The 115,343-nt window shown below is 70.8% G+C and carries 70 protein-coding genes (1 of these 70 running past the window's edge); 47 read left to right on the top strand and 23 right to left on the bottom strand.

Annotated features, from left to right (window positions below):
• Positions 1 to 89 carry the start of an acetoin utilization protein AcuC gene (locus AC5YDV_RS09555; protein WP_496183235.1) on the bottom strand. Its footprint begins 1,087 nt before the window's first position, so the window shows 89 of its 1,176 coding nt (coding positions 1–89); the start codon lies at positions 87 to 89; its stop codon lies off the left edge, out of view.
• Positions 86 to 2,455, bottom strand: a complete 2,370-nt coding sequence (locus AC5YDV_RS09550; protein WP_496183236.1) for a GNAT family N-acetyltransferase — start codon at positions 2,453 to 2,455, stop codon at positions 86 to 88. Before AC5YDV_RS09550 ends, AC5YDV_RS09555 begins: the two co-directional genes overlap by 4 nt.
• A 118-nt stretch (positions 2,456 to 2,573) precedes the next feature.
• Here AC5YDV_RS09550 and AC5YDV_RS09545 point away from each other — a divergent pair, with 118 nt between their 5' ends.
• On the top strand, positions 2,574 to 4,079 hold the full coding sequence (locus tag AC5YDV_RS09545) for an acyl-CoA synthetase (RefSeq protein WP_496183237.1): 1,506 nt from the start codon (positions 2,574 to 2,576) through the stop codon (positions 4,077 to 4,079).
• A gap of 47 nt (positions 4,080 to 4,126) precedes the next feature.
• Positions 4,127 to 5,110: an ABC transporter substrate-binding protein gene (locus AC5YDV_RS09540; RefSeq protein WP_496183238.1), complete on the top strand. Its 984-nt coding sequence runs from the start codon at positions 4,127 to 4,129 to the stop codon at positions 5,108 to 5,110.
• A gap of 170 nt (positions 5,111 to 5,280) precedes the next feature.
• On the opposite strand, the gene AC5YDV_RS09535 is transcribed toward AC5YDV_RS09540, so the two are convergent.
• Positions 5,281 to 6,387: an acyltransferase family protein gene (locus AC5YDV_RS09535; RefSeq protein ID WP_496183239.1), complete on the bottom strand. Its 1,107-nt coding sequence runs from the start codon at positions 6,385 to 6,387 to the stop codon at positions 5,281 to 5,283.
• Positions 6,388 to 6,857: 470 nt separating this feature from the next.
• Here AC5YDV_RS09535 and AC5YDV_RS09530 point away from each other — a divergent pair, with 470 nt between their 5' ends.
• A complete protein-coding gene (locus AC5YDV_RS09530) occupies positions 6,858 to 7,154 on the top strand; it encodes an OsmC family protein (RefSeq protein WP_496192473.1) in 297 nt (98 codons plus the stop codon).
• A 99-nt stretch (positions 7,155 to 7,253) separates the two neighbouring features.
• Here AC5YDV_RS09530 and AC5YDV_RS09525 read toward each other — a convergent pair whose 3' ends face one another.
• On the bottom strand, positions 7,254 to 7,709 hold the full coding sequence (locus tag AC5YDV_RS09525) for a MarR family winged helix-turn-helix transcriptional regulator (protein ID WP_496183241.1): 456 nt from the start codon (positions 7,707 to 7,709) through the stop codon (positions 7,254 to 7,256).
• A 133-nt stretch (positions 7,710 to 7,842) separates the two neighbouring features.
• Here AC5YDV_RS09525 and AC5YDV_RS09520 point away from each other — a divergent pair, with 133 nt between their 5' ends.
• The 5 genes from AC5YDV_RS09520 (at position 7,843) to AC5YDV_RS09500 (ending at position 13,170) form a co-directional block, all read left to right on the top strand.
• Complete coding sequence (locus tag AC5YDV_RS09520) at positions 7,843 to 8,778, top strand: SDR family NAD(P)-dependent oxidoreductase (RefSeq protein ID WP_496183242.1); 936 nt, start codon at positions 7,843 to 7,845, stop codon at positions 8,776 to 8,778.
• 28 nt (positions 8,779 to 8,806) lie between these two features.
• On the top strand, positions 8,807 to 9,691 hold the full coding sequence (locus AC5YDV_RS09515; RefSeq protein WP_496183243.1) for an amidohydrolase family protein: 885 nt from the start codon (positions 8,807 to 8,809) through the stop codon (positions 9,689 to 9,691).
• A 1-nt stretch (position 9,692) separates the two neighbouring features.
• Positions 9,693 to 10,865, top strand: coding sequence for an acyl-CoA dehydrogenase family protein (locus AC5YDV_RS09510; protein WP_496183244.1), 1,173 nt, complete (start codon positions 9,693 to 9,695; stop codon positions 10,863 to 10,865).
• Between the two features lie 58 nt (positions 10,866 to 10,923).
• Positions 10,924 to 11,382, top strand: coding sequence for a MaoC family dehydratase (locus AC5YDV_RS09505; protein ID WP_496183245.1), 459 nt, complete (start codon positions 10,924 to 10,926; stop codon positions 11,380 to 11,382).
• 78 nt (positions 11,383 to 11,460) lie between these two features.
• On the top strand, positions 11,461 to 13,170 hold the full coding sequence (locus tag AC5YDV_RS09500) for a DNA integrity scanning protein DisA nucleotide-binding domain protein (protein ID WP_496183303.1): 1,710 nt from the start codon (positions 11,461 to 11,463) through the stop codon (positions 13,168 to 13,170).
• Between the two features lie 79 nt (positions 13,171 to 13,249).
• On the opposite strand, the gene AC5YDV_RS09495 is transcribed toward AC5YDV_RS09500, so the two are convergent.
• The 4 genes from AC5YDV_RS09495 to scpC all read right to left on the bottom strand — a co-directional run bounded on the left by AC5YDV_RS09495 (position 13,250) and on the right by scpC (position 17,616).
• A complete protein-coding gene (locus AC5YDV_RS09495) occupies positions 13,250 to 14,734 on the bottom strand; it encodes an alkaline phosphatase PhoX (protein WP_496183246.1) in 1,485 nt (494 codons plus the stop codon).
• A 127-nt stretch (positions 14,735 to 14,861) separates the two neighbouring features.
• Positions 14,862 to 15,419, bottom strand: coding sequence for a type II toxin-antitoxin system PemK/MazF family toxin (locus AC5YDV_RS09490; protein WP_496183247.1), 558 nt, complete (start codon positions 15,417 to 15,419; stop codon positions 14,862 to 14,864).
• Positions 15,420 to 15,429: 10 nt separating this feature from the next.
• Positions 15,430 to 15,993 (bottom strand): hypothetical protein, encoded by a 564-nt coding sequence (locus AC5YDV_RS09485; protein WP_496183248.1) that lies wholly within the window; start codon positions 15,991 to 15,993, stop codon positions 15,430 to 15,432.
• A gap of 117 nt (positions 15,994 to 16,110) precedes the next feature.
• Positions 16,111 to 17,616 carry a succinyl-CoA:acetate CoA-transferase ScpC gene (gene scpC / locus AC5YDV_RS09480; RefSeq protein ID WP_496183249.1) on the bottom strand — a complete coding sequence of 502 codons (1,506 nt, stop codon included), beginning with the start codon at positions 17,614 to 17,616 and terminating at the stop codon, positions 16,111 to 16,113.
• A gap of 177 nt (positions 17,617 to 17,793) precedes the next feature.
• Between scpC and lepB the strand changes: the two genes are divergently transcribed.
• Positions 17,794 to 18,525: a signal peptidase I gene (gene lepB / locus AC5YDV_RS09475; RefSeq protein WP_496183250.1), complete on the top strand. Its 732-nt coding sequence runs from the start codon at positions 17,794 to 17,796 to the stop codon at positions 18,523 to 18,525.
• Between the two features lie 2 nt (positions 18,526 to 18,527).
• Here the strand turns inward: lepB and AC5YDV_RS09470 are convergent, their stop codons facing one another.
• The 5 genes from AC5YDV_RS09470 to AC5YDV_RS09450 all read right to left on the bottom strand — a co-directional run bounded on the left by AC5YDV_RS09470 (position 18,528) and on the right by AC5YDV_RS09450 (position 23,648).
• Entirely contained in the window at positions 18,528 to 19,283 is a 756-nt protein-coding gene (locus tag AC5YDV_RS09470) for a hypothetical protein (RefSeq protein ID WP_496183251.1), read from the bottom strand.
• A 46-nt stretch (positions 19,284 to 19,329) separates the two neighbouring features.
• Positions 19,330 to 20,187, bottom strand: a complete 858-nt coding sequence (locus tag AC5YDV_RS09465; RefSeq protein ID WP_496183252.1) for a D-hexose-6-phosphate mutarotase — start codon at positions 20,185 to 20,187, stop codon at positions 19,330 to 19,332.
• An 83-nt stretch (positions 20,188 to 20,270) separates the two neighbouring features.
• Positions 20,271 to 21,575, bottom strand: a complete 1,305-nt coding sequence (locus tag AC5YDV_RS09460; RefSeq protein ID WP_496183253.1) for a DUF1015 domain-containing protein — start codon at positions 21,573 to 21,575, stop codon at positions 20,271 to 20,273.
• The gene (locus AC5YDV_RS09455) at positions 21,572 to 21,862 is read right to left on the bottom strand and encodes a PqqD family peptide modification chaperone (RefSeq protein WP_496183254.1); all 291 of its coding nucleotides are present in this window, start codon (positions 21,860 to 21,862) and stop codon (positions 21,572 to 21,574) included. The genes AC5YDV_RS09460 and AC5YDV_RS09455 overlap by 4 nt, the downstream gene beginning before the upstream one ends.
• A 1-nt stretch (position 21,863) precedes the next feature.
• Positions 21,864 to 23,648, bottom strand: a complete 1,785-nt coding sequence (locus AC5YDV_RS09450; protein ID WP_496183255.1) for an alpha-amylase family glycosyl hydrolase — start codon at positions 23,646 to 23,648, stop codon at positions 21,864 to 21,866.
• Positions 23,649 to 23,803: 155 nt separating this feature from the next.
• Here AC5YDV_RS09450 and AC5YDV_RS09445 point away from each other — a divergent pair, with 155 nt between their 5' ends.
• From AC5YDV_RS09445 to AC5YDV_RS09435, 3 genes are all read left to right on the top strand, one after another.
• Positions 23,804 to 24,217, top strand: a complete 414-nt coding sequence (locus tag AC5YDV_RS09445; protein ID WP_496183256.1) for a helix-turn-helix domain-containing protein — start codon at positions 23,804 to 23,806, stop codon at positions 24,215 to 24,217.
• A 2-nt stretch (positions 24,218 to 24,219) separates the two neighbouring features.
• Positions 24,220 to 24,879 carry a hypothetical protein gene (locus AC5YDV_RS09440; protein ID WP_496183257.1) on the top strand — a complete coding sequence of 220 codons (660 nt, stop codon included), beginning with the start codon at positions 24,220 to 24,222 and terminating at the stop codon, positions 24,877 to 24,879.
• A 108-nt stretch (positions 24,880 to 24,987) separates the two neighbouring features.
• On the top strand, positions 24,988 to 27,078 hold the full coding sequence (locus AC5YDV_RS09435) for a multicopper oxidase family protein (RefSeq protein ID WP_496183258.1): 2,091 nt from the start codon (positions 24,988 to 24,990) through the stop codon (positions 27,076 to 27,078).
• Between the two features lie 77 nt (positions 27,079 to 27,155).
• Here the strand turns inward: AC5YDV_RS09435 and msrA are convergent, their stop codons facing one another.
• On the bottom strand, positions 27,156 to 27,779 hold the full coding sequence (gene msrA, locus AC5YDV_RS09430; protein ID WP_496183259.1) for a peptide-methionine (S)-S-oxide reductase MsrA: 624 nt from the start codon (positions 27,777 to 27,779) through the stop codon (positions 27,156 to 27,158).
• 51 nt (positions 27,780 to 27,830) lie between these two features.
• Here msrA and AC5YDV_RS09425 point away from each other — a divergent pair, with 51 nt between their 5' ends.
• From AC5YDV_RS09425 to AC5YDV_RS09390, 8 genes are all read left to right on the top strand, one after another.
• Positions 27,831 to 28,217 (top strand): hypothetical protein, encoded by a 387-nt coding sequence (locus AC5YDV_RS09425; RefSeq protein ID WP_496183260.1) that lies wholly within the window; start codon positions 27,831 to 27,833, stop codon positions 28,215 to 28,217.
• A gap of 53 nt (positions 28,218 to 28,270) precedes the next feature.
• Positions 28,271 to 29,257 carry an ABC transporter substrate-binding protein gene (locus tag AC5YDV_RS09420; RefSeq protein WP_496183261.1) on the top strand — a complete coding sequence of 329 codons (987 nt, stop codon included), beginning with the start codon at positions 28,271 to 28,273 and terminating at the stop codon, positions 29,255 to 29,257.
• 93 nt (positions 29,258 to 29,350) lie between these two features.
• The gene (locus AC5YDV_RS09415; protein WP_496183262.1) at positions 29,351 to 30,223 is read left to right on the top strand and encodes a DUF929 family protein; all 873 of its coding nucleotides are present in this window, start codon (positions 29,351 to 29,353) and stop codon (positions 30,221 to 30,223) included.
• Positions 30,220 to 30,696, top strand: a complete 477-nt coding sequence (locus AC5YDV_RS09410; RefSeq protein WP_496183263.1) for a vitamin K epoxide reductase family protein — start codon at positions 30,220 to 30,222, stop codon at positions 30,694 to 30,696. Before AC5YDV_RS09415 ends, AC5YDV_RS09410 begins: the two co-directional genes overlap by 4 nt.
• An 82-nt stretch (positions 30,697 to 30,778) precedes the next feature.
• A complete protein-coding gene (locus AC5YDV_RS09405) occupies positions 30,779 to 31,186 on the top strand; it encodes a VOC family protein (RefSeq protein ID WP_496183264.1) in 408 nt (135 codons plus the stop codon).
• Between the two features lie 78 nt (positions 31,187 to 31,264).
• Entirely contained in the window at positions 31,265 to 31,621 is a 357-nt protein-coding gene (locus AC5YDV_RS09400) for an ArsR/SmtB family transcription factor (protein WP_496183265.1), read from the top strand.
• Positions 31,618 to 32,712: a cation diffusion facilitator family transporter gene (locus tag AC5YDV_RS09395; protein WP_496183266.1), complete on the top strand. Its 1,095-nt coding sequence runs from the start codon at positions 31,618 to 31,620 to the stop codon at positions 32,710 to 32,712. The genes AC5YDV_RS09400 and AC5YDV_RS09395 overlap by 4 nt, the downstream gene beginning before the upstream one ends.
• A 76-nt stretch (positions 32,713 to 32,788) precedes the next feature.
• Positions 32,789 to 33,517 (top strand): MarC family protein, encoded by a 729-nt coding sequence (locus AC5YDV_RS09390; RefSeq protein WP_496183267.1) that lies wholly within the window; start codon positions 32,789 to 32,791, stop codon positions 33,515 to 33,517.
• Here AC5YDV_RS09390 and AC5YDV_RS09385 read toward each other — a convergent pair.
• A complete protein-coding gene (locus tag AC5YDV_RS09385) occupies positions 33,507 to 34,304 on the bottom strand; it encodes an inositol monophosphatase family protein (protein WP_496183268.1) in 798 nt (265 codons plus the stop codon). The two genes, AC5YDV_RS09390 and AC5YDV_RS09385, sit on opposite strands and share 11 nt — an antisense overlap.
• 60 nt (positions 34,305 to 34,364) lie before the next feature.
• Between AC5YDV_RS09385 and AC5YDV_RS09380 the strand changes: the two genes are divergently transcribed.
• From AC5YDV_RS09380 to AC5YDV_RS09340, 9 genes are all read left to right on the top strand, one after another.
• Positions 34,365 to 35,468 carry an inositol-3-phosphate synthase gene (locus AC5YDV_RS09380; RefSeq protein ID WP_496183269.1) on the top strand — a complete coding sequence of 368 codons (1,104 nt, stop codon included), beginning with the start codon at positions 34,365 to 34,367 and terminating at the stop codon, positions 35,466 to 35,468.
• Between the two features lie 182 nt (positions 35,469 to 35,650).
• Entirely contained in the window at positions 35,651 to 37,522 is a 1,872-nt protein-coding gene (gene dnaK / locus AC5YDV_RS09375; RefSeq protein ID WP_496183270.1) for a molecular chaperone DnaK, read from the top strand.
• Between the two features lie 70 nt (positions 37,523 to 37,592).
• Positions 37,593 to 38,195: a nucleotide exchange factor GrpE gene (gene grpE / locus AC5YDV_RS09370; protein WP_496183271.1), complete on the top strand. Its 603-nt coding sequence runs from the start codon at positions 37,593 to 37,595 to the stop codon at positions 38,193 to 38,195.
• A 38-nt stretch (positions 38,196 to 38,233) separates the two neighbouring features.
• Entirely contained in the window at positions 38,234 to 39,394 is a 1,161-nt protein-coding gene (gene dnaJ / locus AC5YDV_RS09365) for a molecular chaperone DnaJ (protein ID WP_496183272.1), read from the top strand.
• A 5-nt stretch (positions 39,395 to 39,399) separates the two neighbouring features.
• Complete coding sequence (locus AC5YDV_RS09360) at positions 39,400 to 39,828, top strand: heat shock protein transcriptional repressor HspR (RefSeq protein WP_496183273.1); 429 nt, start codon at positions 39,400 to 39,402, stop codon at positions 39,826 to 39,828.
• A 171-nt stretch (positions 39,829 to 39,999) separates the two neighbouring features.
• Positions 40,000 to 83,853, top strand: a complete 43,854-nt coding sequence (locus AC5YDV_RS09355; protein ID WP_496192472.1) for an FG-GAP-like repeat-containing protein — start codon at positions 40,000 to 40,002, stop codon at positions 83,851 to 83,853.
• Between the two features lie 10 nt (positions 83,854 to 83,863).
• Complete coding sequence (locus tag AC5YDV_RS09350; protein WP_496183275.1) at positions 83,864 to 85,135, top strand: right-handed parallel beta-helix repeat-containing protein; 1,272 nt, start codon at positions 83,864 to 83,866, stop codon at positions 85,133 to 85,135.
• Between the two features lie 149 nt (positions 85,136 to 85,284).
• Positions 85,285 to 86,196 (top strand): hypothetical protein, encoded by a 912-nt coding sequence (locus AC5YDV_RS09345; RefSeq protein WP_496183276.1) that lies wholly within the window; start codon positions 85,285 to 85,287, stop codon positions 86,194 to 86,196.
• 83 nt (positions 86,197 to 86,279) lie between these two features.
• The gene (locus AC5YDV_RS09340; RefSeq protein WP_496183277.1) at positions 86,280 to 87,251 is read left to right on the top strand and encodes an alpha/beta hydrolase; all 972 of its coding nucleotides are present in this window, start codon (positions 86,280 to 86,282) and stop codon (positions 87,249 to 87,251) included.
• A gap of 30 nt (positions 87,252 to 87,281) precedes the next feature.
• On the opposite strand, the gene AC5YDV_RS09335 is transcribed toward AC5YDV_RS09340, so the two are convergent.
• The 3 genes from AC5YDV_RS09335 to AC5YDV_RS09325 all read right to left on the bottom strand — a co-directional run bounded on the left by AC5YDV_RS09335 (position 87,282) and on the right by AC5YDV_RS09325 (position 91,786).
• On the bottom strand, positions 87,282 to 89,201 hold the full coding sequence (locus tag AC5YDV_RS09335) for a M3 family metallopeptidase (RefSeq protein ID WP_496183278.1): 1,920 nt from the start codon (positions 89,199 to 89,201) through the stop codon (positions 87,282 to 87,284).
• Between the two features lie 91 nt (positions 89,202 to 89,292).
• Entirely contained in the window at positions 89,293 to 91,140 is a 1,848-nt protein-coding gene (locus tag AC5YDV_RS09330) for an ABC transporter ATP-binding protein (protein ID WP_496183279.1), read from the bottom strand.
• A gap of 52 nt (positions 91,141 to 91,192) precedes the next feature.
• The gene (locus AC5YDV_RS09325; RefSeq protein ID WP_496183280.1) at positions 91,193 to 91,786 is read right to left on the bottom strand and encodes a GNAT family N-acetyltransferase; all 594 of its coding nucleotides are present in this window, start codon (positions 91,784 to 91,786) and stop codon (positions 91,193 to 91,195) included.
• Positions 91,787 to 91,903: 117 nt separating this feature from the next.
• Here AC5YDV_RS09325 and AC5YDV_RS09320 point away from each other — a divergent pair, with 117 nt between their 5' ends.
• From AC5YDV_RS09320 to AC5YDV_RS09305, 4 genes are read left to right on the top strand one after another with little or no spacing between them, the layout of a single operon-like run.
• Positions 91,904 to 92,518 (top strand): early set domain-containing protein, encoded by a 615-nt coding sequence (locus AC5YDV_RS09320; RefSeq protein ID WP_496183281.1) that lies wholly within the window; start codon positions 91,904 to 91,906, stop codon positions 92,516 to 92,518.
• 10 nt (positions 92,519 to 92,528) lie between these two features.
• Positions 92,529 to 93,740, top strand: coding sequence for an MFS transporter (locus AC5YDV_RS09315; RefSeq protein ID WP_496183282.1), 1,212 nt, complete (start codon positions 92,529 to 92,531; stop codon positions 93,738 to 93,740).
• Positions 93,733 to 94,083 (top strand): MGMT family protein, encoded by a 351-nt coding sequence (locus AC5YDV_RS09310; RefSeq protein ID WP_496183283.1) that lies wholly within the window; start codon positions 93,733 to 93,735, stop codon positions 94,081 to 94,083. Before AC5YDV_RS09315 ends, AC5YDV_RS09310 begins: the two co-directional genes overlap by 8 nt.
• A gap of 57 nt (positions 94,084 to 94,140) precedes the next feature.
• Positions 94,141 to 94,917, top strand: coding sequence for a dioxygenase family protein (locus AC5YDV_RS09305; protein ID WP_496183284.1), 777 nt, complete (start codon positions 94,141 to 94,143; stop codon positions 94,915 to 94,917).
• Here AC5YDV_RS09305 and AC5YDV_RS09300 read toward each other — a convergent pair whose 3' ends face one another.
• On the bottom strand, positions 94,918 to 95,694 hold the full coding sequence (locus tag AC5YDV_RS09300; RefSeq protein ID WP_496183285.1) for a FadR/GntR family transcriptional regulator: 777 nt from the start codon (positions 95,692 to 95,694) through the stop codon (positions 94,918 to 94,920).
• A 158-nt stretch (positions 95,695 to 95,852) separates the two neighbouring features.
• Here AC5YDV_RS09300 and AC5YDV_RS09295 point away from each other — a divergent pair, with 158 nt between their 5' ends.
• From AC5YDV_RS09295 to AC5YDV_RS09245, 11 genes are all read left to right on the top strand, one after another.
• A complete protein-coding gene (locus tag AC5YDV_RS09295; protein WP_496183286.1) occupies positions 95,853 to 97,157 on the top strand; it encodes an ABC transporter substrate-binding protein in 1,305 nt (434 codons plus the stop codon).
• A 66-nt stretch (positions 97,158 to 97,223) separates the two neighbouring features.
• Positions 97,224 to 98,147, top strand: coding sequence for a carbohydrate ABC transporter permease (locus tag AC5YDV_RS09290; protein WP_496183287.1), 924 nt, complete (start codon positions 97,224 to 97,226; stop codon positions 98,145 to 98,147).
• Positions 98,144 to 98,959 carry a carbohydrate ABC transporter permease gene (locus AC5YDV_RS09285; RefSeq protein WP_496183288.1) on the top strand — a complete coding sequence of 272 codons (816 nt, stop codon included), beginning with the start codon at positions 98,144 to 98,146 and terminating at the stop codon, positions 98,957 to 98,959. Before AC5YDV_RS09290 ends, AC5YDV_RS09285 begins: the two co-directional genes overlap by 4 nt.
• Positions 98,960 to 98,962: 3 nt before the next feature.
• The gene (dgoD, locus tag AC5YDV_RS09280; RefSeq protein ID WP_496183289.1) at positions 98,963 to 100,111 is read left to right on the top strand and encodes a galactonate dehydratase; all 1,149 of its coding nucleotides are present in this window, start codon (positions 98,963 to 98,965) and stop codon (positions 100,109 to 100,111) included.
• A gap of 1 nt (position 100,112) precedes the next feature.
• Positions 100,113 to 100,733: a bifunctional 4-hydroxy-2-oxoglutarate aldolase/2-dehydro-3-deoxy-phosphogluconate aldolase gene (locus AC5YDV_RS09275; protein ID WP_496183290.1), complete on the top strand. Its 621-nt coding sequence runs from the start codon at positions 100,113 to 100,115 to the stop codon at positions 100,731 to 100,733.
• On the top strand, positions 100,730 to 101,644 hold the full coding sequence (locus AC5YDV_RS09270; protein WP_496183291.1) for a sugar kinase: 915 nt from the start codon (positions 100,730 to 100,732) through the stop codon (positions 101,642 to 101,644). Before AC5YDV_RS09275 ends, AC5YDV_RS09270 begins: the two co-directional genes overlap by 4 nt.
• A gap of 161 nt (positions 101,645 to 101,805) precedes the next feature.
• Positions 101,806 to 103,257 carry a DEAD/DEAH box helicase gene (locus tag AC5YDV_RS09265; RefSeq protein WP_496183292.1) on the top strand — a complete coding sequence of 484 codons (1,452 nt, stop codon included), beginning with the start codon at positions 101,806 to 101,808 and terminating at the stop codon, positions 103,255 to 103,257.
• Between the two features lie 178 nt (positions 103,258 to 103,435).
• Positions 103,436 to 104,887, top strand: coding sequence for a tryptophanase (locus AC5YDV_RS09260; protein ID WP_496183293.1), 1,452 nt, complete (start codon positions 103,436 to 103,438; stop codon positions 104,885 to 104,887).
• 208 nt (positions 104,888 to 105,095) lie between these two features.
• The gene (clpB, locus tag AC5YDV_RS09255) at positions 105,096 to 107,669 is read left to right on the top strand and encodes an ATP-dependent chaperone ClpB (RefSeq protein WP_496183294.1); all 2,574 of its coding nucleotides are present in this window, start codon (positions 105,096 to 105,098) and stop codon (positions 107,667 to 107,669) included.
• Between the two features lie 203 nt (positions 107,670 to 107,872).
• Positions 107,873 to 108,130 carry a hypothetical protein gene (locus AC5YDV_RS09250; protein ID WP_496183295.1) on the top strand — a complete coding sequence of 86 codons (258 nt, stop codon included), beginning with the start codon at positions 107,873 to 107,875 and terminating at the stop codon, positions 108,128 to 108,130.
• Between the two features lie 112 nt (positions 108,131 to 108,242).
• The gene (locus AC5YDV_RS09245; protein ID WP_496192471.1) at positions 108,243 to 108,713 is read left to right on the top strand and encodes a GyrI-like domain-containing protein; all 471 of its coding nucleotides are present in this window, start codon (positions 108,243 to 108,245) and stop codon (positions 108,711 to 108,713) included.
• Between the two features lie 53 nt (positions 108,714 to 108,766).
• Here the strand turns inward: AC5YDV_RS09245 and AC5YDV_RS09240 are convergent, their stop codons facing one another.
• Together AC5YDV_RS09240 and AC5YDV_RS09235 are read right to left on the bottom strand one after the other, a co-directional pair.
• Complete coding sequence (locus AC5YDV_RS09240; protein ID WP_496183297.1) at positions 108,767 to 110,677, bottom strand: heavy metal translocating P-type ATPase; 1,911 nt, start codon at positions 110,675 to 110,677, stop codon at positions 108,767 to 108,769.
• A gap of 42 nt (positions 110,678 to 110,719) precedes the next feature.
• Positions 110,720 to 110,956: a heavy-metal-associated domain-containing protein gene (locus tag AC5YDV_RS09235; RefSeq protein ID WP_496183298.1), complete on the bottom strand. Its 237-nt coding sequence runs from the start codon at positions 110,954 to 110,956 to the stop codon at positions 110,720 to 110,722.
• 78 nt (positions 110,957 to 111,034) lie between these two features.
• Between AC5YDV_RS09235 and AC5YDV_RS09230 the strand changes: the two genes are divergently transcribed.
• The 3 genes from AC5YDV_RS09230 to AC5YDV_RS09220 all read left to right on the top strand — a co-directional run bounded on the left by AC5YDV_RS09230 (position 111,035) and on the right by AC5YDV_RS09220 (position 113,480).
• Entirely contained in the window at positions 111,035 to 111,724 is a 690-nt protein-coding gene (locus tag AC5YDV_RS09230) for a Crp/Fnr family transcriptional regulator (RefSeq protein WP_496183299.1), read from the top strand.
• 83 nt (positions 111,725 to 111,807) lie between these two features.
• Entirely contained in the window at positions 111,808 to 112,638 is an 831-nt protein-coding gene (locus AC5YDV_RS09225) for an alpha/beta fold hydrolase (protein WP_496183300.1), read from the top strand.
• 29 nt (positions 112,639 to 112,667) lie between these two features.
• The gene (locus AC5YDV_RS09220; RefSeq protein WP_496183301.1) at positions 112,668 to 113,480 is read left to right on the top strand and encodes a spermidine synthase; all 813 of its coding nucleotides are present in this window, start codon (positions 112,668 to 112,670) and stop codon (positions 113,478 to 113,480) included.
• Here the strand turns inward: AC5YDV_RS09220 and AC5YDV_RS09215 are convergent.
• Both AC5YDV_RS09215 and AC5YDV_RS09210 read right to left on the bottom strand, forming a co-directional pair.
• Positions 113,445 to 114,158, bottom strand: coding sequence for a response regulator transcription factor (locus AC5YDV_RS09215; protein ID WP_496183302.1), 714 nt, complete (start codon positions 114,156 to 114,158; stop codon positions 113,445 to 113,447). The two genes, AC5YDV_RS09220 and AC5YDV_RS09215, sit on opposite strands and share 36 nt — an antisense overlap.
• 117 nt (positions 114,159 to 114,275) lie before the next feature.
• The gene (locus tag AC5YDV_RS09210; RefSeq protein WP_496181913.1) at positions 114,276 to 115,244 is read right to left on the bottom strand and encodes an IS481 family transposase; all 969 of its coding nucleotides are present in this window, start codon (positions 115,242 to 115,244) and stop codon (positions 114,276 to 114,278) included.
• Between the last annotated feature and the right edge of the window lie 99 nt (positions 115,245 to 115,343).

Below are 115,343 nucleotides of genomic sequence, written 5' to 3'. Positions count from 1 at the left end.
GCCAGCTCGACCCGGCGCGGACCCATCGGGTGGTCATCACCGAAGCTGTAGCCGAGCAGCTCGGGGGAGTGGACGGCGACCGGCTTCACGAGTCCACCCGGCGCGCGAGGGTGTCCCGCTCGTGGGGGATGGGCAGGACCCGGCCCGCGGCGTCCGCCACGGTCACGCCACCGGGGCCGACGAGCACGTCCAGGGTCAGCTCGACGACCTCGGGGAACGCGTCCTTGAGGGCGGCCACCCGGGCGATGAGGTGTGCGAGCTCCGCCGCGGCGGGCTCGCCCGCGTCCGCCAGCAGGACGCCGGCGCGCAACTCGGCCATCATCCCGTGCGCGACGGCGGCGTCCAGGGGCGGGACCCGCCACGCGACGTCGGCGAACACCTCCACGGGGATGCCCGCGACCCCCATCGACACCGCCGGTCCGAGGATCCCGTCCTCGATCGCCCGGACGCTCACCCGCACGCCCGAGGCGCCCGGCGCCATCGCCACGTCGATCGCCCCGAGCAGCGGCCCCAGTTCGCCAGCGGCGAACGCGCGTCCCTGCGGTGCATCCTCCAGCACGGCGTGCACGACGGAGTCCACCGCGTTGTGGTCGAACGGCACGGGGGTCGGGGACCAACCGCGCAGCGGTTGTGCCTGCGCCAGGAGCCCGAGGGCCTCCAGGGCCTCGCCGTAGTTGTCGAACTGGGGCAGCGAGCCCACCTCGTCCGTGGGCGGCCGCTCCAGCGTGGGTGGGTTCAGCCCGACGGTCACCAGGAGGACGGGCACCCCGGTCCCCGCTCCGGCGACGACGGTCAACCGCGCGTGCGCCTCGGCCAGCACCGGCACACCGATCTCGACCGCGGCCACGACCACGGCGTCCACCTCGCCGGAGGCGGCCTCGGCGTGGGCGGCCTCCGCCAGGTGGGCGGCGACCTCGGGCCCCCCGGGGACGGACACGAGGTGGGCGGCGCGCAACCCGTAGCGCGCACATGCCAACGCCAGCTGGTCGGCCAGGCGCGAGGCATTCGACACCACGGCCACCCGCACCCCGCGCGGCGCCGGTTGCCGTGCGGCAATCCGGGCGACGTCGATGAACGTGTCACGCCTGGTCACCACGACCGCGCCGGTCTGCCGCATGACCTGGGCGATCGCCTCGTCCGGCATGCGCGGCAACCCGGCCGACGACGGAGCGACGCTCCGTAGTGCACGCGCCGGCGCGAACAGCACGACCGTCTTCTCGGCGGCGACCCGCCGCAGCACGCGGTGGAAGGTGCGGGGGTTGCCGATGGTGTCCAGCGACATCAGGACCACGCGGGTCGCGTCGTCCGCCCCCCAGTGGCGCAGGGCGTCGTTGCCGCTCACGTCAGCGAAGAGCCCGGTCGACAGGAACGAGGAGATGCCCAACCCGACGTCGAGCGCCCGTCCCAGGACCAGGGCCGCGACCCCGGCCGACTGGGCGAAGATCGCCACCCCGCCCGCCCGGACGCCGCGGGCCGGGGTCAGGTTGAGGGGCGCCCGCGCATCAGTGGAGATGAGGCCCAGCGACTCCGGACCCAGCACCCGGATGTCGTGCGCCCGCGCTCGCCGGACCAGCTGGCGCGCCTGGTCGGCATCCCAGGGCCGCGTCCCGACGTTGGCGAGCGCCACCACGGCGTTCGCGTCGTGGGCGGACGCCTCGCGCAGGAGGTCCTCGAGCTGGTCGAACCCGGCCTCGGTGACGACGAGGTCGACGTCACCCTGCACCGAGGCCAGGAGTTCACCGGCGGTGCGTGGGTCTTCCGGCTCCGCCAGTCGGGTGACCACGCGGCCGGCGAACGACGACTTGACCTGCTCCACCCACGGCCCCAGGGCTGCCTGCGACCCGACGATCGCGACGCTGTCGGGGTGGAGCAGGCGCCGGATCGCCGCGGACTGCGACCGCAGCGTCCGCCTCCGGGCCTGCCGGCGGGTGTCCTCGGTCGGTTCCAGCGAGAAGTCGACCATGACCAGGTCGTCGACCAACTCGGGGCGCACCGAGTAGCCGGCACCGGTGAAGACGCGGATCATCCGGCGGTTCTCGGGGAGCATCTCGGCCACGAACCGGACGATCCCGTTCTCACGCCCGACGGCAGCGAGGTGCTCCAGGAGCAGGTGGGCGACACCGCGTCCCTGCTGGTCGTCCCTCACGAGGAACGCCACGTCCGCCACGCGCTCGGACCTGCCCGGCAGGAGGTCGTACCGGCCGACCGCAATGAGCTCGTCGCGGAGCTCGAACACGAGCACCACGTGGTCGCGCTGGTCCGGGTGGGTGGCGTCCCAGAGCTCCTGCTGCGTCAGTTCTGCGTGGGGCTGCATGAAGCGCAGGTACTTGGACGTGTCCGAGACCCGTTGGTAGAACGCGACGAGCTTCGCGACGTCCGTGGGCGCCACGGGACGCAGGCGGGCAGTGCCGCCGTCGGCGAGGACGACATCGGCCTCCCACTGCTCCGGGTGCATGCTCCGAGGCTAGCCGTCCGGCGGCCGCGATGTAACCGTTATGAATCAAATCTATTGACTTCTTCAACGATGTGCTTTGTAATCGAGTCTAAGCGGTGCGGCGAGCAAAGGAGCAAGCATGAACCTCGGGATCGGGACCTGGCCTGCGCGACGCGCAGCCGTCCGCCCGCTCGACGTCTGCATCGAGTTCGAGGGTGCGACCACGACGTACGCCGACTTCGCCGCGCGTGTCGACCGCCTGGCCAACGCCTTGGTGGACGCCGGCGTCCGGCACGGCGACCGCGTCGCGGTCGTCTCCTTCAACCACCCCGCGGTGCTGGAGACGTTCTTCGCGTCCGGGCTGATCGGCGCGATCTGCGTGCTGATCAACCCTCGCCTGCGCACCCCCGAGATCGAGTACATCCTCCGCGACAGCGCGCCGTCCGTCGTGGTGTACGGCGGGCAGCTCGCCGAGGCGGCCGCGGAGTTGGCGCCCCGCCTCGACGTGCGGCGGTGGCTGGCGGTCGACGAGGGCGCGACCGGGGAGCCCTTCGAGGCCTTCCTGCAGTCCGGCGGCCCCGAGATGCCCGAGGTCGCGGTGCAGCAGGACGACGTCGCGCTCATCATGTACACCTCCGGCACGACGGGGAACCCGAAGGGCGCCATGCTCACCCACGGCAACCTCTTCCACCAGTACGTGAATGCCCTCATCGGGCAGGACCTCCGCCAGGACGAGGTGCACCTCGCGGTCGCGCCGCTGTTCCACATCGCGGGGCTCAACATGATGACCCTGCCGACGTTCACCCTGGGCGGCCGCATCATCATCCACCGCGGGTTCCAGGCCGAGGCCGTCCTCGCCGAGATCGCCCGCTCCCGGGTGACCAGCACGTTCATGGTCCCGTCCATGCTCGACCTGCTGTCGCACTCGCCGGAGTTCGCGGCGTCCGACCTGTCGTCGCTGCGCGCGGTCATGGTGGGCGGCTCGCCCCTGCCGGAGCGGACGATCCGCACCTACCTGGACCGTGGCGTCCCCACGATGCAGGGCTTCGGCATGACGGAGGCGTCCCCGGGCATCACCATGCTGGAGCCGCGCGACAGCCTGGCGAAGGTCGGCTCGGCCGGGCGCGTCCACTTCTTCGCCGAGTACCGCATCGTCGACCTCAACGGCGACGACGTCGAGCCGGGGGAGAGCGGCGAGATCATCGCCCGCGGCCCGGCCGTCATGAAGGGCTACTGGAACAACCCCGAGGCCACCGAGCGCGCGCTCGAGGGGGGTTGGTACCACAGCGGCGACATCGGGTCGATGGACGCCGACGGCTACCTGTACATCCGCGACCGCCTCAAGGACATGTACATCTCGGGCGGGGAGAACGTGTACCCCGCCGAGATCGAGAACGCGCTGATGAACATCCCCGGCGTCCGGGACGCCGCGGTCATCGGCGTGCCGGACGACAAGTGGGGCGAGACAGGACGCGCGTTCGTCGTCCCGGGCGCGGACGCCCCGGGTGTCGACGAGATCCGCACCCAGCTCAAGACCCGGATCGCCGGCTACAAGATGCCGCGCGACATCGTCGTCATCGAGGAACTGCCCCGGACCGCCACGGGCAAGGTCCGCAAGCACGACCTGCGCACCCTCACCATCTGATCCCCTGACCTCCAGCTCCCGCTCCACCACCAAGAAAGGCACCACCCATGAAGAAGTTCACCGTCGCGGCAGTCGCCGCCTCCTTGGCGATCGCCCTCGCCGCGTGTTCGTCTCCCCAGGCCGGTGCCCCGGCCGCTCCCGGGGGCAGTGCTGCCGCCGGCGGGGAACTCAAGAAGGTCACCGTGGGTGCCCTCCCCATCGCCCCTACCGCCGTCATCCACCTCGGCATGGAGAAGGGGTTCTTCAAGGACCAGGGCCTCGAGGTGACCCTCGAGACCGGTCAGGGCGGCGCGGCCCTCGTCCCGGCCGTCGTCGCCGGCACCATGCAGTTCGGAACCGGCAACCCGCCGTCGCTGCTGCAGGCGCGCGACAAGGGTCTCGACGTCCAGGTCATCGCGTCCTACACCTATGACCCCCAGGAGGGCTCGCACGCGATCCTCACCAAGGCGGACAGCGCCATCAAGTCCCCGAAGGACCTCGCGGGCAAGACCGTCGCGATCAACACCCTGCGCTCCATGGGTGACCTGCTCACGATGGAGGCCGTCTCGAAGGACGGTGGCGATCCGAAGGCGGTGAAGTTCGTCGAGTTGCCGTTCCCGAACATGGAGGCTGCGCTGAATGCCGGCCAGGTCGACGCCGTGTGGACGCCGGAGCCCTTCATGTCGATCATCGAGCAGGGTGGTGCGCGCATCCTCACCCACGTGGGCGCCGACACCGTCAACGGGCACCCGACGATGATGTACTTCACGTCCGGCAACCTCATCAAGTCGGACCCCGCGCTGGTCGACGCCATGAAGAAGGCCATCAACGAGTCCATGGACTACTCGCAGTCCCACCCCGACGAGGTGCGCCAGGTGGCCGTCGACAAGATGAAGGTCAAGCCCGAGCTGGCCAAGACCATGATCCTCGAGGACTTCGGTGGGCCCGTCCGCACCGACAAGGTCAAGGCCATGGGTGAGCTCATGACCAAGTTCGGCTTCGTCAACAAGCCCGCCGACGTCGACGGTCTGCTGGCCGGCGCGAAGAGCTGATCCTGGGGGCGGGCCCTCGCCGAGGGCTCGCCCCTACCGCGCCGAGGGCTCGGGTTCGGAGCGCCGAGGGCTCGGGTTCGGAGCGCCGAGGGACCGGGTTGGGGACGCCGAGGGCTCGGGTTGGGGTCGCCGAGGGCTCGGGTTGGTGCGCCCGAGGGCTCGGGTTGGTGCTACAACACCCGCCGCACACCCGGCAACCGCACCAAGAGCCAGGCGAGGGCATACGAACCCACGAGCCCTCCCAGCGCCACGAGCAGGGCCTTGACCTCGGCGGGAAGGGTCGCCGGCCTCAGTGCCACCGATGGCCCGATCAGGACGAATCCCTGGACGATGAACGCGGCGTAACAAGCCCGATGCAGGGCCGCAGCCCCCGGCAGGCGGACATTGAGGCGCCGTTGCGCCACCCCCAGCAGCCACACCGGACCGCAGACGACCAGCGGCCCTTCGGCCACCGCGAACGCCACGGCGAGCCAGGACCAGCCGCCGAGGAGTTGGTCGAACTGATTCGTCCAGCCCGCCACGGACAGCACTCCGACCATCGCCAACAGGGCGACCACGGTCACCCAACGACAACCCCGATACAGGCGACACGGCACCGCCTCCAGCCAGCCGCGGCGTCCGGCCACCACCCCGAGCCCGAAGGCGGCCGCACACGACGGCCACTCCCAGAAGTTCAGGTCACTCGGGCCGGCCTCCGACCCGTACGGATAAGCCAAACGAACAAGGAAGGACGCCGCCGCCACGCCCAGGCTGACCAGGAGCAGCCGCGGGAGCGAGACGCTGGCGCCGGCCGTCCGTGTGCCCCTGAATCCACGGAATCGCACCCAGGCGGCGTAGGCCAGCGAGTAGACCAACAACACTCCCACGAACCACAAGGGTCCAGAATCGATCCGGCCAGCGCTCAGGTACTCCTGGACCCACGATCCCTCCGCCGCGCCCACCCCGCGCCTCAACCAGTGGACCAAGGTGGGCTCGAGCAGGAAAACGAACACCGAGAACGGGATCCCCAACCGCATCAGACGGTCGACGACGAACCCCCCGATGCCCTTCCGCTCCACCGAGCCGGGGGTGAGCATCCCGGACACCAGGAACAACAGCGGGATCATCGACAACCCGAACGGGGCCACCACCAAGAACAGGACCGCCTCCACGACGGGGTCCAGCGTGACTTCCCGATGCTCCGTGTAGGTCCACACCTCCACGCTGGAGTAGCTGAGCACGCCGTGGATCGCGATGATCAGGCTGATCAGCACCACCTTGAGGTTGTCCAGCCACACCAAGCGACCAAGCCGCCCGACGACCACACGCCCCTCGGACCGTCCGGGTGCCGAACCAGCGCCCCGACCACTGAACCCGCCCACTCCCACAGTGTCCGGCGCGCGACCGGTGCCGACAACAGGCGGTCGATCGTGGGCGAGCGGCGTTCCCTTTCGGGCGGACGCGCTGGGCGCGGCCGAATTGGGCGGTCGAGTTGGGCGCTCGAGTGACCCGCCGGGTGAGGACGTCCGCGCCGGTTTCATCCTCGGTGCCTGTCCTGAAGTGGCGGACCTGTCTGGGCGTTTCTCCCTACCCGGCGCCGGTGTCCAGAGACGGCCCACGCACCCAGACTCCCCGGGCGATTGCGGTCGCCCCAGTGTGGAGGCACCGTTGACTCATGGATTTTGACGTTGTGTGTTCAGCCGGCAGCCTTCGTCAGCCTGCCGCTGATGGGGGCGTCCATCTCGATCATCGCTGGACGGCCGAGGGGGTGGACCTGTCGATTGCGTTCACCGGGGCGCACCTTCTCCACGCGTCGGTCGCTGCGTGCGTCCTGAACGACCTGTACCGGGAGGCGGCCCGCTTGGGCATTCAGCTCGACGGCGTGAGGGTGCGTGCCGACGGAGGTTTCTCCGAGTCCTGGGCGTCCACCGGGATCCGGTACTCAGTTGAGGTGGATTCTCCGGCAGAGGACGAGATCGTGGAAGAACTCATCGCCGTCGTCGACCGAGTCGCTGAGATCCCGCGGGCTCTGCGCCAGGGCACAGTCGTCACACGAGCGCAGTAACAGGGGGCGTCAACGAGCCCTCGGCGTCCCGTACCCGAGCCCTCGGCGTCCCGAACCCGAGCCCTCGGCGTCCCGAACCCGAGCCCTCGGCGGGGGCGCTCAGAACGCGACGCGGAAGAGGAGTTGCTGGAGCGCTGTCCGTTCGGACGATGAGAGCGCGGCCAGGGATTCCTCGTTGGCCTGGTCGCACAGGGCCTTGGCCTTGCGCTGGAGGGCGCGTCCGGCGGGGGTGGCGACGATGAGCTTGTTGCGGCGGTCGTTCTCGTCGACCACGCGCTGGACGAGCCCGCGCTGCTCGAGGGGGTCGATGAGGGAGACGATCTGACCCGGATCCAGTTGCAGGAACTGCGCGAGTTCACGCTGGGTCGGGGCCTCGCCGCTGCACGCGAGCGTCAGGACCGAGTACTGGCGCACCCGCAGGTCGAGGTCATCCAAACGCTCCGACACCCCGGACTGGACGATGTTGCGCGCCCGGACCAACAGGAAACCCGGGTCCTGCGCGAGCTCAGACGTCAACAGCCGGTCGCTCTCGGCTGCGGGGCGGGTGGCTGTCATCGGGTCTCCTCAGGTGGTCCTGCTCGCACAATACTAACAATCCGTCACGATTCCTAGAACCAATCATTGACTTTTCCAACGATTACTGCTGCGATGGACCTCAAGCACACAGGAGCAATCAAGGGAGAAGGCCATGGGAGCACTTGACGGCAAGGTCGCCATCGTCACCGGTTCGGGTCAGGGCCTCGGCCTCGCCTACGCCACGGAGCTCGCCCGCCAGGGCGCGGCGGTCGTGATCAACGACGTCAACCCGGACGCCGCCGACGCGGCCGTGCGGAAGATCATCGAGGCCGGTGGCCGGGCGACCGCGGTCGTGGCCCCGGTCGGCAGCACCGACACGGCTCTGGCCCTCATCCAGGGCGCGCTGGTCGCCTTCGGTCGCCTCGACATCCTGGTCACGAACGCCGGCGTCCTGCGCGACAAGTCCATCCTGAAGATGACCGACGACGACTTCGACACCGTCATCAACGTGCACCTGCGCGGCACCTTCACCTGCGTGCGCGAGGTCTACCGTCACTTCAAGGAGCACAACCAGCCGGGCCGCATCATCACGATCGGCTCGCCGACTGGCCAGTACGGCAACTTCGGCCAGACCAACTACGCCGCCGCCAAGGCGGGCATCGTCGGCATGGTCCGCACGTGGGCCTTGGAGATGAAGAAGGCCGGCGTCACGGTCAACACGGTCGTCCCGGTCGCCGCCACCGCCATGACCGAGACGGTGCCGTACTTCAACGCCGCCGTCGAGGCCGACAAGCGCGGCGAGGCCATGCCCGACTTCTTCCGCAAGACCCTCGGCTTCGGCCGCGTCGACGACGTCGCGCCCTTGGTCGCCTGGCTCGCCTCGGACGACGCCGCGCACATCACCGGCCAGGCCATCGGCATCGGCGGCGACCGCCTCCAGCTGTTCTCGCACCCGACCCCGACGGTCACCGAGTACGCCGACGGCGGCTGGACCTTCGAGAAGCTGTCGGCCGAGGCGTCCGGCCTGTTCGAGGGCAAGCTCGCCCCCGTGGGCGAGACGTTCCCGCCCCTACCCGAGGAGCTCCAGGCCGCCCCGCAGGCCGGCTGAGGCCACCCACCCCACCGAAAGGCCCACCATGCGTTACGAATGCGCCGTCGACGTCGCAGCCGTGTCCGCGATCGACATGCACGTCCACATCGAGTGCTCCGACCACGGGCACCTCTCCCTGCCGGACGCCCTGAACGAGGCGTCCGCCAAGTACTTCAAGGCCTCCGACCGGACGCCCAAGCTCGACGTCATCGCCGAGCGCTACCGCGAGTGGGGCATGGCCGCGGTGGTCTTCACCGTGGACGCCGAGACCAACCTCAAGCACCCGCCGGTCAGCTCCGAGGAGATCGCCGAGGGTGCGGCCCGCAACAACGACGTCCTGATCCCCTTCGGCTCGGTCGATCCCCGCCAAGGAGAAAAGGCCGTCGACAAGGCCAGGCGCCTCGTCGAGGACTTCGGCGTCCGCGGATTCAAGTTCCACCCCTCCGTGCAGGGCTTCGACCCGTCCGACGAGCGGTACTACCCGCTGTACGAGGCCGTGCAGGCGCTCAAGGTCCCGGCGCTGTTCCACACCGGCCAGAACGGCATGGGTGCGGGGCTGCCCGGCGGTTACGGCATCAAGCTGGGCTACTCCAACCCCCTGCTGCTCGACAACGTGGCCGCGGACTTCCCCGACCTGCAGGTGATCATGGCCCACCCGAGCGTCCCCTGGCAGGAGGAGGCGAATTCGATCGCCACGCACAAGTCCAACGTCTGGATCGACCTGTCGGGCTGGTCGCCGAAGTACTTCCCGGAGTCCCTGGTCAAGGGCGCGAACCGCATGTTCGGTGACCGCGTCCTGTTCGGCACCGACTACCCGCTGATCGAGCCCGCCAAGTGGCTGGCGGCGTTCGAGCAGGCCCCCTTCGTCGACGAGGTCCGACCCAAGATCCTCAAGGACAACGCCGTCCGACTGCTCGGCCTGGGGGGCTGACGTGGCCGCCGACCTGTACGCGATTTGTGATCCCTACGGGATCTCCGACCGCCTGTCCGAGGCGGAGGTGGGCGTCCTGCGCCAGCTCCGCGCGGTGCTGGACGCCGAGGTGAAGCCGCTGGTCAACGACCACTGGGAGGCCGGCGAGTTCCCCTACCAAGTGCTCGAGCCCTTGAAGGCGCTCAACCTCATGCAGCCGGACGCCGTGGGCGAGAACCCCAGCCAGCTCTACCACGGGTTCCGCATCTTCGAGTTGGCCCGCACGGACGCCTCGGTCGCCACCTTCTACACGGCCCAGGCCGGCCTGTTCCGGACGTCCTGCCGCATCGGCGCCACGCCGGAGCAGTTCGCCGCCTGGGATCCGAGGATCCGCAGCTTCGAGCTGACCGGCGTGTTCGCCCTCACCGAGCCCGACCACGGCTCCGACATCGCCGGCGGGCTGGCCACCTCTGCCCACCGTGAGGGCGACGCATGGGTCATCAACGGCGCCAAGCGCTGGATCGGCGGCGCCTTCACGGCCCAGTACCTCGTCGTGTTCGCCCGCGACGAGGCCGACGGACGGGTCAAGGGCTTCCTCGTCGACCGCGAGGCCCCCGGCGTCACGCTGGAGAAGATCCAGCGCAAGACGGCCCTGCGCATGATGCAGAACGCGCACATCACCCTCGAGGGCGTGCGCGTGCCGGAGTCGCAGCGGCTCGGCAACGTGAACTCCTTCTCCGACGTGGCCGCGATGCTGCGCGTCATGCGCTCCGACGTCGCGTGGATCGCCACCGGCGTCCAGGCCGGTGCCCTCGAGGCGGCCCTGGCCTACGTCAAGGAGCGTGAGCAGTTCGGACGCCCGATCGGCCACTTCCAGCTCGTGCAGGAGAAGCTCGCCCGCATGCTCGGCAACCTCACGGCCTCGCTGTCGATGGTGGCCGCGCTGGCCGACAAGCAGGGGCGCGGCGAGTACCGCGACGAGGACTCCGCCCTGGCGAAGATGTGGACCTCGCTGCACATGCGCGAAACCGTCGCGCTGGCCCGCGAGGTCGTCGGCGGCAACGGCATCACGCTCGACACCGATGTCGCGCGCTTCCACGCGGACGCCGAGGCCGTCTACTCCTACGAGGGCACCCACGAGATCAACGCGCTCGTCGTCGGGCGTGCGCTCACCGGCAAGGGCGCCTTCGTCTGAGCCCGCACCACCCACGAACCACACGAACAACGAACCCCACGAACAAAGGAGCACCACCATGGCCCAGACCGTCGTCGACTTCGCCGATGTCCAGTCCGTCGTCGGAACCACCCTCGGCCCGTCCGAGTGGATCGAGGTCACCCAGGACCGCATCAACACGTTCGCGGACGCCACCGACGACCACCAGTGGATCCACGTCGATCCCGAGCGTGCGGCGTCCGGCCCGTTCGGCGCGCCGATCGCACACGGCTTCCTCACCCTCAGCCTGCTCGTGCCGATGTGGAGCGAGCTGTTCGACGTCACCGGCGTCACCACCAAGGTGAACTACGGCCTGGACAAGGTCCGCTTCACCAGCCCGGTGAAGGTCGGGTCGCGCATCCGCCTCGTCGTCACGATCAAGGAGGCCTCCGAGGTCAAGGGCAACGGCATCCACCTCGTCGCCGACGCCACGATCGAGATCGAGGGCGAGCAGCGTCCGGCCGTCGTGGCCACGTTCCTGAACCGCTTCTACGCCTGATCAGCCCGCGTGACGGGCCGACGTGCAGTCTGACTAGCGCAGACGCCGCCGGCCTGTCACGATTCGCAGGTGGCGGAGATGTGGGAGCACCAGGCCGGGTTCCGGTGGTCCCTGGAGCAGTTGGCGAACGAGGTCCTCGACCGGGCCGGGGCCAACATCGACCCGCGTGCCTACCTCATCGGGTTCCGTGACAACGGGCAGGTGACGGTCGAGCCCGCGCGTGGTCACTTCGATCGTGCGGTGCTGGCCGATTCGCTGGAGCGTGCCCACCAGAAGTTCCTCCGCTCCAAGGCCCGCCGCGAGGCCGGCGACGACGAGGCCGCGCTGGCCGCGGCGGAGTCCCAGGTCCGCCGCGAGGTGATGGCCGGGAAGCTCGCGGAAGCAGCCCGTACCGAGGGACGCCAGTACTTCGCCGGCATCGGTGTCCCGGTCGGGGACTGGATCGTCGTCCCCGTGCTCGCCATCCATGCCGACCCCTGGAGCGACCTCGCGCGCCTGCGCCGGACGCCGGCGGGTGACGCCTCCCCGCGCAGCTTCCCCGAGGCGTGCGTCACCGGCGTGCTGGACGCCGCGAGCCGCGAGCTCGACCGCCGCGTTCCGGGCACACGTCTCCACGTCGACCCGGACGCCGTCCTGCGGGCCGCGGCGGACGTCTTCGTTTCATCCTTGGCCCATCGCTCCGGGCAGGAGCTCGCGCACGGCGTCCGCCACGCCCTGGACGCCGTGTCGGCGCAGCCGTACGAGGGGCGCGCCGGTACCGGCTCCATCCTGCTGGCCCACCAGGGTCATCCTGACTTGGCCGTCGAGATCGCCCTGGAGCACCCGGTGCCTGTGGCGCTGACGCGGTCGTTCCGCAAGGTGCTCGAGATGTCGACCGCCGACCTGCACCTGCTCTGCGACGGCCGCGAGGTGTACGGGCTGGGCACGCTCGCCGACACATACGCCGCCGACTCCGACTACGTGTTCACCGCCACGATCAGCGGCAACGGCTCCTGGGAGCTCTGGCACCAGCACACGCCGTTGGTGCGCATGGACAACGGGCTGCCGCAACTCCCGCGCGAGCGCCTCGACGAGGATGAGTTCACCCACACCGTCGACCTGGTGTTCCCCGAAGCCAGCGCGCGCAACGCCCGCCACCTGTGGGAGATGGCCGTCGCGTGCGCCCGGCAGTCCCACGGCACCATGCTCGTCGTGCACCCGGACGCCGCGGCCGAGGCGGACCGCCTCCTGCCGCAGGCGCACAAGATCGCCCCCGGCCGCCTCGCCGGGCGCGTGCTGACCGCCGCCACCGGCATCGATGGCGCGGTGCTCGTCAGCCCGGACGGCCGCGTCCACGCCGTGGGCGTCATCCTGGACGGGGTCGCGACCGGCACGGGGGACTCAGGGCGCGGGGCGCGCTACAACTCGGCCATCCGCTACCTGGCCGGCGCCGGACGCGGGGCCATGGTGATCATCGTCAGCGAGGACGGCAAGATCGACTTGCTGCCCAAGCTGAAGCGGCGGATGCGCCGCGAGACCGTCCAGCGCGCCGTCGACCGGCTCGTCGCGCGCTCGGCCGAGGGGGAGGAGTTGGAGGCGTTCGACCGCGCCAACCGGGCCGTCATGGCGATCGAGTTCTACCTCAACCAGGACCAGTGCGACCAGGTCAACGCCGCCCGCGACGCCGTGGAGGGCCGCGAGTGGGTGGCTGAGCACCTGCGTCGCCAGTTCGTCCCGGTCGCTCCGGACCCGGCGATGGATGACAGCTACTTCGTCAACCCGAAGGCGGCCCAGGAGCGCGGCACCTGATCCTGCAGGTGCCGGGAAGGGCGACAGCCGGCATCCCGTGGGGGACGCCGGCTGTCGGTGCCGTCGGGGGTGGACCAGATCAGAGGATCGCGTTGAACGGACCCGTGATCGCGTAGGTGCAGTCACCCTGGATGCTCGCGAACAGCATGTTGCCGGACTTGTTGAAGCACGGGCCGGCCCACTCGCCACGGGCGGCGAGGTCGCGGGCGAACTCGACCGACTTCTTCGTGTGCGACATGGCCAGCAGCGAGCAGGGGTTGGCCCCGTCCTCGGTGATGACGACCAGGCCCTTGCTGTTGACCGTGATGTTGTCGGGACCGTTGAACTGCTTGATGTCCTCGGTGTCGTCACCGAGGACGACGCCGCCGTCCTTGTTGCCCGTCGCGTAGTAGTCCTTGATGGTGATGGTCTCGTCAGCGAACGAGTAGTAGGCGATCATGCCGCTGTCGGTGGTCATGTCGATGTCATGGCTGGCCTTGTAGGAGTCGACCTGGCCCTGGTTGGTGTAGGAGATCGCGATCCAGAGGCCCTCGGCGTCGGGCCAGCAGCCCTCGACCTTCGGGTGCTGCGTCGCGCCGGGGAACTGGTCGCGGAGGTTCTTGACCTGCGCCTGGCGGTCCTCGCCGCCATCGATCCAGCGCACCGGGTAGGCCTTGTCGACATCGTCGGCGGTCAGCTGGCCGTAGTGCACCAGCGGGACGCCGTTGCGCACGACCTGGGCGGCCTGGAGGACCCCAGCGTCCTCGCCGAACTGCTCGGCGATGTAGGCGCCGATCTTCTCACCCTCCGGGGCGGTCCAGCGGTAGAACAGGCCACGGCCGGTGTCCTCGGTGATGTACGCCTTGGTCAGGTCGGGGTCGATGGCGGCACCCTCCCAGACAGCGCGGCCCCAGGCCTTGATCGGCAGCGGGATCTGCTTGGCGACGACGTCGGGGAACACCTCGAAGACGTAACCGTGGTCCTTCTCGGTGGTGAACGACTGGCCCGCGCGGTTCGTCACCGTCGTGCCGGCCTTCGTGGTGTCCTCCTCGCAGGCCAGCCAGGAGCCCCACGGGGTCTCGCCGCCGGCGCAGTTGCGGATCGTGCCCGAAAGGGCGACCCACTGCTGCTTGAACTGGCCGTTGGCGGTCAGTTCGACGACCGTGTTGCCGCCCATGCCGGTGGGCACGGCCGCGTCGTAGACGGTCCCCTCGACCAGCGGCACGGGGACCGACGAGTTCGCGCGGCACTCGTGGTTGCGCACCAGGCGGACGCCGCCCGCGTAGTCGAAGGCGCCGGTGCCGTCGAGGTTGGACGGGGTCTTGCCGATGACGGAGCCGTTGCGGTCGGCGAGGAGGTCCTCGACGCCGATGGTGCCGACACGCCAGGCCTTGAAGCCCTGCGGCAGCGCGACGTTGCCGTCATCGGTGATCGTGTTCAGGACGAGCTGGCCGGCGGCCGGGGCTGCGGTGAGGGCGGACTTGCCCCTGCCCATGGCCGGAGCAGCGAAGGCGGGGAGGCCCGTGGCGGCGAGGACGCCTGCCGTGGCGGTGGCACCCAGGAGGGAGCGACGCGTGATGGACATGGAACCTTCTTTCGCGAATGCGTGGCCACCATGGCCACGATCCGAGCCAACCCTGAAGAGGTGTCCCGTTGGTGAAATTGCCTCGACGTCAAGATGAACGATGGGCGCGACGTTGGGCGGATCGGGTTCAGAGGTGTCGGCGCATCCCGGCGACGACCTCGTCGAACAGGTCCCTCGGCAGGGACACCGACACGCGACGCACGGCGTCCGGGTCGAGGCGGAGGACGCGGTTGACGCGCACCTCCGACTGGCGACCTTGGCTGTCCCAGGCGCCGTGCCCGATGTCGACCCAGTGGCGTCCCGCGGCAGCCTCCTGGGCCGCGTCGAAGTCGTGGTCTTGGCTGGTCAGCTGCAGCCCCAGGAGCCACGGCCCGTCGCGCCCGACCAGCAGGACCGGGCGATCCTTGCCACGGGAGTGGTCCTCCTCATAGGGAACCCACGCCCACACGACCTCGCCCGGATCGGGGCGGTCGCCGCGCACGGGCGCGTACTCGACGGGGGGCATCCCCCGGAAGTCCCCGGGGTACCCGGACGCCGTGGGCGCGCCGCGCCGCCTCGGTGCCGACGGCCTGGACGCCGGCTCACGTCGCGTGGGAGCGGTCGATCGCCGTACGGCTTCGCGCAGGCCGGTTCGGGCCACGTCGCGGACGATGCGGCCCAGGGCGTTGAGGATGCGTGTGTCCACGCGCCGGAGCCTACCGATAGCGGGGGAGCGGACCGTAGAACACGTCGCCTGGCGCCTCGATCGTCGGCGGAGTCGGGTGCCGACGCAGGTGCCATCGCTCGAAGAACGACCGGGCCGACGGCGTCCACAACAGGACCGCCCCCAGCACGATCAGCGGGATCCCGAGCCAGGCCACCCAGTTGATCAGCAGCGCCAGCAGGGAGATCGAGGCCGCGACGATCCCGGCGCGCCGCGCCCATCCGTAGCCGCGCCACGCGTAGTGGCCGGCGATGATGCCGCCGGCACCGATGAGCAGGGTCACGACGAACAGCGCCACCACCATCAGGACGCGGACCAGGCTGCCCGGCTCGGTCTCGACGACCCCGTTCAGCCACGCCGCGTCCGGGAACTCGCGCACGCTGCGCCAGAAGGCCCAGAGCAGCCCGGCGACGACGAACGCGGGCCCGGTTAGGAAGAGGCCGGACGCCAGCGCCACGAGAACGGGGCGCCTGGGCTCGCCGCTGCGGTGATCGACCCCGGGGTCGACCGTCCGGACGGCCGTGCCGATGGTGGGCTGCGCGGACGGGTCGGACATGCCGCCGAGTCTACCGGGGTGGGCACGGAGCCCCGTGCAGCACGGCGTCCCCGACAAAGCCGACCGGGGCGCCGGCGCGAGCCGACGCCCCGGTCGGGACGAACAGGTGATGGAGGGTCAGGCCTTCATCGTGCCGTTCTCGAGGAAGCGGCGGTGCCACGCGTGCGCCGTGTTGAGGTCGTGCGGCGTGTGCTCGCCGTTGGCGTGGGCCGCGGCGCGCTCGAGGTACTCCTCGAGCATCGGACGGTAGTCCGGGTGCGCGCAGTTCTTGATGATGACCTTGGCCCGCTGCTTGGGCGACAGGCCGCGCAGGTCGGCGAGACCCTGCTCGGTGATGATCACCTGCACGTCGTGCTCGGTGTGGTCGTGGTGCGAGACCATCGGCACGATCGCCGAGATGTGGCCGTTCTTGGCCAGCGACGGCGACACGAAGCACGAGATGTAGGCGTTGCGGGTGAAGTCGCCCGAGCCGCCGATGCCGTTCTGCATGCGGGAGCCCATGATGTGGGTCGAGTTCACGTTGCCGTAGATGTCGGCCTCGATCATGCCGTTGCAGGACACGACGCCGAGTCGGCGGATGACCTCGGGGTTGTTCGAGATCTCCTGGGGGCGCAGCACGATGTGGTCGCGGTACTTCTTGGCGTTGTCGTTCATCCTCGCCGCGGCCTCGGGCGACAGGGAGAAGGCCGTGGCCGACGCGACGAGCAGCTTGCCCGAGTCGATCATGTCGACCATGCCGTCCTGGATGACCTCGGTGTAGGACGTCAGGCGCTCGAAGGGGCCCTCGTTCAGGCCGACCAGCACCGCGTTGGCGATGTTGCCCACACCCGACTGCATCGGCAGGAGGTTCTTGGGCATCCGGCCCTGCTTCACCTCGTTGCCCAGGAAGTCGAGCAGGTTCTCGGCGATCGTCTTGGAGTCCTGGTCCAAGGGCTTGAACGGCGAGTTGCGATCCTCGGCGTCCGTCTCGACGACGGCGACGACGCGCTCCCAGTCGATGTTGTAGGTGGTGGAACCGATGCGGTCACCGGGGTTCATGATCGGGATGGGCCGGTTGGTTCCGGGAAGCCCCATCGCGTAGATGTCGTGCATGCCCTCGAGGTCGAGCGACTGCCACGAGTTCACCTCGAGGATGATCTTGTCGGCCTTCTCGAGGTAGACGGTGTTGTTGCCGACCGAGGAGCTGGGGATCGCCGTGCCATCGTCCTTGATGGCCGTGACCTCGATGACGGCGGCGTCCAGGTCGCCCCAGAAGCCGTGACGCACCTGCGGGCCCGAGTGCGACAGGTGGACGTCGTTGTACTCCGACACGCCGGCGTTGATCTTGTTCCGCATGACCGGGTCGGACTGGTACGGCATGCGCATCGAGATGCCGTCCACCGCCGCGAGCTCGCCGTCGTGCTCCGGAGCGGTGGACGCGCCCGTGTAGGAGGCGATCTTGAACTCGTCGCCGGCCTCGTGGGCGGCCTTGATCCGGTGGGCGAGGGCCTCGGGCAGGGCCTTGGGGTAGCCGGCGCCGGTGAACCCGGAGAAGCCGACCCGATCGCCGTCGTTGATGAACTTCGCGGCCTCCTGGGCCGACATCACCTTGGAGCGATACTTGTCAGACGCGATGCGGGACATTCATTTCCTCCCTGAAATGGACGTGCTTGGGCGACACCTTAGCCAACACGCGCCGGGTCCGCTCGCCGCGGGTTCCCCCCAGTGCGTCCACCGCCGACGCGCCTGCGTGGGTTTGTCGCGCCGCCAACCGCCGGACGCCCTGCGCCACGCCCTATGCTGGCGGTGAAAGGGGTAGTCATGAGCGATGAGGAGGCGCCCGCGCCGCTCGGTTCGACCAGGCGCCCGCGCCGGCCGACGCCCCTGTGGCTGGTGTTGCTGGGCAACATCCTCGTGGCGCTCGCGATCGTGTCCCTGGTCCAGGCGTTCGTCGTACGCGTCCACAGCGTGTCGTCCGGGTCGATGCAGGAGACCCTCGGCGTCCGCGACCGCGTCCTCTCCTCCAACCTGCCCTACCTGAACTCCCCGCCCCAGCGCGGGGACATCATCATCTTCGGCCACGGCACCACCTGGGACGATCCGAGGCGTCCCCCCGAGGCGAATCCCCTGATCGCGGCCGTGCGACTGTTCGGCGACGTGACCGGCATCGGGATCTCGAATCGCACCTACACCGTCAAGCGCGTGCTCGGCACGCCGGGTGACACCGTCACGTGCTGCGACGCCGACGGCCGCGTGGTCGTCAACGGCGCGCCCGTCGACGAGCCGTACCTGCACCAGGACATCCCCTTCACCGCGGGCGGGCTGGACTGCGAGAGTCAACCCCGCTCGGCGCGCTGCTTCGGGCCGATCGAGGTCCCCGCGGACTCCTACCTCGTGCTGGGGGACCACCGCTCCAACTCGGCCGACTCGGTCGCCGCCTGTCGCGGCGCGACGGACGCCAAGGGTTGCGCCACGTTCGTCCCGGCCGACCGGATCACGGGGAAGGTCATCGCGAAGGCGTGGCCACCCGGCCCCGTCGACAACCACCGCTGAGGTCAGGGCGCCGGTTCGGCCAGGGCCTCGAGCAAGATGTCCCGCGCCTGCTCGGCCTCGGCGTACGTGATCGACAGGGTCGGAGGGCGTCGGTGGAGGAACGCGGCCAAGGAACGCAGGGGCCGCTCGAGCGAACTGAGCGACGAACTCTCCGAGGCCAGTTTCACGATGGCGTCCGCCACCGACAGCCGTTCGACCACGGGTGACGACAGCGACTCGTCGCGCTTGATGAGGACGAAGCGGTGGAGGTAAGGCTCGGTGTGCACGCGCACGAGGCCCAGGTCGTCGGGGGAGACCTCCTCCTTCACGCCCGCGAAGGGACGGGGGCGCACGGACAGCGGCTTCTCGTAGGGGAGGATCCGGCCGTTCGGGGTGAAGCCGACCGTCTCGTCGCTCACGTAGCCGTGCGTGCGCCCGAGGATGGCCGACAGGGTCGTCTTGCCGGTGCCGCCCGCAGCGACGTAGGCGATCGCGGCGCCGGTTGCGGAGTCGGTGACCGCCCCCGAGTGGAACATGAACAACTTGCCGCGCTGCGCGGTGATCACGGCGCCCGTCACCCGTTGGGTGAACCCCTGCAGGAAGGCGTCCACGTCGCCACTCAGCTCGGCGGTCAGGGGCTCGGCGTCGACCTCGCTGCCACGCGGCCTGAGGCACCGCGACCAGGCGCGACGCAGGGCGTCCGCCGCCTCGGACGCGCGTTCGCCCCGGACCGTGACCGGCACGCGGGCACCCAGGCCGTGGAGTTCGAGCAGCGTCACGCCCGCCACCCTAGCGGGATGGCGGGCGTGACCTTGTCGGAGAGGGTCAGGCGAGCGTGATGCGCTGGCGCAGCGTGTGGGTCTCGCCCGGGCGGACGGTGAGCTGGTCGGCGAGCGCGTTGGCGGCCTCGATGCAGATCATGCCCTGCCACTCGTCGTCGCCGAAGTCCGGCATCGCGGCGGACTTGTCGACCCACGGGTTCCAGATCACGGTGTTCGCCGAGCCGGACTTGGCGATGACCAGCTTGCGGCCGAGCACGGGATCCTCGAGGGTGACCTCGCCGGTCGAGCGGTACACACGGTCGGTCTCGCCGGTGATCGTGACGTCGCCGGACTGGATCTCGGCTCGTCCGGTGACCTTGTCGAGGTACTCCGCGCCGTCGAGACCGCTGACCTTGACCTGACGCACGTCACCGACGGCGAGGTAGGTGTGCAGCGCGTTGTCGAGCGGGACGACGCTCTGGCCGGTGTTGGTGATCTCCAACGTCAGGCCGAGGTACTCGGGGGTGAACTTGACCACGTAGCGGGCCCTGTAGCGGTGCGGCCAATCGGGCTGCTCGCCGGTCATCGCGTTGTCGAGGGTGTACTCGACGATCAGGCGACCGTCGCGGTCCAGCGTGTCCTTCAGGTCACTCAGGTGCCAGGTCGCCAGGCGCGCGAAGCCGTGTCCGGGGGTCTGGTCCCCGGCCCGACCGTTGCCGAACCACGGGAAGCAGATCGGGATGCCGCCGCGGATGGGCTGGCCATCCGCGAACCAGGACTTCGCACTCATCCACAGGACGGGGGCCGCGCCATCGGGCTGCCAGGACCACACGTGCGCGCCTTGGTCGAAAACGCCGTAGTGACCCGAGCCGATCGTGGCCTCGACACCCCGTAGTGGGTTTTCGGTGATCTCATGCTCCATTGGTAAGACCTCCTCGTAGCTGGTGCTTCGGTGCCACGAGCCTAGTCCGACTCCCTGTCGTATTCATGCCGCGTGGGAGAAATTCACCGGATCGCGCGGGCCTCCAGGTAGAAGCGCTTGTCGCGGGCGTGGCCCATGGAGAAAGTCTTGCGCGGCATGGGACCGTCCACGGCGATGGAGCGGAAGAACGCGTCCTTGCCGATGCCGGGCACGAGGAAGGCGACGTTCCCGTCGCGCCCGCCCAGGTCCGCGGCGACGTCCTCCCCGTGGACGTAGTCGATCTCGGCGTCCGGGTGCGCGGCCAGCCACCGATCGAGGACAGCCTGCAGGGTGCCCACCGCGAGTTGGTGACTCGGATGGGTGACCTCCACGACGGAGATGCCGGCCGGTCGCACGACGCCGATCCGCTGGACGCCGTCGGCCGGGCCGGACGCCACGGCGTCCAGGGCGGTCTGGAGGGACTCGGCCCGGCGCTCGACCGCGTCCAGGTCGGCGACCACGGCGTCCGCCACGGCGGGGCCGTTGAACACCACGCGGTGGATCGGCTCGAACGACAGCGAGGCGTCATGCAGGTTGACCAGCTCGACCAGCGCCCAACGGGCCGGGTCGTCCGCCCCGGCGCCCTGGGCCTTGTGCTCGTTCCAGATCGCCTTCGCGGTGGCCAGGGAGTGGTTGCCGTCGCCCATCGCGAACAGCAAGGGGTGCTCGGCGTCCAGGCCGTAGCGGGCCGCGTACGCGGCGGGCTCGACGAGCGCGCCGAGGCCGGCAAGGATGGCGGCTTGCACCGCGGCGTCCTCGATGAGGCGCACGGTCACGTGCCCCGACCCCAGCATCAGCTCGACGTCGTACGCCACGGGCAACGCGTCCCGGACGGCCTCCACCGGCGCGAGGATGGTGCCGTCGGGGTCGTCGTACAGCACCATGATGTGCGGCAACTCCAGCGGGGCGTCCCGACGGACGGCCATGCGCGGCGGTAGACGGTCCAGCACCGTGCCCTCGGTGGAGCGCACGGGCGTGGTGGCCGTGGACGTGAAGTCGTAGGCCTCGAGGTCGATCTCGACCACCAGGCCACGTTGGACGCCCCCGCTGAGGGTGCGCTCCACGAGGACGATCGCCTCGTGGGGCTCGAGCAGCCCGCGGCTGAGGTAGTCGTGCATCGCCGTCTGGCAGGCGTGGACGCGCTCGGCGACGTCCGGCTCCCCGAGGTGCAGCTCGGGTAGCACCATCCGCAGCGTCGAGGGGGCGTCGCCGACGATCTCCTCGACCTGGGCCCAGTACTCGGGCTGGGAGGTGAACTGGTCGCACGCGATCACCGCCCACCGGTGGACGTCGACGGACGCCGAGGGCAGGAGCACGTGGGGGACGCGCACACAGGTGGTGGGGGTCATGGTTGGCTCCTCACGGGATCGGGGTTGCTGTCGTCGGCGGGCTCCAGGGCGCCCACCAGGCGGAGTTCCTGCACGACGCGCTCGACCGCGGCGCGGGGGGTCTCCTCCGTCGGCGGGCCGAAGGCGGCGACGAGGTGGTCCGCCAGCGCGTCCACGGAGATGCCCTCCGCGGCAGCCTCGAAGACCGCCTGGGCCAGGGGGCTCAGCTCGACGACCCGGTGTTCGAACAGCAACAGGGTACGGCCCTCCTCGTCCAGGGAGTCGACCGGCCGTCGTGAGCGGATCACGTCACGCATCCTGGCTGTACACCAGGACCGAGTACGGGCCCACGGACACGTTGCCGTGCCACTGCATGTCGTCGGCGTCCTCCTCGTAGGCCTCCAGGTCGAAGCTCTCGAAGTTGCCGAACAGGGAACTGTAGAGGGTGGCGTCCGAGTTGAAGCGCAGCTTCCACAACCCACTGGACGGCAGGCCGATGCGCCGGTACTCGATGGGGGACGCGGAGAGGTTGACCACGACGATGACGTCGTCGCCGGGGCCGTGGTCGAGCCACCGGTGGAAGACGAGCAGGTTGTCGTCCTCGTTGATGTGGTGGATCGTCAGTCCGCGCCCGGTCAGGCCGCGCGTGACCCCGCCCCGGTTGAGGCGGAGGTCGATCAGGTCGCTGTAGAGGCGGGCGATGCCGGAGAAGTCGTCGCGCCGCTTCCAGTCCAGCGGGACGTCGTCGCGGAACCAGCCACCCTCGAGGAACTCCTGCCCCTGGAACATCATCGGGATGCCGGGCGCCGTCATCACCAGGGCCGCGCCGATGGTGGACCGCTTCTGGGCGGGCCAGCCCGTCGCGTTGTCGGGCTCGATCTCCTCAGGCACCCGGGCCCGCCCGTTCGCGACCTCGTCGTGGGACTCGGTGTAGATGACCCGCTCCAGCGCGTCGCCGTAGTGGTGGGCGAGCGCGTCGGCGATCGCGCCGATCGAGCGGACGTCGTCGTCAGGGGAGATCAGCTCGGCGCGGACCGGGTGGACGAAGGCGGCGTCCCACTGCGCGTGGAAGCCGGCCCCGTCGGTGGCGTCGTCGGTGATGAGGGGGTTCTTGTGCAGGTCCTCAGCGATCATGATGCGGCCGGGGAACTCCTCGCGGACGGTGTCGTTGATCCAGCGCATGAGCGACCAGCCCTCGGGCAGGTAGTTGCCCTGGTGGGTGTACATGTGGGGGACCATGTCGAGGCGCAGGCCGTCCACGTGGTAATCGCGCAGCCACATGAGCGCGTTGTCGTGGATGAAGGTCCGCACCTCGCCGCGTCCGTAGTCGGGGCGGGTGTCACCCCACGGGGTCTCGCTGCGGTCGTCGTTGAAGAAGTAGATGCCGCCCTTGCCGTTCTCACTCCACCCGTCGAACTGCCACAGGTCGAGGTCGGACGGGCCGAAGTGGTTGTAGACGACGTCCTGGATGACGGCCAGGCCGCGACGATGGCACTCCTTCACGAACGCCTTGTACGCGTCGGGGCCGCCGTAGGCGCTCTCGACCGCGAAGATGTGCGCGGGGTTGTAACCCCAGCTCATGTCGCCGGCGAACTCGGCCATCGGCATCACCTCGACCGCGTTCACGCCGAGGTCGACCAGGTGGTCGAGGCGGGCGATCGCATCGTCGAGGTGGCCGACGGCGCCCTCGGAATCCTGCCCCCCGAACGACCCGATGTGCATCTCGTAGATGACCAACTCGTGGTGGGGCGGGCAGTGCGCGGTGTCGCCCTCCCAGTCGAAGGAGGAGTGGTCGTACACGACACCGTTGCCGACGGAGTTGGTCACCTGCATCGCGTAGGGGTCGACGCGCGAGAAGGAGTTCTCGCCGTTGGTGACCTGGTACTTGTACTCGTGCCCCACCTCGGCCCCGGCCACGAAGCCGTACCAAAAACCGTTGCCCTCGGACGCCAGCGCGTCAGCCTCGGCGTCCCACCCGTTGAAGTCGCCGAAGACCGCCACCGCGTCGGCGTGCGGTGCCCACACGCGGAAGGCGACGCCCCCCTCCGCGGGAATGGCGCCCATGCCGGGGATCGGTTGGTCCGGTGAGGTCACGGCGGTCTCCTTCGATTGTGTCCCGCGCCAGCGTAGCGGCCCTGCCCGCTTGCTGCCGGGGCTTGCACCCTGAGGGCGTTGTCGGGGGGACATCAGGGTAGCCATCCGGGGGTCGGGGGGTTGTCAGTGCTAACTCCTGCTAGCAGACTTGTGACATGGAACGCAATGAGGTCATCGAGCAGCACGAGCGGCTGCCGCTGGGTGACTTCATCGCGGCCCGGCGTCGTGCGGCAGAGATGTCGTTGCGGCAGCTCGCCGAGAGGGCGGGCATCTCCAATCCCTATGTCAGCCAGATCGAACGTGGGCTGCGCAAACCGTCCGCGGAGGTGCTGAACCAGCTCGCCACCGCCCTGTCGGTGTCGGCCGAGTCCCTGTACGTCCGCGCCGGCATCATCGACCCGGACGAGGTCCGTCCGACGTCGGTGGAGCGGGCCGTCCATGCCGATCCGGCCCTGACCGCCGCCCAGAAGCAGGCCCTCATCTCCGTCTACCTGGCGTTCGTCCACCCGGACGGAGGGGCCGACGTACCCCAACCCCAGCCGGAACCTCCGGCGTCCACCGAGGAGTGAACATGTCCGATCAGTTCAACACGTCCGATCAGTACAACACGTCCGACCCGTACAACGTGTCCGACCAGTACAACGAGCCGCCCACCACCAAGCCCGAGGGCGAGACCGTCGAGGAGTTCGACGTCAAGGCCGAGCACGCCCACCTCGCCGCCGGCGAGAAGTTCACCCCCGAGCAACTGGGTGACGCGGTCCTCAAGTTCGCGACCGAGACCGCCTATGCCGCGGCCGGCGCCGCGCAGGTGCTCGCGGAGAAGGCCAAGGAGTTCTACGAGGCCCAGCGCCAGCAGATCGCCGAGCACACGCCGGAGGGCGTCGACCCGAACTTCCGCCAGTTCGTCGACGCCATGCCCGACCAGTTCAAGGGAATCTTCGACGAAGCCACCAAGGCCTTCCACGACTTGGCCGAGCGCGGACGCCACACCGTGGCCGACTTCCAGAGCCAGGTGAACGCGGCGCGCGAGGCGGCCCGGGAGTCCCGGACCAACTCGCCAGAGGCCTTTGACCTCAAGGACGACGCCTCCGCTGCGGACAGTGTCGCCACGGACAGCGTCGCCGCCGAGGACACCCAGGACGTCGGCGATGTGCCCGCGGCTCCCTTCGGCACCGATGAGCCGGTGACCGACACGTGGCCGGGCGAGGCCAAGGGCGAGAATCGCCTCTGACAGCCACTTCACAAGGGGCCTCCGACCGAAAGGGGTCGGGGGCCCCCTTGTGCGCGGGGCCGCGCTGGCTGACCATGATGCCGTACGGACTCGACGAGGAGGATCACCGTGCTCAGTCGGCGCAATCTGTTCAGGGCAGCGGGGGCAGGAGTCGGGCTGTGGTTCCTGGGGGTGGTGGACGGACGGGCGGTGGCAGTGGAGGTGCCCGCGCGCGCGGTCAGTTCGACCACCACGGGGGATCCGCTGGACCCGCACTCGGTGCCCAAGTTCCAGACGGCCCTGCTCATCCCACCCGTGATGCCGCGTGCGGGAACCACCGTGGTCCGGGGTGGGAAGAACGTGGACCACTACGAGATCTCCATGAAGCAGTTCGCCCAGCAGATCCTGCCCCCGGGGTGGCCGGAGACGACCGTGTGGGGGTACGGCCCCGTGTCTTCCGCGTCCCGGAAGGGACCGCTCCTCCACCACGCACCCTCGCTGACCATCGAGGCGAGGGCGGGGCGTCCGGTTCGGGTGACGTGGATCAACGACCTCGTGGACGCCGACGGCAACCACCTGCCCCACCTGCTGCCGGTCGACCCGACCCTGCACTGGGCCAACCCGCCCGGGGGGACGATGCACCGGGACCATCGGCCCCACTTCGAGGAGACACCAGAGCCGTACACCGGGCCGGTGCCGATCGTCACCCACGTCCACGGTGCCGCGGGCGTCGGCGATGAGAGCGACGGCTACCCCGAGGCCTGGTACCTCCCGGCCGCGAACGACATCCCGTCCGACTACGCAACCGAGGGCACGTGGTACGAATTCTTCGCCGAGAAGGCGGCGGCCACGTTCGGTGCCGAGTGGGGCCCCGGTCGCGCCACCTTCCAGTACCCGAACACCGACCGCGCGTCGACGAACTGGTACCACGACCACACCCTCGGCCTGACCCGGCTGAACGTCTACGCCGGTCCGGCCGGCTTCTACATCATCCGGGGCGGCCCCCAGGACGAGGTGCTGGACGCCACGACGGGCCTGAAGGCCGTCCTGCCGGGGCCCGCGCCCCAGGAGGGGGACAAGTTCCCGTCGAACAAGACCTACTACGAGATCCCGATCGCCATCCAGGACCGATCCTTCAACGACGACGGCTCGCTCTTCTACCCCGACAGCCGGGAGTTCTTCGACGAGGTGGCGGGGCCCTTCGTCCCGGAGTCGGACATCTCACCGATCTGGAACCCGGAGTTCTTCGGCAACACCATCATGGTCAACGGCGCCACCTGGCCCTTCCAGATCGTCGAGCAGCGGCGCTACCGGCTGCGGCTCCTCAACGGCTGCCAGTCCCGATTCCTGATCCTCGACTTCGGCGCCATCCCCGGTGTGGAGGTCTGGCAGATCGGGAACGAGGGCGGCTTCCTCGACGGCGCGCCCGTGAACCTCACCGCGACCAACGGGAACCGGTTGCTGATGGGCCCGGCCGAGCGAGCCGACCTGGTCGTCGACTTCACCAACGTGGCCGTGGGCGACCACGTCCTGTGCAACGTCGGCCCCGATGAGCCGTTCGGGGGCGGCGTCCCAGGCGAGGACTTCCCCGTCGCCGATGAGGACACCACGGGTCAGGTGCTGCTGTTCCGTGTGGCGCCGCCCGTCGGCCCGGATCCGACCACCACGCCGGCGAACCTCCTGCTGCCGACGCGGACGCCCCTGCCCGTCGCCACGGAGACCAGGAAGCTGGCGTTGGTCGAGATGATGTCCATGCATTTCGACGACGCGCCGGCGGCGGCCATGCTCGGCACCATCAAGGGCGACCCCGGGACGGGGCCTGCGACTTTCCAGCACCACGAGTGGATGGACGCCGTCACGGAGACCCCGGCGACGGGGACCACGGAGGTGTGGGAGTTGTACAACGCCACGGCGGACGCCCACCCGATGCACATCCACGAGGTGAAGTTCGAGGTCGTGGACCGCCAGGACATCGAGGTCGACGAGGAGGCCGGCACGGTGCAGGTCGCACCCGGCTCGGTCCCCGTGCCCCCCGAGTCCTGGGAGACCGGCGTCAAGGACACCGTCATCGCCTACCCGGGTCAGGTCACGCGGCTGCGGGCCCAGTTCGACACGGCGGGTCGCTACGTGTGGCACTGCCACATCGTCGAGCACGAGGACAACGAGATGATGCGGCCCTTCCGGGTGGGACCGGCCCAGCTCGGCCACCCGGCCGGTTAGGTGCACGGACGCCGATGCCGGAGCCCGAGCCCTCGGCGCACCGAACCCGAGCCCTCGGCGCTGGGTAGATGTGGTCCTCAGCCGCAGGTGACTCCGGTGGCGTGGACGGGGCAGTAGCCGTTGGGGACCTTGAAGAGGTACTGCTGGTGGTAGGGCTCGGCGAAGTAGAAGGGCGTGGGCTCGGTCACGAGCTCGGTGGTGACCTCGCCGAACCCGGCCTCCTGGAACGCGTCCCCGTAGCGCTGCAGGGCCGCGGCGGCGGCGTTCGCCTGCTCGGCGCTGGTGGTGTAGATCGCGGAGCGGTACTGGGTGCCGATGTCGTTGCCCTGGCGCATGCCCTGGGTGGGGTCGTGGTTCTCGAAGAAGATGCGGAGCAACTCGTCGTAGCTCACGCGGGAGGGATCGAACGTGACCCGGACCGCCTCGGCGTGGCCCGTGCGCCCCGAGCAGGCCTCCTCGTAGGTCGGGTTCCTCGTGAAGCCACCCATGTAACCGGCCGCCGTGTTGGTGACGCCGGGCGTCATCCAGTACAGCTTCTCGGCACCCCAGAAGCAGCCGAGCGCGAAGTACGCGACCTCCGAGCCCTCGGGGGTGTCGCGCACGTCGACCCCGAAGATGTCGTGCACCGCACCCCCGGGCAGGATCGACTCGTCACGTCCCGCCAGCGCGAGGCGCGGGTCCACCATGCGAGGCTGCGTCATTCCCCAACGTCCGAACATGCCGCAAGGGTAGCTCGCACTAGGCTGGCCCCCATGACTGCTGCCTTCGCTCCGGGGTTCTACACCACCAAGGCCGATGCTGCCTCCGTCTCGGGGGACTGGCGCCTCGCCGGGTGGGCCCCCAAGGTGCTGCAGCTCCCCGAGGATCTGGGCAACGACCCGCGGAGGATGGTCCTGACCGAACTCGGACGCGCGCTCGGGTTGGGGGACGTGGCGACACCCGCCGCGCTCGCCTCAGGTTTGGACGCCGTAGCGGCGCAGACCGTCCTCGTGTGGGCGCGGGGGACCGAGTTCGCCGATGTCGAGCCCGCCGTGTGGAAGTCCCTGGCCGATGTGCTGGAGACCCGCGCCAAGGTGGCGCCCGCGTTCGCCGTCGTCCTCGCGGGCCGCGACAAGAGGTCGAAGGAACGTGACCGCTGACCCTCGGTGAGACGCCGTTGTGGCTGCCGTGCCCGGGACAGGAAAATGAGGCCATGCCGTTTGCCTCTCGCCGCTCCGTGATCGCCCTGCTCGCCGCCGCCTCCGTCGGGTTGGCCGCCTGCTCGGCCGCCCCCACCGCCACCGTGCAGCCGGCGAAGGTGTACCAGATCGGCATCGCCCAGATCGTCGACCATCCCTCGCTGAACGACCTGCGCGAGGGGTTCAAGGAGGGCATGGCCGAGGGCGGCTACGCGGGCGAGGCCGTCGTCTACGAGGATCGCAACGCCTCCGGTGACCAGGCCACCCTGGCGTCCATCGCGGCCTCCTTCGCCAGCAAGGACATCATCGTCGCCATCGCGACCCCCACGGCGCAGGCCATGGCCCAGGCGATTCCGGACAAGCCGATCTTCTTCGCCGGCGTCACCGACCCCGTCGGGGCCAAGTTGGTCGCCAGCCTCGAGAAGCCCGGGGGCAACGTCACGGGCACCTCGGACTTCCCCCCGGTGGCCGACCAGTTGGCCCTGATCCGGGAGATCCTGCCCGAGGCGAGGACGATCGGCCTCCTGTACAGCTCCGCGGAGACCAACAGCCACATCCAGGCGGGGATGGTGAAGGACGCCGCCCCCGGGCTCGGGCTCGAGGTGCGCGAGGCGACGGTCGCGAACTCCTCCGAGGTCGCCCAGGCGGCGGAGTCGCTGAAGGACGTCGACGCCTTCTTCGTCGGGACCGACAACACGATCGTGTCCGCGATCGAATCCGTGGTGCAGGTCTCCGAGGCGAACGGCGTCCCCCTGATCGTGTCGGACCCCGACTCGGTCACGCGCGGGGCGCTGGCCGCGTACGCGGTGGACTATCGCGCCCAGGGCGTCCAGACCGGACGCATGGCGGCGGAGATGCTCAAGTCCGGGACCAAGGTCGGGGAGATCCCCGTGGAGACGGCTAAGGACCTGGAACTCTCGGTGAACGAGGGAGCCGCCGCCCGCTTGGGAGTGACGATCCCCGCCGCAGTGCTGGCCCGGGCCGACCGGACGGTGGAGTGATCCTCCCGGCGGGTCGTCCTCCTGCCGAGCACGTGCCGCGGGTTCGACGCGCTGGGTAGGCTGTGCTGCGAATCGTCGACGGACAGGGAGATCATGGCGAAGGCAGGCAAGCAGCAGAACAGTGCGGCGCAGGCATCGGCGCGCGCCAGGCTCGCTGCAGAGCGCGAACGGGCGGCGGCGACCGCTCGCCGCAACCGGATGTTCGGCATCGCGGCCGGGGTGGCGGCACTCCTCCTCGTCGTCGTGGGCGTCATCATCGCGGTCGGGATGAACCGTCCGCAGGCCGCGGGTGGCTCGGAGGCGTATGTCGCCGCGCTGAAGGACGTCCCCGCCGGGTCGCTGGACGCCGTCGGTCCCGGCTCGTTGACCGTCTCCCCGGCCACGCCGATCCCGGGTGGGCAGGTGCAGATGCAGGACGGCAAGCCGCGACTCCTCTACATCGGCGCCGAGTACTGCTCCTACTGCGGGTTCACCCGCTGGCCGTTGACGATCGCCCTGGAACGGTTCGGTGACTTCGAAGGCCTCAAGGCCGCCAAGACGCCGCCGGGCGGTGAGCTCGGCAGCATCCCGACCGTCTCCTACCTGAACTCCACCTACACGAGCGACCACCTGGTCTTCAAGGGCTACGAGATGAAGGACGCCCAGGGCAAGGACCTCGAGAAGCTCTCGCCCGAGGACGAGAGGATCGCCCAGGAGCACGGCATGACCGGCTACCCGTGGCTCTACTGGGGCACGCACACGAGCGGGACGCCGTTCCTGCAGCCGTTCACCCAGGGCGGCTACCTGCCCGGCAAGACCGGTGACTCCGTTGCCGCGAAGCTCGCCGACACAAACTCCCCCGAGGCGCAGGGCATCCTGGGCGCCGCGAACGTCACGACCGCCCAGATCTGTGAGCTGACGAACGACCAGCCCTCCGACGTGTGCATGTCGCCCGGCGTCGTCGCCGCCAAGAGGGTCCTGGGATGACGCAGCAGCGGTCGGCCCCGGACGCCGGCGTCCGTCGGGCCGACCCCAGCCCCCTGTGGATCAAGCTGCTCTGGATCGCGGCGCTCGCCGTGTCGACGTACCTGACCTACGACCACTTCGCCGCCGACTCCGTGCTCGCCTGCTCGTCGGGGACGTTCGTCAACTGCGAATCGGTCACGACCAGCCAGTGGGCGTACGTGGTCGGCATCCCCGTCGCCCTGCTGGGGCTGCTCTACACCATCGGGGGCGTGGTGTTCTCGTTCCTCGGTCGGCGACTCGGCCTGCGGCGCGGCCGCCTGGTGGGGACGATCTACACCGGGGTCGGGATGCTGTTCGTCCTGTACCTGGTGTTCGCCGAGTTCGTGCTGATCGGGCAGATCTGCACCTGGTGCACGGTGGTGCACGTCATCACCGCGGTGCTGTTCATCTTCTACCTGACCACCTGGGCCGGGGGATCCCCCGACGAGGTGTAGGACCATCCGGGGGCTGTTGGTCGTCCTTGCCGAATGGCATGCTGGCCTGAGCCCGCCCCGGGCTCGAAGGGAGAGCACACCCATGGCCCAGCAACTCAATCCGTATGTCACCTTCAACGGCGACTGCGCCGACGCGATGGCGTTCTACGCCGAGGTTCTCGGCGGCACGCTCCAACTGAGCACCTTCCGTGAGTCCGGGATGGACGCCGACGGCGTGATGCACGCGTCGGTGGACACCGACGCCGGCTTGCATCTCTTCGCCAGCGACTTCGTCCCGGGCATGGGGGAGTACAACCCCGGCACCAACGTCCAGATCAGCCTCTCCGGTGATGACGCTGACGCCCTCAGCGGCTACTGGGCCGGGCTGTCCGACGGGGGCACCGTGATCGTTCCCCTGGAGCGCCAGATGTGGGGCGACGAGTACGGCCAACTGGTCGACAAGTTCGGCATCCTGTGGCACGTGAACATCGCCGGGAGCGGGCAGGCCTGACACTGCCGCAAGGTCGGCGGGCGCCGGCGGATGTGCGCCACGCCCGCCGGCCGCTACTATCTGCGTATGGATGCACATATGCAGGTCAGTCTGCCGACCGAGGACGAGGTCGACTTGGCCGTCGGCGTGTTCCGGATGCTGGCGGACCCCACCCGCGTGCGGCTGTTGTGGGCCCTGGCACGGCGGGAGTTCACCGTGGGGGAGCTCGCCTTCCTCGTGGGCAAGCCCGCCCCTTCGGTCTCCCAGCACCTCGCGAAACTGCGCATGGCCCGCTTGGTGCAGACGCGCCGCGACGGCGTCCAGATCCACTACCGGGTCGCCAACGAGCACATCGCCCGACTCGTCACCGATGCCCTGTACAACGCCGAGCACGCGTTGTCTCCCGATCCTGCCCACCACCACCCGGACGTCCCGGCCGAGGGAGCCATCGCATGAGCCACACCCAGCCGGCCCGCCACGGCGTCCACCACCATGACGAACACGACCACCACGACGCGCACGACCACGGACACCCCGCCCACGGACACCACGACCACGACCACGAGCACCACGACCACGAGCACGACGACCACGACCACCTCCACGATGGCGGCCTCTGGGCCAGGGTCAAGCACGCGCTGATCCCGCACGCCCACGACTCGGTGGACGCCATCCAGACGGCCGAGGAATCCACCCGCGACGGCATCCGGACCGCGTGGATCGGCCTGGCCGGCATGATGGCGACAGCTCTCCTGCAGATCGTCATCGTCTGGCTGTCGGGCTCGATCGCCCTGTTGGCCGACACGATCCACAACCTCGGCCACGCGGCCACGACGATCCCGTTGATCATGGCCTTCCAGATCGGACGCCGGAAGCCCACCAAGCGCTACCCCTACGGTTACCGACGCGCGGAAGACCTCGTCGGGCTCTTCATCACCGTGGTCATCGTCGCCTCGATCGTCCTGATCGTCGTCGAGTCGATCGATGCGCTGCTCAACCCGCGCCCGCTGACCAACCTCGGCTGGGTCTTCGCGGCCGGCATCATCGGCTTCCTGGGCAACGAGATCGTGGCGGAGTACCGCATCCGCACGGGCCGGCGCATCGGGTCGGCCGCCCTCATCGCCGAGGGCCAGCACGCACGCGCCGACGGCTTCACGTCGCTGGCGGTCATCGCGGGCGTGGTCGGCGTCTGGCTCGGCTTCCCCGGCGCGGACGCCGTGGCCGGACTCCTCATCGCTGTCGCCATCTCGGGAATCCTGATCAACTCGCTCGTCATCATCGTGCGCCGGCTGATGGACGGCGTCGATCCCGCCATCATCGACCGCATGACCCGGGCCGCCGCCGGAGTCGACGGGGTCACCGAGGTCCAGCAGGTGCGCGCCCGGTGGGTCGGTCACCGGATGGAGGGGGACGCCACGGTCCACGCCGGGGCCGAGCTGTCCCTGGCCGAGGCGGACGCCGTGGCCCGGCGGGTTGAGGACGCCCTCCGCGAGCAGGTGCGCAACCTCGACCGGGTCCAGGTACAACTGCGGCCCAGCGCGTCCTGACCGGCGCTGACGCGAGTGAAGAGGTAATCCCTCCGCCGATGCGGGGCCCGGGGGCCGCCGGTGCGAGGATTCCGGCGTGGACGTCCCCCTGCTCGTGCGTGCCTTCGGCGCGCTCTTCGCGGTCATGAATCCGTTCGTGGTGCTGCCGACGTTCCTCGCGCTCACGCATGGCATGGACCACGCGAGCCAGCGCCGCACCGTGGTGCGGGTCGTGCTGTACAGCCTCGTCATGGCCGCAGTGGTCATGGCGAGCGGCACCGCGATCCTGGGGTTCTTCGGCATCTCGGTGGACCACTTCCGGGTCGCCGGAGGGGTCGTCCTGGCCATGATCGGCCTGACCATGCTGAACGGTGGCAGCGCCGCCCACGAGGGGACGCCCCAGGAGAAGGCGCGCATGCGCGCGCGTGCGTTGCACCCCAGCACCGGTGGGGACGAGCCCGTCCCCGGACGCGGTGCGCTCCACACCGGCGTCGCGCAGGGGGACGCGGTTGCGGAGGCGGCGTCCGATGTGTCGTTCTACCCCCTGACCTTCCCCATGCTCCTCGGGCCGGGGACGATCACGTCGTTGATCGTGTTCACGGGGCAGGCGCGCGACGTCGCGGGTCACCTCGCCGTGGTGGTGGCCGCGGCGTCCGTCCTGGCGTTGCTGCTGGTGGTGCTGTGGTTCGCTCCGGTGATCGGCTCCCGCATGTCCCACACGCTGCGGGTCATCATGACCCGGCTGATGGGCATGATCATCGCGTCCATCGCGGTGGCGATGGTCATCGAGGGGTTGTTGTCGCTCGTCCCGGCGCTCAGAGGGTGACGCCCCGCAGGCGCGGCAGGGTGCCCGCGGCGGACGCGACGGCCTCCCACACCTGGGGGCTCCGGGCCGCGAGGAGCTTCTCGGGCGAGGCGGAGGCTGTGGCGTAGGGCGTCCCGTCGAGGAACCGCACGACGCCGCCCAACTCCTCCAGCACCAGGATGCCGGGCCAGTGGTCCCACGGGTGCCGGCCGTTGTGGATCAGGTAGTCGCGCTGACCCAGCGCGATCGCCGGGTAGTCGCCGGTGCAGCTGCCCGTCATCGGCCAGGGCTCGGCCAGGCCGGGTCCGCGCAGGTGGGCGTACTCGCCGGCCACGCCGCCGACCAGCAGGTCGCGCGCCGGGGTCGGCGGGGCGAGCGGCTCGCCGTCCACCCGGACGCCAGCGCCGCGCTCGGCGACCAGCATCTGACGGACGCCCGCGCGCCAGATCCACGATCGGACGGGGTCTCCGTCGACCAGTTCGGTCAGCAGCATGCCGAACTCGTCGTTGCCCGCGACGAAGTTGCCCGTGCCGTCGACCGGGTCGATGAGCCACACGAGCCCGTCGTCGATGCGCTGCACGAGGGAGGGGTCCGCGGCGACCGCCTCCTCGCCGATGACCGTCGCGTCCGGGAACCACCTCGTCAGCGTGTCCGTCAGCACCTCCTCGGCCAGGCGGTCGGCCACCGTGACGAGGTCTCCGGGTGACTTCTCTGCGACCTCGTCCGCAGCGAGGTGACGGAAGCGTGGAATAACAACCTCGTCGCAGGTGTTCACCACGAGGCGGGAAATTTCGTCAGACCGGAGCACGCGGGCAGTCTGCCACGCGCGCCGAAGACACAACAGAAGAATCAAGGGGGCGGGAGACCGATGGGTGTTCGCACCATCAAGCTGGCCGTGGTGGGCGTGGGCAACTGCGCGAGTTCGTTGATCCAGGGCATCGAGTACTACAAGGACGCCGCGGACGACGCCTTCATCCCGGGGCTCATGCACGCCAACTTCGGCGGCTACCACGTCCGCGACATCGAAATCGTCGCCGCGTTCGACGTCAACAGCGCCAAGGTCGGTCGTGACGTGGCGGAGGCGATCTACGCCGAGCCCAACAACACCACGGTGTTCGCCCAGGTGCCCCACACCGGCGTCGTGGTGCAGCGTGGTCCGGTGCTGGACGGCGTCAACAAGTACACCGCCGACGTCGTGCCGGTCGACGAGGCCGACGAGCCCGTCGACGTGGTAGCCGCGCTCAAGGCGTCCGGTGCCGAGATCGTCGTGAACTACCTGCCGGTCGGCTCGCAGCAGGCCACGGAGTTCTACGCCAACGCCGCCATCGAGGCCGGTTGCGGCTTCGTGAACGCCATCCCGGTGTTCATCGCGTCGAACGAGGAGTGGGCGCAGAAGTTCGCGGACGCCGGCCTGCCGGTCGTCGGCGACGACATCAAGGCGCAGGTGGGCGCCACGATCGTGCACCGCACGCTCACGAACCTGTTCCTGGACCGGGGTATGCAGATCAAGCACACCTACCAGCTGAACACCGGCGGCAACACCGACTTCCTGAACATGCTGGAGCGGGAGCGCCTGGCCGACAAGAAGACCTCCAAGACCGAGGCCGTCACGTCGATGATCGAGGCGCGCGGTCAGCACATCGACCCCTACGACATCCACGTCGGGCCGTCCGACTACGTGCCGTGGCAGAAGGACAACAAGGTCTGCTTCCTGCGCATCGAGTCGACGCACTTCGGCGACGTGCCGATGAACCTGGAGCTGCGCCTGTCGGTGGAGGACTCGCCGAACTCGGCCGGCGTGGCGATCGACTCGATCCGCTGCTGCAAGCTGGCGCTGGACGCCGGCCTGTCCGGTGCCATCGTCGAGCCGGCCGCCTACTTCAGCAAGCACCCGCCGGTGCAGATCGAGGACCGCGAGGCTCGCGAGCTGGTGGAGAAGTTCATCGACACCTACGGGCACGCGACGGCCTGATCCTCGCGTCGAGTCGGTGGAGCCGGCCAGCGACTGCTGGCCGGCTTCGTCCGTCTCGGTCCGTCTCGGGCGCCGGGAATACCCTGAAGCTGCCCGGAGTTGAGTCAGGTGAACTCAACTTTCAGATTGAGCGTGCTAGGCTCAACAACTGAAGTCACCATAGACCAACGGAGGAAATCACCATGGCCCGTGCAGTCGGTATCGACCTCGGCACCACCAACTCTGTCGTCGCCGTCCTCGAGGGCGGCGAGCCCACTGTCATCCCCAACGCCGAGGGCGCCCGCACGACGCCGTCGGTCGTTGCTTTCGCCAAGAACGGCGAGGTTCTCGTCGGCGAGGTCGCCAAGCGTCAGGCGGTGACCAACGTCGACCGGACGGTCCGCTCGGTCAAGCGCCACATGGGCACCAACTGGAGCATCGACATCGACTCCAAGAAGTACACGCCGCAGGAGATCTCCGCGCGCGTGCTGCAGAAGCTGAAGCGGGACGCCGAGGCCTACCTCGGTGAGACCGTCACCAACGCGGTCATCACCGTCCCGGCCTACTTCGGCGATGCCGAGCGCCAGGCAACCAAGGAGGCCGGCGAGATCGCGGGCCTGACCGTCGACCGCATCATCAACGAGCCGACCGCCGCCGCGCTGGCGTACGGCCTCGACAAGGGTGACGTCGAGCAGACCATCCTCGTCTTCGACCTCGGTGGTGGCACGTTCGACGTGTCCCTGATGGAGATCGCCGACGGCGTCTTCGAGGTCAAGGCCACCAAGGGCGACAACCGCCTCGGCGGCGACGACTGGGACCAGCGCATCGTCGACTGGCTCGCCACGCAGTTCAAGAACGCGCACGGCATCGACCTGTCCAAGGACAAGATGGCCAAGCAGCGCCTCCAGGAGGCCGCTGAGCGCGCCAAGATCGAGCTGAGCGCCGCGCAGGAGACCCACATCAACCTGCCGTACATCACCGCGGGCGCCGACGGCCCCCTGCACCTGGACGAGCGGCTCACCCGCGCCGAGTTCCAGCGCATGACCCAGGACCTGCTGGACCGTTGCCGCGCACCGTTCAACAACGTGATCAAGGACGCCAACACCACGGTCGGCAAGATCGACCACGTCATCCTCGTCGGTGGGTCGACCCGCATGCCCGCCGTCGTCGACCTGGTCAAGGAGCTGACGGGTGGCAAGGAGCCCCACAAGGGTGTCAACCCGGACGAGGTCGTCGCCCTGGGCGCCTCGCTGCAGGCCGGCGTGCTGAAGGGCGAGGTGAAGGACGTCCTGCTGCTCGACGTGACCCCGCTGAGCCTCGGCATCGAGACCAAGGGTGGCGTGATGACGAAGATCATCGAGCGCAACACCACGATCCCGACCAAGCGTTCCGAGGTGTTCACCACGGCCGAGGACAACCAGCCCTCGGTGATGATCCAGGTGTACCAGGGTGAGCGTGACTTCGCCCGTGACAACAAGTCGCTCGGCAACTTCGAGCTGACCGGCCTGATGCCCGCCCCGCGCGGCGTGCCGCAGATCGAGGTCACCTTCGACATCGACGCCAACGGCATCGTGCACGTCAACGCCAAGGACATGGCCACCTCCAAGGAGCAGTCCATGACCGTCACGGGCGGCTCCGCCCTCGGCAAGGACGACATCGACCGCATGATGAAGGACGCCGAGGCCCACGCCGAGGAGGACCGGAAGCGTCGCGAGTCCGTCGAGATGCGCAACGAGGCGGACGCGCTGGCGTTCCGCACCGAGAAGCTCCTCAAGGACAACGAGGAGACCATCGGCGACGACGTGAAGGCCCCCGTCCGGGAGTCGCTCGACAAGTTGAAGGAGGCCCTGAAGGGCACCGACAACGACGACGAGGTCAAGCAGGCCATGGACGACCTCAACGAGAAGGCGTCCGCCATGGGGCAGGCCATGTACGCCGCCGCCCAGGCCAAGCAGCAGGCATCCGGCGACGACCAGGCCTACACGCAGGAGGACGCACCCCAGGGTGGCTCGGCCGCGGGCGATGACGACGTCGTGGACGCCGAGATCGTCGACGACGAGAACGACGACAAGTGACGCGGTGGGTCGGCTGGGTAGGCTCCGATGGGGCCGCCCAGCCGGCCCGTCCGCATGAGGAGGAGATGACGTGAGCAACGGATCCGACGAGTTCGTCCCCGAGGACGAGCCCATGGAGGACGGCCCCGAGGCCCCGATCGAGGTGCCGGACGACCCGTCCGCCCTGGACGATGCCGCTCCCGCCCCCGAGGAGGGTGCGACGCCGACGCCCGGCGAGGGCGCGGTACCGAGCGCGTCCGGCCGTGAGGCCGAGCTCGAGGCCGAGCTGTCCGAGCGGACCGCAGACCTGCAGCGCCTGCACGCCGAGTACGTGAACTACAAGCGGCGCGTCGACCGCGACCGCGACGTGGCGCGCCTCCGCGGCGTCGAGTCGGTCGTCCAGGACCTGCTTCCCGTGGTGGACGCCATCGAAGCCGCGCGACAGCACGAGGAACTCGACGGCGGCTTCGCCCTCGTCGTCGAAGCGCTGCAGAAGGTGTTCGCCAAGCACGGCCTGGTCGTGTACGGCGAGGTGGGCGAGGAGTTCGACCCCCACCTCCACGAGGCCCTGATGCACATGCCGATGGAGGGGGACCACACGTCGACGGTCATCTCGGCCGTCATGCAGAAGGGCATCCAGTTGGGCGACCGGATCATCCGTCCGGCGCGTGTCGGCGTGGCCGACCCCAACTGACCACCAGCACTGTTCGCAACGATTGAGAGGAGGCGCCAATGAGCACCAAGGACTGGCTTGAGAAGGACTACTACAAGGTCCTGGGCGTCTCCAAGGACGCCAAGCCCGATGAGATCAAGAAGGCGTTCCGCAAGATCGCGCGCGAGAACCACCCCGACCAGAACCCCGGGAACGCCAAGGCGGAGGCCAAGTTCAAGGAGGCGTCCGAGGCCAACTCCGTGCTCTCGGACCCGAAGAAGCGCAAGGAGTACGACGAGCAGCGGTCGCTGTTCGGCAGCGGCTTCCGCTTCCCGGGCGCGGGTGGGACCCGCCCCGGGAGCTACGGGTCCTCGACCGGTCCCTCCATGGAGGACCTCTTCCGCAACGCGACCGCCGGCGACCAGAACATCTCCGACCTGTTCGGGGGGCTGTTCGGCGGCACCACGTCGCGCCGTTCGACCCGCAACCCGCGCCGCGGCACCGACATCGAGGGTGAGGTCACCATCGACTTCACCCAGGCCGTTGAGGGGACGACCGTCTCGATGCAGACGGTGTCGGACGCCCCCTGTCCCTCGTGCCGGGGGACCGGGGCGAGGGCCGGGACGGTCCCGAAGGTCTGTCCGACGTGCCAGGGCTCGGGCATGAGGGAGACTCAGACGTCGTCCGGCTTCGCGATCGCCGAGCCGTGCCCGGATTGCCGTGGGCGCGGCCTGATCGTCGAGGATCCCTGCCCCGACTGCAGCGGTTCGGGCCGGGCCCGCTCGACCAAGACCATGCAGGTCCGTGTGCCCGCCGGGGTCACCGATGGGCAGCGCATCCGCATCAAGGGCAAGGGTGGCGCAGGCGAGAACGGGGGCGCTGCGGGTGACCTGTACGTGTTGGTCAACGTGCGTCCGCACAAGTTGTTCGGTCGCAAGGGTGACAACCTGACGCTCGACGTGCCCGTGACTTTCGTCGAGGCCGCACTGGGCGCCGACATCGAGGTGCCCACCCTCAACGGGCCGCGGGTGCGCCTGCGCGTCCCGGCGGGAACGCCGAACGGACGGACGTTCAGGGTCCGCGGCAAGGGCGTCCGCAAGGCCAACGGTGATTCCGGTGACCTGCTGGTGACGGTGAACGTCGAGGTTCCGCCGACCTTGTCCGCGACGGCGACGGACGCCCTCAAGCGCTACTCGGACGCGGTGGGCGCCGGAAACCCGCGTGCCGGCCTGTTCGGATGAGTGACATGTCGGACTTCCTGCCCGCGCGCATGGACGTGGACGCCCCGCTGTTCACGGTCACCGTCGCGGCGCGATTGGCCGAGATGCACCCGCAGACCCTGCGTGGCTACGACCGCCTCGGTCTGGTGGTGCCCCAGCGAGCCAAGGGCCGGGGGCGTCGGTACACGCTGCGCGACGTCGCCCGGCTGCGCCACATCCAGGTGCTCTCGCAGGAGGAGGGCATCAACCTGGAGGGGATCCGGAGGATCCTGGACCTCGAGGAGCAGCTGGACGACGCCCACGGGCAGATCGCGCGACTGGTCGAGATCATCCAGATTTCTCAGGATCGCGAGGAGGGGAGCATGCCGCGCACCTTCACCGCCGGCTACGGGACGGTGCACCTGGGCCGTACCGTGCGCTCGCGCTCGCCTCGGGCGCTGCCCTCGGGCGGCTGAGGATCTCGCTCCGCGGACGGGGTGGCACGTGCCTCGACAGCGACTCGTTTCTTGATGGAAACCTCATGGCAACCTGAGAAGAGTCGCGGGGGAAAAACACACTTGTAGTTCATTGCGGGCCATTTACCGGCGATCTTCGCGCGTGACACTGTTTGGGAAGGCAACACCCCCATGCCCCCCGTCAGGTCGGAGCGCCCCACCATGGTCAGGCTGCACTCGGAACAGAGCACCGGTCGCGGTGTCCTGCCCGTGTTGCGCCCCCGACGCGTGCGGAAGGGTCTTGCACTCCTGATCTCCTTCGCGCTCACCATCGGGATGATCCTGTTCGGTGCCGGACGGGCCGTGGCCAGTACGACGAACCCTCCGGCGCCGCCCAGCCAGGCCGCGCCGGCTACCGTCACGCCCGAGGCGCCGTTCGTGCCCACCCCCATCGTCCTGAGGGACGCGGAGGCACTCGCGCTCCAGGTGCTTCCGGCGTCCGAGGCGCGAGCAGAACTCGACCGCGTGCTGGCCGCCCAGGAGGCGGAGGCGCGTCGGGCCGAGCGCGCCCGACAGCAGGCGGCCCAGTCCGCGCAGGTCCAGAAGCAGCGCGCCGCCCAGCAGGCCAAGGTCCAGACGACCCGGGTCAAGACGACGGGAGTTCAGCAGGCGCGTGTCCAGGAGACCGAGGCGGACCGGCAGGCCCGGGCCGTCCAGCAGGCGCAGGCCGATGCGGACGCCAGGCTGCAGGAAGCCTTGGCCGCTCTGGCCAAGGCACTCTCCACGAGCCAGTGCACCACGGTCGGCGGCACCAACGGGACGCAGGCGTCCATCTCGTGCCCCATGGCCGACGGCGGGAACGCCAGCATCTCGGGTGACGACCAGGTGTCCGTCGTGACGTCGCCCCCCAGCGCGGCCGCCGAGACGCCCACCGAAGCGGGCGACGCGATGTCCGCTGCGAGCCTGCCCGAGACCCCGGTCGTCGGCGACGAACTCAGCTCCGCCGAACTGGCCTCGGCCCTGGCCCGGGCGAAGTCCGAATGGGCCGCGGCCGGTGCCGACACGGCCGGCGTCAGTGCCTCCGTCGCCGACCTCTCCGGGACCAAGCTGGGCCTCACCTCCGGCAAGTCGATCCAGATCGACGTCGACGCGGCCGGGTGGGGCTGGTCCGCCATGAGCCTGATCACGGTGGTGCGCCACGAGGTCGGCCATGCCGTGGGCCTGGACCACACCGGTTCCGGGCTGATGAACGACACGCTCACGTCGGGGGAGTCCCACGGCGTGAGCGCCTCGCTGCTCCCGCAGCCGGAACCGGTTGCGACGAAGCCTGCGGCGTCCGAGCCTGCGGCGTCCGAGCCTGCGGGGTCCGAGCCTGTGGCCACCGAGCCTGCTGCGGTTGAGCCGGCGGCGTCCGAGCCTGTGGCCACCGAGCCTGCTGCGGTTGAGCCGGCGGCGTCCGAGCCTGTGGCCACCGAGCCTGCCGCGGTTGAGCCTGCGGCGTCCGAGCCCGTGGCGTCCGAACCTGTGGCCACCGAGCCCACGGCCACCGAGCCCGCGACGCAGTCGACGAGCACGGCCGTGTCGGCCGAGGCCACGTCCGCGACCGAGTCGGTGCCCCAGCCGGTCGTGCAGGACGCCACGTCACCCGACCCCTCAGTGGTCCCTGATCCGGTTGTCCCCGTCTGGCAGGTGAGCGGCTCCACCGCGACCCTCGTCCTGCCGGCCGGGACCACGGACGCGGGCACGGTCCGCTACGACAGTGCGATCGGCCACCTCGTCTACGCCACCGCCGACACCACCGTGACGACGCCGGCCACCGGAGTCGTGTCGGTCCTCGTGCGGGGCGGCTCGGCGGCGTCCGCCGTGACGGTCGACCTGCGCGGCCTGGGCGACGAGTCCCCGGTCGACGTGGTGGTCGACGGTTCGCACGCCAGCCTCACGGTGATCGGGAACGGCACCCCCTTGGTGCTCGGATCCGACGCCTCGCGGCTGGCCCACCTGCTGCTCGGCGGACTCCGCACGACGCTCTCCTTCGCGGCCCCGAGGCTGGCGGCCGTGCTCGAGGCCGGCGACGGCGCCGTCACGCTGACGGGTGAGATCCGGTTCACCGACACCGGTGCCCATCTCACCATCCACGCTCGCACCATCCGGGTGGCCGAGGGCACCACGGTCGACACCCGCGGCGCGGACCGATCGGGCGCCATCACGTTGCTGGCCACCGACGACCGCACGGACGGTGCGTCGGCGTCCGTCCAAGTCGACGGCGCGACCCTGCTGGGCGGACCCGTCACCCTGGCCGCCGAAGCCGTGACCCGGGCGTCCGGAGACAGCGTGGCGAAGGGGACGTCGTCCGCGTCCGTCGTCGTCCGCGACTCGCGCATCGAGGCCTCCGGCCCCATCACGCTGAGCGCCTCCTCGGACGCCGCCGGTGCCGTCACGGCGACCGGTGGATCGACGGGCGCCCTGGACGCGGCCGTGGCAGCCGTGACGCTGGCCAGCTCCGCGGCAACCCTCATCGAGGGTGTGACCACGATCCGGACCCCGGGCGTCCTCTCGGTGACCGCGCACAACAAGACCCACGTCGTCGCGATCGCCGCTGCGGGTGCCGGCCTCGCGACCGCCACCGTTGACCGCCAGACCCGCGCGCAGGTCGTGGGCGGACCGTCCGCGTCCATCACCGCGTCCGACGTGCGGGTCGCCGCAACGGCCGACGGCTCGCTCACGGTCACGGCGTCCGGCCAGGGTGGCGCCCTCGCCGCGGACGCCCTCGGCATCCTCGAGCCCACGCACGCCGCCGCCGTCGGGGCGATCGCCCCGGCCGCCGGCAGCCTGGCCCTCGGCCGTCTCGACGGCCGGACGCTGGCGTCGGTCTCGGGCGAGGGGACCCTCACCGCCGCCACGCTGTCCATCGCCTCCGCCTCCACCGACGACGCGCACGTCACGGCCGACGGTGCGGGCCAGGCGGGCTTGGCGGCGCTGGTCTCGAGCACCGGTTCGCAGGCGGCCCTCGACGGTGCCCCGGTCCTCACCGCGACCGACCTCGCGATCAACGCCACCTCGACGGACGTCGCGTCCAGCCACGCCGACGGCGCGCCCGGTTCGGCCCTGCTGGTGTCGTCGGTGACGACGGACGCCAGCCTCGGCTCCGGGTCAGCTTTGACACTCACGGGCTCCTTCGCCGCCGAGGCCGTGCAGCAAGCAAAGGCCGACGCCTCGGCGTCCGGCCTGGCACTGGTGATCGGGGTGCACCGGGTGGACGCTCGGGTGCTGCGCTCGGTCAACGCCGGCAGCCTCCGCATCACGGCGACCGGCACCTCACGCTCCTTCGCGGACGCCAGCGCGGCCATCGTTCCCGCGGCCACGCTGCCCGCGTCATCGCTCTCGGCCGCGCTGCTCGCGGCGGACGCCCTGTCCGCCGGTCTTGCCGACGCACCTGCGACGGACGCCCCCGCCCTCGTCGCGGGTGCCCGTCCGCTGGCCGTGATCGCGGTCAACGCGCTCACCGCCCAGGTGTCGGTGCTCGTCCCGACCGGTGCCCCGCTGTCCTCGAATGGACCCGCGAGCCTGCTCGCGGTCAGCGCCGGCGTCGCAGCGGCCAACGCCGGTGGCAACGTCCTCGCCACCACGGCGCCGGCGCTCGCGATCAACCTGGCCCGGTTCAGCAGCCTCGTGCAGGTCAACTCCCCGGTCTTCGCCGAGGGCGACCTCACAGTTCGGGCTGGACGTGGCCCGCCGGCGGATGATGCCAACTCCACCGCCTCCGTCAGCTCCGCACCCCACGGCTCGACAGCCGTCAACCTCGTCACCCGCACCGCCACCGTCGAGCAGTTCGCTCCGGTCCCCAGCACTCCCGCCGTCGAGCCCCCGGCTCCGGCACCCGCCCCCCTCGGCACCACAGCCTTCACCCCACCCGTCGGCGCAACCCTCGTCACCGCGGCCCTCGGCGGGACCCTCACCGCGGCCGGCGCGATCCTCACCTTCGCGCCGGGTTCGCTCCCCGCGGATGCCTGGGTCACGATCACCGTCACGCCGCGCGGCATCCCGGGCCTGCTCGCCACGTCGGCCGTGTACGACCTGCGCGCCTGGGACGCCCGCACCGGTGCCGAGATCACCACCTTCGCGGTCGCGCCGGTGCTCACCCTCCGTGTCGCCGGCCCGGTCGGTGCGTCGAGCGTCTACTACCTCGCCCCGGACGGGACCCTCGAGGCCCAGGCCACCACGCGGGACGACGCCGCCGGCACCGTCTCCGCCGCTCTGGCCCACTTCAGCGAATACCTCACCGGCTCCCCGCTCGTCGGGTTCATCGGCGCGATCGTCCCGCTGCTCCAGCAGTACCTCGGCCAAGCCCGCACCGAGACCCTCGGCAACATCGACCTCGGCATCGTGGTGCTTGAGTCGCCCACGATCTCGTTCCCGGCCCTCGACGCGACCGCTCCGTACGAAGGACCCTACGACGGCGAGGTGACCCTCACCGGCCTGCTGCGCATCAACCTCGTCGTCGGCGCCCGCGTCGTCGCCGGCCGGGCGACGCTGACCGGCAAGTACACGCTGACCAACAACGCCTCTCTGGCCGACGGGACGTTCGTCCTCATCACCCTGGCCGACCTCGAGCTGAACGTCGGGGACGGCCTCACCATCGCCGCCGCGACTGCCACGCTCACCCAGACCGAGGACACGGTCCCCGACCCCGACACCAGCCGGCTGGAGGTCGCGGCGTCCGCGGTCACCGCCACGCTCGCCGTCCCCGGCGGCCCGGCGCTCACCCTCACGGCCACCGACCTCGACCTGGCGATCCAGGACGACGGCGGGGTCGCCCTGCGGATCGCCGGCGCGACCGTCGCGCTCACCGGCGTCCCGGCCGTCAGCCTCATCGGCACTGGCTGGACGCTGGGCTACAACGGTACGGACGCCGACGTCACCCTCGGCGGGGCAACCGTCACGGCCGGCGTCCTGCAGGCCGCCGGGACGGCGTCCGCCACGATCGCCGGCCAGTCACTCGGCGGCACGGTGACGCTGACCCGGACCGGCAACGCGCTCGCGGTCGCCTTCGACGCCGCCACCTTGACGATGGCGATCGGCCCGGAGGCCACCCCCACGCAGACGCTCACGCTCACCGGCGGCACCGGCACTGTGGCCATCGAAGCGGCCGGGGTCGCGGGCACGATCAGCGCCACCGCGAGTGCCACCGGCTTCGTCGCCCTGACCGGCACCGCGGTCACGGTCCAGGTCAACACCCGCCCCACCGCCGCGGCCGGCCTGCCCGCCGGGCCGTACGTCCGGGTCACCGTGGCGGCCGCGACGGTCACAATCGACGGCGTCGCCACCCTGACCGACGGCGGGGCCTTCGTCGAGCGCCAGGTCGGCACCGACGGCACGGCCGTGGTGGTCCTCGGCGTCACGGGCATGAGCGCGACCGTGGCCGGTGCGTCGTCAGCGCTGCTCACCTCGGCGTCCGGCGTGCTCGTGCTGTCGGGGACGGGCGGCGCCGCCGGCCACCTGACCGGGACGGCCGGCCCGGCTGCCTCGCCCGTCAGCGGCACAGCCGCCGCCGTGCGGTTCAACACCACCGGCGGGGCGTTCAGCCGCACCGTGCTGCTCGACGGCCGCGAGGTCGCGGTCACCTTCGCGGACGACCAGGCCTTCGTCCTCAGCCTCGCCGATGTCGCGCTGACCCTCGGCCCGATCACGATCCGCGGGTCGATCACCATCGATCCCGGCACGGGCACCTTCGCGGGCACCGGCCTCAGCCTCTTCGTCGGTGACGGCCCGGCGTGGCTCGCCGACGGCTCGATCAACCCGCTGGCCCGCGGCCTGCTGGTCACCGGCGCGACCGTCGGCGTCGTCCGTGTCGGTGCCACCGCCCCGTACACCCACGCGTTGTCGGCGTCCGGCACCGTCCAGCTGCTCGGCGTGCCGGGCGTCACGCTGGCGGGGACCCTCGGCGTCCGGTACAACGACACGGGCGCCACCCAGAGCGCGTCGCTTCCCGTCCCCGGCAGCGACCCGGTCGCAGTCACCTTCGGCACCGGCGAGGAGGGGAGTGCAGGGACGCCGTTCGTCGCGATCGCGGGCACCCTCGACCTCGCCGTGTACGGCCAGACTTTGGCCGGCGCCTTCACGTTCACCCGGCCCGCGGCCGGTGGACTCACCGTCGCCGCCACCGGCGTCACGTTCGCGATCGTGCCGGACGGGGCCAGCTCCCCGGTCGCGTCGCTGGACACCGGCGTCCTCAGCCTGACGATGTCGGACGCCGGGGTCTTCGGCTCGGTCTCGGGTGACGTCACCCTGGACCTGCCCGGGGTCTCGCTGACCACCGGCACGTTCGGCCTGGGTATCGACACCAGGGCGTCCGGCGGGTTCGTGAAGCTCACCGGCACGGGCATCACCCTCACCATGGCCGGCCAGCAGGTCAGCGGCACCTTCACGGTCGAGCGGCGCGGCGACACCACCACCGTGTCGGTGAGCGGCGGCACGATCAACCTCGGCTCGGGCGCGTTCGTGCTCGGCTCCGTCAACGGCTCGCTCACCGCCACCCCGGCCGGGGTCGCGGGCAGCTTCGCCGCCACCGTGACCACCGCCCCCGCGCAGTTCACGCTCAGTGCGGCCCTGTCGGTGCAGGTCGACACCGCCGCCGGCCACCTCCGCGTCGCGGTCGCGGGCGCAACGCTCACGATCGGCGCCCTCACCCTGCGCGCGGACGTCGCCTTCGAGAACGCCACCTCGGGCCTCACGGTCACCGTGGCCAACGCAACCCTGCTCGTCCCGGCGACCGACCCGGTCGTCCGGCTCACCGACGGCGCCGGCACGCTCACGCTGGCCGGCGGGCACGTCACCGGCGCGCTCGGCGGCACGATCGCGATCACCGTCCCCGGCGTGTCGGTCTCGGGCACCTTGGCCGTCGGGGTCGACACGCAAGCCGGCTGGTTCCGCGTCACCGGCACCGCCGTCACCCTCGACGTGCTGGGTCAGCAGCTGAGCGGCAACCTCACCGTCGAGCGGTCGGGCGCCATCACCAACGTCACCCTCACCGACGCCACCCTCTCGCTCGCCGGCGGACTCGCGTCAATCTCGGGCGCGACGGCGTCCCTGACGCTCGCCCCAGAGGGGCTCTCCGGGTCGTTCACCGGCACGGTCGCGTTCGCGGTCCCCGGCGTCACGCTGACCGGCAACGTGTCGGCGCAGATCGACACCACCGAGAACGGCCACGTCAGCATCGGGGGCGTCGGGCTCGACCTCACCATCGCCGGCCAGCTGATCAAGGCCGACGTCACTCTCGAACGGACAGCCGCGGCCGGCGGCGGCTCGGTCGTCACCGTGACCCTGGGGGCCATCGACTTCTGGGTGGGCACCTTCCTGCATGTCACCTCCGGTTCCGGCTCCTTGGTCATCGCGCCCGACGGCATCGCCGGGTCCCTGTCGCTGACGCCCGCCATCACCCTGCCGTCCCCCTTGGCGTTGACCGACCTCACCTTCCGGGTCGAGGTCAACACGCGTCCCACCCCGGTCGTGCTCGGCGCCGGCGTGACCCTGCCGGCAGGCCCCTACGTGCGGGTGCTCGTCGGCACCACCGGCCCCGCCACGCTCACCGTCGGCACCCTCGGCTCGCTCACCGGCTCGTTCGCGTTCCAGCGCTCCGCCCCCGCCGGCGGGGAGGCCACGACGATCATCGCCCTGACCGGAGGGTCGGCCACCATCGCGGCGGGCGGCTCGATCACCAACGCGACCGGCGTCCTCATCGTCACCAGCACCGGCCTGGCCGGCTTCGTCTCCGGCGACCTCAGCGCCGCCCTGCCGTCGCTCGGCCTCACCGGCGGCGCCAGCGTCCTCCTGCGCGTCAACACCACGGGCGAGCCCCTCGACACCGTCGTCTCCGTCGGCGGCGAGGACCTGCCCGTCACCTTCGCCTCCGGCGACCAGACGTTCAGCATCGCGATCACCGGCGGCACGCTCACCATCGGGGACTTCGTGACCATCGAGGGCGACTTCGCCGCCACGCCGACCAGCTTCGCCGGTCGCAACCTCACCGTGTTCGTGGGCGACGGGCCGCTGACCACGGTGGACGGCAACCGCAACCCGCTCGCGCGTGGCCTGCTCGTCACGGACGCCGTCGTCGGGTTCGTGAAGATCGGCGAGGCCTTCGCCCTCGACCTGCGCGGCACGGTCGAACTGGTCGGCTTCGCGAGCGTCACCCTCGCCGGCCAGGTGCGCGCGCGGATGAACCAGACCGGGGACGCCGTCTCGCAGACGATCGCCTTCGGCGACGGCTCCGGCGACGTCGTCCTCGCCTTCACCGACGGCACGGCAGGCACCCCCGACGAGACCGGCAGCATCGCCACACCGTTCGTCTCGGTGGCCGGCGTAGGCCTGCAGGTCGGCGTCCTGGGCCAGACGTTCGCCGCCGACCTGTCGTTCGCGAGGACCACCACCGGCATGACGATCACGGCCGCCAACGTCGAACTCGTGCTCACCGACGGCGGCACCGAGCTGCTGTCGCTGCGCAACGGTTCGGGCGAGTTCCACCTGACCAACGCGGGCGTCGCCGCGGTCGTGTCGGGCACGTTCGCCGTTGCACTGCCCGGCGTGGCCCTGGGCGCCGGCGTCCGGCTCGCCATCAACACCACCGCCGCGCAGGTCACCTTCGACGCGGACGGCACCACGCTGGACGCCACGCTCCCCGCCGGCCCGTACCTGCGGCTCACCGCGAGCAACGTCGGCGTCACCGTCGCCGGCCAGACCATCACCGCCCAGCAGCTCGACATCGAGCGCCGCACCGACAGCGGCAACCCCGTCACCCGCCTCACGCTGGCCGGGGGCACGCTGACCCTCGCCGACGGCGCCACCACCCTCCTCGGCCTCACGGCGATCAACGGTTCCCTCGTGATCGGCGCCGGCGGCGTCGCCGGCCGGCTGTCGGCGACCGTCACCACGATCGGCCTCCCCGAGGTCGCCCTGTCCAGTGTCGCGCTCGCCGTCAACACCGGCATCGCCGCGGTCGACGACCTGCCCGCCGGCCCGTACCTCCGTGTCGAGGCGCTCGGCGCGCGGATCTCCGTCGGCGGCCAGACCCTGAGCGCCGACCTCGCCTTCGAGAAGTCCACCGACTCCGCCGGCGCAGCCGTCGTCGTCGCGGGCGTCACGAACCTCACCCTCGCGATCACGGCGGGCGGCCAGACCGTCGCCTCGCTGACGAACGGCCGCGGCGCCGTCCTGTTCACCTCGGCCGGGCTCGCCGCGTCCGTGTCCGGGACGATCGCCGTGACGATCCCCGGGGTCAGCCTCACCGGCGACCTCGACCTCCAGCTCAACACCACCCCCACCCTCGTGAACCGGGTCCTGACGGTCGGCGGCGCCGACCTGCTGCTCGCCCTGCCCGCCGGCACCGCCGGCGCCGACTACCTGCGCCTCGCCGGCACCGGCGTCGCGCTGGACGTCCTCGGGCAGCGGATCAGCGGCGACCTGGGGATCGAGCGCGTGGGCGCCGCCACGCACCTCGTGGTCACCGGCGCCGCGCTGTCGCTCGGCGGCGGCGTGGCCAGCGTGACCGGTGCGACGGCCGACCTGACGGTCGAGCCCGGCGGCGTCCACGGCAGCTTCTCCGGCGCGGTCGCGTTCACCGTGCCGGGCGTCGCGCTCGACGCGGCCGTCACGGTCGACCTCGACACGCGCCCCTCGACGCGCCACCTGCGCGTCGAGGCCGACGGAGTCGACCTGGTCCTTGGTGGCCAGGAACTCCACGGCGACGTCGTGTTCGAGCAGACCACGGACGCCGCCGGCGCCACCGTGCTCAAGGTCGCCATCGCGAACACCGACGGGGCCACCACCTCGCTGCTCACGCTGACGACCGGCACCACGACGATCCTCGACATCGTCGACGCCACCGGCCTGCTGCTCATCGGCCCCGCCGGCATCGCGGGCAGCCTCGTCGTCACCTCGTTCTCGGCGAACCTGCCCGGCGGCATCACGCTGGTCGCCAGCTCGCTGCGCATCGACGTGAACACCGGCACGACCGCTGTCACCGAGACCTTCGTCCTGGCCGGGACGCCGACCGTCCTCGACCTCCCCGCCGGCCCGTACGTCAGCGTCCGCGCGCTCGGCGCGAAGCTCGACCTCGGCACCCCCGAGCTCTCGGGCAACTTCGCCTTCCAGCAGGGCACCGCGCCGGACGGCTCGGCGCTGACCGTCGTCGCCGCCACCGACGTGACGATCGGCGTGACTCTGGGCCAGGGCGCCGCCACCCTGGTCGACGGCGAGGGCGCGTTCGTGTTCCTCGCAGGCGGCCTCGCCGGGTACGTGTCCGGCAAGGCCAACCTCGCCGCCGGTCCGGTCGCTGCCGGCGCCGACCTGCTGCTGCGCATCAACACCACGAGCGCCGCCGTCGACAGCTCGATCGAGCTCGGCGGCCGGACGCTGGTGGTCAAGTTCGCCACGGGGAACGTGTTCGAGGTCTCGCTGTCGAACCTCAGCCTCACCATCGCCGATTTCGTCACGATCGAGGGCAGCATCTCCTTCCAGGAGACCACGATCAACGGCCAGGCCGCTGAGGTGTTCGCCGGCGAGGGCCTCACGATCTTCCTCGGTCGCGGCCCGGCCAAGCTCAGCACGGGGGAGACCAACCCGCTCGCGATGGGCGTCCTGCTCACCAACGGCCGGATCGGCCTGGTGAAGATCGGTTCCACCCACGCCCTGGTCGCCGAGGGCACCGTCAGCCTCGTCGGCGTCGCCGGCGTCACCCTGACCGGCACCGTCACCGCGCGGGTCAACACGACGGGCCAGGCGATCAACCAGACCCTCGAGATCGCGGGCAGCCCGGACGCCGGCGTCCCGGTCGTCTTCGCCACCCCCGCCCTCGTGACCGAACTCGTCGCCGCCGACGCCACTCTCGCCGTCGCGGGCCAGAGCCTCACCGGCACCTTCGCGTTCAGCCGCGTCGGCGACGACGTGGTGGTGGCGGCGTCCGGTGTGGAGCTCGAGCTCGGCGGCGCGGTGTCCGTGACCGGCGGCGAGGGACTCCTCGTGCTCGGCGCCACCGGGCTGGCCGGGCGCCTCGAGGCCGACGTGGCGCTCAGCGTGCCCGGCGTCTCGCTCGGCACCGGCCTGTCGGTGGCCATCAACACCACGGCCGCCCCGGTGCAGCGCAGCGTCGTCGTCGCCGGGTCCACGCTGACCCTCGACCTGCCGGCCGGCCCGTACGTCCGCGTCGAGGCGCTCGGGATGACGCTGCAGGTCCTCGGCCAGTCGCTCACCGCCGACGTCCTGCTCGAGCGGGCCACGGTGGCAGGCGCCCCCGTGACCACCCTCGGGCTGGCGAACGTCGACGTGGCGCTCGGGACCGGGACGTACGGCGTCCGGCTCACCGGCGGCAGCGGCGTCCTGCTCGTCACGGCGGCGGGCGTGGCCGGGCGCCTGTCCGGAACCGTCGTCGTCGCCCTGCCGGCCGGCACGTCGCTCACCGGGTCGCTCTCGCTGGCGATCAACACCACGACGGCGTCCGTGAACGCCTCGGTCGCCCTCGGCTCGACCACGCTCGCCCTGGCGCTGCCCGCCGGCCCGTACCTGCGGTTCGAGGGCACGGGGCTCGTGCTGACGATCCTCGGCCAGACCCTGTCCGGCAACGTGGCGATCGAGAAGTCCACCTCGTACGGCGCCGACGGCGTCCCCGGCGGGTCGGGCGCCAATCTCGACCGCACCACCGTCCGCCTCGCGATGACCGACGTGGCACTCTCCCTCGGCGGCGCGACGCCGGTCCTCACCCTCAGCGGCGGGACGGCCGCCCTGCTGGTGACCCCCACGGGCGTCGCCGGCCGCATCACGGGCAACGTGGCGCTGAACGTCCCGAACGTCACGCTGTCGGGCGCCCTCGCCGTCGAGGTCAACACGACCGACGCCGCGGTCAAGGAATCCTTCAGCGTCGGCTCCGGCGCACCGGTCGCCGTCGACCTGCCGACCGGCCCGTTCCTGCGGGTGTCAGGCAAGGGCGTCCAGCTCGCGGTGCTCGGGCAGACCCTCTCGGGCGACCTCGTGATCACCCGCACGGTGGACGCCGCCGGCGCGGCGAGCGTCCGGGTGCAGGCCTCGAACGTGGCCCTCCGGCTCGGCGGGACGCCGCAGGCTCCGCTCCTCACCCTCACCCAGGACGGCGTGGGAGAGTTCCTGCTGACCCCGGCGGGCCTGGCCGGCCACGTCGCGGTCGACCTCGCGGTCAACGTGCCGAACGTGACCCTGACGGGCAACGTGGCCATCGTGGTCAACACCACCAACGCCCCGGCCGTGCTCACCACCCGCACCTTGCAGGCCGGCCCGTACCTCAGCGTCGCCGGCGACGACCTGGTCATCTCCCTGCTCGGCCAGAGCCTGACCGCCGACGTGAGCTTCGAGCAGGTCACCAACGCAGCCGGCCAGAAGGTCGTCCGGGTCGGGATCGCGGACGCCGACCTGATCCTCCTCGGCACCGTCGCGACCCCGAAGGTGGCCGTCCTCAACGGCACCGGCCTGTTCGTCCTCCGGCCCACCGGGCTGGCCGGCTCGTTCTCAGGCGACGTCACGTTCGACCTCGGCAGCGAGATCAGCCTGACCGGTGCCCTCGAGGTGCAGGTCAACAACGGTGACCTGCCGGTGGCCGAGAGCCTCGTCGTCGGCAACACCACGGTCGCCCTCGACCTGCCGGCCGGGCCCTACCTGCGCGTCGCCGGCACCGGCGTCGTGCTGAAGGTCGCCGGGCAGGTCGTCCGGGCCGACCTCGCGCTGGAGCGGGCGGTCAACCTCGGCGCCGACGGCGTCGCGGGCGGCACCGGGCTGAACGCCGACACCACGCTCGTCCGCGTCGCCGCGACGAACGTGTCCCTGGCCCTGGGTGACGGCACGCGCAACTTCCTCACCCTGACCGACGGCCGGGCGCTGTTCGTCAGCTACGGAACCGGCATCGCCGGGTCCGTCAGCGGCACGGTGGCGCTCCGCAACGTCCCTGGCGTGACCCTGTCCGGCGCGCTGTCGCTGGAGGTCAACACCACCACCGCCGCGGTCGAGGAGACCTTCCTGGTCGGCGGGGAGACGCTCACCCTCGAACTCCCCGCGGGCGAGTTCCTACGGGTCTCCGGCACCGGCGTGACGCTCGCGTTCGCAGGCCAGAGCCTGTCCGCCGACGTCGAGGTCACGAAGACGACCGGCGCGCTCAACGTCCAGATCAGCAACGGACGCCTCGTGCTCGGCACCGCCTCGCAGGCGCTGGTCACCGTGGCCGACATCGACGGCGACGTGACCCTGACGACGGCCGGGCTGTACGGGGAGGTCACGGCGTCCGTGCTCTTGGACATCCCCTCCATCACGCTCGCCGGCGACTTCGGCCTCCGGTTCAACACGACCACCGCGGACATCCAGATCGCCGGCGCGGGCACCCCCGCCGACCTCACCGACGACGACTGGCTGTACCAGGGGATCAGGGTCGTGGCCATGGGCGCGACGCTGACCATCGCCGGCCAGTCCCTCGGCGGCAACGTGGTGATTGAGAAGCGCACCGGCACGGCCCAGCCCGAGGTCAGCATCGCGTTCGCCGACCTCACCCTCAACCTGGGCGGTGCGGTCGTCGTCACCGCCCAGCACGACTGGTCCGGTGCCGTGCTCATCACCCCGGCCGGCGTCGCGGCCACGTTCTCCGGGTCGCTCGGCGGCAGCGGCGACGTGCCGGCGGTGTTCCAGTTCGGCAGCGGCATCGCCCTGAGCGGCGCTGTCGCCCTCTCGATCAACACCGGCACCCAGCCGGTCGACCGCACGTTCACCGTGGACCTGCCCGACGGCACCACGAAGCCCATCGACCTCGACGTGCCCGGTGGTCCATTCTTCCGGGTGTCGGTGGCCGGCAGCCTGGTCGTCGGCGGCGCCGTGACCTTCTCCGGCGACTTCGTGGTCGATCAGGGCACGAAGCCCGGCTTCGGTGGCACCGGCACCGCGCCGACCTCGGTCACCACCCCCGTGACCGCCTTGGCCCTCGGCGACCTCGACGGCGACGGGCTGGCGGATCTGCTGCTCGGCAACGCGGGCGGCGCGGCCCTGTTCCGCGGCACCGGCCCCGGCGCGTTCGCCTCCACCGCCACGGCGCTCACCCTCACCGGCGGCTCCGGCACCACCCGCGCGATCGCGCTGGCCGACGTCAACCTCGACGGCCTCGCCGACCTCGTGCTCGTCCGCGACACCACGAGCACCGTGCACCGCAACCTCGGCAGCGGGTCCGGCTCGTGGCTCGGCGTCGCCGCCGGGATCGCGCTGGACACGCCGCTGGCCACCTCGGTCGCGGTCGGCGACGTCGACGGGGACGGCTACGCCGACATCGTCGTCGGCGCGAGCGGCGCCGGCGCCACGCTGAAGGTCTTCCGGAACCAGGCGCGCGCCACCACCACCCTGACGGCGCCCCTGGCGAAGGAAGCCACCACGATCAGCGTCGGTTCCGCCGCCGCGTTCGCCGCTGCCGGGACGCTGATCGTGGGCGGCGAGGCGATCGCCTACACGGGCAAGACCGCCACCACCTTCACCGGCCTGACGCGCACGGCGCCGGCCGACCACGCCTCGGGTGCCACGGTCACCGGTGTGGGTCCGACCCAGTGGGTGCCGTACCTGTCCGCCGCCTCGTTCACGCGCGGCACCGACACCGCCACCACCGGCGTCGCGCTGGCCGACCTGACCAACGACGGACGCCTCGACCTCGTCGTCGCCAACACAGGCGTCGCCCACGCCGTCCACACCAACCTCGGCCTCGACCCCTCCGGCGCGTGGCTGGGGCTGACGGCGTCCGCCGCGGTCTCCCTGGCCAACACGGCCGCCGCGACCGCGGTCGCGGTCGGTGACGTCAATGCCGACGGCTGGGCCGACGTGGTCGTCGCGAACAACGGCGCCCCCGCACAGGTGTACCTCAATCAGCGGGCGGGGTCCGGCGCGACCTCCCTGACGGCGGACGTCACGGCCGCGGCCACCGACGCGCTGACGGTCGGGAGCACGACCGGCTTCGCCCCGGCCGGGATCCTGCGCATCGGTTCCGAGGCCATCGCCTACACCGGCACGACCGCGACCACCTTCACCGGCCTGACCCGCGGCGTCCTCGCCACCACGGCCGCGACCCACAGCGCCGGCGACGCCGTCGTCGGCGGAGTGTGGCAGGGCATCGCCGCCGGCACCGCGCTCTCGGCCACCCCGGCGGCCCCCGCGGCGACCGCAGTCGCCCTCGACGACGTGGACGCCGACGGCACGCTCGACGTCGTGCTGGGCACGACCGGTGCGCCGCTGGTCTTCACCAACCGCGGCGGCTCGGGCGCCGACTGGCTCGGCTTCAAGGCAGGTTGGGACGCCGCCGCCGGGCCCAGCCACTTCCTCGCTCTCGCCAACCTCGACGCCGGGGACGACCTCGACATGGTCACCGTCGGCTCCGCGGCCGCGCCGGTCGTGCGCCTGGCCGTGCCGACGCGGGTCACCCGCATCGGGCTGGCGAACGTCGGAGTCACACTCACGCCGACCGGCGGGACCGACGCCTTCGTGATCACCGGCGGTCAGGGCGCGTTCCTCGTCCTGCCCGCGAACGGGTCGCTGACAGGGGGCGTGGTCGGGACCTTCTCCGGCACCGGCAAGCTGGACGTTGCCGACGCCACCGCGACCTTCGACGTGGCCGTCCGCTACAACGCCACGAACCAGACCGTCGACGAGGTCGTCGAGGTCGGTGGGATCGCCATCCCGCTGGTGTTCGGGACCACCGAGCGGGCCAGCGGCGGCACCCCGTACGTCGCGATCTCCGGCTCCGGCACCCTCCGGCTGGGCGACTTCGTGGAGGTGTACGCCGAGATCACCTACAGCGGTGGCGTGGCGACCCTGGCCAACGCCCGCATCTTCCTGGGCCAGGGGCCCTACCTCCTCGAGGCGAGCGGCGACGTCAACCCGAATGCACAGGGCGTCCTGATCAGCGGGGCCGGCGGCACGCTGATGAAGATCGACGGCACGCTCACCACGCCCGACACCTACGCGCTCCACGTCACCGGATCGGTGAGCCTGGTCGGAATCGCGGGGATCGAACTCGGCGGCACCATCACGGTGAAGTACAACGACACGGGTGCGGCCCAGTTCACCGGCGACCAGGCCGTCCCGACGGGGACCGTCGCGGCCCCTTACGCCCTGCTCGGCGCGAGCAACCTCACGCTCCGGGTGGCCGGACTCGAGCTCACCGGCGCGTTCGCGGTCATCAAGGAGCCCAACGGCGACCTGACGATCACGCTGGGCACGGTCACGCTCTCGCTGGGCACCCCGCCCGAGGGCAGCACGACGGCGCCGGTCGAGGTCACCATCGGCAGCGGCGAGCTCACGCTCACCAAGGCCACGGCGACGTCCCCGGCGGGCGTGTACGGCGTGGTCACCGGGATCACCGTCGCGGTGAACGTCCCCGGCGTCCAGTTGACCACCGGCAACTCCAGCCTGCGCATCAACACCACCGCCGTCGAGCAAACCGTGGGCACCGAGAACCTGCCCGGCAACTACCTGCGCGTCCAGGTGGGCACCCCCTCGGCCAAGGCCACGCTCTCGTTCGCCGGCCAGTCGCTGTCCGGCGTGTTCGGCTTCGAGCAGGTCACCGGAACCGTCAGCCCCACCGCCCCGCCCGGGACCCCGGCGCCGAAGATCGTCCGCATCTTCGCCACCGGCGTCGAGGTCAGCCTCGGCACGGCTGCGGCCGGCGTGGCCGTGTCCGGCGGCGAGGGTCTCATCGTGGTCGGCCCGACCGGGTTGGCCGGCAGCATCACCGCGACCGTCGACGTGACGATCCCGAACACCCCGGTGAACCCGGCCCTCCACTTCACCGGCACCATCGCGTTCAACACCTCGACCCGCGCGGTCAACGAGACCGTCGCGTTCGAGGGCGGGTCCCTCACCGTCGCCCTGCCGGCCGGACCGTACCTGCGCGTCGAGGGCACGGGCCTCGTGCTCGACCTGTTCGGCCAGCGCATCTCCGGCGACTTCGTCTTCGAGAAGGCGACGACGGGCACGGCGTCCGTGGTGCGCGTGGCCCTGCGCAACGTGTCGGCGTCCTTCGGCGACGGGACGACCGCATACGTCACGCTCAGCCAGGGCACCGGGTTCCTGCTGCTCGGCGACCCGGACGGCGTGGGCGGCAAGGTCGGCGGCCTGGCGGGCAGCCTGTCGGGCACCGTCGCGCTCACCATCCCCGGCGTGAGCATGTCGGGCACCCTGACGCTGGTCATCAACAACCGCCCCTTCACCGACGGCGCCGTCACCGACACCATCGCCTTCGGCCTCCAGCCGCTGGTCACGACCGCCGTGGCGGTCGGCGATGTCAACGGCGACGGACGCGCCGATCTGCTGCTCGGCACGAGCGCCGGCGTCCTCCTGTACGTCAACGACGGCACGGGCGACCCCTACGACGCGCTGCCCGCGATCCAGGTGGGCCCGACGTCCGACGCCGTCACCGCGCTCGCCCTGGGCGACCTCGACGGCGACACCCGACCCGAGCTGGTCGTCGGCCGAGCCGGCGACACGCTGCTCTACCGCAATGACGGCAGCGGCCTGTTCACGGCAGTCTCCGGCGCCGCTCTCGGCTCGGCCGCCCGGTCGATCGTCGTCGGGGCCGTGGACGCCGCCGCTGGTGCCGACGTGCTCGTCGCCTCGGGCACCGCGCTCACGCGGTACAGCAACCTGGGCACCAGCGGCGCGACCGGCGAGTGGCTCGGGCTGGGCGCCGGCGCGGCCGTGGCCGGCACGTGGACCGCGACCCAGGTCTTCGCTCTGGCCGACCTGGACGCCGACGGCCACCTCGACCTGTTCGCGGGCTCCGGCGTCGCGGGCACGGCGGACGCCGTCCTGCGCGGCAACTCCACGGGCGCGTTCGCGTCCGCCGCGGCGCCCGGCACCTCGGGCAGCACGGTCGTGGCGCTGGGCGACGTGGACGGCAACGGCACGATCGACCTGGTCCGCAGCACGGCGGACGGTGGCGTCCACGTGGCACTGAACCCAGGCGGCACCTGGGCCGGGTTCTCGGCCGCGACGACGGCGGTCACCGCCGGCGCCATCGTCGGGCTGGGCCTCGGCCGGGCGGACGCGGGCACCACCGCCGACCTCCTGGTCGCCGACGGCACCGGCAACGCCGCGTGGCGCGCGGGCGACGGCACCGGCGCGTTCGGGGCGGAGCGCGCGATCGGCGTCCTCACCCTCGACCTGCCCGCGGGGCCGTACCTGAAGGTCGTCGGCAACGACGTCGTGCTCACCCTCGCCGGGGTCGCGCTGTCGATCGCCGAGATCTCCTTCACCCAGGAGACCCTCGCCGACGGGTCGCGCCTGGTCAGCGTCGGCATCACCGACCTCGCCTTCGAGCTGGGCGGCAGCATCGGCACGATCCTGCTCGACGGCGCCCTGGTCATCACCCCCGCCGGCCTCGCCGGACGCCTCAGCGTCAGCCTCGGCTCGGGTCTCTCGTTCGGCGACGTCACCGTCGCGGGCGAGCTGCGGTTCGAGATCAACAACACCGCCGCCGCGGTGCTGCTGCCCGACGACGGCGTCCTGACCGTGGACGAGCGTCGCCTTCCGGCCGGCCCGTACGTCCGCTTCGTCGGTGAGAACATCGTGCTGACCTTCGGGACCGGCGGGCCGCAGCTCACCGCGTCGGTCAGCATCGAGCAGGCGACGACGGCATCCGGGCAGAAGCGCACGATCATCGCGGTCGCGGGTGGCAGCCTCGTCATCGGCGGGCAGCCGCTCCTGGGCGGCATCGAGGGCGTGTTCGTCGTCGCCCCGACCGGCATCGCGGGCTCGCTGCAGGGCACGATCAACCTCACCGGCGTGCTGCCCGACGACGTCGTGTTCGCCGGCACCTTCGGACTCGCCGTCAACCGCACCACCGGCCGGGTCCTCGAGAGCGTCACCCTCGGCGGACAGACCGTCAGCCTCGACGTGCCGGCAGGGCCGTACCTGCGGGTGTTCGGCGAGGGCGTGACCCTCTCGATCATGGACCAGAGCCTGTCGGGCAACGTCGCGTTCGAGCAGGTCGGCACCGGGCAGGCCGCGACCACCCGCATCGTCTTCTCCGAGGTCGAGCTGCGCCTGGGCGACGGGACGACCGACGTCGTCGTGCTCAGCAACGGCGCGGGCACGTTCACCCTCACCACCGTGAACGGCGTGAAGGTGATGTCCGGGTCGATGAGCGTCGACGTGGCCCTCAACGTCCCGCAGGTGTCGTTGACCGGCGCGTTCTCGCTCGAGATCGACACGACGCCCACCGCGCGGAAGCTGCGCGTCGGCGGCACGGGCCTCGTCCTGGTCATCGCCGGGCAGCGGCTCGCGGGCACCTTCTGGATCGAGCAGAAGACCGTCGGCACCGCACGCATCGTCTCGGTGACGGCGTCCGGCGTCGAACTGTTCCTCGGCGACCCCGGCGCGAACGGCGTCCCCGAGGCTCTCGCCGTCCTGAACGCCGACAGCGACGACCGCGGTCTGTTGTTCGCCGGCGGCACCGGCAGCCTGCTCATCACCCCGGCCGGCATCGCCGCCGACGTGAGCGGCACGATCAAGCTGCGCCTGGGCACCGTCGACTTCCGCTTCGACAGCGGCCTCGTCGCCCTCCAGGTGAACACCGTCCCCGCGCCCGTCGTGGACGCGGGCCTGGGGCTCGACCTCCCCGCCGGGAAGTTCCTGCGCGTGCAGATCGGCGAGACGGGCAACCCCGCATCCATCACCGCCTTCGGCCAGAGCATCGGCGGCATCTTCGCCTTCGAGCAGGTCAGCAACGCCGGCGCGGACCGTGTCCTCAACACCACCGACGACGTGCGGGTGCTCCGCCTCCAGGGCAGCCAGGTCACGATGTTCGTGGGCAACGACGGCGGCACCCCGGGCACCACCGAGGCCGACCTGGCCGACGACGTCGGCCTGCGCCTCAGCGCCGGATCGTTCCTCATGCTGCTCACCCCCGAGGGACTCGCGGGCGAGATCAGCGCCACCGCCACGATCCGCCTCGGCGACGGCATCCCCGCGGTGACGGCGACGGTCGGCGTCCGCATCAGCGACGTGCGCCGCACGGTGAACGGCAAGGTCGTCCCGGTCGCGGTCGAGGAGCAGGTCGTCCTCGACGGCGTGGTCTCGACGCTGTCGCTGCCCGCCGGGCCGTACCTGAAGGTGTCGGTCACCGGCCTGGCGCTGACGATCGGCGGCCAGACCCTGACCGCCGACCTCTCGTTCGAGAAGGTGACCGACGTCGGCGCGGACGGCGCCTTCGGCGGCACGGGCGCCAACCTCGACAGCACCACCTCGCGCATCCGCTTCGCGAACGTCAGCCTGCGCTTGGGCACCCCCGAGCAGGACATCGTCGTGGTCAGCAACGGCTCCGGCGTCTTCGAGATCATCCCGCCCGCGGGTGCCGTCAAGGGCGGCCTCGCCGGCCGGATCTCGGCCGACGTCGCCGTCGACCTCCCCGGCGTCCTGTTCTCGGGCACCTTCGAGCTCCGGCTCAACACCACGACGGCGAACCGCCAGCTCCAGGTCGCCGGCCAGGACACGCCCGAGACCGAGGACGACGACTACGTCACCCTGGCGGCGGGCTCGCTGCAGGTGGCCGGGCTCGGCGTCACCCTCGAGGTCGCCGGACAGCGGCTCACCGGGTCGTTCTCCTTCACCAAGCACAGCCCCAGCGGCGTTATCACCATCGGGCTGGAGGGTGTCGAGCTGGCGCTGGGCAATGGGGAGACCACGTTCGTGACCGTCGGCGTCGCGTCCGGCGTGATCCTGGTCACCCCGGCCCGCCCGTTTGTGCCGGCGTCCGGCCAGACCCCGGCCCAGCCGGCCGTGACCGGCGGCATCGCCGCCCGCCTGGACGTCTCGCTGACGCTCAACGACGCCCTCAGCGACGACTTCAGCCTGTCGGACGCCACCGCCGAGCTCCTCATCAACACCAAGAACCGGGCCGTGGTCGACGTCACCCTCCCCGTCGGCGGCACGCTCAACGTGGACGCAGGCCCCTACCTGCGCGTCCAGGTCGGCGTCGGGGCGCCCATCGCCGTCACTCTCTACGAGCAGGAGCTCACCGCCACGGTGGTGTTCGAGCAGCGGACGACCGCCACCGGCACCAAGGTCATCCGGGTGGCGTTCACCAACGTGAGCCTGTTCCTGGGCGACCCGGGTGACGAAGAGACGGGTGACGAGGTCGGCGTGCGGCTGACCGACGGAGCCGGCGCGGTGGTCATCACCTCGGCCGGGATCGCGGGTGAGATCGAGGGCACCGTCGCACTGGTCGGCCTGCCCGTCACCCTCGACGCGTCGCTCAAGCTCCAGGTCAACAACCTGGGCGTGGCGGTGTACGAGACGATCCAGTTCGCGGGCGTCGACGTGGTCACCACCACCCAGGGCTCCGCCAGCGTCGCCGAGGTGCAGACGGTGTCCGTCACCGTCACGACCGGCACCTTCACCCTCGCCCACGACGTCAGCGGCAACGGACGCATCGAGGACGACGAGATCTCCGACGCGCTCGCGGTCGGGGCGGAGGCGTCGGTGGTGGAGACCGCGCTCGAAGCGCTCACCGGCCACGCCCTCACCGTCGCCGCGGTCACCGGCGGCTACACCGTCACATGGGGCGCGAACGGCAACCGCGCCCCGCTGATGGGCAACGTGCGCACGCTCGACCTGCCCAAGGGTCCGTTCGTCCGCCTCGCGGCCACCGGCATCGACGTCGTCATCCTCACCGACCCCGAGAACCCGGGCGCCGGCGGCGTCACCATCCACGCCGACGTCGCGTTCGAAAGCTCCGGTCCGGTCGGGGCCAAGGTGACCAAGATCGCGTTCGCGAACGCCACGGTCAGCAGTGGTCAGGGCATCGATGGGAATGCGGACGGCGGCAACGGCCTCACCAGTGCGTCCGGCGCGCTGATCATCTTCTCCCCGAACAGCATCACCGACCCGACGACCACCCCCAACCCGACCCGTACCACCACGGGCGGCATTGCTGGCATCCTCACCGGGCGGGTCAACGTGCCGTTCGGCGGCGCCAGCCTCGGCTTCTCCATCAACACCACGGGAGTGATGGTCAACCAGACCGTCGACGTCGGTGACACCAACCTGGTCCTCAACCTCGCGGCCAGCCCGAAGTTCCGCTTCATCGTCCAGAACCTCGACTTCAACTTCGGCAACATCCTCGAGATCCGCGCCGGCAACTTCGCCGTGGGCGAGGGCAGCTTCTCCGGCAGCGGCCTGGAGATCTTCATCGGCAAGGGACCCTCGAAGATCGACGGCGTCGCCAACCCGGCCGCCATCGGCGTCCTGATCTCCAATGCCTCGATGGCGTTCCAGAACCTCTCCGACGGATTCGCTCTCCGGGTGACGGGCCAACTCGCCCTGCTCGGCCTCGACGGGCTCACCGTCAGCGGCGCCGTCACCTTCGAAGTGAACACGTCGGCGGGCCCCCTCCCCACGATGGTGGGCGGGCACTCGCTCCTCCCCGGCCGTTACTCGTTCCAGGCCACCAACGCCCGCTTCGCGGTCGACGGCATCTTCGAGCTCACCGGCACCCTGGGCCTCACCCGCAGTCCGGACGGCAGCCTCGACATCGTGCTCACCCACGCCGGCCTGCTCATCTCGATCAGCGACACCGACATCGCGCGCCTGTCCGGCTTCGGTTCGTTCACGATCTCCCCGGTCACGGGTTTCCGGTTGAACAACTTCAAGGTGGACGCGTTCAAGCTGTTCCCCAAGCAGAACGACCCGGCCCTGGCGACCGGGACCACCCCGACGCTCTTCCCGACCGCCGACCTGCACCTCTACCTGGACAGCGCCACGTCCGAGTACCGGCCGCTCAAGAACGCGGTGCTCACCGCGGGCGAGCTGACCGGCTCGATCACGGTGCTGTTCAACGACACCAACGGCGTCGGCCTGCGCAACGAGACCATCACCGACCTCGACCCCGAGTTCGACCTGCTCGTCAACGGTGCCTCCGCCGCCGGCGTGACGGTCAACGGTGTCCCGACGGCCGTGCCGGTCGCCGAGGCGGGCCGGCCGGGCGTGTGGCGCTACACCTACACCGGCAACCTGGCCCCCGGGCTGGTCACCGTCCGGTTCCGCAACGGGGCCTTCAGCGACACCTCCGGCGCGATGACCATGGGCGAGGACGAGACGTTCGTCATCTTCGCCAACTACGCCGACCCGGACAACCCCAGCCGGCTCGTCACCAAGCCGGGCCCGGTCGTCACCCTGGCGAGCCCCAGCAACGGCGGCACGATCACGGCCGCCCAGATCAACGCGCAGCGCTACCTCGACGTGACGTTCACCAGCCTGCCGCCGGCCGACGGGATGGCCCCCGAGCCCATCATCAAGCCGTCGACCGCGCTCGCGGTGGCCCCGTTCACGCTCACCGGCACCGGCGTGGCCGACCTCGCGCGCGACGCCTCCTTCCGGCCGCTGGTCGCCGGCGTCCAACTCATCTCCGGGCGCGCCGACAACGCCACCACCGTCACCTACCGGTACTACTTCAAGGACGCCAACACGTCCAACACGACCGGACTCTTCCAGCCCGGCGCCATCCAGCTGGCCTTCGACCCCGCGCTGGTGCGCAGCGGGACGGCCGCCGACTCGGCGCCCAACCAGTCCGGCCAGACCGCGTCCTTCACCATCGACGCCTCGGCGCCCGGCGCCGCCACCGAGGGTGGCCCCATCCAGCTCGGACCCCTGACCCTGCAGGGCCCCAGCGTCGGGCTGGCCGACTTCGGGTTCGCCGACGGCATGGTCGTGCTCACGATCGCGATCGGGGTCGACCGGGCCAGCCTGGCCTTCGGCGGGAACGCGACCACGACCACGACCGGCCCGACCACCCAGCAACAGAGCAGCGGCGTCACCGTCGACCTCATCGGCGTCATCGGCACCTTCGACCTCGCCGTCGACGTGTTCGGCCTGTTGAGCGGCAACTTCCGCGTCGAGCCGACCGGCAAGTGGGGCTTGCGGGTCGCGGCGCTCGAGGCGATCATCCCCAACGTCGCCGAGCTGCGCGCAACCGGCGTCGTGGTCTCCTACGACCCCAACGGCGAGGACGACCAGGAACTCGTGCGCATCAACACCGCCGAGATCACCCTGCCGCGCTTCGGCATCACCGGCCGGCTGTTCCCCTACGACCCGAACCTGAGGTCGAACATCGCGACGAACAACCTGAACCAACCGCTCACCAACGACGACGAGCTGCCGGCCGCGACCATTCCCGGCCTGGTCGTCCGCGGCAACGGGTTCAGCCTCGGCACCGCCGAGCTCGCCTACGGCCTGCCCATGACCAACGGCCAGGCGGTCCCCACGAGCAACACCGTCACCCCGACGGCCCAGGACGCCAAGATCACCTTCGGCGGCATCCTCGAGCTCGACGACATCCGTGTCGGCATCTCGGGCCTGACCGTCGCCTTCGACGGCGGCAACCCGTTCGCGAACTTCACCGGCCAGCTCTACATCGCCACGGGCGGAGCCAGGCTCTTCCCCGGCAAGCCGTTCGGCGCCACGCTGTCCGACCGCAAGACCGCCGACGACAAGCGCCCCGACGGCACCCCCGACGACGAGGCGTTCCGCATCGCCCTCACCTTCGAGTCCGGCGTCGTGGACGCCCTCCAGCTGACGGTCGACACCCTTGAGATCAAGCTCGGCACGTTCGTGACGCTCTCGACGGTCAACTTCCAGCTCGACACCGGGGCGGCGGGCACCTCGAACGAGATGGTCTCCTTCGGCTCCGTCGCGGCCCGGGTGAACATCGGCAGCCTCAGCCTGGCGGGTGAGGGTCGCAACTTCGCCTTCACCGGCGAGGGGGACTTCAAGGCCAAGACCGGGTTCGGCGTGTTCCTGTCGGTCGGCTCCGCCACCGGCGACTCGTTCCAGTGGCCGTCGTTCCTGCCCGTGCGCATCGACGCCATCGGCGTCCAGTGGGCCGACATCGAGAACGCGCCGGAGGACTTCGTCCTGACCCTGTCCGCGAGCGTCACCGAGCTCAAGGGGATCTCCGGGCTGACCTTCAGCGGCTCGATCCAGGGCATCAAGATCCAGCCGTCGCTGCTCGCCCAGGGCAAGTTCCCGATCATCGCGCTGGATTCGATCGCGGTCAGCGTCAAGGGCAGCATGTTCGGTGGCGAGCTGGACGCCGGCCTGCTCGGCGGCATCCTCAAGCTCGACGCCAACTACGCGATCATCGGGCCGCTCGACGCCACCACCCCGGTGTTCAAGCGCGTGTTCTACCTCGGCATCCAGGGCGGCTTCTCGATCGCCGGCATGGCCGGGTTCACGATCCGCATCGGCCTGAGTGAGCTCGGCCCGCTTCAGGTGTTCCTCAACGTCGAGATCCCGGGCGGCATCCTGCTCGAGCCGAACTCGGGCCTCACGATCAACGACTTCGCGGCCGGCGTCGAGTTCTTCAAGACGCTGCCCTCGATCGAGGACCCGTTCGCGCTGCGCGGCCCCGACTTCGCCCTGCCGACCAACGTGACAGCCGACCAGTGGCTGACCTCGCTGCAGAACCAGGTCGCGGCGCAGGCCAAGGCGATCGCGGCCAACCCGGCCCGCGACGGCTTCTTCGCCGCCTTCACCTCGCCGATGGTCATCACCGGGTCGGCCAAGATCTACTCGATCTACACCTCGCAGCAGGTGTTCAACGGGCAGGTGACCGTCAAGATCTCCACCGACGGCAAGCTGCTCGTCATCGGCAAGCTCAACTTCGCCGCCGACAACATCTCCCTCAGCGGACGCCTCTACGCCGACCTGTCCCGGGTCGCGACGGGCGACGTCGTCGTGCTGTTCCTCGCCGACATCCCCGACCAGGTCCGCCTGCTGACCCTCTACGGCAAGCTGAAGATGGGCTTCCGCAACTCCAGCGGCGAGGAGGTCACGTTCGACGTCGTCGGGCTGCCCGACCCCGTCGCCACCGGCACCGCGCCCACGGTCGACACCGTCACCCCCGCCCCCGGTGGCGGCAGCGTGGACGCCGTCGTGGCCAACGGCGCCCCCGGGTCCACCAAGTACGTCGACGTGGTCTTCACCGCGCCGTCCGGGGCGAGCATCGACCTCGCCTCGATCCTGGACCCCGAACAGGAGTTCACGCTCACGGTCAACGGGACCACGCGCGCGGTGGCGTCCGGCACGCCGGTGCCCGTCGTGACGGTCACCCTGGACGACGGCGTCCGGTTCGCGACGCTGGTGCTCGCCGCCGGCAAGGTGACCTACACCTACCGCACGGACGAGGACGACCCCGCCACCGCGGTCACCGTCACCGTCGCCGACTCCACCACCGAGGAACTGGACGCCGGCACCGACCTCATGCAGCTCGCCGTGGCCCGGACGGGCACCACGCGGTTCCGCTACGCCATCGGCACCGACGAACTGCCGCTCGGCACGGTCACCCTGTCCTTCGCCGCCGGCGCGTTCGCCAACGCCGACACCACCACCGCGGCGGGCGCGACCGTCGTGGGCGCCGACAACCAGCCTGACGACGTGTCGTTCCTCGTCACCGGGGCGACGGCGACGATCAGCGACCCGACCCCCGGCGCGGTCGTCGACGTGAACCTCATCAACAACCGGCCGTGGCTGACCTGGATCGACGTCGACTTCACCATCCCGGCCGGCTACACCCTCGACGTCGACTCCGTGCTCGACCTCGCGCCCGAGGTCGTCCTGGGCGGCATCGGGCTCGGCACGGTCGCCCTCGACGCGACGCAGGCGCCGATCCAGCTGACCACCGGCGGCACCGGCGTCCAGCGGTTCCGGTTCTGGACCACGGGTGCGTTCGCGGCGTCCGGCACCGTCACGGTCACCGCGATCGTGCGCAGTTGGTCGTTCGTGAGCACGGCCAGCGGCGCGCTGGGATCCGTGACGATCCCCGCCGGCACCGCACCGGGCACGATCCTCGTCACCTTCCCCGTCCCCGGCGCCAACGGCGCCCCCGCCGACGGCGTCCTCGACCCCGACTCCGTCGCCGACCTGCTGCCCGAGTTCGTCGACCAGGACACGAGCGCCGGCGCGCCGGGCGTCCAGCTGTACGTGGGCAACGGCTGGGTGGTCACCCTCGACCCGAACCGGACGCCGACCTTCGACACCGACGCGGGCAAGTGGGTCATCCCGGTCGTCGTGACCCCCGGGACGGGCTCCGCGACCTTCACACCGAACCTGGCGTCCGGGAGCACCAGCTGGACCAGCACCGACGACGCGAAGTACACCGGCACCGTCGCGGCGGTCACGCCCGCGGCCGTCACGGGGAGCCCGACCACCTACCTCGACGTGACGTTCCGGGCGTCCGTGGGCGCGCTCGCCTTCGGGACCACCTTGGGCGACGAGATCCTCGTCGGGGGCTTCGGTGGGTCCACCGTGACGCTCACCGGCACCGCGGTCTTCCTGCGCGGCACGACGTACCGGTTCCTGCTCGCCGGCTCGTTCCGACCCGGTCAGGTGGATGTGCGGGTGCAGCTGGCCAACTTCGGTGACGCCTCCGGGCGTGCCCCGCCGGCGGACGCCGAGATCACCCGCACCTTCTTCGTCGCGGGCGCCACCGCGGACGTCGTCCGCACCATCCCGGCAGACACGGCCACCGGCACCCCCGAGACCGTCGTCGGTGTCGCGGGCTCGGCGCTGGGCCGCGACCTGCTCAACTCCCTGTCCTACCTCGAGATCCGCTTCCGTCCCTCGTCCGGCTTCGCGGTCGACCACGCGACCATCGACGGCGACGAGATCGAGTTCCGCGACGCCGCGGGCACGCTCATCGCGCTGGCCGCGCCGATCCGCGTCGGACTCAGCGACACCTACCGCTACGCGTTCACCGCCACCCTCGCGGTCGGCGAGCACACGGTGACCTTCCTGGCCGGCCGGTTCGCCGACACCGGCGGGCAGCCCAACCAGGCCGAGACCGAGCGCTTCACGCTCGCCGTGCCGACCGCGGCGCTGGACGACCCGGTCAACGGCCAGGTCATCGACGCCGGCGACTTCAATGGCCGCGGCTACGTCGACATCACGTTCCCCGACTTCGCCGGCAACGCCGTCGACCCGGGCACGATCACGGACGCCGACGTCGAGATCACCCTCACCGAGGGCGACACGGAGCTCTCCGTCGACGGCGCGGCGCTGCTCGTCACCGGCACCACCTACCGCTTCTTCTTCACCGGGCACCGCGGCGGCGACCTCGTGGTCGGCTTCGTCGACGGCAGCTGGTCGAACACCGGCGGCATCCCGTGGAACGCCCGGGCCATCGACGTGACGTTCCTCGACTTCGGCGGCAGCGCGGTGAAGCCCTCCAGCATCACCGACCCGGGCGCCGAGATCACCGTCACCAAGGCCGGCTCGACCATCACCCTCGTCGGCGCACCAGTCCAGGTCGGCGGCAGCACGTACCGCTACTTCTTCACCGGCTACGATGGCACCGACGTCACCATCGCCTTCGTCTCCGGCAGTTGGACCAACGCCTCCGACGTCGCCTGGGACGCCACCACGCACGTGGCCTCGACACCCACCACCGTCGGCCCGTTCGCCCGGCCCACCGTCGTCGGCGCGCCCGCCGGTACGGTGACGCTGGCCGGCAGCGTCGCGTCCGCGAACACGTGGATCGACGTGCGGTTCACCCCGGTCGCAGGCGCCACGGTCAACGCGGCCAGCATCCTCACCGGAGCGTTCGCCACCGACGGCGAGTTCACGCTCGCGGGCGCCGGCGCCGAGGGCCTGGCGTTCGTGACCGTCATGCAGGTGGACGCCACCACGTTCCGCTACCTCTTCACCGGCGCGCTCGTCGCCGGCACGGTCACCGCCACCTTCCGCGCCGGGTCCTGGACCGACAGCCAGGGCAACGCGGCGGCGCCCGGCACGGGCAGCTTCCGGCTCATCACCCAGGGCACCTCGTTCTTCATCGAGCTGTCCGGCGGCATCCTGCTCCAGGCCGCCGGCCTGGTCGACGAGCCGCTGCTCGACCTCCGGGCCGAGGTCATCCTCGAGATCGACCTGGCCCGCAAGACGTTCATCCTCACGTTCGCCGGCCAGCTGTCGATCTACAAGCTCGGCACCGTGGGTGCCACCGCGGGCCGGTTCGTGCTCGACATGGGCGATGGGCTGTCGTCGGTGCCGCAGTTCTGGGGCGTCGCGAGCCTGGAGACCAACTTCTCGGCCCTTGAGCCGTACGGGCTGTCGATGTTCGCCAAGGGCACCCTGCAGGTGAACCTCACCGGCCAGACCAAGACCGAGACCCTGACCCTGCGTGGCCTCGGCGAGGGCGGCACCGACCTGACCCGCACGTTCGTCCTCAACCCGTACAGCTTCGGGCTCGAGCTCGTCGGGCAGGCCATCGTCTCCGCGCCCGGCACCACGGTTGAGCTCATGCGGATCCAGGGCGGCTTCTTCCTCAACATCCAGGCCGTCCCGACGCCGGCTCTGCAGATGTACCTGACCGGCGAGCTGTCCTTCGGCAGCGGCAACGCGCGCCTGGTGTACGGCGCTGCCACCGGCGTCCTGCTCATCTCCGCCGACATCGCGGGCGGCGACGTGGGCGTCGCGGGCAGCTTCAAGGTCTCCTCCGGCGGCGGCATCGGCCTGCCCGACGTCGGCACGCTGTTCAGCGCCACAGGCTCGGTCACCGTGATGTTCAACACCACCCTGCGGGACAAGACGTTCAAGATCCCGGACGCCTTCCTGCCGCTCCTGCACCCCGGTGAACCGACCGAGATCGTCATCTACAAGGCTGCCCCTGGTCTGGACGGCCGGCCGCGCGCCAATGCGCCCGCGGGCGGAGAGATCTACGTCAAGGCCACCATCCAGGCGCAGCTCACCATCGGCGGCGTCCTGACCCTGAACGGGTTCATCGGCATCACCGCGGCGATCGACCCGACCGGCACGGCGTACTTCCAGGTCGACGGCGCGGTCGGCACGACGATCCCGTTCCTCGGGTCGCTGACCGGCGTGCTCAACCTGGCGGTCTATGTGGGCGCGAAGACCGGCATCGTGGGCCGCGTCCAGCTCACGCTGGGCTCGAACTCGATCCCCGGCGTCCGGCTGAACGGACAGTTCCTGCTCGAGATCAACACGTTCGCCAGCGCGCAGACGATCCAGACCTTCGCGATCAACACCCAGACGATCCACGGCAGCCCGGTCTTCGGCGGGTTCCGGCGCGACGCGGCGGGCAACCTCGTCGTCACCGAGCAGACGATCTCGGTCACCGGCGGGTTCCGCCTCGAGATGGGTGGCCAGCTCGTCATCGCCGAGACGCTGGAGACCAACGGGCACGTCCTGTTCAGCCTGTCGCTGGCCGGGGCCAACCCGGGAATCGAGCTGGTCGTGAACGGCAGCATCTCGCTGGCCCCGATCGGCACCATCAGCCTCATCGACAGCGGTTTCCGGATCAACGCCGAGGGCCTTGTGGCCCGCTTCGAGCTCGACCTGTCGGTCGCTGCGGACGGCTTCGGCAGCGGCATCGGCCTGGGCCTGAGCGCGTCCGCGATCATGGCGATCAACACGACCGGCCGCGTCCAGACCCTCGGCACCAGCCCGGTCGACCCCGGCTTCCTGCTCCGCATCGAGGGGTCGATCGAGTTCCTCGGGTTCGCCTCCGGCAGCGGGTTCCTCGAGATCCGGACGGCTCCCGACGGCTTCCAGTTGGAGTTCGGGCTGGCGTTCAACCTCGGCGGCCTGACGTTCCGCGCCGACGGCGGGGCGGCCGTCTACGGCGGTACTGACCCCGGCTTCGCCCTGCGGCTGGCGATCTCGGCGTCCGCCGACGCGCTGGTGTTCTCCATCGAGGCGTCCGGCACCCTGCAGCTCAACACGCGCAACGCGACCACGCTCGGCATCACGGGCAACACGTTCCTGCTCGACCTGACCGGAACCGTGTCGATCCTCAAGGTGCTCAACCTGGACGCCGGCCTGCGGGTGGTCGTCGGGCAGACCTCGCCCACCTCCGGCGCGGTCGCCGGCGGTTGGTACTTCCAGGCGTACGCGGGCGTCGACTTCTTCGGCCTGGCCGAGCTCAGTGGCTCGATCTTCCTCAACAGCCGCGGCGACTTCGACATCGCCCTGGCCGGCTACATGCAGATCGGCTCGGACAGCTTCGGCATCCGCGGCGACTTCTCGATCCGCGTCACCTCGCTGCACCGCGCCGACGACACCTACCTGTTCAGCCTGAGCGGGTCGGCGAGCGTCAAGGTGCGCGCGTTCGGCGTCACCCTGGTCGGCCTCGGCATCTCGTTCGCGTTCACGTTCGACACCGCGACCATGGGGTCGGACGGCCGGGTGCCGATCACACTGCGTGTCCGGATCGTCGTCGACCTGTGGCTGTTCGAGATCGACGAGACCGCGACGTTCACCATCGGCTACCTCCAGTTCCCGCCGCCGACGTACATGGCGGGCAACGCCTACGGCTCCCGCACCTGGACGGACGCCGACCGTGTGCTCCACCTCAACGCCGGCACGCAGGCCAACCGGACGGCGCGCAACATCGGCAACGGCCCGACGGACATCCACGAGAACATCCTCATCGAACAGCTCGGCACAGGCCCCCAGGGCGCCACGATCAAGGTGTCGGCGTTCGGCCGCAGCAACACCTACGAGCACGTGACCTCGATCACGGGCGATCTCTTCGACGGCAACGACATCGTCACCGTCGCGTCCGGTGTGACCGTGCCGGTCACGCTGCGCGGCGGCACGGGCAACGACGTGCTCACGTACTCCGGAGCGGTCAACACGGCGACGTTCCCCGGCTCGGCCGTCCTGTACGGCGACGCGGGCAACGACGTGCTCAGTGCGACCGGCGCCGGCAACGTCACCCTCCACGGCGGCGCGGACCGCGACTTCCTCGAGCACGCCGGCCCCGGCACCGCGACCCTCAACGGCGACGCGGGCACCGACGTCCTCGTCGGCGGCTCGGCCACCGACGTGCTCAACGGCGGCGCCGACAACGACCAGCTCGAGGGCCTGGCGGGCAGCTACAACGGCGACGGCGGCGACGACGGCATCTTCGTCACCCTCACCGACGCCCGCGTGCCGACCATCAACGGCGGCGCCGGCAACGCCGACCTGCTCACCCTGACCCTCTCCGGCGGTGCCGACACCCTCACGATCAGCTCGGTCGACGTCGGCAATGACGGCGCCACCACGCAGGACGCCCTGCACCTGCTCCTCAACGGCACCAACCGGCCGACCACCGAGCTGGAGCGCCTGCTCGTCAACGCCGGCACCGGCGCCGACACCCTCGTGGTCGCCAACCTCGAGGCTGCGGCGGGAGTCAGCGAGGTCACCCTCGACCTCGGCTCCGGCTCGGCAGACGCCGTCACCGTCCACGGCTCCGGCGTCGCGGACGTCTACACCCTCACCTACGTGAGCCGCACCGGACGCCCGGCCAACGAGGTGCAGGTGGCCCGCGCGGGCGCCTACACCGTGTGGGTGGGCAACCAGGTCCGCGCGCAGGGTGACACCCTGACCGTGGCCGCCGGCGGCGGCGACGACACCCTGGACGCGTCCGGTCTCGGCTCGGTCGGGGTGGCGGCGTCCGACCGCATCGCGCTCGTCCTGCGCGGCCAGGCGGGCAACGACACACTCCGGGGCACGCCGTTCGCCGACGTGCTCGACGGCGGGGAGAACGACGACACGATCACCGGCGGGTTCGGCCGCGACACGTTCGCCGACGGCGGCGGCATCGACACCCTCGTCGAGGCGTTCGCGTTCGACCTGGGGCTCTACGACAACCTCTTCATCGTCGGCACGGTCACCGGAGCCACGAACTTCGCCGCGGGCGCCACGGTGGAGGACCTGCTCGGCATCTTCGAGTTCGCCCAGCTGTCCGACGTCGGGTCCGGCGTCGCGCAGATCTTCCTCGTCGGGGACGCCGACGGCCACGTCACGATCGGGGCCGGCGACGTGCGCGAGGCCCAGGCCTGGACCGGCGACGTCACCCTCGCCCCGCTGGGTGGCTCCGACGTGGTGCGCGTGGAGCTGCGCGCGGCGTCCGGCGCCCGGGTGCACGTGACCGACAGCGACGGCACCGCCGACCGGCTCGAGGTATGGGGCACGTCCCTGCGCGATGACCTGCTCGTCGATGTGGCGTCCGGGCGCGGCGTCGTGCGCCAGGTCGCCGTGGGCGTCGCCACCGACCTCGTGGCGATCGACCACACCGGGCTCGACACCGTCGAGATCCGCACGCTGGCCGGCGGCGACCGGGTCGGCGTCCGGCGCATCCTCGTGCCGCACACAGTCTGGCTCGGTGACGGCGACGACGACCTCGCGGTCGGCACCCAGGCCGGCGCCGGTGCGACCGGCGACGCCTGGCCGAACACAGGCGGTGTCCTCGACGACATCGACGCGGCCCTGACCGTCGAGGGCGGCGACTCGGCGGGCGGCCAGACCGGCGTCGACCGGCTCACCGTCGACGACACCGCGGACGGCACCGGGGACACCGGTACCGACGCGGGCGAGCTGACCGCGACCACGATCATCGGGCTCAACCTGGCCACCGGCGGCATCACCTACACGCTCTTCGAATCCCTCGCCCTCGCCCTCGGCACCGGCGGCGACACGTTCACGGTGCACAGCACGCACGCGGGCGCCTTCCGGCCCACGACGCTGGCCACGAACGCGGGCGACGACACGGTCATCGTCCGCACGATCAGCGGCCCGCTGGCGGTCGACACCGGCAGTGACAACGACACCGTGCGCGTCAGCTCGACGCTGACCGGCACCGGCGGCGTCCTGACCGGCATCGCCGCACTGCTCACCCTGACCGGCGCCGGCGACACCGGCGGCACCGGCGACACGCTGTACGTCGACGACACCCTGACCACCGGAGACGTCATCGGCGTCGTCACCGACGACTCGATCTCGGGCCTCGGCACGACGCTGGGCGGCTCGGCCCCGCGCGGCGACCTCGTCCAGGTCGTCACCGTCCGCAACGCCTTCGACGGCCGCTTCACCCTCACGTTCGCCGGCCTCGGCACCACCGCCGAGCTCGACTTCGACGCCACGGCCGCCGAGGTGCGCGCGGCCATCGCGGCCCTGCCGATCGTCACCCTGACCGACCTCGTCGTCACCGCCGCCGGCGGCAGCTGGACGATCGCCTTCACCGGCGCGCTCGCGGGGGCGGCTGGCTGGGCCCACGCGGTGACCGCGCTGACGGCGTCCCTCGTGCACCCGTTGACCGGCGAGCCCGGCGGCGCTGCGGTCACCACCGGCTTCGCGGCGATGACGGACGGTCGCATCGAGTACGCCGGCTTCGAGGTGCTCAACCTCGCCCTCGGCTCGGGAGACGACACGCTGAACGTCGACGACACCCTGATCGGCACGACCACGATCGACCTCGGCGCCGGCGCCGACCGCGCCTTCCTCGAGGCGATCGGCGGCACCACGCGGGTCAACGGGCAGGACGGCGCCGACTGGCTGGTCGTCAACGCGGTACCGGACGCCGTGACCGCGCCCAACCCGATGGACGGCCAGCGGCTCACCCTCGACGGGGGCAAGGGCTCCGACTACGCCATCGTCGGGCTGTTTGGCAAGGGAACCTCGCGCATCGACGTCCTCGACACCGGCTACGACGGCGGCACCAACGTGCTCGTCATCAACGGGCCGGCGTCCGACGACACGTTCCTGCTGCGGTCGCGGCTCATCGCTCTGCTCTCGCGGCAGGGTGGGACGGGCCCGTTCACCGCGGCCGAGCTGGTCACCTACACCGACGGCATCAACGGCCAGGTCATCCTCAACGCCAACGACGGCGACGACACCGTCGCCCTCGACGACACCGCGACGATGATGACGATCAACGGCGGCAGCGGCAACGACACCTTCCGCATCGGACAGCTGTACACCAACTACGCGGCCAGCTCCTCCGCCGCCTACAGCCCGTTCGCGATCCCGCCCGCCGAGTTCTTCAGCTCCAGCCGCGGCAAGCTCACCAACGGCGTCTCGTTCCCGGCCACGATCAACGGCGGAACCGGCGACGACACGTTCGAGGTGTTCCGCAACAAGGCGGCCCTGCAGCTCAACGGCGACGCCGGCGACGACACCTTCGTCATCCGCACGTTCGTGTCCGAGTCGGAGATCACGGCCGTCGACTCCGGCGCCGGGCACGACTACGTCGCGTACGCCGCCAACGCGCCCGTCGCGATCGACGGCGGCGACGGCTCCGACCTCATCGTCGTCATCGGCACCGAGATCGGCGACACCTTCGTGGTCACCGCCGTCGGCATCTACGGCGCCGGCCGCTACGTGACGTACACCAACGTCGAGCGGCTCGAGCTGTACGGGATGGAGGGCGACGACACCTTCTTCATCGTCTCGACCAACGACCAGGTGATCACCAGCGTCTTCGGTGGGCTGGGCAGCGACCGCATGGAGGTCGCCGGGCAGGCGCCCGCCGTGCAGGCCGACGACCTGCTCGGCCACACCGGGCTGGTGCGGCACTCCGTGGAGAGCGCCACCGCAAGCAGCCTGTGGGCCGGCATCCCGGTGGACGGCATCGCCGCGGAGATCCTCGACGACGAGGAGGCCGCCCTGGCGGTCGAGATCGTCGGCGGGTCGCTCGTCCTCGACGAGGGCTCCGGCGTCGCGTCCGGCACCATCCGCGTGCGCCCCACCTTCGTGCCGACCACGGACGTCGAGGTCACCCTCGCCGCGCCGGCGATCGACCCGACCTCCTCCGTGCGGGCGCGGTTCGTGCAGCTGCGGGTGCCCGGTGGCGCGTGGAACACCTCCGCGACCGTGGTGATCCCAGCCGGCAGCACGGGCTGGGTCACCCTCGAGGTGCGGGCGTCCTTCGACAACGCCACCGAGGGCGAGAAGCTGGTCGTCGTCCAGACGATGGTCGTCGGACGCCGCAGCGGCACCGTGGCGTCCGCGACGGGCAACACCCTCACCGTCCCCGCGGGCGCGCTGAGCTCCGTGGCCCTCGTCGGGCGCGAGCTGGTCATCACGGCGGGCGCCGGCGCAGGGCAGAGCCGGATCATCACGGGGCTGTCCGGCGACACCCTCACGATCGACACCCCGTGGGTCACGCTGCCCACCGCGGCGAGCTCCTGGATGGTCCGCGGGATCGGCGAGTACAGCGGTCTGGCGGTCGCGAACACCGTCGCCCGTGTGGTCGACGACGAGGCGGCCGGCGTGGTCGTGCTGGTGCCCGACGGCGGGCTCGTGGTGGTGGAACCGACAGCAGGCAGCGGCGGCGGGCAGGCCGCGACGTACCGGGTCCGTCTCGCGCGGGCGCCGCTGGGCGACGTGACCGTCCGCCTGGAGGTCGGCACTGACCTGCGGCTCGCGACCGGCGGCGGGTCTGCCGCGCAGGTGCTCGACCTGGTGTTCAGCGCTGCGAACTGGGCCTCCGAGCAGGTCGTCACCGTGTCCGCCGTCGCCGACGGCACGATTGAGGGTCAGCACATCGTGCGCGTCACGGCGAGCATCGCGAGCACGGACGCCCTCACCGGCACCGTCACCGGCACGACCGGACGGCCCGACGAGTTCGTCGTCACCGACGCGAACTTCACCCCCGGCGCGCTGCGCGGGTACACCGTCCGCATCACCGGCGGCACCGGCGCGGGTCAGGTGCGGACCATCTGGACGAACACCGCGGACGTCATCACCGTCGAGGTCGACTTCGACGTGCTCCCGGACGCCACCAGCACCTTCGTGATCAGCGGCTACGCGGCCCCCGCGGCCGTCGCCGGCCTGGCCTGGAACGTGGACGCCGTGAGTGGCGACCCGGGCGAGCCCACCGTGCTGACCCTCAGCGGGGTCGGCCTGCCCGCCGACGGCGCCCTGGCCGGGGCCCTCATCCGGATCGTCGGGGCGACCGGCGGCGCGCACTACCGCACCGTGGCCTCGAACGTCGGGAACACGGTGACCCTCACCGAGACGTGGGCCACGGTCGATGTCGGCGACGACGTGTTCTTCGCCGGCGTGGTGGGCCTGTGGGTCGCCCCGGTGGCCGTGCGGGTCTGGGATGCCGACACCACCGGCGTCGTGGTCACCGAGAGCGGCGGCTCGACCCGCCTCATCGAGGGCGCGACGAGCGGGTACGGATCCACGGACACCTACACCGTGCGCCTGACGCAGGCGCCGGTGGCCGGCGAGATCGTCATGATCCGCCTGCGGCCGCTGGCCACGCCGTCGCTCGACCTCAACGGGCCGAACTGCGCGCAGCCGACCGGCTGCACCCTCGTCCAGGTGGAGTTCGTGGCGGCGTCCGACCAGACGCTGGAGGCCAACGGCGACCTGCTGCTCACCTTCAACGCGTCGAACTGGGCCACGCCGCAGACCGTGACGATCCGCGCGAAGGTCGACTCGATCGTCGACGGCAGCGACGTGCAGGCGTTCGCGGACGCCGCCCGCCGCCTCACGCCCATCCAGGGCCCGCTGACCCTCGACGGCGGCGACAACCCGTTCCCGTCGGTCCAGTTGAGCCTCACCGGCTACCTGCCCGTCATGCTGGTCGGGGAGTCCTCGGGCACCCCGCTCGACGTCACCGCCAGCACGGCGCGTGCCATCGAGTCGGCTCAGGTCGACACCCTCGTCGTCCACAACGAGGACAGCCCGGCCGACGACGCCGGCGCGCTCACCGCGACCCGGATCACCGGCTTGGGCATGGCGGGCGACGCCGTCCTCGGCGGGCAGACGGTTCCCGGCGGGATCACCTACGGCGGCTTCGAGGACCTCACCGTCCTGCTCGGCTACGGCGACGACACCTTCACCGTCGCGACGACCCACCACGGCACGACGACCGTCAACGCCGGCCCCGGCAACGACTCGGTCACCGTGCACATGATCGTGGGTCACACGCGGATCATCGGCGGCCCGGCCTCGGCCACGGCCCTGCTCGGACGCCCCGACGACGACACCTTCGTGGTCGGCAAGGACAACCTGCTCGACCTGCTGGCGGCACTGCTCGTGCTCGACGGCGGTGTCGGGGATGACGAGGCGACGCTGCGTGACCTCGCAGACTCCAACGACAACCTCGGTTGGCTCACCCAGACCACGCTCACCGGTCTGGACATGGCGCCGCGGGCGGATCTGGACGCCCTGGGCCGGCCGCTGGATCAGCTGTTCTCGGTGACCCGGCCCACCAGCGGGACGTTCACCGTGGTGCTGTCGCAGGTCGTGAACGGCGTCGTCACCGGCGTCGGCGCGGTCGCGTTCGCGTTCGACGTGACGGCCGAAGCCGTCCGCGCCGCGCTCCAGCTGCTGCTCTTCCCGCAGACCGCGACCGCGGATCCGGGCGTCTCGATGACGTGCGGCATCGGCGGCACGACCCGCTGCGCTGCCAGCGTCTACGTCTGGGAGGTCGGTGCCGACCTGCTCATCGGGTTCCGCGGCGAGGTCAACGCCGACCCGGACGACCCGACCTTGGAGTCCGACCGGGAGAACCTCGTGGAGATCCGGCTCGACGCCCTCGGCGCGGCTGCCCCGGCGTCCGACCGGACGCGGCGCGACGGCATCAACTACTACGGCCTCGAGACGCTCAACCTCGAGCTGGGCGCGGGCGCCGACGTGCTCAACGTGCGTGGGACGCTGCCGGTGACCAACGTGTCCTTCGGGGCCGGGAACGACCGGGTGTACGTCTCGTCCCAGGCCGACGTCGGCCTGCTCGGGCCCCCCGAGTTCCTCGCGGGCGACCTCGACGCGATCGAGGGCACTCTCAACCTCGACCTCGGCGACGGACGGCACACCCTGCTGATCAGCGACGAGGACGCGCTGGCCGGCGACGGCACCGCGGCGCTTCCCGTGCTGGTCACCGACGACGCGGCCGCCGCGATCGCCCGCGACGGTGCACTGTCGGCAGCCGCGGACATCTTCGTCGTCGGCCTCGCGCCGGCCGGCATCAGCTACCGCACGCCGGTGTCCGGGACGCTCGCCGACGGCGTCCGGCTCTGGAGTGGTTCGGGTGACGACACCTTCGTGGTGGACGGCGCGCACGACCGCGCCGGCGTCCTGACGACCACGTGGCTCAACACCGGGCTCGGGAACGACGAGCTGACGGTCACCATGACCGCCGACGACGGGTTCCTCGTGGTCAACACCCAGGGCCCGAACGACAACGTGCTCGATCTGGGCACGGACCTCACCCCGGGCGACGAGCCCGTGGCCGGCGACCGCATCGTCGCGGTGACGGTCAACGAAGCTCCCGTGGCGGCCGGCCGGTTCGTGGTGAGCACGAGGAAGAACCAGGTGGCGCTGTTCGACTCCTTTGCGCCCGGCGACCAGGCGGTCGTCACCGTCGAGACCGTGGCCTCGGACGCCTACCGCGCCAGCGGTGCCCGGACGTACGACATCACGGCCCTGCTGGGCGGTCGGAGCTATGAAGGCCACCGCGTCTGGGTGAACGGCGCGCTGGTGACCGCGACCCTCAGCGGGACGGTGCTCACCTTCGACGCTGGCACCCAGCGCGACGGCTTGCCGAGCCTGGTCGTCGTCGAGGTCACCCGGCGCCACACGGAGTCGTTCGAGCTGCTGCTGGCCGGGGCGTCCGACGACGACGTTGTGCACGGCGAGGCGTCCACGAACCCGCTGGTGCTGGTGGGCGGCCAGGGCGCGGACGCGCTGCACGGCGGCACCGGCGGCGACCTCGTCATCGCCGACCGCGGCCGGGTGCTGTGGTTCACGCCGGGCAGCGTGCCGGTCGCCGGCCTCGGCGGCGTCGCGCTCACCCCGGCGCAGGTTGCGGCGCTCGAGGTCGTGGCGGTCGCGGTGTCCGGCAACGGCGGCTTCGGTGACAAGACCGACGGCGTCTCGGGACGCCTGGTCGGTCTCGTCATCACGCTCGACCCGACCGTGGGTGGCGACGACACCGTCACCACTGGCACCGGCGGCGTGGACATCGTCCTCGGCGGCGCGGGTGGCGACGACATCACCACCAACCGTGGCGAGAACGGGTCGCCGGACGGAACTGCCCTCGTGATCGCCGACCACGGCTTCCTCGACTACGTCCTGCTCGACGGCGACCCGGCGGACCTCGATCGCGTGTGGTCCACGGATCTGGCCTACGGCGGAGCGGACGACGTCACCACCGGCCGCGGCGACGACGTCGTCTTCGGCGGCAACGACGGGGACGAGATCGACGCCTCCGACGGCTGGAACGTCGTGCTCGGCGACAACGGCCGGTTCACGGCGGTGGCGGACGAGGTCCGGCACTGGGGTGCGCTGCCCATGGCGTCCGGACGCCTGGAGACCCACGAGGCGACCATCGGCGGAGCCGACAAGATCACCACCGGCGCCGGCGTCGACGTGGTGCTCGGCGGCGCGGCCGGCGACGACATCAGATCCGGGGCTGGCGCCGACCTGGTGCTCGGCGACCACGGGTACGTGGTCTGGGCCGTGCGGGCGAACGCCCTCCAGGTCGTCGAGCTGACGGTCACGGACGACGCCATCGGTGGCGCCGACACGATCCGCGGCGAGGCCGGCGAGGACGTGCTCGTCGGCGGCGCCGCGGGTGACCTCGTCGACGGCGGCACCGAACGTGACCTGGTCTTCGGCGACAACGTCTCGCTCGACCGGACCGCGTCCTTCGGGGACCACACCAGCCCGCGCTTCCGGACGCTGACCGGCACCCAGCTCTACGACACTTCGGTCGACAACGGCGGCGCGGCGCTCGTGGACGACACGTGGCAGCTCGACCCGGCGGGCGCGACGGCCTGGAGCGACTTCCGGATCACCCTGCTCGACCACGACCTGGACACCCAGACGGGCGCGTCCAACGTCTTCGGCGACGACCAGCTCGCCGGCGGCGCGCACGACGACCTCATCTTCGGCCAGCTCGGCGACGACACCATCCAAGGTGATGGGTCGATCGACGAGGACGTCTCGGCGACCCGCAACGAAGACGGCTACCTGGTCCTCGACCCGTCCGCCGAGGACGACTCCGACGGGGACGACTACATCGAGGGCGGCGGCGGCGCCGACGTCATCTTCGGCAACCTGGGCCGCGACGACATCATCGGCGGCAGCTCGAGCCTGTACTCGCTCGACACCATGGCCGAGCGCCCCGACGTCAACGACGTCATCTTCGGCGGCGCCGGCACCGACATCGGCCGCAACGACGACACTCTCGGCCACGGTCGTGACTCCGACGCCATCGTCGGCGACAACGGGGACATCCTGCGCGTCGTCGCCGTCAGCAACTCCACGACGGGCGCCACCGCCTACCGCACGTTCACCTACGACACCTACGAGGAGGGCGAACCCAACCGCCTGCTCGTCCGCGCGGTCGTCCTGCTCGACCACACCCCGGGCGGCCCGGACAGCGCGCCGACGGCGTTCTCCGGCATCACCCAGTCGGACGCCGCCGGCGCCGGCCAGGGCACCGTTGACGTCTGGGGCAGTGACGAGGTGCACGGCGAGTCCGGCGACGACACGGTCTACACCGGCGGCGGCAACGACGTCATCTTTGGTGACGCCGGCGACGACGACCTCATCGGCGGCTGGGGCCACGACTGGCTCTCCGGCGGGACGGGCACCGACGGCGTCCTCGGCGACGATGGGCGGATCCTCACCAGCCGCAACGGGATGACCGAGGTTCTCATCGGCCTCGACGAACCCAACGACGAGGAGTCGATCGCGACCCCGGGCAAGATCCAGACCGCGACGCTCTACCCCCAGGGCCGGCTGCACAAGGCCGTCGACCTGACGCCGTTCGCCCTCGACGGCACCCTCAGCAACCCGCTGTTCGTGCCGCTCTTCGCCAACGACGTCCTGTTCGGCGGCTGGGACGACGACTTCCTGCACGGCGGCTCCGGCGACGACGCGGTGAGCGGCGCCGAGGCCCTGGCCACGTCGCACGCGCCGACGTACGCCGGCGGCGTCCGCGAGACCGGCTGGAACCGCCCGTTCAACGACGGCACGCTGCTCGGCTTCGACCCGGTACACGGCTCGTTCACCCTGTACGACGAGTACGACCCTCGACGCGTGATCCTGCTGACCGGGACCGGGGCGCTGTCCAAGGACGGGACCGGGCTGGCGTGGTTCCTCAACCACGACGCCACCGAGGGCCGCGAGACCACCACGACCCCCATCGTGACCACCGACGGCGACGACGCCCTCTTCGGCGACCACGGCAACGACTGGATCACGGGCGGCACCGGACGCGACACCCTGTGGGGCGGCTGGGGCAACGACCTGCTGAACGGCGACGACGTGCTGACCAAGACGGAGGACCCGAACGGCCTCAACGACACCAGCGACACCAACGTCTCCTACGAGGATCGCTCCTTCGGCGGCGCGGGGCTCGACGTGCTCATCGGCAACACCGGTGGCGATCGCCTCATCGACTGGGTCGGCGAGTTCAACTCCTACATCGTTCCGTTCTCGCCGTTCGGCATCAACGCGGTGTCGCGGCAGCTGCTGCCCGGGCTGCCCGAGTTCCTGCTGGCGCTGTCGAAGGCCCAGGGCGCCGACCAGACGCTGGTCGGGCCGGACGACGCCAGCGCCGCCCGGCAGGCCGAGCCGTTCGGTGAGCTGGGCATCGTCCTCCAGAAGGACGACGCGTGGCAGGACCAGACCGGCGGACCGCGAGACCCGCAGCCCGGCACGATCCCCGGCGGCAAGCGCGACGTCCTCCGATCGTCCAGCTTCAGCAGCACCACCTCGCTCGACGGGTTCAACGTCGACTCCGGCAGCTTCTCCATCAACAAGGGGGCGCTGTACGTCACCGCCGCCAGCCTCGAAGGAGACGCTGCGGCTGTCTACCACGTCGACCAGTACCTGCCGATCTACTACGAGCTCGTCGCAGCCATCTCCGTCGACAAGCCCACCGCCGGCTGGAAGGCCAACGCCTTCATGGTCTTCGACTACTTCACGCCGCTGGACTTCAAGTTCGCCGGCATCGACGTGTCGACCAACAAGCTGGTCATCGGGCACAGGGACGCCACCGGCTGGGTCTACGACAAGCAGGCGACGCCCAAGTCCTTCAAGCCCGGCACCTACTACGCCCTCGTCCTCGCGGTGAACGGCACGGCAGTCACCCTGAGCGTCGATGGGACGATGGCGCTCAGCCACACCTTCGCCCCGCGCATTCTTGACGGCCAGGCCGTCGGGCTGAACAAGGGCATGGTCGGAATGGGCTCCAACAAGGCCCGCGGTCGCTACGACAACGTGAGCGTCCGCGTCCTGCCCCCGCAGCTCACCTACGACCGCACCACCGATCTGGCCACCTCCGACGGCCCGCTGACCGAACCCGTCGCCGGCGTGTGGGCCACGACGGCGTCCGGCTATGCGGGAACCCCGACAGGAGACGGAGTGGCCGTCGTCGTCGCGGAGCTGGGGGTGCGGTTGGCCTCCACCTCCTACCTCGAGGTCACCACCCGTGCCCAGGGCGCCGGCACCTTCGGCCTCGTGTTCGACTACCACTCGACCAACGAGTTCAAGCTGGCCGCACTCGACGTGGTGGCTCAGCGCGTCCTGCTGGGGCACGTCGACCCGCGGCGAGGGTGGACGGTCGACGCCTGGGTGCCGTGGGTCCTGTCCGGGACTCAGGCGCGCACCATCCAGATCACGCTGGCGGGGGCGTCCGTGGCGGTCTCCGTCGACGGGGCCTACGCCCTGAGCCATGGCTACAACGCGGGCGTGCTGGACGGCACGTTCGGGCTGCTCGCCCACGCGGCCACCGGCACGTTCTCGACGCTGCAGGTCCGCTCCAGTGATGCCGCCCTGGCGCCTGCGGGAGCCCTGCTGCAGGCGTCGGAAGTCGGCCCGGACACCTCGGCGACGACGCTCTCCGCCACCCAACTCGCGGACGCCGCAGCTGCGGCCACGCGGTACTGGCTCGACCTCGGCGCGCCGGCCGACACGCTGGCCACCGTGACCTTTGCCATCGCCCACCTCGATGGCGCCGTGCTGGCCCGCGTGGATGGCACCGCCATCACCGTCGACGCGGACGCCGCGGGCTGGGGCTGGGCGCGGTTCGACCTCGTCGCCGCCCTCATCCACGAGCTCGGACATGTCCTCGGGCTGGACCATGCCGACGACGGCGTCATGGCCCCGTACGCGTCACCCACCCCCGACCCGGGCCCGGCGACCTCCGGGTCGCCGGGCCGCCGGGACGACCCCCCGGCGAGGTCGCGACCGCGCGGTCGGGTGGCGGTGTAGCTTGCTCCGCATGAGGGCTCTCCGTCGGTCGGTCGCCTGCGTCGCCGCCGCCTGCCTGGTGCTGGCGGGTTGCGCCGCCCCCCGTGGCTCCGCGCCCTCGCCGACGCCCACACCGTGGTCGGCCGAGGTGTGTCGAGAGGTGGCCTCCGGGGTCGGAGGGGCGCTCCAGCGGCTGGTCGACCAGTACAACACCGCGGCACCCTCCGTCCTCCTGCCCACGACGCGTCCGTTCGCGGAGGAGGGCAGCACCGATGTGACGGCTGCGATGGACGCCGCCGCGCGTGCCATCACCGAGCACGGGTGCCCGGCGTCGGATGTCCAGGCGGAGGTCGGCCGTGGCCTCGCAGCCGTCGAGGCGCGCGGGCCCGTCGGCCGAGCCGTCCGGGACAGGGTGGTCGCGGGCATCGAAGGCCGGATCGCGAGCGGACCGGCCGAGCGCACCCTCGGCCCGGACGCCGACCTGGCCGCCGCGCTGGCGGAGGCGCCCGCAGGCGCCACGCTCCACCTGGACGCGGGGGAGTACCGGTTGGCGTCCACCCTCGTCGTGCTCGACGGCGTGACCATTAGCGGTGCGGGCCGGGACGCCACCGTCCTGACCTCCAGCGCCCCCGACGTGTCGATCCTCGTCGCGGCCGATGACGCCGTCCGGCTCGCGGACCTGTCCGTGGTACGCACCGCCGACTCGTTCGGCTCGGGAATCGTGGCCGGCGGTGGCGCGTCCCTCGTGCTCGACGGCGTCCGGTCCACCGGGGCGCGCCGAGCGCAGGAGCAGGGCGGCGCGGGCATCCTGATGGCGGATTCGGGGGACCAGACCGCTGGTCGTGGGACGACGCTCGAGGTGAACGGCTCGGAGTTCCGGGACAACGACTGGGCGGGAATGGCGGTGACCGGGGCGCATCGCGTCAGCGTGCAGGGCACGACCTTCGCCGGGAACGGTGAGTGTGGTGCCTGCTTCTTCGACTCCGCCTCGGGTTCCATCCGTGATGCGACGTTCACCGACAACGTCGTCGGCCTCGCTGTCACCGGCCGGTCGACCCCGGCCGTGGCGAGCAGCACGATCACGGGAGGGGAGATCGGCCTGCAGGCGGAGGGCGACTCCGCTCCCACCGTGGACGGGCTCCGGGTCGAGCGTGCGACACGGGCGGCGGTGATCGTGACCGGCGCGGCCACGGGCGCCATCGCGCGGACGACGTGCGAGTCCGTCCCGTACGGGATCGTGGTGGGCGACAAGGCGGCGCCGACCCTCACCGACAACGCGTGCGCGCTCGTCCGCGGCGCATGATGGGCCCAACGGTGCGGGCGGAAGCCCACGATGCACCCAGTTCCGCCATGCCCACGATGGCGTCGCGGGCACCGGACGGCCCCGCACGTGTGATTCAATCGGCAGGACAGGAGTCGCCGGGGGCGGCGATTATAGGGGAGAGGTTGTCCATGAGTGGAACCGCGGCGTCCACAAAGGTGTGGCGGCGTATCGGCGTCCATGCGAGGGAGGCACTGCTGCGCTCGCTCAACCCGGTGGAACTGCGCACCATCCTGGCTGACGTGGCCCGTACGCGGGCCGCGGACCAGACGGCTGCCGACCTCATCAAGCGTTGGCGCGAGGACCGGCTGCTGATGCCGAGCCCGCTCGACCCGCGGGAGGCCCTGCCCGTCACCTCGGCGTTGTGGAACCTCGTCCCGCAGGAGTTCATCGGCGTGACCCTCAGCCAACTCACCTCGCTGGGCACCGGCATCCACCTCGGCGGACGCGGCCAGAACCGCGTCGTGTCGACCATGCGTGGCACCGAGGTTCTCGCCGATCCGGTCCACGGGCTGGCGCTGGAGGCGTCCCGCCGTCGGCGCAGCGGCCACTCGCGCGTCCACCTCGCCACCCATGCCCGCTGCACCCACGCGTGGGACCAGAGCGAGGAGTCCTCGCACGAACTGCGCTTCTCACTCGTCTCGAGCTCACCGGACGGTGGCGGCCTGAGCACCGAGGCCGACCTGCTCGACCTGCACCTCGACTACTGGCGCGAGGCGATCGGCACGCTGGTCCCGAACGGACGCATCGAGCTGACCGTCTGGGACAACACGCTCGCCGGCCTCATCGAGTCCCGCGGGACGCGTGACGACATCATCGTCATCGAGGGCTCCTCCGACGAGCGGCGTCCGTGGCGCAATCCGTACACCACGGCGGCCTTCCAGTTCGTGGTGGAGGGCGAGGAACCGGTCGAGCTGGGCGACGGCGGTTTCGTCACCTGGACCCAGGCGCTCACGCGCAATCGCAAGGACCGCTGCCTCGTGTCCGGCATCAGCGTCGACGCGCTGGTCACGCACACCTGGCACGACGACCACCACGCGTAGGCGTCCGAGGAGTGGCGCGGGCCTTTCCCCACGCGACCCATCTCCAGCAGGCTGGGCCACCCGACCCGCACGAAGGAGTGCCCATGTCTCAGCAACACGAACGCATCGACCCCGAGTCACTCGTCAACCTGCAGGCGCTGCTCGCCGCCCTCCCCGGCGGGTTCAACGCCATCCCTGACATCGTCGCCCGCCGTGCGGCGTCCGCCCAGCTCACCGCCGCCGATCTCGAGGCGGCAGGCGGGCCGGACCAGTCGGTCTATCGGGAGGACCGCACCGTTCCGGGGCACGACGGCGACCCCGACGTGGACGTCCGGATCTACCGCCCGGTGGACGCCGAGCCGGGTTCGGTCCTGCCCGGCATCTTCTTCGTCCATGGCGGCGGCATGATCATGGGTGACCTCGACGGTGAGGACGCCATGGCCGCGCGGTACGCCCGCGAGGTGGGCGCCGTCGTCGTGTCGGCGGGCTATCGCAAGGCCCCCGAGCATCCGCACCCGGCTCAGTCGCGCGACTGCTGGGCGGGCCTGACCTGGATGGCGGCCCACGCCGAGGAACTCGGCCACGACCCTGACCGGCTCGTCATCGTGGGCGGTTCGGCGGGCGGCAACCTGGCCCTGGCGACCGCGCTGCGTGCGCGCGACGAGGGCGGTCCGGCCTTCCGGCTGATCCTGGCCGCCTACCCGATGCTGGATCCCTCGAACACGACGCCCGCGAGCCAGTCGATCACCGAGGTCGGCATCTGGGACCGCGCCGGCAACATCGAGGCCTGGGAGTGGTTCCTGGCCGGCGCCGAGCCCGACAAGTACGCCTCGCCGCTGCTCGAGACCGATTGGACCGGCCTGGCGCCGATCTTCATCGACGTCGGCACCGAGGACATGTTCCGCGACGAGGACATCGCGCTGGTCGCGGAGCTGGTCAAGCAGGGCAACCCGGTCGAGTTCCACCTCTACCCGGGCGCCTACCACGCGTCCGAGGTGATCGCCCCGGACGCCGAGCTGTCCCGCCGCATCATGGCCAACCGGCTGGACGCCGTCCGCCGCGCCGTCGCCCGCTGAGCTGCCCCGCGAGGGCCGAGGGCCCGACGCCTACGCGGCCAGCCAGGCCGCGTAGGCGTCGAAGCTGTACGGACGCCCGAGGAACTCCTCGACGAGGTCCGCGGCGTCCTTGCTGCCGCCCTGGGCCAGCACGGTGTCGCGGTAGCGCGTCGCCACCTCGGGATCGAAGAGGTTGTCCGGGTCGAAGGCGGAGAACATGTCCTTCGCGATGACCAGCGACCACATGTAGGTGTAGTAACCCGAGCTGTACCCGTCGAGGTGTCCGAACGAGGTCGGCATGCACGTGCCGTCGACGTAGGGGAACATCGAGTACTGCTCCTGGAGCTCGCGGGTCCGGGCGACGAGGTCGTCCGGGTTCTCGAGATGCAGCCGGTAGGACAGGGCCGCGTAGAACATCTGCGTCCGGGCGAAGAAACCCTTGCCGAAGTCGTCCGCCGCACGCATCCGGTGGACCAGGTCGGCCGGGATGGCCTCGCCGTCCGCGTTGGTGGCGAACGAACCGAGGACGTCGGCGTCCCACGCCCACTCCTCGAGCATCTGGCTGGGGGCCTCGACGAAGTCCCACTCGGTGGCGACGCCGGAGAACTCCGCCCAGTGCTGGTGGCCGCCGACGAGGTGGTGGACGAGGTGCCCGAATTCGTGGAACAGCGTCACCACGTCGCTGTGCTCCATCAGCCCGGTCGGGAGGTTGCACACGAGCGTTCCCTCGGGATGCTGGCGGCCGGCGATGCCGTTGGCCAGGGTGAACTGGGCGGCGTGCTTGAACTTGCCCTCGCGGGGGTGGAGGTCGAGGTAGATGCGACCCTGGGGCGCACCGTCCGAGGTGCGTGACACGTCGTATGCGGTGACGGACTCGTGCCACACCGGGACGTCCACCGGCGTGTAGGTGAGGCCGAAGAGGCGTCCGGTCACCTCCAGCAGGCCGGCCCTGACCTTGGCGAAGTCGAAGTATGTCCGGACGCGCTGGGCGTCCACGTCGAGCTGCTCCTTGCGGTGCAGCTCGGCGTAGTGGGCGGTGTCCCACGCGTGGACGCGGTCGGCGTCCGGACGGTCCTGGCGCAGGCGCTCCAGCAGGACGGCGACGTCACGCCGGGCCGGTTCGAGGGCCGCGTCCGCGATCTTGTCGATGAACGCGGCGATCGCGTCGCCCGACTTGATCATCTTGATCTCGGCGTCGTAGTCGGGGAACGACTTGTAGCCGAGCAGGGTCGCCAGCTCGGCCCGCAGGGCGAACATCTCGTGGAGCACCTCGACGTTGTCCGGGAAGCCGATCGTCAGCGAGGCGACCAGCAGGTCGCGGCGAGCCGTCTCGTCGTGAGCGAAGGTGCGGAAGGGGATGGCGTCCGGGTAGTCAGTGGTGACCGTGACGAGGCCGTCCTCGCCGACGGGGTGCGCGTCGATCCAGTCCTGGGGGAGGCCGGCGAGCTGGTCGGGGGTGACCTTGATCGAGCGTGTGCCCTCGCGGATGGTCCGCCCGAACGTCTGCCCGAGCACTGTCAGCCGGTCGCGGATCTCCTTGATGCGCGCGCGGGTCGGCTCGTCGGCGGCCACGCCCGAGCGACGGAAGGCGCGGAGGCTCTTCTCGAGCACGCGGGCGGCCTGCGCGTCGAGTCCGTCCACATCCAGGGCGGCGAAGACCGCGTACAGCTCGGTGTCCAGGCCGAGTTCGGTGGACATCTTGCGTGCCTCCAGCGCGGCGCGCTCGGCGGCCTCGCGCACGTCGGCGTCCGGGTGGACCTCGCTGAACAGTTCGGCTCCGGCGGAGAGGTTCCCCAGGAGGATGTCGACCTCGTTCCACGCCTCGAGCGTGGCGAGCGTCGTCGCCGGCGGGGCGGCCTTCAGCGCCTCGACCCTGGCGCGGACATCGGACAGGGTGGCGTCGGCGTTGGTGTCGACCCAGGCAAGGTAGGCATCGGCGGCGGGCAGGGTCAGCGGCGCGAGTTCGGTCACCCGGCGATCCTAGCCAGCCCCCGATGCATTTCCGGGTGGAGGAACCCCAAGGATCCTTGGGGTTCCTCCACCCGGAAATGCATCCGGGGGGTCACCCGGTGATGTCGAAGGCCGCCATCCGCTGCTTGTCGCGCTGGGTGCCGGACTCCTGCAGCGCCAGGAGTTCGGCGTAGATGCCGTCGGTCCGGGCCAGGTCGGCGGGGGAACCGACCTCGTCGATCCGGCCGTCGCGCAGCGTGATGATGCGGTCGACCGTGCTGATGGTGGAGAGGCGGTGGGCGATGATGATGCTGGTCCGGTCGGCCATGAGCTCCTCGAGGCCCGCCTGCACCAGCCGTTCCGAACGCGAGTCCAGGGCCGACGTGGCCTCGTCGAGCACCAGCAGCGGCGCGTCCTTGAGCATGGCGCGCGCGACGGCGATCCGCTGCTTCTGGCCGCCCGACAGCTTCACGCCCCGCTCGCCGATCAGCGTGTCGAACCGGTCCGGCAGCTTGGCGATGAACTCGTACGCGTTGGCCCGCCGGGCGGCCTGTTCCAGTTCGGCTTCGGTGGCGTCCGGACGGCCGTAGGCGAGGTTCTCGCGGACGCTGCCGGAGAAGAGCGAGGCGTCCTGGAACACGACGCCGATCTGTCCCCGGACCTGCGCCAGCGGCGCCGTCATCGTGTCGGTGCCGGCGATGGAGATCGTGCCACCGTCCGGACGGTAGAAGCCGAGCAGGAGGTTCACCAGCGTCGTCTTGCCGCCGCCGGACTCGCTGACGAGCGCCACGCGCTCCCCGCGCCGGACTTCGAACGTGATGTCGTGCAGCACGGCGGCGTCGGAGTCGTAGCCGAAGCTGACGTGCTCGAACGCGATCGTCGGGGCGTCCGCGACGACCGGCCACTCGGTGGGCCCGCTGAAAGTGGTCGACGTGCCGCCGGGAGCGGCGTCCAGGTCGGGGGAGCGGACCGGTCCCACGGCGGCCATCGGCTCCGGGACCTCGTCCATCACCTCGAAGTAGCTCGTCGAGCCGGCGATGGCGTGCTGGGAGGAGTCCACGAGGAAGCTCATCATCGTCACCGGGGTGCGGGCCATGGCGACCAACTGGATGAGCAGCACCATGTCGCCCAGACTGAACTGACCCGACGCGGTCTGGGCGAAGATGATCAGGTAGATCCCGAAGAAGACGATGTTGAGGGAGCCGCGGCGGGCGACGTCCATGCGGTGCCACCACGAGGACTGCGTCCGCGTCGTCGCGACCGCCCGTCGGTAGTGGTCGTCGAAGGTGTCGAGCTCCGAACGTTCGCGGACGAAGCTCTTGGTGACCTTGATCTGGCCGATGACCTCGGCGAAGCGGCCGCCCGCGGCGTCCAGCTCGGTGTTCTTCTCACCCTCCAGCTTCTGCCAACGCTTGGACGTCAGCGCGGTCAGCCACGTGAACAGCGGGTAGATGACCAGCAGCAGCAACGCCAACGGCCACGAGTAGAAGAAGGAGATGCCGAGCACCGCGAAGACCGTGATCAGCGTGGGGAAGAAGTTGTTGCTGAACATCTGGACGAACTGCGTGACCTCGGTGATCGAGCGGTGCAGCTTGTTGATGACCGTGCCGGTCAGCTGTCCGTCGAAGTAGCGCTGGGGGAGCGACAGCAGCTTCGCGTAGTAGCGGGAGCTCAGGATCGCTCGGAGGCGCATCGACATCGTGTCCCCGAGGTAGCCGGCCACGTTGCTCAACAGCGTGTTGAGGAGTTCGGCCACGAGCAGCGCGAGCGTGAGGACGACGAGCGCCGTCAGTCCGCCCCCGCCGCCGTTGACCTGGGCGACGACCTCATCGGTGGCCCGGGCGATGATGAACGGGGTGGCGAGGGCCGTGGCGGCCACGAGGATGGACGTGGCGACGATGCCGGCGTACCACGGCCAGAGTTCGCGGGCGGCGGTCAGCACGCGCAGGAGGGTCCGCACGGCGGTCCTTTCATCGATCGGGTCGGGAGCACTGTACCTACCCCCGGGGGTATCAGGGACGGTTCTCGAGCAGGTGGGCCAGGTGGGTCCGGACGGCGGGCCACTGCCCGTCGATGAGTGAGTACTGGGCGGTGTCGGTGACGGTCCCGTCGCGCAGGACGCGGTCGTTGCGGATCCGCCCCTCGAACACCGCCCCCAGCCGCTCGATCGCGGTCCGCGAGGGGTGGTTGAACCAGGTGGCGCGGAACGCGACCCGGCGGCATCCCCACTCCTCGAACGCGTGGCGGAGCAGGAGTTGCTTGGCCTCGGTGTTGATCCCCGTGCGTCGCGCGGACGACGCGTACCAGGTCGAGCCGATCTCCACCGCGGGGATGGCGGGGAGCGGGTTGAGGAACGTCGTCACCCCCACCACCGCCCGGTCGGACAGCCGGCGGACGGCGAACGCGAGCCTGCGGCCGGACGCCGTCTCGGCGAGCTTGGCCGCGATGTCGGTGTCGACCTCCTCGGGGGCGGGGGCGGTGGTGTACCAGAGCTCCCAGACCCGGCCGTCCAGCGTCGCCGCGCGCAGCGCGTCCGCGTGTGACGCCGCGAGCGGCTCGAGGCGGACGTGTGCCCCGGTCAGGGTGATGGGGTCGAGGAGGGCCACGTGGCGTCACCCTACGCCGGGCAGCTGCGCGGGGCACGTCGGCCGCCGCTGGGCGGGCCGAGTGTGGTTCTTCGGCGAGGGGTGGGAGAATGGGCGCTCCTCCAGAAAGGTCCTCGCATGCTGCAGCGCACCAGCGTGGCCGAAGTCGGCCAGCGAAAGCTCACGTTCTCCCTTCCGCTCGAGTGGGCGGGGCGGGCGAGCGTGGTCGGCAACTTCAACGACTGGACGCCGGGGGCGCTCCCGTTCGAGGCCGCCGGGGAGGTGGCCGAGGCATCCGTGAGCCTTCCGGAGGACTACACCGTCGTCTTCCGCTACCTGGGGGAGGGAGACCACTGGTTCGACGAACCCGAGGCCGACTTCGTGGACGCCGGCGGCAGCGTCGTGATGCGCGTGGAGTCGCGCGACGCCGCGGTCGTGGTCGCCGGCTCCGGGAGTGGGGCCGATCATGAGGAGGCCACCTGGGTGGCGACCCCCGAGGTTCCCGTCGAGGTCGCGCCGACCGAGGCGTCCGAGCCGCGGCTGCCGTCGGCGGCCGAGCGATCGGTGACGGTGACCAAGAAGAAGAAGCACAAGGCGGAGAAGCAGGCCGAGAAGGCGGCGGCCAAGGCGCGCCGGAAGGCCAGCGACCTGGCCGCCAAGGTGACCAAGGCCGCCGACAAGCAGCGCAAGGCCGTGGCCAGGGTGGCCAAGGAGGCAGAGCGGCTCGCCAAGAAGAAGGCCAAGAAGAAGTGACGCCGCGGTGATGCGCGCCCAGACCCTCCTGTGGCTGGGTGCCACCGGGGTGGTGCTGCTCGCCTTGAACCTGCGGCCCGGGGCCACGTCGTTGGGGCCGGTCCTGGCGGAGGTCCGCGACGGCCTCGGCATGGACGCCGCGACCGCCGGTCTCCTCACGGCCGCCCCCGGGCTGGCCTTCGCCGTGTTCGGCGCGATCGCCGTGTCGGTCGGTCTGCGCCTGGGGCTGTCGGTCACCCTGTTCCTGGCTGCCGTGGCGGCGGCCGCGGGCCTGCTGGGGCGGACGTTCATCACGTCGGTCCCGCTGTTCTTCATCCTGACGCTGGTGGCGTTCGCCGGGATGGGGTTCGGCAACGTCCTCGTCCCCGCCTACATCAAGGGTCACTTCCCGAACCGGACGGCGGGCCTGATGGCGGCCTACACCGTCAGCCTGTCCATCGGCGCGACGACCGCGACGCTGGTGGCCGCGCCCCTGTCGGTCTCGGCGCCCGGCGGTTGGCGGGCCTCGCTGGGCCTGTGGGGGCTGACAGCCCTGGTCGCGGCCGTGCCGTGGGCGTTCCTCGCGGCGTCCGAGCGGAGGCGTCGCCTGGCCGACCTGGAGTTGACGAAGCGCCCCTCCGGGTCGGTCTTCGGGGTGGTCGGGTCGCGCCGGGCGGTCGCGTTGGCGGTGTTCTTCGGCATGCAGTCCATGCAGGCCTACGTGCAGTTCGGCTGGGTGGCGCAGATGTTCCGCGACGGCGGGCTCGACCCCGCCCAGGCCGGAGCGATGGCGTCCCTCATCGCGGCGTTCGGCATCCCGGGCGGGCTCGTGATGCCGCTGGTGGTGGGTCGGGTGCGCGACCCGCGTCCGGTCGTCGTGCTGTTCGGCGTCCTGTTGGCCGTCGGCTGGATGGGCGTGTGGCTCGCGCCGACCGTCCTGCCGTGGCTGTGGGCGACGAGCCTGGGCATCTCGGGCTTCGCGTTCCCGATGGCGTTGGCGCTGATCACGGCGCGGACCCGCTCTCCCCACGTCACCGCGCAACTGTCGGGCTTCGCCCAGTCGATCGGCTACCTGTTCTCGGCGATCGGGCCCCTGCTGGTCGGCATCCTCTTCCAGACGACCGGCGGTTGGACGTTCCCGCTGTGGTTCCTGCTCGGCAGCGTCGCGGTGTTCACCGTCGCCGGGATCGTGGCGTCCGGGCCCGGCACGGTCGACGACGACCTGGCGACGTCCCGTGCGTGAGGACGCCGTGGGTCGCGTCCTGCTGGCCGCCGCCCTGGTGCCCGCCGGCCGGGTGGCGTCCTACGGCGACATCGGCGCCGTCGCCGGCGTGGGCCCGCGCCAGGTGGGGTCCATCCTGCGCGAGCACGGTGACTCCGTGCCGTGGTGGCGGATCGTCTCGCACGACGGCGTCCTCGTGCCGCTGGAGAAGGCGCGGCCCCACTGGGCGGCCGAGGGAATCGAGGTCAGGCCCGACGGGCGCGGCTGCCGGATCGGGGACTTCCGCGCGGACTTGGCGGAGTTGGCGGACGACTACCGGGCCGCCGTGGTGGACGCGGGTGGCAACCTTCCCGATATTGGTTGATTCTTCAACCAAGATCCTCGTATGCTGGTTCCACCGATCCACGGAAGGAACCCACCGATGAGCGAGCGCCAGCCGATCTTCTTCCTGAGTCATGGTGCCCCCCCGCTGGCCGACGACGCCACCTGGACGGGACAGCTCCACGCCTGGTCGTCCCGCGTGGAGAAGCCCAAGAACATCCTCATGGTGTCCGCGCACTGGGAGAACCAGCCGATCGCCGTCTCCTCGACCACGCCCGGGACGCCCCTCGTCTACGACTTCTGGGGCTTCCCGCAGAAGTACTACGAGGTCACCTACGACGCACCCGTGGCGCCCGAGCTCGCCATGCGGGTCGCGGGGCTCGCCGGCTCAGACGTCTACCAGGACCCGAACCGGGGGCTCGACCACGGCGCCTACGTGCCGCTGGTCGAGCTGTTCCCCGAGGCGGACGTCCCGGTCGTGCAGATGTCCCTGCCGACGCTCGACCCGCAAGGCCTCTACGAGCTGGGCAAGCGCCTCGCGCCGCTGCGCGACGAGGGCACGCTGATCATCGGCTCGGGCTTCACCACCCACAACCTGCGCTGGTTCAACCCGCGCGCCGGGGCTGATTCCACCCCGCCGACGCCGTCGTCCGAGTTCGACCACTGGGCCGCCGAGGCGCTGCAGCGCCGCGACATCGACGCGATCCTGAACTTCGAGTCGCAGGCACCCGGCGCCCACGAGGCTCACCCGCGCACCGAGCACTGGGCGCCGCTGTACGTGGCGCTCGGCGCCGCCGAGGTGACGGGCCACGAGAACGAGGTCTCCGTCGACGGCTTCTGGTACGGCCTGTCCAAGCGGTCCTGGCAGTTCGACTGATCAACCGGTCGGGCCGGTCGGCTGCGGCGCCGTGGGCTCGTCGGCCGCAGCCACGACCTCTTCCCACAACGAACGCGACTCGGCCAGTGAGTCGAGGATGAGGGCTCGGGACTCGCTGCGGGCCTGATCCGGGTCGCCCTTCTGGATCGCCCGCATGACGGTCATGTGGCGGTCCAGGGCCTCGGGGGAGGGGTGGATCTTGGCCAGCCCGTGCTCCGCCCGGCCCTGGAGGAGCGCCTCGATGATCGGGCCGTACTGGGTGTACATCGGGTTGCCCGATGCCTCCAGGACGGTGCGGTGGAACGTCGTGTCCAACACGAGGAAGGCCTCGGTGTCGCCGCGATGGGCGGCCGCCCACAGTTGGGCGCCGACGGACAGGACGCGTTCGACGTCGTCCGCATCGTGGCGGCGGGCGGCCAGGGCCGCCGCCTCGGGTTCGAAGCCGACGCGCAGTTCGGCCAGTTCCCGCAACTGGTTGAGGCGGTCCGGCGACGCCAGGCGCCACTGGATCACCAACGGGTCGAACAAGTTCCACGCGGACCGTGGCTGGGCCGTCGTGCCGACGCCGCGCTTGGCGGCGACGAGCCCCATCGAGGACATCACGCGGAGGGCCTCCCGGACCACCGAGCGGGACACCCCGTGGCGTTCGCACAACTCGTCCGCCGACAGGACGGTGCCCGCCGGCATCGCGCCCGAACAGATCGCGCTTCCCAGCAGGTGGATGAGGGTCGCGTGGCGGTCGACCGCCGTTCCTCGCGCCCGCCCTGCACTGCTCATGGGCTGACTCTAGCGAGGATGCCTGAGAACGTCGGAGTAAGTATCAGCAAATCGCGTTTCAAGTCAGACTTTCGTGGGTAGATTGGCGGCGAGGCGGACCAAGTGCGTCCGCCGCCATGCCGCGATGGGTCGCGGCAGACACGCAAGGGAGGGTGTCCATGTCCCAATTGAGCCGTCGTACTCTGCTGTTCGGCACCGGGGTGATCGCGTTGGTCGCGGCCTCGGGCTGCAGCACCGGGGGAGCCGGTGGAGGGGGAGCGGCTCAAGCCCCCTCGACCACGGTCCGCGTCACGCTGGCCAACCACGTGTGGACCGAGAACGTCAAGAAGGCGATCCCGGAGTTCGAGAAGGCCACCGGCCTGAAGGTGGAGATCACCCAGCTCGCCGAGGACCAGCTCTCGGACCAGTACAACGTGAAGCTGAACGCGGGCACGTCCGAGATCGACGTGATGATGTACCGCCCCCTGCAGGAGGGCCGCCTGTTCGCCCAGAACAAGTACCTCGCCGACCTCACGCAGCAGGCCAAGGGCGACGCAGCCTGGAACCTGGCCGACTTCCAGGCCAGCCCCCTGTCGGCGACCACCTACCAGGACAAGGTCGTCGGCGTCCCGATCATCACCGAGCGTGAGGTCCTCTACTACCGCAAGGACATCCTGGACAAGCTCGGCATCAGCGTTCCGAAGACCCTCGAGGAGCTCGAGGCCGCGGCCAAGCAGATCAAGGAATCTGAGGGCATGGCCGGCTTCGTCGCCCGCACCGGCAAGAGCCCGGCCGTCACCCAGTTCTCCAGCTTCCTGTTCTCCTCGGGTGGCGACTTCGTGGACGCCGCGGGCAAGGCCGCCGTGAACACGCCGGAGGCCAAGGCGGCCTACGAACTGTACGGACGTCTCATCCGCGAGTACGGGCCGCCGAACGTCTCGACCGACATGAGTTGGCCCGAGGCCATGGCAGTGTTCACGCAGGGCCAGGCCGCCTTCTACACCGAGGCCGACTCGCTCTACAAGAACGCGACCGACCCGGCCAAGTCCAAGGTCTCCGACACCGTGGGCTTCGCGCAGTTCCCGGCGGGCGCCGCCGGCTCTAAGCCGTACAACATCCCGTCGTGGGCCCTCGGCATCAACGATGCGTCGTCCAACAGGGAGAACGCCTGGAAGTTCGTGCAGTGGGCCACCAGCAAGGAGCAGGTCCTGGCCCAGCAGAAGTCCGGCATCCCCGGTGCGCGTACCTCGGTGTGGGACAGCCCGGACGGCACCGGCAGCTACCCCGAGGACCTGGCAGAGGCCATCACTGAATCGGCGAAGGTCGGCGTGGACCACGACCGTCCGGTGGTGGCGCAGGTCGTCAAGGCCCGCGAGGCCGTGGGCCAGCCCATCGTCGACGCGATCACCGGGGGCGACGTGGCCGCGTCCGTCGAGAAGGCGCAAACCGCATTCCAGGCCGTCCTGGACGACGAGAAGAAGTAGCCGACACGAGGGTGGAGGGGCGCACGGCGTCCCTCCACCCGTCCCTGCACGAGGAGGTGCACCGCCTTGTCCACGGCTGTCATCGCAGGCCCGCGAGCCCAGTCCGGGTTCTCTCGCTGGGCCAACCGACACCGGCGCTGGTTGTTCGCCGGTCCCGCGATGGTGTTCATCGCGCTCCTGATCATCTTCCCCATCCTCTGGACGGTGTGGCTCAGCCTCACCGACGCCTCGGGTTCGGTCCGCGCCGAGGCGTCCTTCATCGGTTTGGACAACTACGCCGAGGTGCTCACCGACACGCAGCGGTTCTGGCCGGCGGTGGGGCGCACGGCGTGGTTCACGGTCGCGGTGCTCTTCTTCGAGATGCTCTTCGGCCTGGGGATCGCGCTCCTGCTGTGGCGCCCCTTCCGCGGTGAGAAGTGGGTGCGCGTGGCGATCCTGCTGCCGCTGGTCGCCACTCCCGTGGCGGTCGGCATGATGTGGCGCCTGATCTTCGACCCCAACATCGGCCCGATCAACAAGATCATCGGGCTGGTCGGCATCCCACCGCAGCCGTGGCTCGCGGGGGAGGCGACCGCCCTGCCCACCACGATGTTCATGGACATCTGGCAGTGGACGCCGATGGTCGCGCTGATCATCCTCGCCGGTCTCACCTCGCTGTCGGACGAGCCCTTCGAGGCCGCCCGCGTGGACGGCGCCAGCGCGTGGCAGACCTTCCGCTTCATCACCGCACCCATGCTGCGCTCGACCCTCATCGTGGCCCTGATGCTGCGGGGCATCGACGCGCTGAAGACCTTCGACATCCTGCTCGCGGCCAAGGGCAAGGGCGGCGGCTCGTTCCACGAGGTGGAGACGCTGAACCTCTACGGCTACGGCCTGAGCTTCGACTACAACGAGTACGGAGCGAGCTCCACGGTGCTGATCCTCTTCTTCATCATCATCGTCGGCAGCATCTTCTTCCTGACCCGCAAGCGCGAGGAGGCGGCCAGGTGATCACGTCCCCCGGTTACAAGATCTTCCGCTTCACCGCGCTGGCGCTGGTGGTGGCCATCCTCCTGCTGCCCATCGTCTGGATGGTGCTGGCGGCGCTCAAGACCAACGTGGACATCTACGACGCCTCCAAGACGCTGATCTTCACCCCGACGTGGGAGAACTTCGACAAGGTGTTCGCCCAGGGCAACTTCGGGCAGTACATCGTCAACTCGGGCCTCATCGCCCTGGTCGCCACGGGGCTGTCGATGGTGCTGGGGGTCCCGGCGGCGTTCGCGATGTCGCGGTTCGTGATGAACAAGTCGGCGCTCGTCGTCCTCATGGCGCGTGTCATCCCGGGCGTGACGCTGCTGGTGCCCTGGTACTACCTGTTCAGCCAGCTCCGCATGGTGGGCGGCTACTGGGTGCTGATCCTGTCGCACATGTTCGTCTCCCTGCCCCTGATCGTCTACATCATGATGGGGTTCTTCGACGGGCTCCCCGTGGAGCTCGAGGAGCAGGGCGAGGTCGACGGGCTGACGCCGATCGGGTCGTTCTGGCACCTGATGCTGCCGTTGTCGACGCCCGGCATGGCCACCGCCGGAATCCTCAGCTTCATCTTCAGCTGGAACAACTTCATGTTCGCCCTGGTGCTGTCCGGTGCCAGGACCAAGACGTTGCCCGTCGCCATCTACGACTTCATCGGCTATGCCGCGATCGACTGGGGTGCGTTGATGGCGGCGTCCACGGTGGTGACCGTGCCGATCATGGTCATCGCGCTCTTCACGCAGAAGTACATCGTGTCGGGACTCACCGCCGGCGCGACCAAGGGGTGACAGATGGAAACCATCACTCGGGTCGAGACCTTCCTGGTCCCGCCCCGCTGGCTCTTCGTGCGCATCGAGACCTCGGGAGGGCTCGTCGGCTGGGGTGAGGCCTCCTGTGAGGGCCGCTCCGAGACCGTCCGCACCGCGGTCCACCAGCTCGCGGAACGCCTGATCGGGGCGGACCCGTTCCGGATCGAGGACCACTGGCAGGTGCTCTCGAAGGGGTCCTTCTACCGGCACGGCATCATCCTGTCGTCCGCCGTCGCGGGGATCGACCAAGCCCTGTGGGACCTCCTGGGCAAGTCGCTGGGAGCCCCGGTCCACGTCCTGCTGGGCGGGCCCGTGCGCGACGCCGTCCGCGTCTACGCCTGGGTCGGCGGCGACGAGCCGGACGAGGTCGCCGACCAGGTGTCCGCCCAAGTGGAGGCGGGGATGACGGCGGTCAAGATGAACGCCTCCGGCCGCATGTCACCCATCGCGACCCGTGCCGAGCTGGCCGGCGTGGAGCGGCGCGTGGCGGCCGCCCGCGAGGTCCTGGGCGACGGTCGCGATGTCGCCGTCGACCTCCACGGTCGGTTCACCCTCGCGGACGCCCGGCGGGTGGCCCGGCTCCTGGAGCCCTACCACCCGTTCTTCATCGAGGAGCCGGTCATCCCCGAGAACAGCCACCTCCTGCGGCAGGTCGTGGACAGCACGACCGTGCCGATCTCCACGGGTGAGCGCCTCTACAACCGGCAGGAGTTCCTCCCCGTGTTGCAGGCGGGCGTGGCCGTGGTCCAGCCCGACCTCTCGCACGCCGGCGGGATCTCGGAGGTGCGTCGCATCGCCGCCCTCGCCGAGACGTTCGACGCGCAGCTCGCCCCGCACTGCCCGCTGGGGCCGCTGGCGCTGGCGTCCAGCCTGCAGGTGGCGTTCGCGGCTCCGAACCACCTCATCCAGGAGCAGAGCATCGGCATCCACTACAACGTGGGCGCCGAGGTGCTCGACTATGTGGCGGACCTGGCGCCCCTCACCTTCGTGGACGGCCACGTCGACCGCCTGACCGGCCCCGGCCTCGGCATCGAGATCGACGAGGACGCCGTGCGCGAGGCCGACCGCCGTGGCCACGCGTGGAGGAACCCGGTGTGGCGGCACCCCAACGGCGCGTTCGCGGAGTGGTGACATGGACTTCCTCTCCTTGCTGAAGAGCCACCGCGTGGTGGGCATCATCCGCGGTTCCTCCCCGGACGCTGCCGTGGCGGCCGGGCGCACCCTCGTGGAGGCGGGCGTGCCCCTCATCGAGGTGTCGCTGGTGACGCCGGGCGCACTCGGGGCCATCGGCGAACTGGCGCGCGTGCCGGGGTGCACCATCGGGGCCGGCACGGTGCTCACCGAGGAGGACGCCGCCCTCTCGGCGAGGGCAGGGGCGCAGTTCCTGGTCACGCCGGCGATCACCCCGGGCATCGCGGCGGGTGTCGCCCTGGGGCTGCCCGTGCTCGGCGGTGCGCAGACGGCGTCCGAGGCCTTGCAAGCGGTCGCACTCGGGGCCGTCGCCGTGAAGTTGTTCCCCGCGTCGGTCGGCGGGCCCGGGTACCTCAAGGCGTTGCGTGACCCACTCCCGGGCCTGCCCTTCGTCCCGGTGGGCGGCGTCGACCTGGAACGGGCGAGGGAGTACCTGCGCGTCGGCGCGGTGGCGGTCGGCGTGGGCGGGCCGTTGGTGGGGGACGCCGCGTCCGGTGGTTCCCTGACGGCCCTGGCCGAACGGGCCGCCGAGTTCGCCGCTCTGGCCGAGGAGTTCGCATGACAGACGTGTTGACGATCGGCGAAGCCCTGGTGTCGTTCCGGACCCCGGCCATTGCCGCGGCGTGGCAGGCGTCCGCCCATGTCGCCGGCGCGGAGTCCAACGTCGCCATCGGGCTCGCCCGCTGGGGCCACTCCGTTCGCTGGGTGGGCAGGGTGAGCGACGACCGGCTGGGGCAGTGGGTGGCGGAGAACTTGGTCGACGAGGGCGTGGACGTCTCCTTCGTGGTGCGTGACCCGCGCCCGGCCGGCGCCATGGTGCTCGAATCGCCGGCGGATCACCAGCGCAGGGTGACCTATCTCCGCCGTGGCTCGGCGGGTTCGCACCTCGCCCCCGAGGATGCCCTCGCCGCGCTGCCCGGCTGCCGGAGGGTGCACCTGACCGGGATCACTCCCGCCCTGTCGGTCTCGGCGGCCGACGCGTGTCTCGCGGTGGCTGAGCGCGCCAGGGCGCACGGGCTGCCGGTATCGCTCGACGTCAACCATCGCCCGGCGCTGTGGTCCGAGGAGGACGCGCGCGCCACGCTCCTGCGGCTGTTGCCGTACGTGACCGTCCTCATCGCGTCGGAGGACGAATTGCCGATCGTCGCCGCCGGGACCGAGGAGGACGCGGTGGCCCGCCTCCTGGCCGGGGGAGTCGAGGAGGTCCTCGTGAAGCGTGGCGACCAGGGGGCGTCGGTCTTCACCGCCGCGGGCGCGGTGCACCTGGCCGCCAAACCGGTGGAGGTCGTCGACGTGATCGGCGCCGGAGATGCCCTGTGCGCCGGCTACCTCTCGGGCCGCATCGACGGCCTGGAGCCGGCGTTGGCGCTGGCCCGGGGCATCGACCTCGCGGCGGCCTGCGTGGCATCGGCGGGGGACTGGGAGGGGATCCCGCGACGCGGGTCCGAGGTGGGGGCCCCGGACCCGATGTGAGGTTCGGGAGGCGCATCCACTACGATGGGTGACGCGGTCCGCACCAGTCTTGCCTCGGATCGCAGGTGATGCGGCTGATCAGCCGCTGGCCGCGCCGCACCGATCACTCGGATCGGACCCAGCACGAGCGCGCCGGGCGAGACGCCCAGGAAAGAACACACGTGACTTCAGATTTCGCACGCCTCGGCGTGCCCACTCCGCTCGTCCAGGTGCTCGCCCAGCGCGGCATCACGAGCCCCACCCCCATCCAGGCGGCCACGCTGCCCGACTCGCTGGCCGGACGCGACGTCCTCGGCCGCGGGCGCACCGGCTCGGGCAAGACCTTCGCGTTCGCGCTCCCCGTCGTGGCGCGCCTCGCGGCGAACCGCCGTCGTCCGGCCGCACGGCGTCCCCGTGCCCTGGTCCTCGCCCCGACCCGCGAGCTCGCGGCGCAGATCGCGGAGTCCTTCGAGGGCTTGGCCAAGGCGTCCGCGCTCACGATGCTGACCATCTTCGGCGGCGTGAACCAGAACCCCCAGGTGCGCACCCTCACGATGGGCGTCGACATCCTCGTCGCCACGCCCGGCCGCCTGCTCGACCTCCGCGAGCAGGGCCACCTCTCGCTCGACGCGGTCGAGGTGACCGTCATCGACGAGGCCGACCACATGAGCGACATGGGGTTCCTGCCCGGGGTCAAGAAGATCCTCGCCGCCACGCCCGCCCGTTCGCAGCGCCTCCTGTTCTCGGCGACGCTCGACAACGCGGTGAACGTGCTGGTCAAGCAGTTCCTGCACGACCCGGTCGTCCACGAGGCCGACTCCGCCCAGTCGCCGGTCGCCACGATGGAGCACCACGTGCTCACCGTGACCGCCGCCGAGCGCACGGACGTCATCGCCGACCTCGCGGCGGCCCCGGGCCGCACCATCCTGTTCACCCGGACCAAGCACGGCGCCAAGAAGCTCGCCAAGCAGCTCAACGGGCGCGGCATCCCCGCGGTCGACCTGCACGGCAACCTCGCCCAGAACGCCCGCGTGCGCAACCTCGAGGCCTTCGACTCCGGCCGCGTCGAGACCCTGGTCGCCACCGACATCGCCGCCCGGGGCATCCACGTCGACGACGTCGCGCTGGTCGTGCACGCCGATCCGCCGACCGAGCACAAGGCCTACCTGCACCGCTCGGGTCGTACCGCGCGCGCCGGGCACTCCGGCACCGTGATCACCATCGCCACGCCGGACCAGCGCTCCGACGTCCAGGCCCTCATGCGGGCGGCGAAGATCAAGCCGACCGTCACGCAGGCCTCCGAGCAGGTGCTGCGCGACCTCGCCCCGGGGGAGCGCCAGATGCTCTCCGCCGAGGAGGTCGCCGCCCGGACGCCGGCCCCCGCTGAGTCGACTCCGCCGAAGCAGTCCTCGGGCCGCGGGCGCCGTCCCGCCGGCGGTGGGGGTCGCTCAGCCACCGGCTCGTCCGGCCGCGCGAGCGGTTCCACGCGCCCCTCGAACGGCTCGGCGCGACCCGCCAACCACGACGGACGCCCCGCGCGGGCGCCGCGCAGCGCGTCCGGTGCCGCACCGGCAGGCGCGACCCGTGGGGCAGCCGCGTTCTCGGCGTCCTCGGGCCGCCGCCGCTCGCGCTGACCCACGGACGCACGTCGAAGGGAATCCGCGCTCGATCCGTCGAACGCGGATTTCCCTTTTCGCGAGCGGATTCGGTGAGGTGCTCGGGCACGTCCGACCACCCAGCGATCAGCCGTCTGCTACGACGGGCCGTAGTGGAAGGATTGCCCTCGCAAGAGCCCCAGGGGAAAGGCCAGACATGTCGAAGGTGACGTTCTTCGGCGGCGAGCAGCTCCCGCTCGAGATGCACAAGGTGCGCATCATCCAGAAGCTGACGCTGCTGCCGGTCGAGGAGCGCTTGGAGGCGATCCGCGGCGCCGGTCACAACACGTTCCTGCTGCAGAACTCCGACGTGTTCCTCGACATGCTGACCGACTCGGGCGTCAACGCGATGAGCCAGGAGCAACAGGCGGCGATGTTCCGCGCCGACGACGCCTACGCGGGCTCGGCGACCTACACGCGGCTCTACGACAAGCTCGTCGAGCTCTTCGGCATGCAGTACTTCCTGCCCGCCCACCAAGGCCGGGCCGCCGAGAACATCCTCGGCCAGGTGCTGGTGCGCCCGGGCACGGCAGTGCCGATGAACTACCACTTCACCACCTCGAAGCAGCACATCGTCGTCCACGGCGCCGAGGTCCTGGAGCTGATCCACCCCGACGGGCTGAAGGTCACCTCCGACCACCCCTTCAAGGGCAACATGGACACGGACGCGCTGCGCGCCGTCATCGCGGAGCGTGGCGCCGAGGCGTTCAGCTTCGTGCGCATGGAGGCCGGCACCAACCTCATCGGCGGCCAGCCGTTCTCGCTGGACAACCTGACCGAGGTCTCCGACATCTGCCACGAGCACGGCATCCCGCTGGTGCTGGACGCCTCGCTGCTCGCCGACAACCTCTACTTCATGAAGATCCGCGACCCCCGGTGCGTGGATCTCGAGATCGCCGACATCGTCCACGCGATGGCGGACCTCTGCGACATCATCTACTTCTCGGCCCGCAAGCTCGGGTTCGGACGCGGCGGCGGCATCTGCATCCGCGACGAGGACATGTACAAGCGCATGCGCGGCTTCGTGCCGATGTTCGAGGGCTTCCTCACCTACGGCGGCATGTCCGTGCGCGAGATGGAGGCCATCACGGTCGGGCTCGACGAGACCCTCGACTTCGACATGATCAACCAGGGACCGCAGTTCATCGCCCACATGGTCAACGAACTGGAACGCCGCGGCGTCCCGGTGATCACGCCGCCGGGCGGCCTCGGGGCCCACGTCGACGCGATGCGGTTCCTCGACCACGTCGACCAGCGGGAGTACCCGGCCGCGGCGCTGGCGTCCGCGTTGTACCTGGCCTCGGGCGTGCGCGGCATGGAGCGGGGCACCATGTCGGAGGCTCGCGACATCCACACCGGCGTCGAGCCGCTGGCCGACATGGAGCTCGTCCGCCTGGCCATGCCCCGCCGCGTGTTCACGCTCTCGCAGGTCAACTACGCGGTCGACCGCATCGACTGGCTCTACCAGAACCGCCGCCTCGTCGGCGGCATGCGCTGGGTGGAGGAGCCGGAGATCCTGCGGTTCTTCTACGGACGCCTCGAGCCCATCGGCGACTGGACCACCAAGATCGTCGAGCAGTTCCGCGCCGACTTCGGCGACAGCCTGTAGGCCTCGGGGTCGCGCGGAAGCGATCCGCTCCCGCTGTGGCAATCCGCGCGCGACCTGTCGCGCGCGGATTGTCTTGTCGCGCGCGGATCCGGCCTCGTCGGCTCGGGGTTTCGCTGCTGTTGCCCTCGTCGCACGGAATAGCTGAGACCGTGACATAGTTGAGTCAGGTGAACTCAACTTTGAATTCTCCACAGGAGGAGCCCCCCGCATGGACACCGCGAAACTGACCACCAAGAGCCGGGACGCCGTCAGCGCCGCCCTGCGCAACGCGCTCACGGCTGGCAACCCGAACGCTGAGCCGAGCCACTTGCTGCACGCGCTGCTGATGGTGCCGGACAACACCGTCGGCGCGTTGCTGCAGGCGGTGGGCGCCGATCCCGGCCAGGTCGACCAGGCAGCTCAGGCCGCCATCAAGAAGCTGCCGAGTTCCACGGGCAGCTCGGTGCAGCAGCCGCAGCTGTCCGGCTCGTTCGCGCGCGTGCTGGCGGACGCCGAGACCCGCGCCGAGCAGATGGGCGACGAGTTCGTCGCCACCGAGCACCTGCTCATCGCGCTGGCGGCCGTGGCGTCCGATGCCCAGCCGATCCTGACCCGGTTCACGACCGCCGAGCAGCTGACCGAGGCGTTCAACGCGGCCCGGGGCGGCAAGCGCGTCACGAGCGCCGAGTCCGAGGGGGGCGAGTCGGCGCTGGACAAGTACTCCGTCGACCTGACGGAGCGGGCCCGCGAGGGCAAGCTCGACCCGGTCATCGGACGTGACCAGGAGATCCGTCGTGTCGTGCAGGTGCTGAGCCGGCGCACCAAGAACAACCCCGTCCTGATCGGTGAGCCCGGCGTCGGCAAGACCGCCGTCGTCGAGGGCCTCGCCCAGCGGGTGGTCGCGGGCGACGTGCCGGACAGCCTCAAGGGGCGCCGGGTCGTCTCGCTCGACCTCGCGTCGATGGTGGCGGGTGCCAAGTACCGCGGCGAGTTCGAGGAGCGGCTGAAGGCGGTCCTCAACGAGATCAAGGAGTCCGAGGGCCAGGTCGTCACCTTCATCGACGAGCTGCACACGGTGGTCGGCGCGGGCGCGTCCGGTGAGGGCGCCATGGACGCCGGCAACATGCTCAAGCCCATGCTCGCCCGCGGCGAGCTCCGCATGATCGGCGCCACCACGCTGGACGAGTACCGGGAGCGCATCGAGAAGGACCCGGCCCTGGAGCGCCGCTTCCAGCAGGTCTACGTCGGTGAGCCGTCCGTCGAGGACACCATCGCGATCCTGCGCGGCCTGCGCGAGCGGTACGAGGCCCACCACAAGGTGCGCATCACCGACGGCGCCCTGGTCGCGGCCGCCCAGCTCTCGAACCGGTACATCACGAGCCGGCAGCTCCCCGACAAGGCGATCGACCTGATCGACGAGTCGGCCTCGCGGTTGCGCATGGAGATCGACTCCAGCCCCGAGGAGATCGACCAGCTGCGCCGCACCATCGACCGCATGACGATGGAGCAGTTCGCCCTGGAGAAGGAGCAGGACGCCGCGAGCACCGAACGTCGCGCCCGGCTGGCGTCCGAACTGGCGGACGCCCAGGAGGAGCTGCGGGGTCTCGAGGCGCGGTGGGAGGCCGAGAAGCAGGGCCTCAACCGGGTCGGCGACATCAAGTCCGAGATCGACCGGCTGCGCGCGGAGGCCGACCGGGCCCAGCGCGAGGGCGACCTCACGAAGGCGTCGGAGATCCTGTACGGGCGCATCCCGGGCCTCGAGGCCGAACTCGAGCGCGCCTCCGAGGAGGACGCCAACCGGACGCCCATGGTCGCCGAGGAGGTGTCGGCCACCGACATCGCCGAGGTCGTCTCGGCGTGGACGGGGATTCCCGTCGGCAAGATGCTGCAGGGCGATGCCGAGAAGCTGCTGACCATGGAGGACCACCTGGGTCAGCGCCTCGTCGGCCAGGAGGAGGCCGTCAGGGCCGTCTCGGACGCCGTGCGCCGCTCGCGCGCGGGCATCTCGGACCCGAACCGTCCGACGGGGTCGTTCCTGTTCCTCGGCCCGACGGGCGTCGGCAAGACGGAGTTGGCCAAGTCGCTCGCGGACTTCCTGTTCGACGACGAGCGCGCCATGGTGCGCATCGACATGAGCGAGTACGGCGAGAAGCACACGGTCTCCCGACTCGTCGGTGCCCCTCCGGGCTACGTCGGCTACGAGGAGGGCGGCCAGCTCACCGAGGCCGTGCGTCGGCGTCCGTACTCGGTCGTGCTGCTGGACGAGGTCGAGAAGGCCCACCCGGACGTGTTCAACATCCTGCTGCAGGTGCTCGATGACGGACGCCTCACCGACGGCCAGGGTCGGACGGTGGACTTCCGCAACGTGATCCTGATCATGACGTCGAACCTCGGTTCCCAGTTCCTGGCTGACCAGAACCTGAGCGCCGAGACCAAGAACGAGGCCGTGATGGGCGTCGTCCGGCAGGCGTTCAAGCCGGAGTTCCTCAACCGGTTGGACGACGTCGTCATGTTCGCGCCGCTGACGCAGGACAACCTGGCGCACATCGTCAGCATCCAGCTGAGGCGGGTGGCCGCGCGGCTCACCGACCGACGCATCACGTTGCAGGTCACCGATGCGGGCAAGCAGTGGCTCGCCTCGACGGGCTTCGACCCGGTCTACGGCGCGCGTCCGTTGAAGCGGCTGATCCAGACCACCATCGAGGACGCCCTCGCCCGCCGCATGCTGGCCGGGGAACTCCACGACGGCGAGACGGTCACCTTCGACGTGAACGAGGACCGCTCGGGCCTGACCGTGGTCTGACCCGCACCCCTCCCGCCGAGGGCTCGGCTTCGTTGCGCCGAGGGCTCGGGTTGGCTGCGCCGAGGGCTCGTGTCTTGCTCTGCAAGGCACGGGCCCTCTCTCGTTGCGTGTGCAGGGCGTGGCTGAGGGAATCGGACGCCACGAAGGCTCGACCGGTCCGGCACTCCATTGCCGACCCCACGGGGACTATCTACGATGCGCCCATGAGTCTCACCGCGGATTCCTTCAACCGCTCCTCGTTCGGTCGGTGGATCAACAGCCCCGCCGGTCGGCTCTTCCGCGCGACTGCAGGGACTGGCTTCCTGGCCGCCGGGATCCTCACCCGGCGCACCCCCGGCGGCAAGGCGTCGCTGGCGTGGGGCGTACTGCCCTTCACGGCCGGTCTGTTCAACGTCTGCTACATCAGCGCGGCGCTCGGCGGGCCCTTGCGGGGCAGCGAGTGCCGCGCATCGACCACGTGATCAGAACCAGTCGCAACCACGGGCCCCCAAGAAACCGTAGAACCCAAACATGGCCCTCCGGCGAACGCAGCCGAACCGTGCGCACCGGGGCCCTTCGGGCGCATGATGGAGCATGCTCATGGATGAGTCGACCGGACCGAACGTCGTGACGCGCGAGCCACAGCTCTGCGCCGTGGTGAGGCAACGGGTACCGATGACCCAGTTGACGACGTTCTTCGGTCGGGCGTTCCACCTCACGATGGAGGCCGCCACCGCGCAGGGACGCCACATCATCGGGCCCCCCTTCGCCGCCTACTTCGGCATGCCGACCGACACCGTCGACGTGGCGGCGGGTTTCCCGCTGGACGCCGCGGTCCAGCCCGGGGGTGAGGTCACGTCACTCGAACTGCCCGGTGGCCGGGTGGCTGAACTGCTGCACGTGGGCTCCTACGACTCGCTCGCCGACAGCTACGACCGGCTCATGCGCTGGCTGGGCGAGCAGAACCTCACCCCGGGTGACCTCATGTGGGAGTCCTACCTGAACGAACCACGTCCAGACGCCCCCGAGGAGGCACAGACCCTGATCACGTGGCCGGTGAGCTGACCCCCTGGGAAGGAGCGTCAGCCCACCGGGCTTGAGGCCACAACGGCCGACAATCAGACGGCCGCGGCAGCGACCTCCTTCTGGGCGTCCTCGGCCCTGGCCCCCAGAGCAGTCGGACGCGCTCGGTGACCAGTCGTCGACCGCAGCAGGCGCATGGCGTTGACGATCACGACCAGGACCGACGCCTCATGCACGAGCATGCCGATCGCCATGGTGACGCCGCCGAACAGGACGCCCGCGAGCAGGGCGCCGACGGTGATCAGTGCGATCCAGATGTTCTGGCGCATCACGTTGACCGTACGCCGGGCCAGGCCGATCGCATGGGGGATCCGGTCGAGGCGGCTGGTCATCAGGGCGATGTCCGCGGTCTCGACCGCCAGCGGCGAACCGGTGGCCCCCATCGCGATGCCGACGTCGGCCAGGGCCAGGGCGGGCGCATCGTTCACCCCGTCGCCGACCATGGCAACCGTCAGGCCCTCGGCCTGCAGGGCCTTGACGACGTCCAGCTTGTCCTCGGGGAGGAGGCCCGCGCGCACCTCGTTGATGCCCACCTGGGCGGCGACCGCCGCCGCGACCTCCGGGGTGTCACCCGTCAGCATGATCACCCGCTTGACGCCCGCCCGGTGAAGACCCGCCACGAGCTGGGGACCTTCGTCGCGGATCCGATCCGCCACGCCGATGGCGCCGATGGGCTCCCCGTCGAGGGCGACCAGCAACGGCGTCCGCCCGGCAGCGGCGAGCTGCGAGGCCGCGCGCTCGGCGTCCGCGTTGAGCAGGTCGCCCAGAAGGGCGCGGTTGCCGACCGCGACCGTCCGGCCGTCCGCCCGGACGATCAGGCCCTGACCGGGAACCGTCGTGACCTCCTCCGGGACGGCGGGAGTGGGCAGGCCACGGTCCGCGGCAGCGGCGATGACCGGAGCGGCGAGCGGGTGGCTGGAGCCCGCCTCGGCACGGGCGGCCCAGGCGAGGACCTCGGCGTCCGACCAGGTGCCGAAGGAGAGGACGTCGGTCAGCTCGGGGCGCCCCTCGGTGATGGTGCCCGTCTTGTCCAGGGCCACGGCGTCCACCCTTGCTGCGGTCTCGAGGAACTCGCCACCCTTGATGAGGACGCCGTCGCGCGCGGCCCGGCCGATGCCGGCGACCAGCGCGACCGGGACCGAGATGACCAGGGCGCCCGGGCAGCCGATAACCAGCAGCGTGAGGGCGAGGTGGACGTCGCGGGTGATGAGCCCGACCACCAGCGCGAGCACGATGATGCCGGGGGTGTACCACCGGGAGAACCGCTCCATGAACTGCTGCGTGCGCGCCTTGGACTCCTGCGCCTCCTCCACGCGATGGATGATGCGCGCCAGCGTCGTGTCGGCGCCCGCGCCGGTCGTCCGGACCTGCAGGAACCCGTCCGTGACGATCGTGCCAGCGAAGACCCGGTCGCCCTCGGTCCGCTCGGCCGGCATGGACTCGCCGGTGATGGACGCCTCGTCGATCGCCGCGCTGCCGACGAGGATCTCGCCGTCGACGGGCACCGTTCCGCCGTGCTTGACGATGACGACTTCGTCCACGAGCACCTCGTGGGCCGGCACCTCGACCTGTTCACCGTCGCGGACGACGATCGCCGTGGTCGGTGCCGAGTCCACCAGGTCGGCCAGGGCCGAGCGTGTCCTGGCGAGGGTGGCGTCCTCCAGGGCGTGGCCGATGGCGAACAGGAACGTGACCGCGGCCGCCTCCCAGTACTCGCCGACGATGATCGCGCCGATGGCGGCGATCGAGACCAGCAGGTCGATCCCGATGGTCCTGACCCGCAGGGAGTTGATGGCGCCGTGCAGGACGGGGAGACCGGCCACCACGGCGGCGGCGATCATGAGGGGATCGGCGGCCGTCGGGGTGGCCTGGCCGGCGGCCCAGGAGGCGAGGATGAGCGTCCCGGACACCACGGGAACGGCCCAGCGATGAACGCGGGACATCATGAGAAGTTCCTCTCTACGAGTGGCTGGTGCGTGGGGTGGGGATCAGAAGGCGGACGCGCGAGCCTGGTAGCCGGCCTTCTTCACGGCCGCGACGACGTCGTCGACCGAGGTCTGTGCCGCGTCATGGTCCACCTCGATCTTCGACGTGGCGAAGTGCACCGTCGCGTCGGTGACGCCGGGCAGGGTCTTGAGGCTCTTCTCGATCTTGGTCACGCAGGAGGGGCAGGTGAAGCCCTCGGCGCGGAGCAGGGTGTGGGTGGTGGTGGGCTGGGCAGTCATGTTCGTTCCTTCCGTGATGGCCGCGTTGTGCGGGCCGATGACGTGAAGGTACGAAAGTCCGGAGTAGCGTTCCTTGACGTGAGTCAAGTTGCAGAGCACGACACCTGCGTGGCGCGTGTGCCGATCTTCCGCGGTCTGACGCCGGAGCAGCAGCACGAGGTCGCGAGCTTCGCGCGCCCGGTGCATGCTCCCAAGGGGACCCTGCTCCAGGCGCCCACGGCCGACCAGAAGCGGCTGATGGTCGTCCATTCGGGGCGCATCCGGTTGGTGCACGTCCTCGAGAACGGGCGTGAACAGGTCGTCCGGGTGGCGGAGGAGGGCGACGCGGTGGGGGAGTCGTCGTTCCTGCTGGGGCGCCGTCCGGAGAACTTCGCCTACGCGGACGCCGACGTGACGCTCTGCACGTTCGACCACGCCGACCTCGCGCGCCTGGTCGCCCAGCACCCGTCCATCGGGCTGCGGATGCTGCAGGTCTCCACCGAACGCCTCCTGGCGGCCGAGCGGATGCTCGCGGCGTTCGCGAGCACGGACGTGGGGACGCGCGTGGCCGCCTACCTGCTCGACCAACCGTCCACGGTCGTCGAGGGTCGCCCCGTCGTCCGACTGCCGATGGCGAAGAAGGACATCGCGTCCTACCTCGGGACCACGCCCGAGACCCTGAGCCGTCGGCTCGCCGACCTGGCGGCCGAGGGCGTGATTGCGCTGGCCGGACGCCGTGACGTCGAGATCCTCGACCCGGACCGCCTCATGGACCGGGCGACGCCGTAGCCGGTCGTCCGCCCCGGGGCTCCCGTGCGCCCGGCGCAATGGCTAGGGTCGGGGTCAGAACGCTCGACGACGAGGAGGCCGCAATGCCCTACCTGACCATTCCCGGCGACACCCCGCTCCAGCTCTACTACGAGGACTCCGGCGGTGATGGCCGTCCGGTCGTGCTGATCCACGGGTGGCCGCTCTCGGCCGAGGCCTGGGCCGCCCAGGTTCCCGCCCTGCAGCGCGCCGGGTACCGGACGATCGCCTACGACCGCCGGGGCTTCGGGCGGTCCGACAAGGCGCCGGACGGCTACGAGTACGAGACGCTGGCGTCCGACCTCAACCATCTGATGCTCGACCTCGACCTGACGGACGCCGTGCTCGTCGGCCACTCGATGGGTGGCGGCGAGGTCGCCCGCTACATCGGGATGTACGGCGAGTCCCGCCTGTCCGGAGCGGTGCTGGCCTCGGCCATCACCCCGGCGCTGTGCATCACGGACGACAACCCGGACGGCGGTATGCCGCTGACCGGCTTCATGGGGCTGCGCGACGAGTGTGCCGGCGACCGGGACGCGTTCCTGGAGAAGTTCATGACGTGGTTCTTCAGCAACCCGTCGGAGATGACGATCAGCGACGAACAGTTCCGGGACGTCCTGCGGATCGCCGGACAGGGCTCCGAGCAGGCCCTCGAGAGCACGATCCTCGCGTGGGCGACCGACCTGCGCGCGGACGTCGCCCGGGTCACCGTCCCGACGCTCGTCATCCACGGGGACGCGGACAACAACGTCCCGTTCGAGGTGTCCGGCCGCCGCACGGCGGAGATGATCCCCAACGCACGCCTCCACGTCATCGCCGGCGGCCCCCACGGCATCCCCACCTCGCACGCCGAGGAGTTCAACCGCGTCCTGCTGGAGTTCCTGGGTTCCCTGTAGCGCGCGACCGGGGACGATAGCGTTCCCCCATGCCTGCGCACGTGGAAGCCGACCCCTTCCACCCCGGGGCGTTCCGCGTGGTCGCCGGCAACACGGCACAGTCGTGGGTGGACCCGGCCGACCCGCTGCGGATCGAGTTCGAGTACGTCCAGCGGGTCGTCGAGGCGCTGGACGCCACGGTCCTCGGCCGCCCCGAGGACGAGCGCATCCGGGTCGTCCACCTCGGTGGGGGAGGCCTGACCATCCCGCGGTACGTCGCCGCGCGGCGCCCGGGCACCGCCCAGATCGTCTGCGAGCCGGACGCCGACCTCGTCGAGGAGGTGCGTCGCCTCATGCCGCTGCCGGCCCGGTCGGGCATCAAGGTGCGGACGGTCCCCGGACGCGAGGGCCTGCAGGCCATGCCGCCCGCCTACTTCGACGCCCTCGTGCTGGACGCCTTCGACGGGCCGCGTGTCCCGGCCTCCTTGGCGACAGGCGAGTTCTTGGGGGAGGTGGCGGCGCGTCGGCGTCCGGGTGGGTTGTTCGTCGCCAACGTGACCGATCGGGCCCCGTTCGCGTGGGCGCGTCGGTTCGCTGCGGCGGTGCGGGACGTGCACCGTTCGATCCTCGTCAGCGCCGAGACGGCGGTGTGGAAGGGGCGCCGCTTCGGCAATCTCGTGGTGGTCGCGGCCGATGGACGCCTGCCCGCGACCGAACTGTCGCGCAGCGCGGCCCGGGCGGCGTTCCCGTACCGCTACCTCGCCGGGCGTGAGGTCGTGGACTGGATCGGGTCGGCCGTCCCGTTCACGGATGACGAGCAGCAGTCCTCACCGGTTCCCAGGCGAGGGACCTGGTTCAGTTGATGCTGGGGCGTCGGTGCCCCGCTCGTCCTGGGGCACGGAACCATCGTCGGTCCCGTCGCGCCCGAAGCCCAGGCGATGGGCCAGGGCGATCGCTTCGGACCGGTGGTGCACGTCGAGCTTGGTGAGGATGTGCTGGATGTGGGTTCCGACCGTCTTGTCCGAGATCACGAGTTCACGCGCGATCTGTCGCTGCGTCCGGCCGGTGAGCAGTCGGGCCAGGATGTCCCGCTCCCGAGGGGTGAGCGCACGGAACGTCGTGTCGGCCGCCGACGACGACCGCGGGCCCCGTCGGCCCAGCCCTTCCGCTGCCCGCATGACCGAGCGTTGGAGGCGCCAGCGCACCTCCTCGGGATGGAAGGGGGCGACGAGGTAGTCGTCGGCGCCCAGCATGAAGCCGACCACGCGGTCCAGCGGATCGGTCCGCGTGGTCGAGAAGAGCAGGACGGGGAACCCGAGGTCCCGGGAGAGAAGGTCGCGGCAGAGCACGAGCCCGCCCGCCTCGACTTCCAGGAGGGCGGCACGCGGAGCGCCCCGGGGAAGGTCAGGAGAGGACGGGGCGATCAACTGGAGAGCCTCGGACGCCGACTTGGCGACAGTCACCGTGAATCCTTGGGCGTTGAGTGCCTCCACCAGCGTCGCGACCGAGGCGTGGTGCTCCGCGAGGATGAGGATGTCCATGGGTGACCCCCGTCAATACCCTAGTGATTCACAGTACTCAATGCCTACGGACAAGATCAAGAGAACGGCCGATACCCGCGCCGCCCCGACGCTCCTAGGTGTACTGGGCCACGACGTTCATGACAGGCGGCTGGTCGGGGGTAGTCCTCCGAGTGCGCTGTGGCGTCTTTGAGTGTTGTAGGTCTCCAGCCAGGGGTCAAGGGCGTCGCGGCGGGCCTGGTTGCTGGTGAACACGTGGCGGTAGGCCCACTCGGTGGTCAGGGTGCGGTTGAAGCGTTCGACCTTGCCGTTCTGCCAGGGGCAGTGGGGTTTGATGAACTTCTGCTTCGCGCCAATGGTCTCGACCGCGTCGATGAACGCTCGACCATGTCGGTAGGCGAACGCGTTGTCGGTCATCACTCGCTCGATGCTGGTGATGCCGTGGGTGGCGAAGTAGGCCGCGGCTCGCAGCAGGAAGCCGGCGCAGGTGTCGACGCGTTCATCGTCGTGGATCTCGCTGTAGGCCAGGCGGGAGTGGTCATCGACCATCGAGTGGACGTAGTCGTAGCCGATCTTGGGCCGCTTGTTCTTGGCGACGATGGTGTCGGAGCGTCCGTGGGCCCGCCAGCCGCCACCGTCGGGGATCTTGCCCAGCTTCTTGACATCCACGTGCACCAGTTCGCCGGGACGTTCGCGTTCGTAGCGGACCGCGGTCTGCTTCGAGGTGCGGATCACCTGGCCGGTCATCGGGTCCAGGCAGGTCAGGGGCGGCATGCCCCGTCGGTGCAGGATCCGGGTCACGGTCCGCGGCGCGAGCCCGAGTTCGGCCGCGATCCAGTCAGGGCCGCGTCGGTGCTCCTGACGGGCGGCCACCACCAGGTCCTCCACCGTGGCTGGTGTCGCGGTCGGGCACGCGTGAGGACGGCTGGACCGGTCATGCAGACCGGCCTCGCCCTCGGCGTCCCAGCGTGCCAGCCAGCGGTGAGCACACTGACGTGAAATCCCCATCGCCTTCGCTGCATGGGCGACCGGCCAGTGCTGGTATCGGACCCGATCGACCAGCAGCTTGCGGCCATGAAAGTTGAGGCGGGCGTTACGGTGGGACACGAGGACCTCCGGGTGTGAGATGTGACCTTCGACAAGCCACACCCCACCCGGGGGTCCTCCCTCACGTCAATACCGACGCGCTGTCACCAACCTCTTGGC

This window comes from Propioniciclava sp. LT432 (assembly GCF_059515965.1).
Note: the sequence above shows the minus strand (reverse complement) of the source record. Positions and strands in the feature narration are given on the sequence as shown.

Excerpts from the sequence above, each read along its gene's own strand:
- AC5YDV_RS09550 (WP_496183236.1), bottom strand. The coding sequence starts at position 2,455 with ATGCACCCGGAGCAGTGGGAGGCCGATGTCGTCCTCGCCGACGGCGGC.
- AC5YDV_RS09545 (WP_496183237.1), top strand. The coding sequence starts at position 2,574 with ATGAACCTCGGGATCGGGACCTGGCCTGCGCGACGCGCAGCCGTCCGC.
- AC5YDV_RS09540 (WP_496183238.1), top strand. The coding sequence starts at position 4,127 with ATGAAGAAGTTCACCGTCGCGGCAGTCGCCGCCTCCTTGGCGATCGCC.
- AC5YDV_RS09525 (WP_496183241.1), bottom strand. The coding sequence starts at position 7,709 with ATGACAGCCACCCGCCCCGCAGCCGAGAGCGACCGGCTGTTGACGTCT.
- AC5YDV_RS09520 (WP_496183242.1), top strand. The coding sequence starts at position 7,843 with ATGGGAGCACTTGACGGCAAGGTCGCCATCGTCACCGGTTCGGGTCAG.
- AC5YDV_RS09515 (WP_496183243.1), top strand. The coding sequence starts at position 8,807 with ATGCGTTACGAATGCGCCGTCGACGTCGCAGCCGTGTCCGCGATCGAC.
- AC5YDV_RS09505 (WP_496183245.1), top strand. The coding sequence starts at position 10,924 with ATGGCCCAGACCGTCGTCGACTTCGCCGATGTCCAGTCCGTCGTCGGA.
- AC5YDV_RS09500 (WP_496183303.1), top strand. The coding sequence starts at position 11,461 with ATGTGGGAGCACCAGGCCGGGTTCCGGTGGTCCCTGGAGCAGTTGGCG.
- AC5YDV_RS09495 (WP_496183246.1), bottom strand. The coding sequence starts at position 14,734 with ATGTCCATCACGCGTCGCTCCCTCCTGGGTGCCACCGCCACGGCAGGC.
- AC5YDV_RS09485 (WP_496183248.1), bottom strand. The coding sequence starts at position 15,993 with ATGTCCGACCCGTCCGCGCAGCCCACCATCGGCACGGCCGTCCGGACG.
- scpC (WP_496183249.1), bottom strand. The coding sequence starts at position 17,616 with ATGTCCCGCATCGCGTCTGACAAGTATCGCTCCAAGGTGATGTCGGCC.
- lepB (WP_496183250.1), top strand. The coding sequence starts at position 17,794 with ATGAGCGATGAGGAGGCGCCCGCGCCGCTCGGTTCGACCAGGCGCCCG.
- AC5YDV_RS09465 (WP_496183252.1), bottom strand. The coding sequence starts at position 20,187 with ATGGAGCATGAGATCACCGAAAACCCACTACGGGGTGTCGAGGCCACG.
- AC5YDV_RS09460 (WP_496183253.1), bottom strand. The coding sequence starts at position 21,575 with ATGACCCCCACCACCTGTGTGCGCGTCCCCCACGTGCTCCTGCCCTCG.
- AC5YDV_RS09445 (WP_496183256.1), top strand. The coding sequence starts at position 23,804 with ATGGAACGCAATGAGGTCATCGAGCAGCACGAGCGGCTGCCGCTGGGT.
- AC5YDV_RS09440 (WP_496183257.1), top strand. The coding sequence starts at position 24,220 with ATGTCCGATCAGTTCAACACGTCCGATCAGTACAACACGTCCGACCCG.
- msrA (WP_496183259.1), bottom strand. The coding sequence starts at position 27,779 with ATGACGCAGCCTCGCATGGTGGACCCGCGCCTCGCGCTGGCGGGACGT.
- AC5YDV_RS09425 (WP_496183260.1), top strand. The coding sequence starts at position 27,831 with ATGACTGCTGCCTTCGCTCCGGGGTTCTACACCACCAAGGCCGATGCT.
- AC5YDV_RS09420 (WP_496183261.1), top strand. The coding sequence starts at position 28,271 with ATGCCGTTTGCCTCTCGCCGCTCCGTGATCGCCCTGCTCGCCGCCGCC.
- AC5YDV_RS09415 (WP_496183262.1), top strand. The coding sequence starts at position 29,351 with ATGGCGAAGGCAGGCAAGCAGCAGAACAGTGCGGCGCAGGCATCGGCG.
- AC5YDV_RS09410 (WP_496183263.1), top strand. The coding sequence starts at position 30,220 with ATGACGCAGCAGCGGTCGGCCCCGGACGCCGGCGTCCGTCGGGCCGAC.
- AC5YDV_RS09405 (WP_496183264.1), top strand. The coding sequence starts at position 30,779 with ATGGCCCAGCAACTCAATCCGTATGTCACCTTCAACGGCGACTGCGCC.
- AC5YDV_RS09400 (WP_496183265.1), top strand. The coding sequence starts at position 31,265 with ATGCAGGTCAGTCTGCCGACCGAGGACGAGGTCGACTTGGCCGTCGGC.
- AC5YDV_RS09395 (WP_496183266.1), top strand. The coding sequence starts at position 31,618 with ATGAGCCACACCCAGCCGGCCCGCCACGGCGTCCACCACCATGACGAA.
- AC5YDV_RS09380 (WP_496183269.1), top strand. The coding sequence starts at position 34,365 with ATGGGTGTTCGCACCATCAAGCTGGCCGTGGTGGGCGTGGGCAACTGC.
- dnaK (WP_496183270.1), top strand. The coding sequence starts at position 35,651 with ATGGCCCGTGCAGTCGGTATCGACCTCGGCACCACCAACTCTGTCGTC.
- dnaJ (WP_496183272.1), top strand. The coding sequence starts at position 38,234 with ATGAGCACCAAGGACTGGCTTGAGAAGGACTACTACAAGGTCCTGGGC.
- AC5YDV_RS09360 (WP_496183273.1), top strand. The coding sequence starts at position 39,400 with ATGTCGGACTTCCTGCCCGCGCGCATGGACGTGGACGCCCCGCTGTTC.
- AC5YDV_RS09355 (WP_496192472.1), top strand. The coding sequence starts at position 40,000 with ATGCCCCCCGTCAGGTCGGAGCGCCCCACCATGGTCAGGCTGCACTCG.
- AC5YDV_RS09350 (WP_496183275.1), top strand. The coding sequence starts at position 83,864 with ATGAGGGCTCTCCGTCGGTCGGTCGCCTGCGTCGCCGCCGCCTGCCTG.
- AC5YDV_RS09345 (WP_496183276.1), top strand. The coding sequence starts at position 85,285 with ATGAGTGGAACCGCGGCGTCCACAAAGGTGTGGCGGCGTATCGGCGTC.
- AC5YDV_RS09340 (WP_496183277.1), top strand. The coding sequence starts at position 86,280 with ATGTCTCAGCAACACGAACGCATCGACCCCGAGTCACTCGTCAACCTG.
- AC5YDV_RS09320 (WP_496183281.1), top strand. The coding sequence starts at position 91,904 with ATGCTGCAGCGCACCAGCGTGGCCGAAGTCGGCCAGCGAAAGCTCACG.
- AC5YDV_RS09315 (WP_496183282.1), top strand. The coding sequence starts at position 92,529 with ATGCGCGCCCAGACCCTCCTGTGGCTGGGTGCCACCGGGGTGGTGCTG.
- AC5YDV_RS09305 (WP_496183284.1), top strand. The coding sequence starts at position 94,141 with ATGAGCGAGCGCCAGCCGATCTTCTTCCTGAGTCATGGTGCCCCCCCG.
- AC5YDV_RS09300 (WP_496183285.1), bottom strand. The coding sequence starts at position 95,694 with ATGAGCAGTGCAGGGCGGGCGCGAGGAACGGCGGTCGACCGCCACGCG.
- AC5YDV_RS09295 (WP_496183286.1), top strand. The coding sequence starts at position 95,853 with ATGTCCCAATTGAGCCGTCGTACTCTGCTGTTCGGCACCGGGGTGATC.
- dgoD (WP_496183289.1), top strand. The coding sequence starts at position 98,963 with ATGGAAACCATCACTCGGGTCGAGACCTTCCTGGTCCCGCCCCGCTGG.
- AC5YDV_RS09275 (WP_496183290.1), top strand. The coding sequence starts at position 100,113 with ATGGACTTCCTCTCCTTGCTGAAGAGCCACCGCGTGGTGGGCATCATC.
- AC5YDV_RS09270 (WP_496183291.1), top strand. The coding sequence starts at position 100,730 with ATGACAGACGTGTTGACGATCGGCGAAGCCCTGGTGTCGTTCCGGACC.
- AC5YDV_RS09260 (WP_496183293.1), top strand. The coding sequence starts at position 103,436 with ATGTCGAAGGTGACGTTCTTCGGCGGCGAGCAGCTCCCGCTCGAGATG.
- clpB (WP_496183294.1), top strand. The coding sequence starts at position 105,096 with ATGGACACCGCGAAACTGACCACCAAGAGCCGGGACGCCGTCAGCGCC.
- AC5YDV_RS09250 (WP_496183295.1), top strand. The coding sequence starts at position 107,873 with ATGAGTCTCACCGCGGATTCCTTCAACCGCTCCTCGTTCGGTCGGTGG.
- AC5YDV_RS09245 (WP_496192471.1), top strand. The coding sequence starts at position 108,243 with ATGCTCATGGATGAGTCGACCGGACCGAACGTCGTGACGCGCGAGCCA.
- AC5YDV_RS09240 (WP_496183297.1), bottom strand. The coding sequence starts at position 110,677 with ATGATGTCCCGCGTTCATCGCTGGGCCGTTCCCGTGGTGTCCGGGACG.
- AC5YDV_RS09235 (WP_496183298.1), bottom strand. The coding sequence starts at position 110,956 with ATGACTGCCCAGCCCACCACCACCCACACCCTGCTCCGCGCCGAGGGC.
- AC5YDV_RS09225 (WP_496183300.1), top strand. The coding sequence starts at position 111,808 with ATGCCCTACCTGACCATTCCCGGCGACACCCCGCTCCAGCTCTACTAC.
- AC5YDV_RS09220 (WP_496183301.1), top strand. The coding sequence starts at position 112,668 with ATGCCTGCGCACGTGGAAGCCGACCCCTTCCACCCCGGGGCGTTCCGC.
- AC5YDV_RS09215 (WP_496183302.1), bottom strand. The coding sequence starts at position 114,158 with ATGGACATCCTCATCCTCGCGGAGCACCACGCCTCGGTCGCGACGCTG.